87 protein-coding genes and 11 pseudogenes are annotated in these 107,688 nt (G+C 65.5%); 59 read left to right on the top strand and 39 right to left on the bottom strand.

All coding sequences use genetic code 11. The features are described from left to right. Positions 1-796: 796 nt before the first annotated feature. The 4 genes and pseudogenes from IM25_RS27235 to IM25_RS27250 all read left to right on the top strand — a co-directional run bounded on the left by IM25_RS27235 (position 797) and on the right by IM25_RS27250 (position 4,512). A complete protein-coding gene (locus tag IM25_RS27235; protein ID WP_232333528.1) occupies positions 797-1,453 on the top strand; it encodes a hypothetical protein in 657 nt (218 codons plus the stop codon). A gap of 910 nt (positions 1,454-2,363) precedes the next feature. Then, positions 2,364-2,543 carry a hypothetical protein gene (locus IM25_RS27240; RefSeq protein ID WP_232333529.1) on the top strand — a complete coding sequence of 60 codons (180 nt, stop codon included), beginning with the start codon at positions 2,364-2,366 and terminating at the stop codon, positions 2,541-2,543. A 686-nt stretch (positions 2,544-3,229) separates the two neighbouring features. Further along, positions 3,230-3,601 carry a hypothetical protein gene (locus IM25_RS27245; protein ID WP_232333530.1) on the top strand — a complete coding sequence of 124 codons (372 nt, stop codon included), beginning with the start codon at positions 3,230-3,232 and terminating at the stop codon, positions 3,599-3,601. 144 nt (positions 3,602-3,745) lie between these two features. Further along, positions 3,746-4,512 (top strand): annotated as a pseudogene (locus IM25_RS27250) (hypothetical protein). Between the two features lie 148 nt (positions 4,513-4,660). Here the strand turns inward: IM25_RS27250 and IM25_RS27700 are convergent. Beyond that, a complete protein-coding gene (locus IM25_RS27700) occupies positions 4,661-5,035 on the bottom strand; it encodes a hypothetical protein (RefSeq protein ID WP_198162606.1) in 375 nt (124 codons plus the stop codon). Positions 5,036-5,093: 58 nt separating this feature from the next. On the opposite strand from IM25_RS27700, the pseudogene IM25_RS24715 reads away from it, so the two are divergent. The 3 genes and pseudogenes from IM25_RS24715 to IM25_RS27705 all read left to right on the top strand — a co-directional run bounded on the left by IM25_RS24715 (position 5,094) and on the right by IM25_RS27705 (position 6,374). Next, a pseudogene (locus tag IM25_RS24715) lies at positions 5,094-5,384 on the top strand (hypothetical protein). Positions 5,385-5,400: 16 nt separating this feature from the next. After that, the gene (locus IM25_RS24720; protein ID WP_065996626.1) at positions 5,401-5,772 is read left to right on the top strand and encodes a hypothetical protein; all 372 of its coding nucleotides are present in this window, start codon (positions 5,401-5,403) and stop codon (positions 5,770-5,772) included. Then, a pseudogene (locus tag IM25_RS27705) lies at positions 5,769-6,374 on the top strand (hypothetical protein). Before IM25_RS24720 ends, IM25_RS27705 begins: the two are co-directional and overlap by 4 nt. A gap of 135 nt (positions 6,375-6,509) precedes the next feature. Here IM25_RS27705 and IM25_RS26580 read toward each other — a convergent pair. Next, positions 6,510-6,992, bottom strand: coding sequence for a hypothetical protein (locus IM25_RS26580; protein ID WP_198162607.1), 483 nt, complete (start codon positions 6,990-6,992; stop codon positions 6,510-6,512). Between the two features lie 395 nt (positions 6,993-7,387). On the opposite strand from IM25_RS26580, the gene IM25_RS27260 reads away from it, so the two are divergent. The 10 genes and pseudogenes from IM25_RS27260 (at position 7,388) to IM25_RS24775 (ending at position 18,114) form a co-directional block, all read left to right on the top strand. Next, entirely contained in the window at positions 7,388-7,792 is a 405-nt protein-coding gene (locus IM25_RS27260) for a hypothetical protein (RefSeq protein ID WP_232333531.1), read from the top strand. A gap of 915 nt (positions 7,793-8,707) precedes the next feature. After that, positions 8,708-10,214: pseudogene (locus IM25_RS24735) on the top strand (SCO6880 family protein). Between the two features lie 15 nt (positions 10,215-10,229). Then, complete coding sequence (locus IM25_RS24740) at positions 10,230-11,981, top strand: ATP-binding protein (RefSeq protein WP_065996605.1); 1,752 nt, start codon at positions 10,230-10,232, stop codon at positions 11,979-11,981. Continuing rightward, positions 11,978-12,292 carry a hypothetical protein gene (locus IM25_RS24745; RefSeq protein WP_065996606.1) on the top strand — a complete coding sequence of 105 codons (315 nt, stop codon included), beginning with the start codon at positions 11,978-11,980 and terminating at the stop codon, positions 12,290-12,292. Before IM25_RS24740 ends, IM25_RS24745 begins: the two co-directional genes overlap by 4 nt. Continuing rightward, positions 12,289-13,920, top strand: coding sequence for a M23 family metallopeptidase (locus tag IM25_RS24750; RefSeq protein ID WP_065996628.1), 1,632 nt, complete (start codon positions 12,289-12,291; stop codon positions 13,918-13,920). Before IM25_RS24745 ends, IM25_RS24750 begins: the two co-directional genes overlap by 4 nt. An 11-nt stretch (positions 13,921-13,931) precedes the next feature. Next, positions 13,932-14,482: pseudogene (locus IM25_RS24755) on the top strand (hypothetical protein). A gap of 545 nt (positions 14,483-15,027) precedes the next feature. Beyond that, a pseudogene (locus tag IM25_RS27275) lies at positions 15,028-15,303 on the top strand (conjugal transfer protein TraD); the annotation flags it as partial. A 95-nt stretch (positions 15,304-15,398) separates the two neighbouring features. Continuing rightward, a complete protein-coding gene (locus tag IM25_RS27280) occupies positions 15,399-16,463 on the top strand; it encodes a type IV secretory system conjugative DNA transfer family protein (protein ID WP_232333534.1) in 1,065 nt (354 codons plus the stop codon). A 2-nt stretch (positions 16,464-16,465) separates the two neighbouring features. Further along, positions 16,466-16,963, top strand: coding sequence for a DUF4913 domain-containing protein (locus IM25_RS24765; protein ID WP_033098639.1), 498 nt, complete (start codon positions 16,466-16,468; stop codon positions 16,961-16,963). 557 nt (positions 16,964-17,520) lie between these two features. Continuing rightward, on the top strand, positions 17,521-18,114 hold the full coding sequence (locus IM25_RS24775; RefSeq protein WP_033098637.1) for a hypothetical protein: 594 nt from the start codon (positions 17,521-17,523) through the stop codon (positions 18,112-18,114). Between the two features lie 55 nt (positions 18,115-18,169). Here IM25_RS24775 and IM25_RS24780 read toward each other — a convergent pair whose 3' ends face one another. Both IM25_RS24780 and mobF (IM25_RS24785) read right to left on the bottom strand, forming a co-directional pair. Next, positions 18,170-19,312, bottom strand: a complete 1,143-nt coding sequence (locus IM25_RS24780) for a hypothetical protein (protein ID WP_033098636.1) — start codon at positions 19,310-19,312, stop codon at positions 18,170-18,172. Between the two features lie 47 nt (positions 19,313-19,359). Beyond that, positions 19,360-23,637: a MobF family relaxase gene (gene mobF / locus IM25_RS24785; RefSeq protein WP_033098635.1), complete on the bottom strand. Its 4,278-nt coding sequence runs from the start codon at positions 23,635-23,637 to the stop codon at positions 19,360-19,362. 249 nt (positions 23,638-23,886) lie between these two features. On the opposite strand from mobF (IM25_RS24785), the gene IM25_RS24790 reads away from it, so the two are divergent. The 4 genes from IM25_RS24790 to IM25_RS26285 are packed head-to-tail and all read left to right on the top strand — an operon-like array spanning position 23,887 to position 25,851. Next, positions 23,887-24,438: a hypothetical protein gene (locus IM25_RS24790; protein WP_033098634.1), complete on the top strand. Its 552-nt coding sequence runs from the start codon at positions 23,887-23,889 to the stop codon at positions 24,436-24,438. Between the two features lie 10 nt (positions 24,439-24,448). Continuing rightward, positions 24,449-25,018: an HNH endonuclease gene (locus IM25_RS24795; RefSeq protein WP_033098633.1), complete on the top strand. Its 570-nt coding sequence runs from the start codon at positions 24,449-24,451 to the stop codon at positions 25,016-25,018. Between the two features lie 18 nt (positions 25,019-25,036). Then, a complete protein-coding gene (locus IM25_RS26280) occupies positions 25,037-25,702 on the top strand; it encodes a hypothetical protein (protein ID WP_157127033.1) in 666 nt (221 codons plus the stop codon). Next, positions 25,681-25,851 carry a hypothetical protein gene (locus tag IM25_RS26285; protein WP_019288673.1) on the top strand — a complete coding sequence of 57 codons (171 nt, stop codon included), beginning with the start codon at positions 25,681-25,683 and terminating at the stop codon, positions 25,849-25,851. Before IM25_RS26280 ends, IM25_RS26285 begins: the two co-directional genes overlap by 22 nt. 137 nt (positions 25,852-25,988) lie before the next feature. Here the strand turns inward: IM25_RS26285 and IM25_RS24800 are convergent, their stop codons facing one another. The 8 genes and pseudogenes from IM25_RS24800 to IM25_RS26590 all read right to left on the bottom strand — a co-directional run bounded on the left by IM25_RS24800 (position 25,989) and on the right by IM25_RS26590 (position 33,401). Then, a complete protein-coding gene (locus IM25_RS24800; RefSeq protein ID WP_033098632.1) occupies positions 25,989-26,993 on the bottom strand; it encodes a DUF4192 domain-containing protein in 1,005 nt (334 codons plus the stop codon). A gap of 911 nt (positions 26,994-27,904) precedes the next feature. After that, positions 27,905-28,021, bottom strand: a pseudogene (locus IM25_RS25845) (recombinase family protein); the annotation flags it as partial. A 261-nt stretch (positions 28,022-28,282) separates the two neighbouring features. Further along, a complete protein-coding gene (locus IM25_RS24805; RefSeq protein ID WP_019288855.1) occupies positions 28,283-28,561 on the bottom strand; it encodes a hypothetical protein in 279 nt (92 codons plus the stop codon). Between the two features lie 119 nt (positions 28,562-28,680). Further along, positions 28,681-29,748 carry a potassium channel family protein gene (locus tag IM25_RS24810; protein ID WP_033098631.1) on the bottom strand — a complete coding sequence of 356 codons (1,068 nt, stop codon included), beginning with the start codon at positions 29,746-29,748 and terminating at the stop codon, positions 28,681-28,683. Positions 29,749-29,976: 228 nt separating this feature from the next. Next, on the bottom strand, positions 29,977-30,642 hold the full coding sequence (locus IM25_RS24815; protein ID WP_084295194.1) for a potassium channel family protein: 666 nt from the start codon (positions 30,640-30,642) through the stop codon (positions 29,977-29,979). Beyond that, positions 30,635-31,951 (bottom strand): TrkH family potassium uptake protein, encoded by a 1,317-nt coding sequence (locus tag IM25_RS24820; RefSeq protein ID WP_050993449.1) that lies wholly within the window; start codon positions 31,949-31,951, stop codon positions 30,635-30,637. The genes IM25_RS24815 and IM25_RS24820 overlap by 8 nt, the downstream gene beginning before the upstream one ends. Positions 31,952-32,019: 68 nt before the next feature. Beyond that, entirely contained in the window at positions 32,020-32,760 is a 741-nt protein-coding gene (locus IM25_RS26585; RefSeq protein WP_019288851.1) for a hypothetical protein, read from the bottom strand. Continuing rightward, a complete protein-coding gene (locus IM25_RS26590) occupies positions 32,757-33,401 on the bottom strand; it encodes a TnsA-like heteromeric transposase endonuclease subunit (protein ID WP_084295198.1) in 645 nt (214 codons plus the stop codon). Before IM25_RS26590 ends, IM25_RS26585 begins: the two co-directional genes overlap by 4 nt. 578 nt (positions 33,402-33,979) lie before the next feature. On the opposite strand from IM25_RS26590, the gene IM25_RS24830 reads away from it, so the two are divergent. The 9 genes from IM25_RS24830 (at position 33,980) to IM25_RS24865 (ending at position 45,689) form a co-directional block, all read left to right on the top strand. Next, positions 33,980-35,149: a site-specific integrase gene (locus IM25_RS24830; protein WP_065996639.1), complete on the top strand. Its 1,170-nt coding sequence runs from the start codon at positions 33,980-33,982 to the stop codon at positions 35,147-35,149. Between the two features lie 5 nt (positions 35,150-35,154). Then, positions 35,155-36,165 (top strand): hypothetical protein, encoded by a 1,011-nt coding sequence (locus tag IM25_RS24835; protein WP_033098644.1) that lies wholly within the window; start codon positions 35,155-35,157, stop codon positions 36,163-36,165. A gap of 208 nt (positions 36,166-36,373) precedes the next feature. Then, complete coding sequence (locus IM25_RS24840; protein ID WP_084295200.1) at positions 36,374-38,806, top strand: type I restriction-modification system subunit M; 2,433 nt, start codon at positions 36,374-36,376, stop codon at positions 38,804-38,806. Continuing rightward, positions 38,806-40,041 (top strand): restriction endonuclease subunit S, encoded by a 1,236-nt coding sequence (locus IM25_RS25855; protein WP_084295202.1) that lies wholly within the window; start codon positions 38,806-38,808, stop codon positions 40,039-40,041. Before IM25_RS24840 ends, IM25_RS25855 begins: the two co-directional genes overlap by 1 nt. Further along, a complete protein-coding gene (locus tag IM25_RS24845; RefSeq protein ID WP_033098629.1) occupies positions 40,038-40,769 on the top strand; it encodes a TIGR02391 family protein in 732 nt (243 codons plus the stop codon). Before IM25_RS25855 ends, IM25_RS24845 begins: the two co-directional genes overlap by 4 nt. Beyond that, positions 40,766-43,861, top strand: a complete 3,096-nt coding sequence (locus tag IM25_RS24850) for a type I restriction endonuclease subunit R (RefSeq protein ID WP_065996630.1) — start codon at positions 40,766-40,768, stop codon at positions 43,859-43,861. The genes IM25_RS24845 and IM25_RS24850 overlap by 4 nt, the downstream gene beginning before the upstream one ends. After that, positions 43,848-44,570, top strand: coding sequence for a M48 family metallopeptidase (locus IM25_RS24855; RefSeq protein ID WP_033098627.1), 723 nt, complete (start codon positions 43,848-43,850; stop codon positions 44,568-44,570). The genes IM25_RS24850 and IM25_RS24855 overlap by 14 nt, the downstream gene beginning before the upstream one ends. A 169-nt stretch (positions 44,571-44,739) precedes the next feature. Further along, positions 44,740-45,246: a TIR domain-containing protein gene (locus IM25_RS24860; protein ID WP_019287553.1), complete on the top strand. Its 507-nt coding sequence runs from the start codon at positions 44,740-44,742 to the stop codon at positions 45,244-45,246. Then, positions 45,243-45,689 carry an HIT family protein gene (locus tag IM25_RS24865; RefSeq protein WP_033098626.1) on the top strand — a complete coding sequence of 149 codons (447 nt, stop codon included), beginning with the start codon at positions 45,243-45,245 and terminating at the stop codon, positions 45,687-45,689. Before IM25_RS24860 ends, IM25_RS24865 begins: the two co-directional genes overlap by 4 nt. Before the next feature lie 44 nt (positions 45,690-45,733). On the opposite strand, the gene IM25_RS26295 is transcribed toward IM25_RS24865, so the two are convergent. The 3 genes from IM25_RS26295 to IM25_RS24875 all read right to left on the bottom strand — a co-directional run bounded on the left by IM25_RS26295 (position 45,734) and on the right by IM25_RS24875 (position 47,722). Continuing rightward, positions 45,734-46,324 carry a hypothetical protein gene (locus IM25_RS26295; RefSeq protein WP_157127034.1) on the bottom strand — a complete coding sequence of 197 codons (591 nt, stop codon included), beginning with the start codon at positions 46,322-46,324 and terminating at the stop codon, positions 45,734-45,736. Further along, a complete protein-coding gene (locus IM25_RS27710) occupies positions 46,321-46,911 on the bottom strand; it encodes a TIR domain-containing protein (protein ID WP_084295204.1) in 591 nt (196 codons plus the stop codon). Before IM25_RS27710 ends, IM25_RS26295 begins: the two co-directional genes overlap by 4 nt. Positions 46,912-47,200: 289 nt before the next feature. Beyond that, positions 47,201-47,722, bottom strand: a complete 522-nt coding sequence (locus IM25_RS24875; protein WP_033098625.1) for a hypothetical protein — start codon at positions 47,720-47,722, stop codon at positions 47,201-47,203. 806 nt (positions 47,723-48,528) lie between these two features. On the opposite strand from IM25_RS24875, the gene IM25_RS24880 reads away from it, so the two are divergent. Then, positions 48,529-49,482: a DUF732 domain-containing protein gene (locus tag IM25_RS24880; RefSeq protein WP_019287557.1), complete on the top strand. Its 954-nt coding sequence runs from the start codon at positions 48,529-48,531 to the stop codon at positions 49,480-49,482. Between the two features lie 102 nt (positions 49,483-49,584). On the opposite strand, the gene IM25_RS24885 is transcribed toward IM25_RS24880, so the two are convergent. The 3 genes from IM25_RS24885 to IM25_RS24895 all read right to left on the bottom strand — a co-directional run bounded on the left by IM25_RS24885 (position 49,585) and on the right by IM25_RS24895 (position 52,377). Then, positions 49,585-49,929, bottom strand: coding sequence for a hypothetical protein (locus tag IM25_RS24885; protein ID WP_019287558.1), 345 nt, complete (start codon positions 49,927-49,929; stop codon positions 49,585-49,587). 178 nt (positions 49,930-50,107) lie between these two features. After that, positions 50,108-51,109: a DUF6308 family protein gene (locus tag IM25_RS24890; RefSeq protein ID WP_019287559.1), complete on the bottom strand. Its 1,002-nt coding sequence runs from the start codon at positions 51,107-51,109 to the stop codon at positions 50,108-50,110. Between the two features lie 446 nt (positions 51,110-51,555). Then, positions 51,556-52,377 (bottom strand): hypothetical protein, encoded by an 822-nt coding sequence (locus IM25_RS24895; RefSeq protein WP_065996631.1) that lies wholly within the window; start codon positions 52,375-52,377, stop codon positions 51,556-51,558. 891 nt (positions 52,378-53,268) lie between these two features. On the opposite strand from IM25_RS24895, the gene IM25_RS24900 reads away from it, so the two are divergent. Next, complete coding sequence (locus IM25_RS24900; RefSeq protein ID WP_033098679.1) at positions 53,269-53,574, top strand: hypothetical protein; 306 nt, start codon at positions 53,269-53,271, stop codon at positions 53,572-53,574. Positions 53,575-53,682: 108 nt separating this feature from the next. After that, positions 53,683-53,910 carry a hypothetical protein gene (locus IM25_RS24905; RefSeq protein WP_232333536.1) on the top strand — a complete coding sequence of 76 codons (228 nt, stop codon included), beginning with the start codon at positions 53,683-53,685 and terminating at the stop codon, positions 53,908-53,910. A 132-nt stretch (positions 53,911-54,042) separates the two neighbouring features. Here the strand turns inward: IM25_RS24905 and IM25_RS27285 are convergent, their stop codons facing one another. The 7 genes from IM25_RS27285 to IM25_RS26595 all read right to left on the bottom strand — a co-directional run bounded on the left by IM25_RS27285 (position 54,043) and on the right by IM25_RS26595 (position 66,469). Next, the gene (locus IM25_RS27285) at positions 54,043-54,675 is read right to left on the bottom strand and encodes a hypothetical protein (protein ID WP_232333537.1); all 633 of its coding nucleotides are present in this window, start codon (positions 54,673-54,675) and stop codon (positions 54,043-54,045) included. Positions 54,676-54,757: 82 nt separating this feature from the next. Next, entirely contained in the window at positions 54,758-55,738 is a 981-nt protein-coding gene (locus tag IM25_RS24920; RefSeq protein WP_232333538.1) for a Fic/DOC family protein, read from the bottom strand. A 1-nt stretch (position 55,739) separates the two neighbouring features. Beyond that, positions 55,740-55,928 (bottom strand): hypothetical protein, encoded by a 189-nt coding sequence (locus IM25_RS24925; RefSeq protein WP_033098681.1) that lies wholly within the window; start codon positions 55,926-55,928, stop codon positions 55,740-55,742. Between the two features lie 86 nt (positions 55,929-56,014). Further along, positions 56,015-65,125, bottom strand: a complete 9,111-nt coding sequence (locus IM25_RS24930) for a helicase-related protein (RefSeq protein WP_065996632.1) — start codon at positions 65,123-65,125, stop codon at positions 56,015-56,017. Between the two features lie 95 nt (positions 65,126-65,220). Beyond that, complete coding sequence (locus IM25_RS24935) at positions 65,221-65,850, bottom strand: hypothetical protein (RefSeq protein WP_065996633.1); 630 nt, start codon at positions 65,848-65,850, stop codon at positions 65,221-65,223. 200 nt (positions 65,851-66,050) lie between these two features. After that, positions 66,051-66,248: a hypothetical protein gene (locus IM25_RS24940; RefSeq protein WP_033098684.1), complete on the bottom strand. Its 198-nt coding sequence runs from the start codon at positions 66,246-66,248 to the stop codon at positions 66,051-66,053. Positions 66,249-66,292: 44 nt separating this feature from the next. Further along, positions 66,293-66,469: a hypothetical protein gene (locus IM25_RS26595; RefSeq protein WP_198162608.1), complete on the bottom strand. Its 177-nt coding sequence runs from the start codon at positions 66,467-66,469 to the stop codon at positions 66,293-66,295. A 327-nt stretch (positions 66,470-66,796) separates the two neighbouring features. Between IM25_RS26595 and IM25_RS26300 the strand changes: the two genes are divergently transcribed. Next, the gene (locus tag IM25_RS26300) at positions 66,797-67,054 is read left to right on the top strand and encodes a hypothetical protein (RefSeq protein WP_157127035.1); all 258 of its coding nucleotides are present in this window, start codon (positions 66,797-66,799) and stop codon (positions 67,052-67,054) included. A gap of 38 nt (positions 67,055-67,092) precedes the next feature. Beyond that, a complete protein-coding gene (locus IM25_RS24945) occupies positions 67,093-69,765 on the top strand; it encodes a DNA methyltransferase (protein WP_033098685.1) in 2,673 nt (890 codons plus the stop codon). 119 nt (positions 69,766-69,884) lie between these two features. Here IM25_RS24945 and IM25_RS24950 read toward each other — a convergent pair. Beyond that, positions 69,885-71,253: pseudogene (locus tag IM25_RS24950) on the bottom strand (ISL3 family transposase). Positions 71,254-71,348: 95 nt separating this feature from the next. Here IM25_RS24950 and IM25_RS25870 point away from each other — a divergent pair. Further along, positions 71,349-72,317: pseudogene (locus IM25_RS25870) on the top strand (DUF3644 domain-containing protein); the annotation flags it as partial. 76 nt (positions 72,318-72,393) lie between these two features. Here the strand turns inward: IM25_RS25870 and IM25_RS25875 are convergent. Beyond that, positions 72,394-73,203, bottom strand: coding sequence for a recombinase family protein (locus IM25_RS25875; protein WP_232333539.1), 810 nt, complete (start codon positions 73,201-73,203; stop codon positions 72,394-72,396). Between the two features lie 300 nt (positions 73,204-73,503). Here IM25_RS25875 and IM25_RS24960 point away from each other — a divergent pair, with 300 nt between their 5' ends. Then, on the top strand, positions 73,504-74,103 hold the full coding sequence (locus IM25_RS24960; RefSeq protein WP_052040187.1) for a hypothetical protein: 600 nt from the start codon (positions 73,504-73,506) through the stop codon (positions 74,101-74,103). On the opposite strand, the gene IM25_RS24965 is transcribed toward IM25_RS24960, so the two are convergent. The 6 genes from IM25_RS24965 to IM25_RS24985 all read right to left on the bottom strand — a co-directional run bounded on the left by IM25_RS24965 (position 74,100) and on the right by IM25_RS24985 (position 79,057). Beyond that, positions 74,100-74,675, bottom strand: coding sequence for a recombinase family protein (locus IM25_RS24965; RefSeq protein WP_232333540.1), 576 nt, complete (start codon positions 74,673-74,675; stop codon positions 74,100-74,102). The two genes, IM25_RS24960 and IM25_RS24965, sit on opposite strands and share 4 nt — an antisense overlap. A gap of 122 nt (positions 74,676-74,797) precedes the next feature. Further along, positions 74,798-75,169, bottom strand: coding sequence for a hypothetical protein (locus tag IM25_RS24970; protein ID WP_019288866.1), 372 nt, complete (start codon positions 75,167-75,169; stop codon positions 74,798-74,800). A 333-nt stretch (positions 75,170-75,502) separates the two neighbouring features. Then, positions 75,503-76,291 (bottom strand): hypothetical protein, encoded by a 789-nt coding sequence (locus tag IM25_RS24975; RefSeq protein WP_157127036.1) that lies wholly within the window; start codon positions 76,289-76,291, stop codon positions 75,503-75,505. Between the two features lie 33 nt (positions 76,292-76,324). Then, positions 76,325-77,347, bottom strand: coding sequence for a helix-turn-helix domain-containing protein (locus IM25_RS24980; RefSeq protein WP_157127037.1), 1,023 nt, complete (start codon positions 77,345-77,347; stop codon positions 76,325-76,327). A gap of 212 nt (positions 77,348-77,559) precedes the next feature. Then, positions 77,560-77,784: a ribbon-helix-helix domain-containing protein gene (locus tag IM25_RS27405; protein ID WP_084295208.1), complete on the bottom strand. Its 225-nt coding sequence runs from the start codon at positions 77,782-77,784 to the stop codon at positions 77,560-77,562. A gap of 220 nt (positions 77,785-78,004) precedes the next feature. Next, entirely contained in the window at positions 78,005-79,057 is a 1,053-nt protein-coding gene (locus IM25_RS24985) for a DUF2637 domain-containing protein (RefSeq protein WP_019288870.1), read from the bottom strand. A gap of 727 nt (positions 79,058-79,784) precedes the next feature. On the opposite strand from IM25_RS24985, the gene IM25_RS24990 reads away from it, so the two are divergent. After that, on the top strand, positions 79,785-80,021 hold the full coding sequence (locus IM25_RS24990; protein ID WP_019288871.1) for a hypothetical protein: 237 nt from the start codon (positions 79,785-79,787) through the stop codon (positions 80,019-80,021). A gap of 334 nt (positions 80,022-80,355) precedes the next feature. Here IM25_RS24990 and IM25_RS24995 read toward each other — a convergent pair whose 3' ends face one another. Further along, positions 80,356-81,072, bottom strand: a complete 717-nt coding sequence (locus IM25_RS24995) for a ParA family protein (protein WP_019288872.1) — start codon at positions 81,070-81,072, stop codon at positions 80,356-80,358. A 288-nt stretch (positions 81,073-81,360) separates the two neighbouring features. Next, entirely contained in the window at positions 81,361-81,846 is a 486-nt protein-coding gene (locus IM25_RS25885) for a helix-turn-helix domain-containing protein (protein ID WP_033098690.1), read from the bottom strand. 466 nt (positions 81,847-82,312) lie between these two features. On the opposite strand from IM25_RS25885, the gene IM25_RS25005 reads away from it, so the two are divergent. The 19 genes and pseudogenes from IM25_RS25005 to IM25_RS25095 all read left to right on the top strand — a co-directional run bounded on the left by IM25_RS25005 (position 82,313) and on the right by IM25_RS25095 (position 100,643). Then, a complete protein-coding gene (locus IM25_RS25005; protein ID WP_065996635.1) occupies positions 82,313-83,935 on the top strand; it encodes a cutinase family protein in 1,623 nt (540 codons plus the stop codon). A gap of 43 nt (positions 83,936-83,978) precedes the next feature. Then, on the top strand, positions 83,979-85,088 hold the full coding sequence (locus IM25_RS25010) for an insoluble domain protein (RefSeq protein WP_198162609.1): 1,110 nt from the start codon (positions 83,979-83,981) through the stop codon (positions 85,086-85,088). 67 nt (positions 85,089-85,155) lie between these two features. Further along, complete coding sequence (locus IM25_RS25015; protein WP_037216263.1) at positions 85,156-86,190, top strand: hypothetical protein; 1,035 nt, start codon at positions 85,156-85,158, stop codon at positions 86,188-86,190. Further along, a complete protein-coding gene (locus IM25_RS25020; RefSeq protein ID WP_065996636.1) occupies positions 86,187-86,966 on the top strand; it encodes a hypothetical protein in 780 nt (259 codons plus the stop codon). Before IM25_RS25015 ends, IM25_RS25020 begins: the two co-directional genes overlap by 4 nt. Continuing rightward, entirely contained in the window at positions 86,963-87,535 is a 573-nt protein-coding gene (locus IM25_RS25025) for a hypothetical protein (RefSeq protein WP_065996637.1), read from the top strand. The genes IM25_RS25020 and IM25_RS25025 overlap by 4 nt, the downstream gene beginning before the upstream one ends. 15 nt (positions 87,536-87,550) lie before the next feature. Further along, entirely contained in the window at positions 87,551-87,844 is a 294-nt protein-coding gene (locus tag IM25_RS25030; RefSeq protein WP_033098898.1) for a hypothetical protein, read from the top strand. Positions 87,845-87,860: 16 nt separating this feature from the next. Then, positions 87,861-88,235, top strand: coding sequence for a membrane protein (locus tag IM25_RS25035; protein ID WP_033098897.1), 375 nt, complete (start codon positions 87,861-87,863; stop codon positions 88,233-88,235). Next, positions 88,232-88,837, top strand: coding sequence for a hypothetical protein (locus IM25_RS25040; RefSeq protein WP_084295210.1), 606 nt, complete (start codon positions 88,232-88,234; stop codon positions 88,835-88,837). Before IM25_RS25035 ends, IM25_RS25040 begins: the two co-directional genes overlap by 4 nt. Next, positions 88,834-89,673 carry a hypothetical protein gene (locus IM25_RS25045; protein WP_033098880.1) on the top strand — a complete coding sequence of 280 codons (840 nt, stop codon included), beginning with the start codon at positions 88,834-88,836 and terminating at the stop codon, positions 89,671-89,673. Before IM25_RS25040 ends, IM25_RS25045 begins: the two co-directional genes overlap by 4 nt. Beyond that, a complete protein-coding gene (locus tag IM25_RS25050; protein ID WP_065996638.1) occupies positions 89,664-91,241 on the top strand; it encodes a hypothetical protein in 1,578 nt (525 codons plus the stop codon). Before IM25_RS25045 ends, IM25_RS25050 begins: the two co-directional genes overlap by 10 nt. Further along, positions 91,238-92,743: an SCO6880 family protein gene (locus IM25_RS25055; protein WP_065996604.1), complete on the top strand. Its 1,506-nt coding sequence runs from the start codon at positions 91,238-91,240 to the stop codon at positions 92,741-92,743. Before IM25_RS25050 ends, IM25_RS25055 begins: the two co-directional genes overlap by 4 nt. A 15-nt stretch (positions 92,744-92,758) precedes the next feature. Then, entirely contained in the window at positions 92,759-94,510 is a 1,752-nt protein-coding gene (locus IM25_RS25060) for an ATP-binding protein (RefSeq protein ID WP_065996605.1), read from the top strand. Beyond that, a complete protein-coding gene (locus tag IM25_RS25065) occupies positions 94,507-94,821 on the top strand; it encodes a hypothetical protein (protein WP_065996606.1) in 315 nt (104 codons plus the stop codon). The genes IM25_RS25060 and IM25_RS25065 overlap by 4 nt, the downstream gene beginning before the upstream one ends. Further along, positions 94,818-96,448: pseudogene (locus IM25_RS25070) on the top strand (peptidoglycan DD-metalloendopeptidase family protein). Before IM25_RS25065 ends, IM25_RS25070 begins: the two are co-directional and overlap by 4 nt. Before the next feature lie 11 nt (positions 96,449-96,459). Then, the gene (locus tag IM25_RS25075; protein ID WP_033098732.1) at positions 96,460-97,011 is read left to right on the top strand and encodes a hypothetical protein; all 552 of its coding nucleotides are present in this window, start codon (positions 96,460-96,462) and stop codon (positions 97,009-97,011) included. A 545-nt stretch (positions 97,012-97,556) separates the two neighbouring features. Next, positions 97,557-97,832 (top strand): annotated as a pseudogene (locus IM25_RS27290) (conjugal transfer protein TraD); the annotation flags it as partial. A 95-nt stretch (positions 97,833-97,927) separates the two neighbouring features. Further along, a complete protein-coding gene (locus IM25_RS27295) occupies positions 97,928-98,992 on the top strand; it encodes a type IV secretory system conjugative DNA transfer family protein (RefSeq protein ID WP_232333534.1) in 1,065 nt (354 codons plus the stop codon). Between the two features lie 2 nt (positions 98,993-98,994). After that, positions 98,995-99,492 carry a DUF4913 domain-containing protein gene (locus IM25_RS25085; protein ID WP_033098639.1) on the top strand — a complete coding sequence of 166 codons (498 nt, stop codon included), beginning with the start codon at positions 98,995-98,997 and terminating at the stop codon, positions 99,490-99,492. 557 nt (positions 99,493-100,049) lie between these two features. After that, positions 100,050-100,643 (top strand): hypothetical protein, encoded by a 594-nt coding sequence (locus IM25_RS25095; RefSeq protein ID WP_033098637.1) that lies wholly within the window; start codon positions 100,050-100,052, stop codon positions 100,641-100,643. Between the two features lie 55 nt (positions 100,644-100,698). Here IM25_RS25095 and IM25_RS27300 read toward each other — a convergent pair whose 3' ends face one another. The 4 genes from IM25_RS27300 to IM25_RS27310 are packed head-to-tail and all read right to left on the bottom strand — an operon-like array spanning position 100,699 to position 106,159. Beyond that, entirely contained in the window at positions 100,699-103,686 is a 2,988-nt protein-coding gene (locus IM25_RS27300) for a hypothetical protein (RefSeq protein WP_232333541.1), read from the bottom strand. Continuing rightward, positions 103,614-104,153, bottom strand: coding sequence for an AAA family ATPase (locus IM25_RS27340; RefSeq protein WP_250637326.1), 540 nt, complete (start codon positions 104,151-104,153; stop codon positions 103,614-103,616). The genes IM25_RS27300 and IM25_RS27340 overlap by 73 nt, the downstream gene beginning before the upstream one ends. Before the next feature lie 10 nt (positions 104,154-104,163). After that, complete coding sequence (gene mobF, locus IM25_RS27305) at positions 104,164-105,588, bottom strand: MobF family relaxase (protein ID WP_250637327.1); 1,425 nt, start codon at positions 105,586-105,588, stop codon at positions 104,164-104,166. A gap of 16 nt (positions 105,589-105,604) precedes the next feature. Further along, positions 105,605-106,159 (bottom strand): relaxase domain-containing protein, encoded by a 555-nt coding sequence (locus IM25_RS27310; protein ID WP_232333542.1) that lies wholly within the window; start codon positions 106,157-106,159, stop codon positions 105,605-105,607. 249 nt (positions 106,160-106,408) lie between these two features. Between IM25_RS27310 and IM25_RS25110 the strand changes: the two genes are divergently transcribed. Next, entirely contained in the window at positions 106,409-106,960 is a 552-nt protein-coding gene (locus tag IM25_RS25110) for a hypothetical protein (RefSeq protein WP_033098634.1), read from the top strand. A 20-nt stretch (positions 106,961-106,980) separates the two neighbouring features. Then, complete coding sequence (locus IM25_RS25115; protein WP_198162610.1) at positions 106,981-107,538, top strand: HNH endonuclease; 558 nt, start codon at positions 106,981-106,983, stop codon at positions 107,536-107,538. Positions 107,539-107,688: the final 150 nt, after the last annotated feature.

Consider the following 107,688-nt stretch of genomic DNA (forward strand, 5'->3'; position numbering starts at 1 on the left):
GGCCTATGCCAGTCGAGCACGGGCGATGAACCCGGCTGGCTCGGTGAGCTGGTCTCGGACTGCCCGGATCTGTACGTGCTCGGATGCAGGGCACCACGAGACCTCGCCCGATGCGCCGGTGAAGGTCGATACCGGAATGCTCTCGAACATCATGGGTCTGCTCGATCAGGCCCGTGAGCTGGGCGCGAGCGTGGACCGGGCGTATGTGCCGTATCCCGGTTCGTTCGGTGGCCTAACGCCAGGGGCACGAGTCGTATGTCGAGTCGGTGACCGCGGGGGAGGAGAACCTGTCCCTGGCGGCACAGAAGGTGCTCTCGCAGTGCCCCTCGGCCAAACTCGCCGTGGTCGGCTTCTCCAGGGCGCCCATGCCGCGTCGAACTTCCTGCGGTCGGTCGGTAGGGCACCGGGGCCGTTCCGGCCGCTCGATCGCGCCGGCGCTTTCGGCGCGCCGACCCGCAGCCCCGGATCGGGATTGTTCCCCGGCACCTCGCAGACGCCCCGTCGGTTCCCGGTACCAGGGGAGAGGCGATCAAGGCGCTGTCATCGGTGTCGTTCACCGCCCCAAGGGGGGTATCGGGCCGGTGGCCGATCTGACCAGCAGCTACGGCAGCCTGTCGGGACGGGTGTCGTCCTGGTGCCAGGGCGGGGATCTGGCCTGTGATGCGCCGGCGAACGCCCCGGTCGTGCGGGCGGTGGTCAACGTCGCCGGTCAGGTCGAGGTCGGCGGGGATCCGTTCGTCGCGATCTCCACGGTCGGGCGGGCACTGGCATCGACGCGTTCAAGACCGCAGTCGATGTGGTCAACGAGGACATTCAGGCGCCGAAGAATGCGCTGTCGGCGATCTCGGTCCAGCCGAAGAAGACCATCTCGCAGCGTCTGGCCGAGGCGTCCGATCCTCGGGCGACGCCGCCGACGGGGCAGGAAGTCACGGCAGCGTTGATGAAGGTCGGGTTGATCGGCATCAATGCGGCGGTCACGGTCGTCAAGAAGGTGCTGACCCCGGAGACGATCGCGCGGTCGCGGCGGCCGGTTGGCCAATCCGGCCGCGGCCTTCGCTGTGCTCGCGGCCAAGACGGTCAGTGTGCTGCCCGAGCTGGTCCGCCGGCGACCTCGCAGCGGCTGGTGCGGCAGACCTTCCAGATCGTGCAGAACGAGGTCAAGGCCAACCGGGATGCGTTCGACCTGGTGGCGATGACGACGGTGCGCAATGTCGCCGCCGAACCCGGCTCCTACGGGTCGGTCCCGGCCACGGCCAGCGGGCAGGCTCCGACCCGGTTCGCTGCGTCCTGGCTCGCGGCCGCCGCAGCCGATATCCGGGCTGCGGCAGACCCCGCCGTCTCCACGTCCACCTCGGTGACCTCGACGTCCATCTCCACGCCACGTCGGTCACCCGTGACCTGCGACGTCACCATCGTCGTCGACGCGACGCCACCACCTCGGAACCGGCGGTGAGCACCACGACTGTGGTCGACGCGGGACCGACGGTGCTCGATCAGGGCGGCATCTCGGCCGCCGAACTCAATTGATTCACGCCTCGACACAGAAGAAAGAGAAGCGAGTATGAGCAAGCATCGCAGGGCATCGCGCATCGCCAAGGCGAGTGTCGTGCCCGCCACCGCCGCCGCGATCGTGGCAGCGGGCACCGGCCTGGCCGGCCGATCCGGTGGAACTTCCCTCGCAGGGTGGGGTCACCACCCCGGCACCGTCCACTCAGGGCGGTACTACCAGCGCCCGAGCCTCCGGCCAAGCAGATCTACTGGACCCGCCGCCGACGCAGCAACGCGAGTATGCGCCGCTGCCGGACTACAACTACGACACGAACCGCTACGAGCGGCAGTCCACTCCGCGCCGATCACCCGCTGGAGCTGCGTGCCCGCAGCGGTCGAGCCGGAACCGATCTACATCGCTCCGCCCGAGAAGATCATGGTCGGGGACATCCACTTCAACCAGCCGAACTGGGTCACCGACGATGACCGGGAGCGCACCAACAACACCGCCGGTCTGATCCGGTCGGATGTGGCGACGTTCTACAAGTCGGTCGGTATCGAAGCCAGCCGCGCCGATCGGGTAGCAACCGCTCAGATCACGGCAACCGCCGTCGGCGCGACTGCGGTCGGCACGGCGTGCGCGTCGGTGGTGGCGCACTCGGCGGAACGATTGGTGGCCTTGCCGGTGCCGGGATGGCCGGCATGGTTCCGTTGCCGCCTCCGCTGCCCAGATCACCACCGGTGTCGCCGGTACCGCCCTCGGTACCGCTGTCGGCGCGACGCTGGCCGGTGTGCCCTGCGCCGTCGGGTGGGCTGGTGGGTTTGGCTGCCGGGACCGCTTTCGGTGCCGGTGACGACGAAGGTCAGCCATCGAGGTGGAACTGCCGGACGTAGGGGAGGACGTGCTCACCGAGCAGGCCGACTCCACAGTCGAGCAGTGGCAGTCCTCCGGCCCGGTCGGACAGGCCGCCGCCGACGCCGTCCGCAATGTCGTGCAGACCGCCCCGCAGGTCGATTCCCAGGTCCGTGAGTGGTCAAGGTCCAGCCGGTGGTGAAGGCGTGATCGCCGGTGTGGACAACGCACTGGATACCTTCTTCGGCGGTTCGGCCGGCACTGCCGCCGAGATGATCTCCACCGCGATCGGCGACGGCATCGTGCCGGCCTGACCTGCTCGACCAGCTTTCGGTGGGGGCGGGCACGCCCCGCCCCACCACCCGACGACGGAGGACACTTTGTCGACCGACAATCGAGGAACACTCTTCCCGGATGTAACCGAGCACTACGGGCCGCAACCGACTCCCGAAGACACCGACACCGGATCAGTGCACTTCCCGATCCCGGACGAGACGATCGCCGACGCGGCGCTCGCCTCCTCGGACCTCGAACCGGTCGCTGCCGAGACCACCTGGGAATCCGACGACGATGCGGTCATCCAGACCGACTTGGAGCCGATCGGCACTGCTGAGACCCCCGTCGCCGACACTGCACCGGCCCCGCACCCTGACCACGACACCGGCGACGACCCGTATGCCACCGCCCCGGACTGGGTGCGCGCCCACATTCCGCGAGGACCGCTGGTGATCTCGCAGCGCAGCCGTGGGGGACTCAAGTCCGCGATCGGCCGAGCCCGTCCTCCCCGGCCGACTCCGGCCCCGAGTCGGCCGAGGCCCCCGCCGTGCCGGTCACCGACACCGCTGCCGCTGCTCCGCGAAGCGGGACGGCGATCGGTCCCGCACCTGGATGCTCGTCGGCGGCGGTGTCGCTGTGCTGGCAGTGGTCTCCGCTGCGGTGGTGACCACGATGACCGGCAGCACCGACGAACCACAGGCGCCGCCGCTGCCGTCCTCTTCGGTGGTGGCCTCGCCCTCGACCACCCCCACCACGACCGAGGCGGTGGCAGCCCCGGCGTGGTGCGCCCCGGTCACCGAGCCGGATCGGATCGTCGGCAACGGCCCCGGCGGACGCGAATCCGGTCCGGCGGTGATCCAGGCGTTCGAGCACGCCTACTACGTCCAGCGCGACGGCAAGGCAGTCGCAGAACTGATGGTCCTGCCGGCAACGATATTCAGAGCTTCATCGACGCTGTTCCGGCCGGGACTGAGCACTGCGTGACCGTGCTGCCGACCGAGGACCCCAACCGCTGGTCGGTCGATGTGCTGCTGAAGTTCCGCCCGTGGGAGACGAAGGCATCCACAAGCAGTGGATCACCACCATGCCCGCCGACGGCGGCGTGAAGATCGCGAACGTGGAGAACCGATGAACAACGTTGTTGCATTTCGTCGTAGCCGAAAATCGATCAGCCCGAACACCTCTCGGCCATCGTGGTGGCCGGATCCGGGGGAGCGGCCGCGACCACGACCTGCTTCGGCCTGGCCACTGCCCTGCGCGGTGCCGATGTGCAGGTCGCGGCGATCGACGGCACCACCGACGGCGGGAACCTGCTCGCCCGTGTCGGGGTCGAACCGATCGATTCTGCGCGGGCGGTCCGCCAGCTCGGCTCGCGGATGGCTGTCAGTAGTGCCGGGGCGGTGGTAGTCGGTCACGGCGAAGCCACCGACTCGGCCCTGGTGGACAGCCTGCTCGCCGACCAGCCTCGCCCGCATCCACGATGTCGGAACGGCGTTGCGCGCACGCCGTGTGGCTCCGTTGATCGAGGCCGGGGCTGCGATCGTCGTCGCGGTGCCGCCCCGTGCCGAACCGCTGGCCCGGATGCGCGGCGCCCTCGACTGGCTGGTGCGCACCTACGGACGCGACGTGCTCTCCCACACGGTGGTGGCGATCTCACACCAGCTCCCGCAGAGCGTGGTCGATCTGACCCCGATCCGCGATGCACTGTCCCCGCTGGTCGCCGGGTTCGTCGAAGTGCCCTTCGATGCGAGCCTGGCGCCCCGGCACCGTCGACCATCGCCGCCTGTCGGTCGAGTCGATGCTGGACCGATGTGCTCGACGCTTTCGGCCGCATCGAGGCCGGCCACCAGGACAACGACACCGCTGATCGGGTCGGGACGGGGGAGCTGGCATGACCGCCAGAGAACGCACCAGTGTCGACGCTCGTATCGAGCCGTACACGGTGCCGACTCCCGGACCGGCGCTCTGGCTGCTCGGCGCACACGGCGGATCCGGGGTCTCCACCCTGGCCCAGTACTGGGACTTCGCCGACGACGCGCAGCGTCAATGGCCGTGCGGAATGCCCGAGAGATCGAATCGCCCTATGCCGTGGTCGTCTGCCGCGAAACCATCCAGGGCCTGTCCAGCGCCCACGATCTGATCCTCGAACACCGCAACCGCGATCTGGCCTGCGAACTGCTCGGCCTGGTCACCGTGGCCAACGCGGCCGGTCCGCTGCCGAAGGACGTGCGCCAACTGCGTTCGATCGTCACCGGCGCGGTCCAGGCGCACTGGTCGATCGGCTGGCACCGCTTCCTGGCCTCGGCCGCCCGATCGAGCCTTCCCACCTGGCGCGCCCTCGACGGCGTGCCCATCCAGACCAAGGGAGCGGTCATCGACGTTCCCGAGGACGTGATCGCTGCCGGTCGGCATCGTCACAGCAATCCAATCGAGTCTCCCGACCTTGTGGTCGGGCCAGTAGCACGGAGGACAATTCATGATCCAGACGGTTGTAGATACCGCGTATCTCGCGCAGGGTGCCGTCAATTTCGACATCAACCCGGAAGTGCCTCCGGGCGCGAACGGCCTGCTCAAGCTGCTGAACTGGCTGCTGTGGGGCGTCACGCTCGCCTGCGTTGCGGCCCTGATCTTCTCGGGCGGCAAGTTCGCCTGGGAGAAGTGGCAGCACGGCTCGGGGACTCGCCGAAGATGCTCGTCGGCTCGCTCGTCGGCGCGATCGTGGCGATCTCGGCGAACCATCCTCGGCGCCGTCACTTCTGCGGCATAAGGGCGGGGGTCAAGCGATGCAGTATCCGCCCAAGGGGTCGTGCCTTCCCGGCGAGGTCGTCGATGGTTTCCAAACGCTGCTCGGTTACGCGGCCGGGATCGTCTTCATCCTGTGCGTGGCCAAAGTGATCTTCGTCGGCGGACGCCTGGCCTGGGACCACAAGCACGGTGCCGGCATCGAATCCCCCACCGCCGCAGAGTTCGTCGCAGCGAACATCGGGGCGATCCTCGCCGGGGGCGTGGCTGCGACCATCGCCACGATCCTGCTGGCCACGGCCCAGGGGCCCCAAGCCCCAGCAGATCGGAAGCGTCATTCCCCGACGGTCATCGACCAGCTCGAACAGAGACAACAGCAACAGCAATCCGGCAACGAGGAGAACGAACGATGATGCGTCGGTGGGCGCGAGCAACGGTGGTCGCGGTGGCGCTGGTTGCCACCAGCTGCGCAGGAACGCACACCCCCGGGTCCGAGCTGTCGATCACCGATCCGCCGCAGATCAGCCGGTGGATCACGCTCGGCGGGATCGAGGTGCCGATCGGCACCACCGACGGCCCCAGCAATGGTGAATGGGAACCCTTCGCCGGATTCAGCCACACCCCACAGGGAGCGGCGCTGGCGGCGATCACCCAGTCGGTGCAGCTGTCCACCGCCTCCGATCGCACCTGGCCTCAGGTCCTGGCCGGTGTCGCCGCACCCGGCGACGGCCGCGACCTGTACGCCGCCCACCGGGGCTGGTGGAGATTTCGGGAACCGACCCCGAGATGGTGCCGACCATCGTCGGCTACACCATCGACGTCTACAGCGACAAGCTGCCCACCGTCGGTGTCGTGCAGCGCTTCTCCGATGACTCGCTCGCATCCTCGATCACCCAGGTGGTGTGGATCGACGACGACTGGCGACTGAACCTGCCAGCGAGACCGCCGCTGCCCCATCACCGCTCTCGACGAAGTGCCGTCGGAGCTGGTCAACCTCGAGGAGACCCGCAAGTGACCGAACCCGACACAACCAGCCCTACGGAGAGACGACCACTTCCTCCCGCGCCGATACCGAGAACGCACGAGCATCCGGCCACGAAACTGACCATCGGCTGGCCGGTGGCCGTCATCATCGTCGTGGGTCTCGTGATCAGCATGTCATGGCCTTCCGAAGCGACGACGAACCGTTGGTCTCCCTCGATCCGAGCACTGATACCGGCGCCACCGCCAGCTCGACGACCTCAAGTTCATGCCGGAACCCGTCTTCGACGCATTCAACCGCGTCATCTATCTGCCGCTTGACCCCAGGGGTGATCCTGTCCGACACTGTCGCCAGCGGCAACCGTCCGGCAGAGCAGGCCCCGAGTGGGGTGATGCTCCAGCGCATCCACGGGAACATGGACCTGCCGTTCTCGACGTCCGACGGCCCACCGGATTCACCGACAACGGTGTGGCCCGGCTTCGCCCGCACCAGGGAGCAGCGCTGGCTGCCGCCCACTACATCGGATACGTCGCTGCCGGTGACAACCGGGTCGAGATGGTGACGCAGGCGGGACGCGTGTCGGACCCGACCGGACAGTTGTCGGGAGTCCGGCTTGCGACAACACACGACTGCGGCGATGTCGATGGTCAACGTCAACTTCCATCCCGATCTGACTCTGGTCAAGTTCGGTGCCACTGTCGAACGGCCGACGGGGCCACTGAGATCAGGGTCTCGAAGATCCCGGTGGTGTGGCGGAGGGCACCGGATGGGTGCTCCAGCTGGACTCGACCGCTTTTGGCACCGAGTTCGAGCCTGTCGTCCGAGGGGTGGCAGCAGTGGTGGTAACCCGCAGCGTGCGCTCAGGCGTTGCCTGCTCGCCGTGCTCTGCACCGTCGCGGTTGTCGGCATCGGCGCGGCAGGTGTGGCTCCAGGACACGACGGCAGCACCGAGGTCGAGGAACAGACCGAGGACGCGGGATTCGACTGGCTCGAAACCGGCGTTGGGGCTTGAGCTGCGCCAACACGCAGGGAACGTCGTCGGCGCTTTGGGCGAGATGATCCTCGACGTAGATATCCCCGACTGCCTGGGTGCAGCGGGCAACGTCGTCGACGCCGGCACAGGGGCGCTCACGGACAGCATCAATGATGCGGCGGCGGGTGCGGTCGAGAAGACGGCGCTGTGGATCGGCAACGCGGGTGTCGCGGTGCTGAAGTTCGCGCTCGGATGGTGGATCACCGGTACCGAGATGGACGGGGACACCTTCCAGGCCACGGTAGCGACGGTCAACGACTACACCTTCTACATCCAGGTCGCGGCCCTGTCGTTGTCGCTGATCCTGCTCGGGGCCGACTGGCACTGGCCCGATCCGGCGCGATCCGCGACACCTCGGAAGAGGGCCTCAAGCAGATGGCCCGTGCGGCGGTGCTCGCCGGGGGCGCCTCGACGCTGATCGTGCTCGGCACCGAACTGTCGGACCGGATTTCGGCCTGGTTCATGGACAGTGCGGTCGGCTCCGATCCGTCGCGCCTGGCCGAAGCGATGGTGACGATCCAGTTGTATGCGGGTCCGGCCGGTGTGGGCCTGCTGTTCCTGATCGGCATCATCGGCATGCTCGGCGGGTTGATGATGGCGTTCTTGATGCTGCTGCGCACCGGCATCCTCGTACTCATGGCAGCGGCGCTGCCGATCGCCGGCGCAGCCGGAGGCACCAAGGTCGGCAGCCAGGCATACGAGAAAATGCTGGCCTGGACGATCGCATTCCTGCTGGTCAAACCGGTCGGGGCGTTCGTGATCGGGGTCTCGGCGATCCTGTTCCTCGAAGCCACCCCGACCATTACCGACCCCGAGAACGGCGACGGGTTCATGGCCCTGTCCGGGGTCATCACCTTGTGTGCCGCGGCGCTGGTGCTGCCCGCCCTGATGCGCCTGATCGTCCCGAACATCGGCGCACTCGGAGGCGGCGGCAGCGGCCTCGCTGCTGCCGCAGGTTTGGTCGGTCTGCTCGGTGGGGCGCGAAAGCCGCCGGGATGGTCGCCACCGGAGGTGCCAGCGGCGCGGCATCCGGAGCGGGATTCGCTGCGTCGAAGACGAAGGGTGACGACGAGCCACCCGGCGGCGGTGCGGGCGCACAGCCCACCGGCGCACCCGCTGGGTGGGGTACGGCAGGTGGCAACCCCGAAGGCAATCAGCAAGGAACTCCGCAGGGCAGCGGCATGGCTCCCCAAGGCAACGGCGCGGGCACTCCCGGCAGCACTGCTTCGAGTGGTTCCGGCGGTTCCGGCGCGGGCGGGTCCGCTAACACCGGCTCCGATGCGCCTGTGGCGACGGGGGCCGGCCACCAGTTCAACCGAGGGGGCTTCGAACAGTGAGCAACGAGCCGACATTCAACACCTACGGCAACTGGCGCCGACCCCGCAGCACCGGCCTGCTCGGAGCCACCTTCGGCACCTCGATCGCAGGGATCGCCGCCGCCGCCGTCGTCATCATCGCGGGCCTGTTCCTCGGCATGACGGTCGCATTGCTGCTGGCCATCCCGGTGATCGTCTGCTTCATTCCCCTTGGTCATCTCCCGTGACGGCCGCTCCGGCTACGAAAGGGCACTGATGCGATTCCAGTTCTGGCGCGGCCGCCGCCGCGGTGAGCACGCCTACGCCTCGGGCACGTTCTCCCGCGTTCCCGGGCGGGCCTACCGGCTACCCGGCGTGCTCGGCGAGACCGAGCTCTACGAAGGCATCGACTCCGACGGGCGCACCTTCGGTATGATCCACATGCCCAGCAAGAGCGCCTACACCGTCGTTTTCGACGCCTATCCCCAAGGCGCCGAGGCCGTCGACCAGGACGTGATCGACCACTATGTCGGCAACTGGGCACAGTTCCTGTCCGGGGCGGGGGAGACCTCGGACATCCTCGCGGTGGTCACCACCGTCGAGACGCTGCCCGAGACCGGCATCGAGCTGTACGAGACGGTGCACCAGAACACCCGCGCCGACGCCCCGCAGCTGGCCCGCGATGCGGCCTACCAGCTCGCCACCGGCTTGACCTCCGGCGGTATCCGCCTCGCAGCAAGGATCGCGATCACCTTCGAAGCCAAGACCACCGAACGCAAACAGGATCCCTCCGAGCAGGCTGTCGAACTCGGCCGGCGTCTGCCCGCCCTCACGGCGGCCGCGGCCCGCTCCGGTGTGCCCTGCTCACCGATGGATGCCGACGACATCATGGCGTTCGTGCGCCGCTCCTACGACCCGGCCTCGCTCGTCGATGTCGAAGCCGGCGTGTACTCCGGCGAGGGCACCGGGTTGACCTGGGAGGACTGCGGTCCCCGCAGCGCCCTGGAAAGCGCCGATGGCGGCAAATACGTCCACGACGGTGCGGTGTCGGTGACCTGGGAGATGCGTGAAGCCCCCAAAGGCGCGGTGACCGAACGGGTGCTGCAGCGCCTGTTGGCCCCGAACGAGGCGGTGCCGCTCAAGCGGGTCTCGGTGATCTACCGCCCGCATTCGGCCGGGGAAGCCACCGACATCGCTGATAGCGACTACCGCAACGCGATGGCCGAAGCGCACGGTGGGTCGCTCAAGAACGGATCGATCGGTTCGGCGAAGTCGCAGATCGAGCTGGCGGCCACGGCCCAGGCCCGCATGGAACAGGCCCGTGGCGCCGGGATGGTGCGCTTCGGCGTGCTGGTGACCGTGACCGAACCGGCCGGCAGCTCCGATGTGCCGAAGATCGACGCCCTGGTCGAGGACCTCTCGCGCCAGAGCCGGCTGACGATCCGCCGCTCGTGGTGCTGGCAGGCCGCAGCGTTCGCGGCCTCCCTCGGCGTGGGAGTCATCGCGCCCGACCACACCACTATCCCGTCGTTCCTGAGCAACTAGGAGGAGGACGCTGTCATGGGTAAAGCCACGACCTCGACCCGGATCGCGCAAGCCGAGAAGATCGCCAAGACCCTGCTGTCGGACGACGAGTTGTCCGCTCTCGAGGAGCAAGCGGCCTCGGCGACCGGCATCACGAAGGCATGGAAGAAAAGCCTGGTCACCCGCCAGTACAGCCGCCGGGCGACGGTCGAGCGGTTGACCCGGATCAATTCCGACGGCTTCGACCGCCCGCTCGCCGATCTCGACGATCGCGGATTCGACGGGGTCGGTGGGGGCCGGATGTCCACGGTGATGCCGCCGGTCGAATACCGGGGCACCTCGGTCCAGGTCGCCGGGATCTACCCGTGGATCGTCGGCGCGAAGGCCCCGCTGCTGGGCACCCCGCTGGGGCGGCATCTGACCACCGGCGCGGCCGTCGGCTTCGATCCGCTCTACGCCTGGAAGATGAAGGCGATCACCGCCCCGTCCTGCTTCATCTGCGCCCTCAACGGATTCGGCAAGTCGACGCTGCTGCGCCGGATCGCCCTCGGCGACATCGCCCGCGGCACATTGGTGCTCGTGCCCGGTGACGTCAAGCCGGACCTGCGGGTGCTCACCGAGCAGGTCGGCGGGCAGGTCAGCGAGGTCGGCTACGGCACCGGCGCGATCAACCCCCTCGATCGCGGCCCGATCGGCGATGCGATCGAGCAGTTGCCCGCAGGTTCGCTCGAACGGGAAAAGGCCGAGTTCGCGCTGCACGCTCGCCAGCTCAACATGATCTGTGCCCTGCTCGAGATCGTCCGCCGTGGCCCGCTGAAGGACTTCGAGGAAACCCTGCTCGCCTCGGCGATCCGGTTGCTCTACGCCCCGGGCTCACGGTTCGACAACGACCATGCAGCCCGCCTCGAGGACCTGCTGACGCTGATCTCGACCGGTCCCGAGGAACTGATGGACGACGCGGTGGCCGACACCGACGACGAATACCGCGGTCAGATCAAGCCGCTGCTGCGCTCGCTGCGCGCGCTGGTCAAAGGCCGGTTCGGGGAGACCTTCAACCGGCACAGCACCGTTCGGATCGACATCACCAAACCGATGGTGGACCTGGACATGTCCTCGGTGCCGCCCGGCGATGAGTTGATGCGCGCTGCGGTGCTGCTGGCCGGGTGGAACGAAGCGTTCGCGGCGGTGGAGGCGGCGCACATCCTGGCCGACAACAAGGTGCCCGGTGCCAAGGCTCTGGCGGCGCACATCATCTTGGACGAGGTCTGGCAGGTGATCCAGACCGGCAGCTCGGCGGTGGCCCGGTTGGATGCGGTGCAGCGGTTGCAGCGGTCGATGGGCGTGGCGATGACGATGGTCACGCACTCGCTCGCCGACTTCGAGAAGGTCGGGGCGCTGGGCATGATCGAACGCTCCCGCGCCCGGATCGTCGGCCCGGTCCCCGAGGCCGAACTCGACCGGCTCGGCCGGTTCATGAAGTTCTCCCGCGCTGAGCGGGCGATGGTGACCGGCTGGGCCAACGACAGCACCTCCTCGGTGGAGGAGAAGAAGGCACTGCGCCAAGCACGCCGCAAGGTCACCGGAGACGGCGATGGCACCGTCTCGGCGGGCAGTAAGCGCACCGCCGCCGGTGTCGGACATTTCCTGCTCAAGCTCGGTGAAGGCGCAACACCGGGCACCCCGTTCAAGGTGTGGGTGCCCCAGGCAGAAAAGGATTCCGGGATTCACGACACCGATGCCCGTCTGCGGGCCGCCGACGAGGACCGAGCCACGGGGCGTGCAGCGTGAGCCGGCGGGAGCGTCGCGGCCGCCGCCGGTACACCCTGGTCGATGACCTCACTCGTGAGGCCGCGATCGAGACGGTCCTGGGGCGCATGAAGGCCGGGGTCAGCTTCACCGCCGCTACGCGAGCCGCCGCTACGCAGCTGGATGTGGCCGAGACGACGGTGCGGGGCTGGGTCAACCGCTCCGGCCGGCGCCCTCGCCGCACCCCGCAGGAAGTCGCCGCGTTGGAAGCGGAACTGGCACTGGCACAGGAGCTGAACCGGGCGCTGGCACGCAAGCACGGCATCGCAGCCGAGGATCTGAGCCTGCGGTGAACGGCAAGGGGGGTACCGGCCTGATCGCGCTGATCCTGGCGCTCACACTGATTCCGTTCTTCCTGCTCCTCGTCCTGGTGATGGGAATTGCGGACGAGGAAGATCGCGAGAACGGCACGAGCTGCCTCGGACCCGGCACCGGTCTCGGATCGGGGGATCGGCTCGCACCGACGGGTTCGTTCATCAAGCCGGTCGATCCCTCCACCGTCACCTTCACCTCCGGATTCGGCCCGCGTTGGGGCACCGAGCATCAGGGCATCGACCTGGCCGGGGCCATCGGCACCCCGATCTACGCCTCGGCCGACGGGGTGGTGCGGGGTGCCGGCCCCGCCAGCGGGTTCGGGCAGTGGGTGGTGCTCGACCATGTGATCGACGGTCAGCTCGTGTCCACCGTGTACGGGCACATCGACACCTACACCGTCGCCGTCGGCGAGCAGGTCCGCGCCGGTCAGCAGATCGCCACCGTGGGCAATCGCGGGGAATCGACAGGCCCGCATCTGCACTGGGAAGTCTGGCCCGGCGGCTGGGGCACCGCAGCGGTGGACCCGTTGCCCTACTACGACTCCGCTCCCGCACCGGGACAGACCCCGGCCGGGCCACCCACCGCGGTGCCGTCCGCCCCGCCGGAGGGGAACTTGGCGCAACCGTTGCCGCCGTCGGCCGGTTCCGAGCAGGGCCTGCAGGTCGATGCGAAGAAACTCGCTCGCGCTGCCCACCTGAAGTTCGGGGACCGGATCGCGAGCATCGGGGGGTGGCGCGCCGACGGCGGCTACGCCAGCGATCACACCGAAGGTCGGGCTGTGGATCTGATGATCGCGAACTATCGCTCCGGTGACGGGGTGGCTCTCGGGGACGAGATCACCGATTACGTGCTGGCCAATGCGGAGTTCTTCAATGTCGAGTACGTGATCTGGCGGCAGACCTACTACCCCGTCGGCGGTGCCCCGAGTCTGATGGAAGACCGCGGCAGCGAGACCGAGAACCACTACGACCACGTGCACGTGTCCGTCCGGGGACAGGGCACCGACGAGACGTTGGTGTCGTGGGGAACGCTGCCCGGTGGCAGCGGCAACGCCACCGCCGCGGCCGCCGACTGCCTCATCTCCGGTGAGGGTATCGGCGACCGGCTCGCCGACGGCACCGTGCCACCGGAGTTCGTTCCGTGGATCGAGCGGGCCGGGTCGATCTGCCCGCAGATCACACCCTCGCTGCTCGCCGCTCAGCTCGCCGCCGAGAACGGCTTCCGCCACGGGGACACCGCTCCGGTGTCGGTGACCGGGGCGATGGGACCGGCCCAGTTCATGCCCGGCACCTGGGCCAGCTACGGCCGCGACTATGACGGGGACGGGCGGGTCGATGTGAACAGCATCGGCGATGCCGTCATGGCCCAAGGTCACTACATGTGCACTATCGCCGACACCATCGACGGCTGGATCGACGATGGCACGGTCTCCGCACCGAATGGGCGTACCGAGCTGTATCTGGCCGGCTACAACGCCGGCGAAGGCGCCGTCCTGAACTCCGGCGGGTTCCCCACCGGGCACACCGACTACGTGGTCCAGACCCGCCCCTATGCCGACAAGATCATCGCCGCCGAACCGCAGTACCGGGCGATGAGCAACTCATGAAAGGACCTGCGGTGAGGATTGCGCGAGGAACTATTGCGGCGGTGTGCACCGCGGCCGCCGTCGCCGTGGCGGGCTGCGGCAGCAGCGACCCCGCAGGTGAGCAGCACGTCCATGAGGGCAGCGACGACCATCAGGTGATCGAGCCGCTCTCCCCCAGCAGATCGACGCCGACGACACTGCGATCACCGCGATGCAGATGATCCTGTCCTGGCAGCCCGCGATCGACGAGAGCAAGACCGACGCCCTGATCCGGGCCACGCCGTATCTCGGCGGGGACCTGCTCGCCGTCGCCGAATCCGGCAGCCGTGCCGACGTCCGTCCGGATGCCGATTGGCAGCAGTGGGCGGCGGCGAAAGACGCCGTGACGGCGGTCTGCGCCCATTCGGATACCACCCCGGAGGCCCCGGCCGGGATGCGCACCGTGGTCATCGACGTGATCTGCACCCAGTCGGTGCTGCACGCCAGCGGGCGCAGCACCCGCCTGACCCCGCAGCTGTGGCGCACCACCATCGTCCGCACCGACGGCGGCTGGCGACTGACCGACTACCGATTCCAGCAGTAGAAGGGGACACACAAACGATGGCACAAACGAGACGCGAGCGACCGCGCAGCTCCTCGGCCGCCGACGAAGTGTTCCTCAAGGCGTTCCCGGCCCTGCTGGTGGCGGCGTATCTGCCGACGATCGCCTACAACACCGGTGGGGGAGCAGACCCCACCTGGAATCCGATCGGCTTGTTCTTCGCTCTGGGGTTCGGCTCGACGAGCTGGCCGGCGGGCGCGACGCTCGTCCTCGGCGTCGAGCTGGTCCTGCTCGCTGCTCTCGCCGGGGCCGGGTGGTGGGCGCTGCGCCGGTTCGGGGTGCTCGAGACCGTCAAGGGCAAGCAGTTCGAACAGCGCATCGACCGCCTCGCCCGCACGATGGTCGATCCGCGAGAAGTCGACGAGGCCGACCCGAAGTACCTCGCCGCCTCCACCGACCGGCTCGCCCCCGCCATCTCGCAGACTCATCCCGGCTACCTCGGCATCCCCCTCGGACACACCGTGGTCGGGGATCGTACCCTGCGCATGACCTGGGAATTCGTGGCGATCGCCTTCGCCGGCGCCCGCATGGGTAAATCCGCCTCGTTCGCTATCCCGGCGATCTGTCACGCTCCCGGGGCGGCGCTGGTGGCCTCGAACCGCGGCGATGTGTACTCGCACACCGTCGGCATCCGCCGCGAAACAGGACGGGTATGGGTATTCGACCTGCAAGGCGTGTCTACCGGCAACCGACAAGAACGTGCGAGCTTCTGGTTCAACCCGCTGCGCACCGTCACCGACCTGCCTTCTGCTGCGGCGGTATGCGGCTACTTCATCTCCGCTGCTACCGATGCCGGTGCCCGGGTCGATGCCTACTTCGACGGCAACGCCCGCGATCTGTTCGCCTCCTACCTGCTCGCCGCTGCCCTGGCCGGCGGGGACATCCGGCATGTGGTCGAGTGGCTGACCAACACCCAGTCACAGATCCCCCGGCCGTGCTCGAGCAGTACGGCTACCCGGAGCTGGCCCGCACGATGCGCGGTAAGCAGTCTGTCAACGCCAAGCAGCGTGACGGCTTCTACGACATGGCCCGGCGCTTCTTGTCCCCGTTGGACGAGCCTCGCTACGCCGAAGCAGTCCTGCCGAACCGCCGGGTCGTCATCGGCACCGACCAGTCCGGCCGGGTCACCATCACAGACGGAGAGCACGTCCACGACCTACCGGAGTTCATCTCCGCCGAGTTCGCCCGCCGCACCGACACGATGTATGCGCTGTCCAAGGACGGCCCCGGCTCGTCCTCGGCGATCTCGAGTGCCCTGGTCGGGCAAATCCTCACCTGCGCCGAGGAATACTCCGAGCAGCAGGAATCGGAACGGATGCCGATCCCGCTCACTGCGGTGCTCGACGAAGTTGCCAATATCTGCAAGATCGAGGACCTGCCGCGCTGGTACTCGCACTTCGGTGGCCGCGGCATCATCCTCATCACCTTCTTCCAGTCCCCCTCTCAGGGTGAGAAGGTCTGGGGCCGCGAAGCCTTCAAGTCCATGGTCGATGCGTGCAGTGTCGTCTGGTACGGCGGCAACGTCGAAGACGACGCCTTCCTGTCCGGTCTGGTCGATGCCGTGGGCACCCACTACGTCGACACCGAATCTCGCAGCCGCCCCACCGGCTTCTTCTCCAGCGGTCAGGCGAGTGTGTCGAACAACTGGCAGAAGGAAACCATCTTTGAAAAGCGGGACTTGCGGGCGCTGCCGAAAACCCGGGCGCTGGTGACGATCGGTGGCTCCACCCCGATCCTGGTCCGCAAGGCGTTCTGGGGGAACTCGCTGTTCGCCGAGGCGATCCGTCAGTCGACGAAGGACAGCAAGCAGCTCGGCCCTGCCCAACAGAAAGCGCTGCCGGTGGGGGAGTCCGATCGCCTAGGCAGTGAGGGTCCGCAGCAACCACGCGTCGTGGACGCGCCTGTCGTGGAGTCCTCCCGCACCACTGCCCTGTTTACGTCCGAGTTCATGTCGAAGGAATGAGCATGGTGAATCTGCCCCGCACGACCGACGATCGCTGGGACACCGGCAACGAGTCCGGAGACGGCACCGCCGACGAGTGGACCCCGGAACAGGCCGCAGCAGTCGGCTCCACTCCGGAACCGCAGGAGAAGAAAGAGCCGAAGTACGCGAATGTCATCGCCTGGGTGAACGGTTTCTTCCTGCCGGTGATCCGCCGGCGGATCAGCGACAACGACGGCGGCCTGTCCTGGGATGCGAGGTGGTGGGCGTACCCGGAGGTCGTGGCCCGACTGACCGCGCTACACCAGGCATGGGAGGAAGCCCGCGCCTCGGATTCGATGTCCGCGATGTCCGCCTGGTGGATTCAGCACCTCGAACCGCATCTGAAGGTCATCCTCGACGGCGACACCGGACCGATGGCCAACGCCAAAGCCGACCGCAGCTTCATGGGCTGGCCTGCCCTGCCTGCCGACCTGGTTCCGTCCAACGTTCTTGACAAAATCCTCGACCAATACAACTAGGAGACAGCGATTGATCCTCCAAAGCGTCGCGCCCGCCCTCGTGTCCATCGACCCTGTCCTCCCGCCGCCCGGACCATCGGCGCACCCCGTCATCGGTTTCATGCTCGGGGCAGTCCTGCTGCTCGCACCGACCGTCCTGCTGGTGAAGCTCGGGGTCGTCGCCCTGCACGTAGTCCGGTGTCAGGAAACCGTCGGCGAACACTACATACGTGATCGACACCTCGCCCCGACGACTCTTTCGATCGTGTGCGGGCTGATCGGACTGGGAGGCGTGTCCATGATTCCGGACCTAAGTCAGACCCTGATATTCCGCACCGTCCCCCGACGGTGTTCGTCAGCGTAATCGTTGCTCCGCTGGTGGCGACCCTGGTGCTCGACGCGATCGCGTCGATGGTTCGTAGACGAACAGGCCGGTTCGTGGATGGTTCGAGCTCCCGAGCCGAACAACGGGAGACGCAGATCGTCAGCGAGCACAGCTAAGAGACAGCAGTGATCCGAGCGACGACACGACGACCCTGGGCCGGGACGGTCCGGGACGAGACATGGGAAGAAATGGCATGAAACTGACTTTGCCCAAGCCGGATCTGACACCGGCCGGTGACCAGTGGCGTCAGATGATCCGTGACGAACAGCAGCGATGGCTCGACGAGTGGGAAGTGTCGTTGAGCGACGATCAACGGGAGCTGGCGTTCTATCAGGCTGCGGCCGCGGTCGAGGAACTACGCGAGCGTGATCCTCGAGTGTCCGCCCTTCACGTGCAGGGCAGAGCATTCGATGCACTGTCCCGCTACGCACCTCGCAGCCGGTGGTGGTGGGTCCGGTACGCGGCCCCGACCCTGGTGTTCATCGTGGTGGCCGGCTGGTTCTATCTCGACCGGGACCTGGTGGTCCTGTGGGATTACGTCCCGGCCGGCGACACCACCGACCTGGTGGCGCAAGCCGTGGGATACGGGCGGTGGGCCACCGTGGTAGCGGTGGGCGCGGTACTGGTGTCCGTCTTCGGCCTTGCTGGGGTGATGTGGTTCAGCGGCTTCAAGGAAAAAGCCGCCCAATACTGGCTGACGGCCCTCGCAATGGCGCTGTGTGCTCTGGGCACCGGCGTGTTCGTCCTCGCTGCCACGATCTGCGTGCTGTACACCTACTCCAGCTGATCGAAAGACACCTGTGGGGGCCACCGTCCGGTGGTCCCCACAGTGCTGTCTTCGGTCAGTACCCGAGCGTTGCTTCGTGACTGTGTTCGACGCCGGTATCAGGGACGAACGCGGCCTCGTTGGTGTGGTCGGGCGTGCGTTCGATGTTGAGCATCTCGGTCACCGACCGGGGATGACTGCTCATCGCAGCACCGACCGCATCGAGTAGTTCCTGACTGAGCTGGTTCAGGTTGACGGGTGACAGGGGAGGAGCGACCTCGTCGTCACCGTTGACCGGGCCGACTGCGGCGGCCAGACCCCGGCCGGCGGACTCGAGGGCAGCTCCGATCTTGCCCAGGTCACCACTGCTCGTCGGTGCCGTCTCTGCGATCCGTTCGAGCTGGTCGGACACATCCGCTTCGTTATCTTCTTCGACTGCGTCGGCCGGGTCGGGCTGCGGGGCACGGTCGCTGGACGCGTCCGGGTTGGTCTCGGACTTGTCGACGTTCATCTCTACGGTGTCGGAGTCGGCGGTGTGTTCGTCGGTGGTGGGGGCGAGGGGTTCGGTCACCGCTGCCGGGACTTTCTCGGTGGGTTCGGCCACTGCAAGGTGCTGTTCGGACAGTTCGGCGAGCTTGTCGAACGACGGCACACTTCGGGCGGCGACGTAGGTCAATGCGACGGCGGCGGCGGCGTCGAAGACGCGGTTGTCGGCGTCCCGGTCGGTGGCCTGCCGCTCGGCGAGGCGGCGGGCGATCTCGTCCGGGGGCATCTGCACCTGCACATATCGCTGCTGCTCTTGCCGGTACTGCTGTGCTCGCAGTGCGTTCAGTCGTGCCGCATTCTCCTGCGCGAGCTGCTCCCATTTGCGGGTGATCTGCGCCTGCGCGCCCACATGCCGGGCTGTTGCTGCTGCTGCCAGAATCTGGACCGTGGTCTGCTCGGCGGGCTGTCCCCGGAATGCGCCGAGAACCTCGGTTCGGTTCTTCGGTGCCGGGGCCGGATGCCCCTGAGCGCGGCGGCCGTCGACTTGGCGAAGAAAGCCGACGAGGTCGGTCACGTCCTGGCTGGCTTGCGCCCTGGCCGGTCGGGGTTGCGGTCTCGCCTGGGCACCGGCCGAGGGCCCGTCGGGCGAGTTCGGTGCACTCGCCGCCTCGGTGGGGTGAGCTGCTCGTCCCCGATTGCGCAGGAACCGCCGCTTCTGGTCGTTGTCCGCCATAGTCCTTCTCCTTGTGCCATCGGGGGCGGGGGTCGCCGCGTCCGGGCCTACAGGTCCCGTTCCGGTCCGGTGTCGTGGTCGAGGGGGTCGAGACCGAACTGGACGTTCGCCCCCGAATCGGTGCGTGTCCGTCGCGTCGACATGCCGGTGGTGAAGTCGGGTCCGCCGGCCTTGCGTCGGGCGAGTTCGGCGTCGATCTGGCCGAGGATGGTGCGTTCGGCGGTGATCGATTCTTCGAGTCGGGTGATGCGGTCGGTGATCCGCCCGATGGTCTGATCGTCGGTGGCGCGGGCGCGGGCCTTGGCGGCTTCGGCGGCGCGGTAGTGCTGTGCACCGCGTTCGATCACCGCCCAGCGTCGCTCGGGCGGCGCTGCCTGTTCGGCGGCGGTCACAGCGGCGCGGGCAGCGGCGATCTGGTGTTCGGTCACGTGCGGGGACCGGGTCAGGGCATCGAGTCGGGTGCGGGCAGCACGCACCACCGCGATGTTGCGTTCGTCGATTTCGACCTGTGCGAGGGACCGCTCCACGCCCGAGAGGGCGGACATCTCCCCTCGTGCCCGCTCGAGTTCGTCGCGGGCCAGCGACAGCAGCATCGCATCTTCGGTGAGCCGTCCCCGGCTGACACCTTGCGCGGACGCCAGCTCGGCGTCGCTGTAGCGGGCGTAGGGTCCGGCCACCTCGCCGCGGGTGTTCTCGGGTCGGCGCAACCGCTCGATGTTCGTCTCGACCGCACCCTGGCGTGCCTGCCGGATGTGCGCCATCGGATCGGTCTCGTCGGCGGGGGCGTCGGCGAGCACCCGCGAGACCGCGATTTCCCGCACCGTGGCCTCCCACAGCCGCACTCGCCGGGGGTCGGTTCCCCGCTGGCCGATGGTGGTGATCCACGGCGCGTTCTGTTCGAGGGCGGTGGTGGTGTAGGAGTCGATGAACGCGTGCATCTGCTGCTCGCACGAGCGGGCGTAGGCGGCGAGGATGGGATCGGTTGCGGCCGCGGCGTCGGTCAGTGCTGGCACGCGGTAGGCGGCTACCGCGTCGGTGCGGCGGCGTGGCAGTTGCGCTCCGTCGGAGTTGTCGATGCGGTTCTTCAGGGCGCGGGCGATGACCTGGCCGGGGGAGTTGGTCTCGGTGTCGATCCGGCCGGCTCTGCCTTCGGAGCTCATCACGGCGGCGGCCTCGCGCAGCAGAGTCTCGGTGTCCCAGCCGAAGGTTTCCGATTGGGCGACGTAGGTGACGATCTGATCCCACCCGCCGAGGCTGTGCACCCAGCCGAACTGCTCGTCGGTGAGAATCCGGCCCAGGAGCTGTTCGGTGTAGTCCTCGTACAGCTCCCCGACGGCCAGCATGTAGATATCGACGATCGTCGACCAGGATGCGGCCTTGCGTTGTTCGTCCTCGATCATCTGGTGCACGGTGCGCTGGGAACCGTCGCGGGCGATGATCTTCGCGAGCAGACCGATCGCGCCGGGATGCTCGTCGGGGCGATGTTCGAAGTCCCAGTCGGGCAGCTCGTCGTTGGCAGCGTAGACGATATTGTCGTGCTTGCCGCGGGTGAGCGCGACGTACAGCGACTGGCGATCCATGTTTGCCCCGGCGAGCACATGGCAGCTTCCCACCGTCATGCCCTGCGAGCGGTGCACGGTGGTCGCATATCCGAGTTGCACGTTGTCGGTGATGTAGTCGGCGGCGACGGTGACCTGGCCGCCGCTGATGTTGTTGCGCAGCCGCAGCGATCCGTCGTCGCCGATGGCAGCCACGGTCCACAGATCGCCGTTCTTCACCCGGCCCGAGGTGTTGCCGTCGGAGTCCTCGACGACGTACTTCGAATTGTTCTTCCGGGTGACCACCACGTCCCCCACGGCTGCTTCGAGACCGTCGGCCAGGACGATGCCGGGTCCGGTGACGGTGCCGCCTGTGCGGTAGTAGGCGGCGGCCTTCTCGTTGAGCTCGCGCACCAGATCGTTGGTCGGAGCGACCATCAACGCGACCTGACCGGCCTCGACGTCGGCGACATAGGCGTCGAACACTGCATCGGCCAGCTCGTGCGCCATGCCCTGCCGGATGCGATCGTTCTGCTCGTACCACTCGAGCACCGTCACATCGCCCGTGCGCAAGCGCAGGCTCGCCTCGGCCTCACCGACGGTGGCGAAACGGTGGACCTTGCGCAGGAACGGGGCGTTGGTGCGATCGGCCAGATCACGCAAAACGCCACCGGCTTCGACGGAAGCGAGCTGCTGCGGATCACCCAACAACCGCACCACCGCACCGGACTCGGTGGCGATGCGGGTCAGGTCGGCCAGATCGCGGGCCGATGCCATGCCCGCCTCGTCCACCAGCAACAGATCACCCTTGCCGATGCCGGTTGCGATGCCGACGCGGTGGCGGGTGAGCACGTCGGCAATGGTGCGTCCCTGCACCGAAATTTCCTCACCGAGCACTTCGGCGGCACGGGCCGACGGCCCCAGAGCGATGACGTTTCCGTTGACCGCTTCCCAGGCGCGGGCGATCACCGTCGCGGCGGTGGTCTTGCCGGCACCGGCCGCACCTACCGCCACCGCGACCCGTTTTCCGACGGTGAGGAAGTGGGTGATCATCGCGAGCTGATCGGCACCGAGCTCGTGGCCGTTCGCCTCCTCGACGGCGCGGATCTTGCGGCGAATGATCCGGTCGTCCACGATGTGCTCGTCGTCCATCTCGGCCTGTTGACGCATGAAGTCCTCGGCGTCGAGAACCGCTTGCGCGGTGTAGCGCATCTGCGCGCGATCGACCAGCAGACTACGTCGACGTCCCCGTTCGACGCGGTCGCTGATCCGCTCGGGCAGGTGGTATTCCTCGATGTCGATGGGCAGGCAGTAGTCGCGCAGTGCGAGTTCGAGTGCATCATCGTGGAGCGCGCGTAGCTGCTCGTCGTCGGCGAAACTGAACTCTCGCAGGCGCCTTTCGATCTCGGCGGTCACCGAGAACACCGTCCACGAACCGACCTTGTGCGAGAGCGTGTCGACGACCTCGTCGACGAGCGCCGGCACCTGCCCGGGAGTCAACTCCGGTCGGCGGTCCCGTTCCCCGCGGACGGATTCGACCAGCTCGGCGGGATTGTTCCCGGCGAGAATCGCCTCGGCGCGCTCGCGCCATTCGGCCCGCAATTCGGCCAGGGAGCGTGGGGGATTCTTCGCGTTGCGGGTGTCCAAGGTGGCCTGTTGCGCCTGGGCGTACTGCACCTTCTTCGGCGGGTTCTTGCCGTAGCGGGTCTTGTAGTCGCGGGCCAGCTCTTCCTGGCGTGCCTCGATCGCGGCGCGGCGGGAGAACTCCTCGATGAGCGACAACGGGATGCCTTCGACCTCGTAGACCGGTTGCTTGCCGACCGGCGTATCCGGCCTCGGAGCGAAGGTGACACCGAGCTTGCGGGCCACGAGATCGGCCACCCGAGTGTTGTACTTCTCCGACGCCGACACGTTCGCCTTGTAGAGAATGGACCCGTCGATGGTGGTCCATCGGCCTTCGGCATAGACACGATTGAGCACGGCGCTGTGGGTGTGCAGGTTCGGGTCCGCAGCGCGATTGTCGAAGTGATCGAACCGGGCGATCAACAGCCCTTCGGCCTTGACCTTGCGCTCCCCGCCTTTGCCGCGGCGGGTGTAGATCACGTGATCTTCGATCCACTCCAATGCTTCGTCCACGGCCTGCTTGTGTGCTTCTTCGACCGCGGTCTTGACCTGATCGTCGCCCAGGCCCCACAGCAACGAGATGGACTTCATCGGGGTGAACACCAGGTCATAGCCGGCCACCGGCTGACGTGCCTTGTTGTACTGCTCGGTGATGAACTTCCACACACTCTCGTCGCTGAGCAGCCCGGCCTGCTCACCGCTTTCGCGGCTCAGGTGCTTGCGGGCGGTGGCGAACTGAATTTCCTTCTTCGCCTCGGTGGTCGGGTAATCGCCGTGCTTGGCCTTGTAGGCAGTGCACAGTTCCTCGACGTCGTGGACGTATTCCTGACTGTTCTGAAACCACGAAAACGCCCGTCCGAGGGCGGTGCTCTGTGACCAGTTCAGATGGTCCTTGGCTGAGGCTCCGGGTCCGGGCTTGGTATCCAAAGCAGTCGGAGTACGAGCCGCACCGAACACCGACCGCATCGCCGATTCGGTGACTTCGGTGCCGACCTCGACACCGACCTTCTCCACCAGTTTCCCGCACCACACCCCCGGCGGGGTTCCCTTGGCGACGTAGTAGTCGACCGCACCGGACTTGCGGGACTCGGTGGCGTCGCCCTTGGCAACATGCTTGGTGAGATAGACATAGCCGTCCCCAGCATTGAGCTTATGGACGGTCATCACGGCGCCGATTATGCCACGTCGCACCTTTAGTGCATGAGGTGTGTGAAGATTGTTCGAGCGAACGGAGTTCGGTCGAAGGCCGGACAGGACCTCGATGGTCCTGTCCGAGCAGCGGAGCTGCGTGTGTTGGGAGCGTGAGCGTCACGGTTTGTCGGTGTGGTGACCGGATCAGGACGACAGCGGAGTGCCTTCGGTTCTGGTCGTCGGCCTCCCCGCGACCGGCGCGAGCCGCTACACTTCCGGCCTATGGCTTCGACTTCCCAACCGGCATCTCGCCGCTCACTTCGTCCGCACACGACGCCGAACGTTCGGGAAAACGCCCGCCGTCAACGGGAGCGACTGCTCGCTCGTCAGGCGGAACTCGAAGCGTTGGCCGGCCCCATCCATGAAGCGACGGACAAGCTGTCCAAGCTCGAAGTAACGGTCGCCTCGCGGGCACAGGCTCCGCTGAAGAAGATCGAACGGCTCGAGCAGACCCGGGATCGTCGCATCAAGAAGATCCAAGAGGAGTACGCGGCGAAGATCGCCGAGATCCAGCGGGAGATGGAAGCCGGCACGGAGACGTTGACTCCGCAGGAGCGCGAGCAGGAATCGTCGCTGCTGCGCGAGTACGCGGAAGCGATCGTGACGTTCAGTCGCAGCGCCTCGGCGTCGGAGCTGGCACCGTTGCTCGGCGTGAGCACCCGCGAAGCGAAGAAGCTCATCATGCAAGCCAAGGCAGATCTCGGTGCCGCCGATGTCGCCGAGTCGGATGCACCGTCGTCCGACGATCAGCAGACGGTGCCTGCGGCGTCGTGATGCTGCGGTCATGACTGACGATGTGGAACCCGCGCTCGACATCGGGTTCCCGGATCTCGACGTCGAGTTCGTTGCTGAGGAGTCGGAGGAACGGCCGCGGCGGGTCCGGGTGGTGGACAATTCGCTGCGACCGTCGAAGGCGAACATCGCGGCGTTCTGGTCGAAGGTCGTCAAGTCCCCGACGTGTTGGTACTGGGTCGGTGCGATCAGTGCGCCCGACGGGTACGGGCGGTTCAACTTCCAGCGTGAGAACCGGCAACGCACGATGCTTGCGCATCGTTTCTCGGTGGAGCTGGTGCACGGGCCTCTGACACCGGATGTGGTGTGCGAGCACAAGTGCAACGAGCCGTTGTGCGTGCGTGTCGGGTTGGGGCATTTGGTGGAGTCCACGCACAGTGAGAACGTGCGTTACGCGATCGCCCAGGGAAGACTTTCTGGTCATGCGTTGCTCGACGGTCAAGGGCGCTCACGCTACGAGCGATCTGTCGCTATCCGTGAAGCACTGCGCAACGGCTACGACGAAGCTGCGTTGTTCCATGCCAAGACCAATCCGGGTGATTGTCAAGGCACCTTGTTCTGAGGCGATCAGCAGTGCTGCATGGGTGCGACCTCGTCTTTTCCGCAGCACTACTACGATTTCGTGGTGGACATACCCGCTATCGCTTCTGTCATCAGTGCACTGGGCATTGGCTCGTTTATCGGCCAGTACCTCATCGGCGCACAGCAACGTCGCCAGCTGAGAAGCGAGGTGCTGAAGCACTTGGCGCAGACCGAGACCGTGCGGTGGGCGAGTACGACCACAATCGGTCCAGGGTTCCGCGAGAGCATCCGTGAACTGGAAGCTGCCGCCTTGGTCTCCCAAATTCCGCAGCGGGTTGTCGAGCAATACACGATTTTCGCCTACACCGCTTGGTGGGAGAGCAACGAAAACTGGGAGGCAGGCGGCGGGGACGAGGAGGATGCAGGGATCGATCGTCGGTTGGCCGATCTTGTCCAGGAGGCGGCAATCGAACTGAGCGCAGCAGCCTGGTCGCCTTGGACCTCCAAGTTTCGTCGAGGTAGCCGACTAAAGAAGAGAATCAGTCGCGCGGAGAACATCGACGATCCGCGCGTGACAGGAAGCTTGGCTCGTGCGCAGAACGCGCGAGCAGCCTGTAGAACACAGATACGGGTCGGAACCAGTGACCCGACCTCCGCATCCCGACGCGCAGGAGCAGACTCCAGGCCGGCAGGAGGGTCAATATGGTGGAACGGTCACACGTAGAAAAGCAGTTGTACGACGCGATCAAGCACGACATCCGTCCGAGTGAGAGCGAGCTCAAAGCGATCGTGAGCGGTGAGAGTGTGTCCCGGTCGCAACCGTCGGCGGTCGATTTCGTGTTCCCCGACGATGCGGAGCGCGACGGTCTCTGACGGCGTGCGCGTGGTTATGCTGTGCGCTGTAGGACGTGCGCTAGCGTCGGTCAGGCTCGATGCCTGACCGACGCTCCAGCGCAACGGGCGAGGCCCCCGGAACTAGGGATTCCGGGGGCCTCGCCCGTGTTGTGCTGTCAGATCCAGTCGCCGCTGGGCGCGGGGAGCTCGACGCGGAACTTCTCGCGGGCGATACGGACTCCGGTGCCTGCGAGCTTGCGAATCATTGTCGGGTGCAGCCCTGCGGTGAGGGCTTGCTCGAGCAGTCCGAGCATCCGGGTGTCGCACAGCGGGTGCTGGGTCGCTTCCTCTCGGGCGGCGGTGAACGCGCTTCCGGCGGCCGGTCCCTGGAAGTTCACGTAGGCGAAGAACCCGGCGACGGTCAACGCTGCCACACGCTCGCGGGTGCGCAGCTTGCTGGCGATCGCTTCCATCGTTTCGGAGGCGACGTTCGGGTCGATCACCGCCAGTCCCAAGATGGCGTCACGGGCGTGGATGTCGGTGGTGAGCAGCAGTCCGACTCGTGCGGCGAGAGCGGAGTCGGGGGTGGTGCGGGTGCTTACCAGCTCGGCCAGCTCGCGGATGATGCTGCTCGCGAACTCCTCTCCCATCGTCTCTTTCGCGGCGCGGGCGCGTCGGCGATCGGTGACGGTCACTGAGTCCTTGCGGCGGTAGCGGGCGGTGAGCTCGGAGCGGTCGCGGGCGATGGTGCGGCCGTTGAGTACGGTCGCGGCGCCCACCTCGGTGGTGGCGGGGTCGGGGACCGTGCCGGTCTCGAACAGCCCACGCATGTCGGTCCAGGTCTCGCTGCCGCGGATGCTCGGGGTGTAGAAGCTGCCCCACACATCGGCTCCGGCACCGAGCAGCATGGCGATCACCCGCTCGGACTCGTCGAGCACCTCGTGGAAGGTGCGGCTTTCGGCGACCACGATGACGTACACGCCCTCGGTGTCATTGGAGCGGTTGATCGCAGCGGTGACGAGCGGATGGTCCATCTCGCCGAAGTCCATCCGAGCGATGTGGGATAGCCGGTTTCCCGCGAGGAAGACCAGCACGACCGACTGCGACGGCACGAAGCCCAGCATGGCCGGGATGGCAGCGATCATCTCGCCGGTGTTGTCAATCTTGATGGGCTCGGTCATGAGCCGCCTCCTCAGTGTCGGGGCGGAGCTACTCGGCCCGCCTGTTCTTGGTGCCCTTCTGGCAAGGAGATGACGACCTGCACAGGGCCGCGGGAGTGCAACCCCCGGACGGAAAAATCTTTCGAGGAGCGAAGCGGGGGAAAGAATTTTCCGGGCCACCAGGCCGCGCAGCGCCGGGGGTTGTGCGAAGCGGACCGCAGGTCAAAATCGGATGGCCAGAAGGGCGCCTTCTCGGAGTTGTTGTGCAGGGCGGCGCGGCAGCGACGCTCGTTTCGGTGGACACCGAAGGTGGCCCGTGTCCGGCATCGAGGTGCTGGACACGGCCACAGGATGGGGGAGTGATGGGGGTGTACAGAAGATGCTGCTCGGTCGTGCGGGATTCGGTACCTGTCTGCTCTTGGCGGTGCTCGACGCATTGTTGGCGGCGGGGTTTCTTGCGGCCGGCTCACCCGGTCCAGGTCTCGGTTTGCGGCGATCGCATCACTGTTCGTCCTGGCCGCGGTTCTGCGGCGTCCGCGAGCGGCACGCACGTCCTCGTTCGCGGACTCGGATCGGCCGGCCTCTGAATCTGGTGCTGCCGCGCCACCGCTGCGCGCCGGCTTGCCTTCGAATGACCGGGTCGGGGATGGGATCGGAGCCCGCTCGGTGGCCCGTAGAGGCAGCGCGGCGGAGGTGGCCCAACAACACCGAAGTCCACCCTTCGTGATCATGGTCGGTGGTGTCTGGTGGATGCGCTACAGTCCCGTCCAGCGAGTCCGGGGGGCCGCTACTGCCCAACTCTCGGTCCGAAGATCCCTTGCGGGGCCTCGGCCCGAACTCGGTGACCTGGGGGATCACCGGGTTCGAGCAGTCGCGGCCCCTTCGACGCCGTGACTCTAGCTGCGGACGGCGTAGGTGTGGGCGTCGGCGACGGTGTAGCCCTTGTCGGTGTAGATCCGGTCGTCGCGGGCTCCGAGGCGTTTGAGGGCCGTGCGTTGGGCTCGCAGATCTTGGCCCGCGGTGCTGCATCGGGCATATCCGATCAGGATTCCAACCCTGAGGCGACCACCGCACTGTTTGGGTCAGCGATACGAGATCCAGATGCAGGACGGTTAAACAGGACGGTCCGGCGACTCGATTCGGCAGGATGCGATCGAGTGCCAGGCCGTTTCGGAGTGTGCTGTTTGGGGATCGTCAAACATCACAGGTGTCGAGGGTCAGCCGAAGAGCCATCGTGACTTTTAGTGTCACCTAATGTTTGTCGACCGTACCGCACATCGACATGCGTGGACCGCAGCGCACGGCGGGCATCAGCCGGCGGACGTCGCGGCGAAGACGAGGAAGACGACAAACAAGGCGGCCACGCCGAGCCCGCCGCCGAGCAGGGCCTCGCGTGGGTTCGACGCGAGGCCCTTGTCGACGCGGTTCAGGCCGATCCATCCGCATACCACGGCGATCACCCCGGCGGGGACGGTGACGAGGTCCCCGACGAACGGCACGAAAGCGAACACCGCCGCCGCGATACCGGCGATCAAGGCGGTGCTGCCAACGCCGTTGCGGTAAGGAGCTCCGGTCATATCGTCGGTCATTGTGCCTCCGGTGCAGATCGTAAGTCCCTCAGGGACCAGTCCATCGTGCCCCCTTGTTGTAGGAGCAGGACACCTGCACCGAAGTGCGTGCCGCTACCGGAGTTCTCGCGCAACCGGTATCAGTTCGACTCCACGCGCAGATACAGCAGCCTGTCGTCGGCGGCGACGACGACGAGCTCGGGAGAATCCACCCGGATCAACTGTCCGTCACGGACGACACCGAGCACGATCTCGGGCAACTGGCGTGGCGGGAGGCCGACTTCGTCGGGTGCGACCTCGCGTTCGGAGACCGCGAAACCGTCCTCCGGGGTCAGCAGGTCTTCGATCATCTCCACCACCGTGGGCGTCGTGGGAGCAAGCCCCAGCAACCGGCCCGCCGTCTCGGCCGAGACCACCACGGTGTCGGCACCGGACTGGCGCAACACATGGGTGTTCTCCGACTCGCGGACCGCGGCGGCAATGCGTGCCTGGGGGGCGAGCTGGCGGGCGGTCAGGGTCACCAGCACCGCAGTGTCGTCACGATTGACGGCCACGACGATCGAGGCGGCATGCCGCGCCCCGGCCAGTTGCAGCACATCCGACTTGGTGGCCGAACCCTGCACGGTGACCAGGCCCTGGCGCGACGCGATGTCCAGACTGATCGGATCGGTGTCGACCACCACGATCTCCGACGGAGGGAGTCCATCGGCGAGCAGGGCATCGACAGCGCTGCGGCCCTTGGTGCCGTACCCGACGACCACGCTGTGACTGCGGGTGCGCCGACGCCACCGCTGAATCTTGAACGCCTGCCGTGAACTTTCGGTCAACGCCGACAAGGTGGTACCGACCAGCACGATCAGGAAGAACACCCGCAGCGGTGTGATGACCAGGACGTTGGTCAGCCGGGCCTGCGGTGTCAGGGGTGCGATGTCGCCGTAGCCGGTGGTCGACAGTGACACGGTGGCGTAGTAGATGCAGTCGAGCAGCGACAACGGATTGTCCTGTACATCGCGGTAGCCGTCCCGACCCAGATACACCACGACCACTGCCACCATCAGCGCGGCCAGGGCGTACCCGATTCGGCGGACGATCGCCCGGCCCGGACTGGTGAGCTCCTGCGGTACGCGCAGCACACCCACGAGCGCGAAGTCGGGACGGTCGGTGAGGGTGTCCGAACGCCGCAGCGGCACCCGCAACTTACCGGGCATGATCGAACGCACCCATCCGTCGGCCGCTCACAGGACTGTCCCAGTCATGCCCGTCAGCTTAGAGACCTCGGAGACCGGACTGGCCGCTCCTCGGTGAACCGGTCGGTGCACGACCCGACTGTGTCTTCGTTCGGGTTCGGCATTCTGGTACCGCCGAACGATCCGGCCGCTGCTGATCCTGATCGGTTCGCTGTGACTCATCCCCCCAATCCGAGGAGGAGTCGGGGCTCAGGTCAGCTCGGCGAAACGTTCGGTGTCACGGACCTGACCGGAGACGATGATGGTGTCGCCCGGAGCGACGATGGTGTCGGCGGTGGCATAGGTGAACCCTTCGCCGGGTCGTTTGATCGCCACTACCGTGACCTTGTACCGGCTACGGATGGTGGTCTGCGCCAAGGGTTGGCCGACCATGAACGCCGGCGGGCTGGTCTTGACCATGGCGAAACCGTCATCGAACTCGATGTAGTCCATCATCCGGCCCCGCACCAGATGCGCGACGCGTTTGCCCATGTCGTGCTCGGGCCGCACGACATGATGCACTCCGATCTGGGTGAGGATCTTTGCGTGCGCATTGCTGATCGCCTTGGCCCACACGTTCGGCACCGCCATGTTGATCAGCGCCGACGCCGTCAGCAGGCTCGCTTCGAGATCGGAGCCGATCCCCACGACCGCCCGGCCGTATTCCTGTACCGCCAGCTGGCGCAGGGACTCCTCGTCGGTGGTGTCGGCGACCGCGGCATGGGTGAGCCGATTCGAGACCTTGTCGATCACCGCTTCGCTGGAGTCGATGCCGAGCACCTCGGTGCCTTGCGCCATCAACTCGAGCGCCAGCGACTTGCCGAACCGGCCCAGACCGAGGACCACGACGACGTCAGCGGCGGGGTTTCTAGCCAATGAAGGGCCTTTCTACGGGACGTTCGAAACGGCGATTGTTCTCCCGGGCGGCCAGCGCGCTGACCAGCGTGATCGGACCGATCCGGCCCAGATACATCAATACGACAAGGATCAGCTGTCCCCAGGCCGGTAGTTGCGCGGTGATGCCGGTGGACAGTCCCACCGTGGCGAACGCGGAGATCACCTCGAACAGCAGCGCGTTGAGATCGAATCCGGTGCCGGCGAGCAGGGCCAGGGTCGGGATCACCACCAGCGCGACCCCGATCAAGGCCACCGACAGGGCTTGGCGTTGCACCCGGGGGTCGATGCGCCGGTCGAAGATCGTCACCGATTTCTCCCCGCGCACCTCGGCGGCGATGACGAACAGCAGCACCGCGAAGGTGGTGACCTTGATGCCGCCGGCGGTGCCGCCGCTGCCGCCACCGATGAACATCAGCACATCGGTCACCAGCAGCGTCGCCTCGTCCATCTGGGCGTAGTCGACACTGTTGAACCCGGCCGTGCGCGGCATGACCCCTTGGAAGGTGGCGATCAGCAGTTTCGCCCCGAGCGGGTGGCCGCTGAGGGTGTGGCGCCACTCGAGAAGCAGGACCAGCAGCGGGCCGAGCACCAGCAACACCGCGGTCACCGTCACCGTCAACCGGGTGTGCAGCGACCACCGGCGGCTGCGGCCGCGTAGATGCCGGCCGATCTCGAACAACACCGGAAAACCGATCCCGCCGAGGACCACCGCGACCAGCAGCGGCACGCAGATCCACGGGTCGTCGGCGAAGCCGATGATGTTGTCGCTGTAGAGCGCGAACCCGGCATTGTTGAACGCCGAGACCGCGTGGAAGACCCCGAGCCACACCGCCCGCGGCACGGATTCGTCGTAGCCGATCACGAACCGGGCCGCCAACGCCGTCGCCACGACCGCTTCGATGAGCACACTGGTACGCACCACCCCGACGATCACGGACCGGACATCCCCCAGTCCGGAGGTGCGGACCTCTGCGGCGGCGTTGAGCCGGGCCCGCAGCCCGATGCGGTTGGCCAGCACCAAGCCGATCAGCGAGGCCATCGTCATGATGCCGAATCCCCCGACCTGGATCAGCGCCACGATCACCGCGTGCCCGTATCCGGACCAGTAGGTCGCGGTGTCGACGACGATCAGCCCGGTCAGACACACCGCGGACGTCGCGGTGAACAATGCCGGCAACACTCCCGCACCGACCCCGGACTGCGTCGCGGCCGGCACCAACAACAAGGCGGTCCCCACCAGCAGGGCGAGAGCGAAACTCGATGCCACCACCCGGGCCGGGCTGCGCATCACCTGCGCGCCGACCCGCCGCAGCGGAGCAGGCCACGCGCTCGTGCGTGTATTCACGTCGTCGCACACTAGACCCGGCGCCGTGCCGGGTCTTCCTGAACCCACCGCTGACCAGGGAAAATCGTACCTTTCGGGCACGGACTCGGCGTGCTGCGGCCGCAATTCCGAGACAATCGGTTCCGCAACCTGCTCTCTCCGAACCTCGGCCAGCACCAAAGCGGCCCGCCCTCGATGGCGGCGGCCGCCAGTGTGGCTTTCGCGCCTTCCCGCAGAGTCGGCCGGCCTCTGTGGTAGGCATCGTCCCGTAGGGACTGGTCGGTGGAGCGGAGGGAATCCTCCTCCGTGTCCAGCGTCAGTTGATAGGCGCCCTTTTGAACCTCGGAGTACCTCAGGTGGGAGGGCTCGAGCGACCCGATGCCGACAGATCCCTCGCCGAAAAAGACCTGGACCCGCTCCCAATCCGTGAGCGACGGACCGTCGCCGCCTCGCGTCAGGAGCGTGCCGGCTCCCTCGCGTGGCATGGCGTGCAGCTTCTGGATCACCTCGAAGCGGTCGCGGGGGATCTGGTATTTCCCGCCGCTGGCGACGAAGTCGGGATACCTGTGGAGGTGCTCGGTGATCGCGCCGAGGCCGAAGCGGCCACCGGCCGCGACGAATTTCTGCTGGATCTTCACGCCGCTACGCATCAGGTCCACAGGGCCGTTGTCATTTATCCACTGGTAGACAGCGTCCCCACCACGGATGTAGCGGCAAGCATTGCCGACGCCGACCTCTGCGACTTCGGCGATGAAGCCGTCCATGCCGTTCATTCCGCCACGGTTGGCGGCGACCACCTCGAGGTCGAGTCGATCTTCCGGATCGCCGCGTCGACGCTGGCGAGCGCGTCCTCGAGATCACTGGCCTGAAACAGGGTCGGCAGCACCTCGATCGGATCGCCTACGTCCTCGGCGCCGAGCAAGAGCGGCCGCGGCACAGCGAAGCTCTCGACCAGCTTCGGTGCCAGCCCCACCCGTCGGCAGCGCGGGTGCCGATAGCCCGACAACCACCGCAGGTTTGCTGCCCGCACCCGATCCATCTCACCGAAACGGCGGTATTGCCAACCGAGCAACTCACACACCGCCGCGGTCGTGTCGAACACCGCCTGATCCTCGGCGTCGATCCGAGTATCGGCCCGCACGTCCACCACCACTGCTCCGCCGTCACGCAGCCGCAGGAAGTAATCGGGGGTGTGCCGTTTGGTCTTTTTTGCTCGCCACGACAACCGAAACGGCTGAGAACCGATCCCCGTCACCTCAGGACTTGAGTCGAAGGCGATCAGCCAGTCCCGCTCCAGCCAGGACTCGTACCCGACATGCGAACCCGTCGTAGCCGACCACCACAGGCCTGGAAAGCTCCGTTGCCCCCGATACGACGGGAATCCGCGCACCGGCGAGGCGTCTTCGAACCGCACGGTCGCACACGACGACAACGGGACCTCACACCGTTGTCCATCCGGGCCTATGAACTCGACCTGGTAATCCTCCCCAGCCCCTACGGCAGCGACACCAGCCAAGGCACCAGCCTCCTGAACGCGCAGGTGGGGAACGGTCTGCCTCAACTTAGTGGCAAAAACCTTGTACTTGCCTCAGACACACCGACGATGCCTCAGATCAAATGGCAAAGGACAGTGGAACCTACAAACTGTCGAGATGCAGTGAAGATTGACAGGACACGCCGCTACAGATTGACAGAGGCTCGGTGAGACGAGCGCGCCAGTCAAGGTTTCATTCCGGGAAACCGCAGCTCAGAAGCCTTATAAAGCTGCGGACGGCCCAGTTAATCTGCCCCGTCCATCTCGCTAATCTTCGCCGCATCTCGACACAAACAACTGGATAAACCGGGCGGATTTTCGCCCTGGTGCTATGTCAGTCATGGTTTGTGCGGGGTCAGTGCCGATAATTGCCATTAGCGCACCATCAAGTTCGAAACCGCAGATGAGCGCGTTTTCCTGCTCGAGAGCGTCGGTGCCGGGGGGTAGGCTCCGTGTTCGTGCCCGACCACCTGCTCACGAGCCACTCCGACGACGTGTCCGTGCCTGTCCCGACCTTCGGAGACCCCGCCATGCCGGTGTTGCCGGATGAAACCCTCACCAAAATGGCGGGGACCGTCTCGCGGTCGCGGTCCGAGTCGACCCGGCGAAACTACGCCGCCGACTGGCAACGCTTCACCGCCTGGTGCCAGCGCGAAGGTCACGCGGCGTTGCCGGCGCATCCGCTCACCGTTGCCGCCTACCTGCTGGGCGCCGCCTCGACGGTGACGGAGGCGGGGGAGCGGGCCTACTCGCCGGCCACCCTCGCGCGGTGGGTCGCCGGGATCGGCTACCACCACCGCCGCGCCGGCCATCCCGCCCCCGGGGCGGACGAGCTGGTCGCCGCGACCTTGTCCGGGATCCGCCGCGACTACGCGACGGCGGGGGAGCGGCCCCGCACTCCCCGGGCGCCGCTGCTCACCGCCGACATCATCACCATCGTCGACAAGATGCGCGCCGACAGCAGCAGCTGGGCCGCGGAGGTCCTCGAACGCCGCGACGGTGCGATTCTGCTGCTCGGCTTCGCCGGCGCATTCCGGCGCAGCGAACTTGTTGCCCTCGCCTGCAGTGACGTGTCCTTGCACCGGCTCGACGGCCTGCACATCCGCCTGCGCAAGACCAAGACGGATCAGGAAGGGCGGGGGAGTGTCCGGGCGCTGCCGTTCACCCACAACCACACCAGTTGCCCGCCCTGTGCGTGGATGCGGTGGGCACAGGTCGTCGCCGCCTTCGACACCGGGGGCCGCCCCGCCGTCATCCGGCTGCTCCGGGGCGCGGAACCCTTCGAAGCGCATGTGTGCCGCGGTGTGCGGCCGCGCATGGTGCCGTCCTCGCCGTTCTTGCGATCGATCCGCAAGAACGGCAACCTCTCCGAGACCGCGTTGTCGGGGGCGGCGGTGCACCAGGTGATCCGGCGCCGCGCCGCTCAGGCCGGCTACGACGCCGACATCGTGCAACAGTTGGGTGGGCATTCGCTGCGGGCCGGGTTCGTCACCCAGGCCTTCCGCAACGGTGCCAGTGCGCACGCGATTATGCGCCAGACCGGGCACAGTCCCCCCGCCATGCTCGAAACCTACGCCCGCGAACATGCCCCGCTCATCGGCAACGCCGTGACCAATCTCGGATTGTGACCGCGATGGCCAGAATCGACCGAGAAGCGTTCCACCACAACGATGTTCGCGATGCCAACCTCGGCCTGCGGATCCCCGCCCGCTACCGGCACGATTGGATGCTGTTCGCCGACTGGTGTGCCGCTGCGGACCACCAACCCACCCCTGTTGCGCCTCAGACCCTGGCGTTGTTCCTACACGAACACCCCGCTACGGCCGCAACGCAGCGGCGCCGGATGTCGGCGATCAACGCCGTCCACACCGGGCACGGCTACCCGCCGCCGGGGCGCACCGAGACGGTGCGCCGGCACCTCGATGCCGCCCGCGCCCAGCGCCTCGACCGGATCGAGCGCCTGCTGAGGCAGCGGGCGGTCGAGCTACCCACCGAGGGTTGGTCGAGTGGACTGTTCGGCCGTCGCGACGCGCTGCTGCTGGTCCTTGCCGCCACCGGCATGAACTTCACCGACCTCACCCGGCTACGCCGCCGCGACCTCCGCCTCGACGGCGACACACTTATGGTCACGACCCGGTCCGGCGAACAATTCCGGCTCGTACCCGATCCCGAGACCGGATGCGATCCAGCTGCGATCTATCGACGGTGGGCAAACATCCAGACGTTCCTCGACCAGTACCCGGGCACCCATCTGCTGCGCCATCACCTCACCGCCCCCACCGAAATCATCGCCGACCCGCTCGATGCCGAACAGGCGCGCCAGCCGTTGCTGTGCCCGATCGACCGCTGGGGACACCTCCCACACGCGCAACCGATGACCCCGCACTCGGTATCGACCCTGGTGCGAGCGCATCTGTCCGGCCATGCTCCGGTCCGGAAGGTGCTGCCGGTGTGTCCTCCGGACGACGCCGAGGTCTGGGTCGAACCCCAGATCGACCTCGACCCCGACTACTACGAACACGGCACTGCATCCCGACGCCGCGACCACGAGAACCTTGAGGATCTCGCCGAGGTCTTCGATGAGATCGAAGACCGCACCGACGCCCTGCTCAAGGACCTGATGGCAGTGCTGGAGGGATGTTGAACCGGTACTCACCTCGGCCGAGGTGGTGCACGCCGGCCCGCAGGCTGGGAGGGCCGAGATGGGACGGGCGCCGGTGGAGAGGCGTTCTGGAGGCAACTCCCGTCCCCGAGGGGTTTGTCGGGGTGGCACGATTCAATGCAGGTTCGAACGGTATCGATTCGGCGGCACCCGTCGACGAACGATCCGCAGGCACGACAGGAAGGCGACCGTGGCGCTCAAGAAGTCCGATCTGTACTCGTCGTTGTGGGCAAGCTGCGACCAGCTCCGCGGCGGGATGGACGCCAGCCAGTACAAGGACTACATCCTGACGCTGCTGTTCGTGAAGTACGTGTCCGACAAGGCCAAGACCGATCCGAACAGCCTGATCGACGTGCCGGAGGGCGGATCGTTCGACGACATGCTCGCCGCCAAAGGCGACAAGGAGATCGGCGACCGCTTCAACAAGATCATCGCCGCGCTGGCCGAGGCCAACGGTCTGCGCAACGTCATCGACCAGGCCGACTTCAACGACGAGGAAAAACTCGGCAAGGGCAAGGAGATGCAGGACCGGCTCTCCAAGCTGGTCACCATCTTCAACGACCTGGACTTCCGGGGTTCGCGTGCCGAGGGCGACGACCTGCTCGGCGACGCCTACGAGTACCTGATGCGCCACTTCGCCACCGACTCCGGCAAGTCCAAGGGCCAGTTCTATACCCCCGCCGAGGTCTCTCGCATCCTCGCCAAGGTTGTCGGTATCGGACCGCACCCCCGCCAGGACCACACCGTCTACGACCCGGCCTGCGGGTCCGGCTCGCTGCTGCTCAAAGCCGCCGCCGAGGCCCCGCGTGGCATGACGATCTACGGCCAGGAAAAAGACAACGCCACCTGGGCGCTGTCGAAGATGAACATGATCCTGCACGGCAACGAGATCGCCGAGATCGAAAAGGGCGACACCCTCACCAACCCGCAGTTTACCCGCAACGACCAACTGCGGACCTTCGACTTCGTCGTCATGAACCCGCCGTTCTCGGTCAAATCCTGGAGCAACGGCCTCGAGCACGACTACGGCCGCTTCGAATACGGCCGCCCCCCGGAGAAGAACGGCGACTACGCCTTCCTGCTGCACGCGCTTAAGTCCCTCAACAGCACCGGCAAGGCCGCGATCATCCTGCCCCACGGGGTGCTGTTCCGCGGCCACGCCGAGGCGACGATCCGCCGCAACCTGCTCCAACACGGCTTCGTCAAAGGTGTCATCGGGCTGCCGGCGAACCTGTTCTACGGCACCGGCATCCCGGCCTGCATCGTCGTCCTCGACAAGGAGAACGCCCCGGCCCGCACCGGGGTGTTCATGATCGACGCCTCCAAAGGTTTTATGAAGGACGGCAACAAGAACCGTCTGCGCAGCCAGGACCTTCACAAGATCGTCGACACCTTCACCAAGCAGATCGAGATCGACCGCTACTCCCGCATGGTGCCGCTTCGCGAGATCGCCGATCCGAAAAACGACTACAACCTCAACATCCCCCGCTACATTGACTCCTCCGAACCCGAAGACCTCCAAGATCTGCACGCCCACCTCCACGGCGGCATCCCCGACCGCGACCTCGACGCCCTCAGCAACTACTGGGACGCCTTCCCCCAGCTACGCGGTCATCTCTTCACCCCAAACCGCCTCGGCTACAGCGACCTGGCCATCGACGTGAGCCAGGTCCAGCAGGCCATCCTCGACTCCACCGAGTTCCAGCAGTTCACCGACGAAGCCCGGACACTGACCACCGACTGGTTCGCCGCGCACCGCGACACACTCGCCGCTATCGACGAAGACACCACACCGAACGACCTGATCGCCGCCCTCGGCGACGACCTGCTGGCCCGCTTCAAACCCATCCCACTACTCGACGAATACGACATCTACGAACAGCTCATGACCTACTGGCACGAGGTCATGCACGACGACGTCTACCTGCTCCTGGCCGACGGCTGGCACGCTGCCGCCCGACCCCGCCAGACCATCGAGGACAAGGACCGCAAACTCTCCGAAACCCCCGACCTGGTCGTCGGCTCCGGGCGCGGCGCCACCAAATACAAGACGGACCTCATCCCGCCGGCGCTGATCGTCGCCCGTTACTTCGCCGACGCACAGGCCAGAATCGACGAGCTCACCGCCGCCGCCGACGAGGCCACCCGCGCCGTCGAGGAATACCTCGAAGAACACGCCGTCGAGGACGGACTGCTCGCCGACGCCATGGGCGACGACAAGATCTCCAAAGCCCTCGTCGCCGGACGATTGAAGGCGATCAAGAAGGGTGGTGATCCCGAGGAGATCGAGGCACTGCAGCAGGCGATCGAGCTGTACAACGCCGAAGCCACCGCCAAGAAAGCCGTCAAGGAAGCCCAGAACGAACTCGACCTCGCCACGCTCAAAAAATACGGCGACCTCACCGAAAACGACATCAAAACACTCGTGCTCGACGACAAATGGCAGGCAACCATCGTGCACCGCGTGGTAGGTGAAGTCGAAGCGCTCACCCTCGACCTGGTCGCGCGCATCCAACAACTCGGCGAACGCTATGCGGCAACCGTCCCAGATCTCGATGCCGAGCTCGATCAACTTGAAGCCAAGGTTGCCGAACACCTAGCTGCAATGGGGGTTTCGACTTAATGACGGTTGTGGCTGAATGGAAAGAGACGACGATCGGTTCGGTGGCGTCCGTGTCCCGTGGCGCTTCTCCTCGTCCGATTGCATCGGCGAGGTGGTTCGACAGCGGAAGCGATGTTCGTTGGGTCCGAATTGCTGACGTAAACCGATCTGATGGACGGACACTCCTCCAAACTACGCAGGCATTATCGTCTGATGGGATAGCTCGAAGTCGGTACCTTGCGCGTGGCACACTGATCATGAGTATCGCCGCTACAGTTGGCGTCCCGGTGATAACCGGAATTCCAACATGCATCCATGACGGTTTTGTAGCCTTGGAGAACCTGAAGGTAGATCAAAAATTCTTGCTCTATCTACTAAAAGCATCCGAAGGTAAACTGCGCGAGGCAGGCCAGTCTGGCTCTCAGATGAACGTGAATACGGACATTGTAAAGGGTCTGAATATCAGGATCCCCATCAATCAAGGGGAGCAGAAACGCATCGCTGCCGCACTGTGGGACATTGACGACCTGATCGCCACCCTTGAGCGGCTCATCGTCAAGAAGCAGGCGATCAAGCAGGGCATGATGCAGCAGCTCCTCACCGGACGTACACGCCTGCCTGGGTTCGTCGGGGCATGGAAGCTGCGACAAGTTTCAGATCTAGTAGACGGCTTGGCTGCCGGTGTCAGCGTTCGCTCGACTACTGCGACTACCGGTAGAGGCTCGATTTTGAAGACATCGTGTGTAGAGAACGGTAAATTCATACCGAGCGAATCGAAACCAATTTTGCCCGCCGATATTCCTCGTGCTCGCTGTAACCCCCTTGGGGGAAGCCTCGTCATCAGCCGAATGAATACCCCTGCGCTTGTTGGTCAAGTTGGGTACGTTCGGGAGACGCGTCTCGAACTTTTTCTGCCGGACCGCCTTTGGATGGCTAGAGCAAAACGCGGAACCGTTACTGACATGCGTTGGCTCACATACCACTTTGCCTCAGACTCTGGTGCAAGTTGTCTTCGAGGGATGGCGACTGGCACCAGCGGGAGCATGAAGAATATCCCTAAAGATCGCTTTCTATCTTTAGAGATCGAGGTCCCTAGTGAGCGCGAGCAAGTAGCAATTGCAAATGCCCTCCAGGATGCCGACGACGAAATTGACTTGCTGGAGGCACGGCTTGCAAAGGCTCGTGCTGTAAAGACAGGCATGATGCAACAGCTACTTACTGGACGCACTCGATTGCTGGCGGAGCCTGCGGCATGAACATTGAGTGGGCAATTGAAGAACTCGACAAGTTCATCGAACAGACGGTCATGCGCAACGGAAGCGGTTCACATGGCGGTATAGCCGTCTTCACCTCCCAAAACTACACAGCTGCATCCGATGCTGACGTCGCGAGACAGGCCCAGGTCATCGAGAAGATTCTCGACCGTGTCATTCCCGATTGGCTTACCGCCATCGAGAATTCGAAGAGCAACCGCTGGACACGGCATCGTGAGGCTGCAATCCGGGCCCGTGAAGAGCTGGTCCGTGATGAGGAGATAAGGCAGAACCTCGGTGATAATGCCCCGGAACTTTCTGCTGCCCGGCTGCATACCTGGGTGTGGGATGGGGCCAGATCCCTTTGGCAATCGGGTCACTATCGCGAGGCTGTCGGTGGTGCGATTCGAAAGCTCAATGCCGAGACACAGAATAAGGTAGGTCGCCGCGATATCAGCGAGACCGACCTGTTCAAACAGACGTTCTCTCTTGAGGATCCGAAGCCGGCCAAGGCGCGCCTACGTCGAATGGAGAACGATGGAAGCGACACCTACAAGTCAGTACAGCGAGGCGCGATGAGTCTGGCTGAAGGCATATTCGCTGGCATCCGCAATCCACTCAGCCATGAAGTTGACCAGGAACTGAGCGAGCAGGAAGCGCTCGAATACCTCGCAGCCCTGAGTGTGCTGGCCCGATGGGTCGACGAGGCGGAGGTAGAGGCGGGTTCATGAGTGATGTCGGGCAAGTCGAGCGGAAGACACAGGACCGGGTGGTGGTGCTGTTCCGTGATCAGCTCGACTACGAGTATCTCGGGAACTGGGCCACGCGTGCCGGTAACGCGAACATCGAAACCGCGTTGCTGACCGCCAGCTTGAAGGCCCGCGGGTACGACGCCCCGCTCATCAACCGGGCCCTCGATCAGCTCGGCAAGGCCGCAGCGGTCGGTGCCGGGCACGGCCTGTACGAGGCGAACCGGGAGGTGTACGGGCTGCTGCGCTACGGGGTGAAGGTGCGCCCCGGGTTCGGCGAGCAGACCGAGACGGTGTGGCTGATCGACTGGAAGAACCCGCACGCAAACCATTTCGCGATCGCCGAGGAAGTCACCGTCGCCGGCCAGCACACCAAACGCCCCGACCTCGTGCTGTACGTCAACGGGCTGGCACTGGCCACCCTGGAACTCAAACGCTCGAAGGTAGCGGTGTCGGAGGGAATTCGGCAGAGCATCGGCAATCAGCGCCCGGAGTTCATCGGCTCGTTCTTCTCCACAGTGCAGTTCGTGTTCGCCGGCAACGACGTCGAAGGTCTGCGCTACGGGGTGCTCGACACCCCGGAAAAGTACTGGCTGGAGTGGAAAGAACCCTCCGAGATCCCCGATCCTCTCGACCGCGGGCTGGTGCAGCTGTGCGGCAAGGAGCGGCTGCTCGAGCTGATCCACGACTTCATCGTCTTCGACACCGGGGTGAAGAAGGCACCCCGGCACAATCAGTTCTTCGGGGTCAAGGCCGCTCAGGCACGGATCGCCCAGCGTGAGGGCGGCGTCATCTGGCACACCCAGGGCTCGGGCAAGTCCTTGACGATGGTGTGGCTGGCGAAGTGGATCCGGGAGAACCAGCTGGACCCGCGGGTGCTGCTGATCACCGACCGCACCGAACTCGACGAACAGATCGAACGAGTCTTCCAGGGCGTCAACGAGCAGGTCTATCGCACCACCAGTGGCGCGGATCTGATCGGCACCCTCAATACCAGCGAGCACTGGCTGATCTGCTCGCTGATCCACAAGTTCCGCGGCACCGACACCGGCAAGGACGCCGACGAGGAGGCCACGGCGAAGTTCATCCAAGAACTGCGCGCCACCGTCCCGAACGATTTCAAGGCCAAGGGCAACATCTTCGTGTTCGTCGACGAGGCACACCGCACCCAATCGGGGGCGATGCACGAGGCGATGAAACAGCTGTTGCCGGGTGCGATGTTCATCGGGTTCACCGGCACCCCGCTGCTCAAGGCGGACAAGGCCACCAGCATCGAAACGTTCGGTACGTTCATCCACACCTACAAGTTCGACGAGGCCGTCACCGACGGGGTGGTGCTGGATCTGCGATACGAGGCCCGCCACATCGACCAACAGCTCACCGCCCCAGCCCAGGTCGACGCGTGGTTCGACGCGAAAACCAAGGGCATGACCGACCTGTCGAAGGCGGAGCTGAAGAAACGGTGGGGCACCCTGCAGAAGGTCCTCACCAGCAAGTCGAGGGCCGAGAAGATCGTCTCCGACATCCTGCTCGACATGGAAACCAAACCCCGCCTGATGGACGGTCGCGGCAACGCCATGCTGGTGGGCTCGAGCATCTACCAGGCCTGCAAGTTCTACGCCATGTTCGTCGCCGCGGGCTTCAAAGGCAAATGCGCCATCGTCACCAGCTACACCCCCAACGCGAGCGATGTGGCGAAGGAAGACGCCGGGGTAGGGGACACTGAAAAACGCTTCCAGTACGACACCTACCGGCGGATGCTCGCCGACTTCTTCGGCGAACCCGTCGACACGGTGGCCACCCCGGCCAAGGTCGAGGCGTTCGAGCAGGCCGTCAAGCGCCAGTTCCGCGAAAATCCCGGGCAGATGCGGCTGCTGATCGTCGTCGACAAACTCTTGACCGGCTTCGATGCCCCGTCGGCGACCTATCTGTACATCGACAAGAAGATGCGCGACCACGGCCTGTTCCAGGCGATCTGCCGCGTCAACCGGCTCGACGGGGACGACAAGGACTACGGCTACGTCGTCGACTACCAGGACCTGTTCAACTCCCTCGAATCTGCAATCACCGACTACACCTCCGGCGCCCTGGACGGCTACGAGAAAACCGACATCGACGGGCTGCTGTCGGACCGCATCGACAAAGCCCGCGAGAAACTCGACGACGCCCTCGAACGCGTCCGGGCACTCGTCGAACCCGTCGCCCCACCAAAGAACACGCTGCAGTATCAGCAGTACTTCTGTGCGCTCGAGCCCGGAAACACCGACCAGCTCAAGGCGAATGAACCCAAACGCGTCGAGCTGTACAAGTCGATCGCCGCCGCGGTGCGGGCGTACGGCAACCTCGCCAACGAGATGACCGAGGCCGGCTACACCCCAGCCGAAGCCGACACGATCCGCCAAGAGGTCGCCCACTACGTCGATGTGCGGGCCGAGGTGAAACTCGGTGCCGGCGAGAACATCGACTTCAAGCAGTACGAGGCCGGGATGCGGTACCTGCTCGACACCTACATCCAAGCCGGCGCCTCCCAGATCGTGGCGAACTTCGCCGACACCGGGCTGATCGAGCTCATCGTCCAGCACGGCACCGGGGCCATCGACACCCTCCCACCGGGGATCAAGAAAGACCCCGAGGCGGTGGCGGAGACGATCGTCAACAACATCCGGCAGGTGATCGTCGACGAACACGCCCTGAACCCGAAGTACTACGACTCCATGAGCACCCTGCTCGACGCGATCCTCGACGAACGCCGCCGCCAAGCCCTCGACTACCAGCAGTACCTGACCCAGCTGATCGACACCGCCAAGAAGATCGGCACCCAGGACTCCGGCACCACCTACCCCGAGTGGGCCGACAACGGCCCCCGCCGCGCCCTGATCGACTTCGGATTCGACGATCCGGCCACACCGATCCAGATCGACACCGCGATCCTGACCAGCAAACCCCACGACTGGGTCGGCCACCCCATGAAAGAAAAAGTCGTCAAACGCGCCCTCCATAAGGTTCTGCCCCCGGACTTCGACCGGATGGACGAGCTATTCGACCTGATCAAGGCCCGCGATGAGTACCACTAACGCCTACCTGAGCGTGCGCGGCATCGACATCGATGTGATCTACAAGGACATCAAACACCTCCACATCGGCGTCTACCCACCGTTAGGTCGGGTGCGGGTCGCCGCCCCCATGAGGCTCGACGACGACCAGGTCCGCCTGGCGGTGATCCAACGCCTGACGTGGATCAAACGCCAACGCGACAAACTCCGCTCCGCGCAGCGGCAATCCGAACGCGAGATGGTCACTGGCGAATCCCACTACATCTGGGGGATACGGCGCCGCCTCACCGTCATCGAACGCCCCGGACGAGCGCACGTCGAGATCGACGGCGCCCGCCTGCTGCTCTACACACCCCCCGGCACCTCGGCCGACAAGCGGCGCGAGTATCTGGACCACTGGTACCGCGAACAGCTACGCCAGGTGATCCCCGACCTGATCTCCAAGTGGGAGCGTGAGCTCGGGGTGAGTGTGCCGCAGTGGACGATTCGGCGGATGAAAACGAAATGGGGCTCGTGCAATCGCGAGACCCGGCACCTGTGGTTCAACGTCGAACTCGCCAAAAAACACCCCGATTGTCTCGAATACATCGTCGTGCACGAAATGATGCACTACTTCGAACGCAATCATGGTGAACACTTCACCACGTTGATGAACCAGCACCTACCCGACTGGCGGCAACGCCGTGACCAACTCAACGGGGCACCACTTGGGCACGAACAGTGGCCATAACGTGCCCCATCCAATGAGGTGGGGCACGGTGAGTTGACGAAGGCTACTGGCTGGACGAGGAGCCCTCCATGCACCTATCGGACCAATGATATCGGCCCGGATTCGTAGGATATGAGCTGAGTTGCTCGGCCTAACAGGGTTCGACCAAAAGATTCGAACAGGAGTGCATGTGTCTCGATCCTCTTTTGTTAGCTTCCACTACCAGCGAGACCATTGGCGAGTCCAGCAAGTCTTGAGGATGGGAGCACTGGATGAACAGGTCGAGCTGCCAGCGCAAGATTGGGAACAGGTCAAGCGCAGAGGAGACAAGGCCGTCGAGGAGTGGATCGACAAGCAGATGAACTACAAGCAGGCGGTCATCGTGATGATCGGAGCGGAGACCGCCTCGCGGAAGTTCGTTCGCTACGAGATCCAACGCGCCTGGGCGATCAAAAAGCCGCTACTCGGTGTGTGCATCCATGGCCTCAAGAATTCCGCAGGAATCACGGATCAGCCTGGAGCGAATCCGTTTGCGCAGTTCGGTTTTTCCGACAGCAGTAGGACATATGCCGACTATGTTCCCGTCTACGACCCAGCCGATTACACTGGTCGCTTCGCTCCTACGAGCAATGACATTTACGCCGCGATTCAAAAAAACATCGCAACGTGGGCCACTCAGGGCTATCGACGACCATGAACAAGAGTGAGAATCCCGAACACCTATGTCCGTTCTGTGCTATCGCTGCACGCCGAGGACCTGCACGAGAAATTATGCGCACCGCGGACGTCATTGCCTTCCTTCCGGACGTGCCTGCGGTCCCAGGGCACACCCTCGTCGTGCCACAGGCTCACGTGCGCAACATCTGGGAGATTGATGAGCACACCGGACATGTGCTGGCCGATGCTACGCGTCGCGTTGCAACAGCGGTTGCCCGCGCAACTCAAGCCGAGGGCATGAACATCATCCAGTCGAATGGAGTGGCTGCTGGCCAGTCAGTCTTTCATCTCCACATTCATGTGGTGCCGCGCCACATGGGCGACCGCATTCCTGAGCTTTGGCCGCCCGATGCAGACTGGTCGGATGCGGAGCTCGATTCCATCGCCTCGACCATACGAGCATCGATTGATGAGCTCGGTTGACATTCCGAAAGACACGGTCGCGTTGAGACCCTACCCCTCCCCCCCTACGACGGTGGCGGGGAAAAGGTCTCGCTGGGTTGGGGGGCGGGCATGGGTACCTGTGGGAGCGGCGTTGCACTGTCATTGAGGGTGGGTTCCGGGTTATCAGGTACGCCGGTCTGCAAACCTCCCTCGGTTGTCACGCGGATTTCGTAGGGGGACGGATTAGTTTCGGCTGGAGATAGAAGTGCGAGAGTGAGAGTCACAAGGAAGATCAGAACAATCATTGCACCATAAAAAAGACTCAAACTTACCGAAAATGCCACGGCCCACCATGAGTGTCTAGGCACGTAGCGTCGCGGATTAATTTTGAAGTCTTTGACGGTGCCCGCTGCGACTGCATCATATATGTTTCGGAATGCGCGCTCCTGCCTCAGGTAGTAGGTGTCCAGTATCCAAAAAACGAGTGCGGGAAGAACAGCAGCGGCGGCGAGTAAAATATGGTCATGCGCTACCGCAAATCCCATGAGAGCCGAAACCAGAGTAAGCGACCATCCTTTCAGCAAGAAAGAATTGTTCGCCAACCTGGTTATTATCGACTGGACGAACTCCATATGCTTATGATGGTCGTTCTGATTTACTTGCGAGGAACTCATCGACGCTCCAGGTCCTCGTATCGTCCCTCAGTACGAGCAAAAGACTTGATCGGCTCCCCGCGCAGACCCGAAGGGAGCACAGCGTATGGCTCTGTCGTCCCGTAGGGCAATACTTCAACCTTCTCGATGACCTTATACAGCCCCAAGTACTCCTGCCCCACGAAGTCGTCGTACTTGACTGAGCTCTCGATGGGGAGAATCGAAATACGCTCAGCATTCCGTAGACCGTCGAAGTATCCGAGCTCCCACGGCATCCACCGCGATTCGCAGGCCGCCCTTGAAGTTGCATAGATCATCGTTCTCGACACGCGCATCTGGTCCCGAAGGCGGGCTGCCGTGGCAGATGATACTTGAGTGCGATCCAGCTGAGGATCCTCTATCCAGTCGACGTATACGCTCAACCCTTGCTTCCGCAGCAAATTTCGCAATCCTAAAATAAGGCGAGCGTCCCGAACGCTATGACTGAGGAATACATCGAATCCTCCTAGCGCAGACTTTTCTAACCTACTTAAAGCATCAGCTGCCGAGCTTGCTGTACGCCCCTCGGCGTACGTCAACAAGTCTTGTTCGGTGTAGTACAGAGCCATCTGTTCTCCCTTCGAAATCCCATTTAACCAGTGACGACTGACACCTTTAGGGATTGCTGCGTGATCCGGTAACAGACTGACCTGGTCCTACGAGGTGCCGAATCATCCGGGCCTGCAGCATTCTCCTCTCCGGAGCACCAGGCGCGTGCTGCGAGCGATTCTCCCAGCGAAAATTGGGTGTTTGCACAGTCTGAAAATTTCTGGCATCGTGAACGGTGCCCAGGGCACTAGCTCTGGTGAAGTGAGCCCGGCAGCCTTCCGGACGGTTGGTGAGCCGGGTTTCGCGTTTCTACCGCACCGTCATGGTCTTGGTGATCAATGGGCGGACCCGATCGGGCCACTCACCGCCTTTGGCCAGGCACCACGCGACCGCATCAGGGATCCACAGCATCGGTTCCTGCTTGGCCCGAAGGTGGTGATAGGTCAGCTGCTCGCGGATCCCGTGCTTGCCGGCCGCTTCGAACAGGACCCGTCGGTCGGACTTGACGGTCGAATCGTCCTGCTCGAGGACCAGCCGAGAGATCGGCAGCTCGGCGAGGTCTTCCACCAAGGTTTCCAGGCAGCGCGGACGTCCGAGCTTGGGTGTGAGCCCGGCAGCGTGATAGACGCGTACCTGCACATCCAAGGTCACCAACGCCGAGCAGATCGCACGTCGCCGCGAATCCCGTTCGGACTTGAAGTGAATCCGCTCCTGACCTTTCATCCGCAACCCCGCCAAGGTGCGGCGGGCGTGCTCGAGCGCCGACGGGTCCGCGACCGCAGCGACGACCATGATGCCGCGGACGGTGTTCTCGTCGATGAAGGCCTGCACGGGTATCGAGCCTAGAGAGGACGCAACCGTGCCCGGACAGAAGGTCGGCCCCGCCGTCGACTCGGGTTCATTGGTCCAGGAATGCCCGAGCGCTGCCTGCTCTCTACCCGCACCCCACCGAATGAGGCATGACGAGATTCGGAGCACCGAGGAAACCCGTGCACGCGTCGGGATGTGCCCACGGGCCTAATCTGCCAACGTCGACCGAGCCCAAATGCGCCTGCAGGCACCGTTGCCCACCGGGGTCGTTGCTGTGGGCAGGAGCCAGCGAGCGTTGTGCGGTGGTCAGCGAGCCTCACAGTCACGACAGCGGACTACTGCCGGGCGCTCCAGGACTGCCCCGGCGTTGGTGCCGAGCTGTTCACCATTGCCGAGCCGTTCCCACGCCCGGGGCACGTCCCGGATCTCACCCCACTCGGACAGATCACTCTCGTCGTTGTGCGGACAGCCGGGTAGATGCGCGGTTCGGCTGGGACTGACCAGAATCCGCGAAGGATCGACTGCGGTCTTTATGCCTGCGAGCACGCGGGTGTGTTCGCACTGGCCGACCATCAGGTCACATCGGGGGCATCGTTGATCACTCACATCCGGGACATCGAACCGAGCGATGGAGACGTTTCGGTGTCGGCCGTGTCCGGTGGCACCTGTTCGCGATCGCATGCGCGCAGATGGTGAACACCCAGCTTCTTGAGCTTCTCATGTGGGCGTGTGGCGCCGACCTCACCGGAACCACCCCGGTCCTGTAACGGGCCGGTGCGACGGGACCGACAGAGCAGACAGAAAACTCCCCAGAGAACGGATCACCGATGACCCAGCTCTCCTATGCTCGCCGGCTCGCTGTGGTGGTGATCCTGGCTCTGCTCGGTCTTGTGCTGACCGGCTGCGATCCGCAGGACGAGACGGACACGGCCACCGGCGACGTGATCGTCGACGTGCAAGGCATGACCCTCGGCGACGCCAAGGATGCTCTGGAACCGATCGGACTCGAGGTCGAGACGAGTGACATCACCGGCGAGGACCGGTCGGTGTTCATCGAACAGAACTGGATCGTGGCCTCCCAGGACCCTGCCGCCGGCGAACCCGTCGGTGACCACACCACCATCACCTTGACCATCGGCAAGGAAGACGAAACGTCGCCGGCCCCCACGCCCGGTGCGGAACCGTCGACGGTGGTGGTCCCCGAGGTGCTCGGCATGGCACTTCCCGACGCGAAGAACCGGATCGAAGACGCGGGGCTGGACGTCGAGGTGCACGACGACACCGGAGAGGATCGTTCGGTGCTGTGGGAGAGCAACTGGTCGGTTAACAGCCAGAGCCTGGCTGCCGGTGAGCACGCCCCGCCCGGGCAGGTCATCACGTTGGGGGTGCTCAAGGATGGGGAACTACCGGCCGGCACCGGCGAGGACGTCTCTGCTGCTCCGCCGCCCCCGGCTTCTCCGTCGGAGGTCGAGGAACAGATCGCTCGGATGGACCCCGAAACCCAGACCATGATCAACGACGCCACCTATCTCGGCACTCTCGAACTGGGCGGGATCGACTACGGAGACGAGGGCACCGCGATAGCGGCAGCGCACACTCTCTGCAGTGATCTGCAGGCCGGCACGGATCCCTTCGCGATCCGGTACGCGATGATCAAAAGCAGCATGGACCGCGGTGCTGCGGTCAGTGGCGACGAAGCACAGTGGATCCTCGAAGCTGCGGCGGTGGCGTACTGCCCCGACTACGTCGATGCGGTCGTCAACAGCGGGACTCCCCGATGACAGACTCTGTGGTCGCATTCTTCGAGCAGTGGCCTTCGCCGCTGTCACCGCGGCCGTCCTGCTCTCGGAACGCCCTTCCTGGCAACCGTTACGGCCGGCTCCTCAGGGGTTATTCCAGTGCCATGTCCGGACATTAGGTGTCGATGATCGCCCAAGCGTCGTGCCGGGAAAGGCGAGGTTGCCGTGCACGATCATTGCCTCGATCGTCTCGGCAGGGGTCGCACGCTCGCGGAGGGCACTGCAGGTCGTCGACGCGATCTCGTGAAGTAGGGTCGAATCGACGTTCTGGTATTCGGCGCCGATGCCCGCCTCGTCGAGTTTGCGTAGCAGGGCGCTCACCTCGGCCGTGCCCGTCCCCTCATCCGTCTCGTCCGGTTCCGAGGCTGAGCACGCCGTCAGTGTGAGGACCAGGCATCCGGCGCCGATGATCCTTCGTACCGTCGCCATAGTCGAGATCCTCCCCTGGATAGGACACCATCAGCCGTCGACGCTCCTCGGTGTCCGGACCGATAGCACGCGCCGGAACCGGTGATTGCGTCCAGCCTGCCGCGTGAGCAGCCCACTCGAACGCAATGTGTCGATTTGACGCTGTCCGTTCGAAAGATCGGTTGATGCGGTGCCGGGTTCAGGTGGTAGCCCAGGTCAGCAGGTCGAGTAGACGCACGTCGGTCAGGGTGGCGATCCGGCGTACCTGCTCGCTCTCGGACTGCTCCAAGCGTCGACGGAACATCGGGAGGGCACCGCTGTCGAGGTTGGTGCACACGTCGTCGCGGATGGCCGCCCAGAACATCTTTTGCCTGCCGCGGTGGGGGTATCGGGCCGCGGCGGCACGCGCAGGATGCCGGTAGAACGCCATGACCTTCGAGTCGAGGATGGGGAACAAGCCGGGGCGTTTGAGGTGGAGCACCTTGCTGATCTTGGCTACCCCCACCTGCCGGGGCGCGGCAGTGCGGAAATGCTCGTAGAGAGCTTCGGCACGGTCGTAGAGTCCGCCGCTGACGTTCGGGTCGGCGTCGACCAGCTGTGCCTCGATCGGCACCGCCGCCCACGGGGCGTCGACGGCGCTGCGGATGAACCAGTCGCGGTGGGCGTGGCTGATGCGGGAGCGCACCTGGTGGGTGCGGGCGATCTCGTCGGCGGTGATCACCGCGGCGGGTCCGGGGCCGGGCAGGTCGTAGCGGGCCACGGTCACTGCCGGATAGCCGTGGGCCGTGGCGACCGCGGTGTCGATGTCGATGCTGCGGCCGGCGATCACCAACACGGTGGCCGCGGCCTCACCGCCAGCGCGGTTCATCGCTTCTGCTGCCCCGGCCGGGCCCGGGTCGGTGTCGTCGTTGCTTCCCGGGTCGGTGTGTGGATGCGTGGCGGACGTGCCTGCATTCGGCGCGGTGGGGATTTCCGTCGGGTCAGGCCGGCTCGAGGTGCGGATTGTGCGAGCAAGTGCCCGCAGCTGCTGCAGCGATCGGATTCCGTCCGGGACGCTGTCGTCGCCGGGTGGTCGTCCATCTCGGGAGCAGGCGCGGAAGTCCTCGGTGCCGGTTTCGTTCATCGCATCGTGGAGGTCGTGTGCTGCGGCGATGTACTCGGCGCGGTCCTGTTCGGTGAGCGAGCCGAGGTAGCTGCCCAATGTCTCGATCTGCGCCTGGGCGTGGGTGCGTGCTGCCGCGTCGGACTTCGTCTGCGCGGGTGTGCCAGCCCGGTGTGATTCGGTGGTCGGCGCGTGGGCTGTGGCCGATCGTGTGCGGAATCAGCCCGCGTAGTGCGGTGAACATCGTTCCCCTCGGTGCGTGTCGGTGGCCTCTCATCATGCACGCCCGCTTGACGACTCGACACGCATCGACTTTGGACGGAGGCGATCACGCAGGGCCCCGGGATCAGGTGGGCAGACGACACCGAGGGCTGTCTACGACGTCGCGGCCCTGGTCGGCGATGAGTGCGTGCCTGACCGCAGAACCCATCCCCGCCGCAAGGGGTACGGCGGGGATGGCCGAATCCAGTATGACAGGTCGACCCCTTCGAACCTCGAGGTCCGCAGCTGCGACAGTCGGCAGTGCAGGGACCCCGGCTGGGGGTTCACGAGCCGGCCGGGGGCGTGCGCAGGTCCTGGAGTTCGGCGCGCAGTTCGGCAACACGTTCGCGGGCGGCTTCGGCTTGCGCGTGTGCGGCGGCGGCGTCGGCGCGGGCGGTGGAGGCGCGGTCGCGTTCGGCGGCCGCCGCGGTGCGGGCGGCGGTGAGTTCGGCTTCGAGCCGCCGGATGTGGTCGGCTGCGGTAGCCGCCGCGGCGTCTTTCTCGGCGATCGCTCGGGTCAGCCGCTCACGGTGCTCGTCGAGCTGCCCGGTGAGCAGCTCGATCCGGTGCTCGAAGCCGACGATCTGCTCGCGGTGGGCCGATGCGGCCTGATCGAGCTGCTGCTGCCAGCGGTCCTGTGCCGCGGCATGATCGGCCCGGGCTGCGGTGAGCTGGGCGAGGACCTCGGTGGCCTCGGCGTCGGCGGCCGTGGCGGCCGCATCGGCGTCGGCGCGTTCGGTACGAGCGGTGTCGAGTTCGTCCCGCAGTGCCGCGATCTCGGCTGCGGCGTCGGCCCGGACCTTGTCGGCCTCGGCCTGCACGCGCCGCAGCTGCGCATCGATCGCCGCCGGATCGGCGAGCAGATCGGTCGCGGTGGTGATCGACGACGCGATCGTCGTCAGCGTCTCGAGCATCGCCTGGGCTTCGCGGCGCAGCAGCGGTACCGCGTCGGCGAGGGTGCCGATCGCCTCGACCGGATCGGTCGGCAGCGCATCCTGTTGTTGCTGGGCGCGGGCCTTGTCTTTCTGGCGCTGCCGCCAGGCCCGTACCCGATCGGCGTCGGTGGCGTATTCGCGGCGCCGTCCCCCTCTGGCTTCCTCGGCCATGACCCCGCCCTCCCGACCCGATGACGTTCCGTATCCAGCATCGTAACACCATTCGTAACGTACGTATCATGATACGTACGTTACGAATGGTAGGGATCGATGCTCCGACCAGGCGATCGGCCCCTGCCGTCGGCGTACCTCCCGAGGCTTCCGCGCCCCCGGGGCACCTCGTCGGCCGCGCCCTCGCCATGGACCGGGGGGCCGCGGTGGTCATCGGTGATGTCATCGCCCGCGAGGGCGCCGTGGCAGCCTGGTCGATCCCCGGGTCGGTCGTTCGAGGGGCAGGACGGTGCCGGCGGACCCCCACTTCCCCCGCTTCGTGGACGGCAGTGACCGCGACCGAGGCGGGGGTGCAGGCCGGTGCGGGGGGGGGCCCGGCATCGGAGGTTCTTCCGCTCTCGGCGCCCCGGTTTCCTGCGGAAACGAGGCGGCAGGTCGATGCTTCCCGAGTTTGCTCTCGCGTCCCTCCATCGACCTGCCGCCCACCGACTATAGTGTCCGGATCGAACACATGTGCGAAAATCGGTGGTGTGGTGTCCTACGAACGCGCACCGAAACGGTGCCCGAACGGGCACCGATTGGGCCCGCACCGGGTGGTCGTGGGCTGGACACCGTGCACCTGCGCGACAGCCCTGCGCCCCTCGGGAGCCACCGGACACCGCACCTACCGCCAGTCGTCTGCGAAGCGGAAATCCTCATTCCGCCCCACACGGGGCCACCGTTCTCCGGGGTGCAATGGCCGCCGAGACAGACACAGGAGCAACCGCGGCCCGACTCGTCAGGCGAGTGAGCCGGCCGGATCGCAGACGCGGCGACCCACCGGATCCAGAACATTTAGCTTCGCTGAAATTGTGGTGTGAACTGCGAAAATGACACGTCCCCTGTTCTGTCGTGTCGATCGGAGACAGCACCACCATCAAGCCCGGCGATCAGGGGAAGGTCAGCGCACGCGGCACGTTCGTGTTCACCGTCAACGACATCGACGAGGACACCGGCATGGCCATGATCGAGGTCGACGCCGACAGTCCGCTCACGTATCCGTGGCCGGCGCGTCTGACCGATTTCGTGCCTGTCGAGGACTGGACTCCGAGAGTTCCTTCCTCCTGCCGGTCGCTCTCGCTTCACCTGTTTGGTGCCGCCACATCCTTCCGCTACGGTGACCGCTGCAATCACCCGAGTTCCCCGACAGGTGAGTGATTCCCTGACGGGTCGAAGGATGGTCCCCGGCGCCCCCGCCGGGGACCATCGCCTTTTCCGCTGCTGGGCTGTGCGTGCAGCCGGCGAGACAGTGGCTACTCTCGGCGCGTGGAGGACAGGACGCGAGCTATCGGTGATGCCGCCGATGCGATGACCGACGATGAGCTCGAGACCGCGATTGCGGCGCTGCACGCCCGTGAGCGGGAACTTCTCGTCGCGGGGGACAGCGATGCGGCGTTCGCTCTGATGGGTACGAAGTTCGTGTTGCTGTCCACACTGGAAGACCGGCGACGCGGGTCCGGTGATGTTCCTGGCGGTCAGGGAGTCGGCTGGTGAACACAGGGGATGCTGCGCAGGCGTCGAAGACAGCACCTGCGGTCGATGAGAGCAGCATCCCTTCCCGCGAACTCGATCGAGGCCACGGACCGAACCTCGATAGCTGAACCGGACAAAAGCAGTCAGTCACCCTCAGGACATCGGCGCGGGACATTGACCGGTTTCTGCGCCGATGGAGTTGATTTCCGCATTGGATCGCGGATCACCTGCGTAGTTGATCTGATTGGTGCACCGGTCGTCGGGCGCTGCGTTCGGATCCGGCATCGTGGTCCCGGATGGGTATCGGCACACGGTGCCGTCACACTCGGGTGTATTCGCCTCGATTTCGCCTTGAAGAACCCGGTCGTGAACGGATTGACAGTAGTCGGAGTACCCAGTGACGGTGCCGTCCGACCAGTACGTCACGATCGGCCCGAGGCCCATCTGACAGTCGACTATGTAGGGCTCCTCGACCACAGGTGCTTCGACTGCGGCCGTTTCGGACATCGGGGGAGAGGGGGCCGGTGCCAACGCAGGAGGAATGGGTTCCACCGACTCCGCGTCGGTCTGCGGCGTGGGTTCGGTCTCGCGCGGGGAGGATTGCACAGTCGTTGCGCTGGTGGGGATTTGGGAAGTGGCGGTGGGGGGCGAGGTGGACCCGTTGTCGGAACCGCAGCTTGCGAATACCGCACAGAGGCACGCGATTCCGGCCAGACGCAGGATGTGGGCCATGTCGAGTATTTCGACGATCCGCTTTGAACCGTTACGCCGGGCCGGATTTGGCATGCAAGTTCTTCGGCGCACGTATAACTACAGGCATATGGGGAGTTGAGGTGGCGAGGGTATGTACGAGATTCTGAATATCTCGTCATTCCGTCCCGCTCGGTATTCGATTTATAGATCGAGATCGTGACTCATGTGTCGGTTGCGGGGCAAGTCCACGGGGGGTAGCGACAGGATCCGGCGTGGATGTGTCGAGGGCGAAGTTGCGGGTGGAGCGGGGGTGCCCGGAGACAGCGGCGGCGATGGCGCGGAGATCGACCCCGTGGTCGATGAGCGGGCCGATCGGCAGCGGATCGGTGTCGATGATCGCCTGATCGAGCACGTCGCGCATCAGACGGGTGTCGCCGGTCTGCATGTATTCGAAACGGCCCCAGACGAACTGTTCGCGCAGGTCCCCGACCAGAGGATTCGACCGCAGTTCGGCCTTGTCCACGGCTTGGAACCGGTCGGTGTCGAGGGTGTAGCCGGCCTCGGCGGACAGCTGCCGGAAGAAGGCGAACTGGGTTCGGGTGTTGCCTTCGCGGAAGGGGTGCACGTAGTTGATGCGCAGCCACACCGTGGTCAGCTCGTCGAGGAAACTCTCGCGGCCACGTCCGCGCAGGTTGTCCTTGGCGGCGATGCGGTCGAGGACGGCGGTCGCGGCCTCCGGTACTTCGCGGGCGGTGAAGTAGGCGTGCCGGGTTTCGGTGACGTGGTTCTGGCCGGCGCGGATGGCGGCGACGTCCGGTCCCATCTTGACCATCGGCCAGTCCCACGGTGCGGTGCGCAACTGTCCGGCCCAGGGGTAGATGTCCTGGAACAGGTGGTGGTGGATGCGCTGGAAGTGCGGTAGGTCGAACCGGCCGGGGATGGGATGGTCGGCCAGTTCCTGCATTCGCGAGTAGCTGGCGACGCCTTCGACGCGGTGTACGACCTCGGCGTCGGGGATGCCGTGGGGCCACCGCGGTGATTGCAGGAGCAGGTTCTTCATGACGGCGCGGCTGGTGTCGGGCACCTCGTCGCGGTGCCAGGTGATCGTCTCGGGGATGAAGTAGTCCAGCCACTCTCGGGAGTATCGCGGGGCCATGTCAGTCGATCTCGTAGCCGGCCTCACGAGCGATGATCCTGGTGACGTCGTCGACGGTCTTGGTGCTGCGGATCAGTTCGACCAGCAGTTCTTTGTCGCCGTCGCTCATCTCGCGGCCTTCGATCGCCATGATCGGTTCCATCGCGGCGAGGGCGGCGCGGGCTTCGGCTTCGGTCTTGCGTGGTGTCATGGATTCCCCCTGGTCGGTGGTGGCGGTGGGGCAGAGCCTTGGGATCGGTTCTGGCCCCACCGGTGGTGTCGAGCCTAAAGGCGTGGTCAGACGGCGCGACCGTCTTCGTATCCGCCGTCGTATCCGGCTTCGTACTGCGGTAGCGGGTCGGTGTGCCGCTGTGGCCCGGTGGTGCTGTGCGGGTCGAAAGTGCGCAGCGGACGTACATCCCCTGCGGCCTGTAACCCTTGGACGAGGGTCTCGTCGAGTTCGAAGGCGTCCGGGGCATCGATGTCGACCGTCTCGGTCGGCTCCACGATCACGTCACCGTCGAGTTCGGTCACAGCTTCGGTAGGTTCGACCACCGCGTCGACCGGCCCTGTCGCCCTGGCGGCGGTGCTGTCGAGGCGTTCGCGGCGTTCGATGCTGGCCTGGTGGATCGCTTCGCGGGGGATCTGCCGGTCGGCGGCGAACGTGTCGACCAGTCGGCTGCCGAGGCTGAAGGCTTCGCCTCGGGTGTTGACCGCGTCGCGGTCGATACCGCCCTCGCCGTCCCAGGCTTCGAGGTGCCATTGCCGCTCGTCCCAGGACACCCGTGCCCCGGGACGGCCGCTGCCCGAGTCGAAGCCGTACTGCCAGATCGCTTCGGTGTCGTCGAGGGCCATCCACGGATCGGCCTTGCGGTTCTGTTCGCGGATCTCGGCGCCGTCGAGCCATGCTTGCCGGGCTGCGGCCATGCGCTCGGGTACTGAGGCGATGAGCTCGGCCTTGCTCATGTTCCGGTGTTCGGCCCATGCATCGGTCGGGTTCAGATCGAGAGTCCACTGCGGGTACTGCCCGTCCGCAGCCCGTCGCTGCTGGTCTTCACGCACTCGACGCAGCGCCTCGGGAGAGTTCTCGCGGGCGTTGACTTCGAGCCGCAGTTCCTCGGCTCGCAGCTTCGCGGCCTCGAGTTCGGCCGTGTCGGTGAAGTCGAGTTCCGGTTCGGCCTCGGCCTGCGCGAGTCGGCGTCGGTTGTGTTCGATCCGCGATTCGATGGTGGTGGGGTGCCGGTCGGCGCGGTCGGCGATCTTGCGGATCGTGGACAGCATTCCCTGCGCTCCGGTGGAGCGTTCGAGGACGTTGAAGAACCGGTCCCGCTCGTACCAGGCGGTTTCCTCGCCGACGGTGACGGAGAACTGGCCGAGGGTCTGGCTGTAGCCCAGGCTCAGCGGCCCCCCGCCGATGACACCGAAGACCTGCTCGTCACTGCTGCGGGTCACCTCGTCTTTGAGCCGGATCAACGACCCTCGCAGGGCATCGGCCAGCTCCGCCGTCTGCGAGTCGGGGATCGTCCCGTCGGGGAACGCCCATGTGCGCTGGGCACGGTCCTCGACGGCGCTCCAGGCTGCGAGCTTGCCGGCGACCTCACGGACCTCGGGTAGCCGTTTCTCGTCGGCGGTGATCGATCGGCTCAGTGCCCGGATCGCAGCGTTGCGGGCCGCGTTGGCGTTGAGTACTGCATCGCGGCGGGCTTCGAGTTCGGCGACCTTCTGGTCGGCTTCGACCTGCTCGACGAACACCGGATCCCCGGTGGCCGCGGCCTTGCTCTGCGCCCACGAGACGGTCAGGTCCCCGCCGATGTCGTCCATGGTGGGTGGCACATCGGCCTTGCGGATCATCGCCACGAAGTTCGATTTGCGGGCGACGTACTGGTACATCATCGCGTCGTAGGAGCGGCGGGCGACCATGTTGACGACGCTGACGGTCTCGTGGACGTTGCCTTGGCGGATGATGCGGCCGAGGCGTTGTTCCATGTCCGCGGCCGTCCACGCGGGGTCGAGGTTGATCATCTGCTTGAGTGCCCGTTGGACGTTCAGGCCGGTGCCGCCCTTCTTGGTGGAGGTGAGCAGCACCCGCACTCGCCCGTCGGCGCAGGCTTGCACCAGGCGGGCCTTGGCCTTGGGGTTGTCGTAGTCGTGCATGAACGCGATCTCTTCCCGTTTCATGCCTCGGGCCACCAGGGCGTCGCGTAGTTCGGTGTAGAGATTGCGGGCCTTGGGGCCGGCTCCGGCCTTGGGGGTGCCGCGGTCGCAGAACACCAGCTGGAACACCCCGGTCATCTCGGGGCCGTACTTGTCGGCCGGGATGTGCAGGTCGGCGTGGTCGCGGTGGACCTGCCAGATCAGGTCGGCGGCGTGCTCGACCCGGCTGTGCTGCGGGTCCGGTGCACCCAGGTTCGCCAGTGACGGATACATCGTCAGGTTCCGCCCGTCGGTGGCGATTTTGAGGCTGTTGTCCAGGTCCATCCGATCGCCCTGGATCTGGGACATGCGCACATCGAGGTCGGCCATTGCGTCGATGGCGTCTTGTCCCATGTCGAACTCCACGATCTTCGGGGCTCCGCCGTCGAGGACGGGCAGGCGCACCGGGATCCGATCGGAGGTCACCACGTCGCGGAACTGGTCGAGCATCGCCACCAGCTGCGGGACGTTGGCGTATTCGGCCATGCGGGTTTTCATCTGGATGCGGGTGGCGGTGGTGTTCATCTCCGGCACCGATACCGGTTTGGCGAAGGTGCCCGCCCAGTTGTCGATCCGTCCCAGGCCGGCCTCGTGCAGCAGGTCCGGGCGCAGGTACTTGGTCATCACCCAGATTTCCGACAGTGAATTGCTGATCGGGGTGCCGGTGGCAAACGCGATCGCCTTGGCCGGCGCGTGTGCCATCCCCTGCTCGGCGCCCAGGGCGCGGGCCTTCTCCCGCAGGTGCTTGGCCTTCATCTCCAGGTCGGTGGCTCGCTGGGAGCCGTTGGTGACCGCCAGATCGGCGCTGTTGGATGGGCGGGTGAGGTTCTTGTAGTCGTGCGCCTCGTCGATGAACAAAAAGTCACACCCCGACTGTTCGAAGGTCAAGCCTTCGTCGGTGGCCTTGGCCGCGATGATCTTCTCGACCCTGGCCTCGGCGTTTTTGATCGCCTGCTCGATCTGCTTGACCGTGAACTCCGCGCCTTGGCTGTTGGCGGCGTCGAGGGCCTCGCGCAGCTCGGCGAGTTCGCCTTCGAGGTACTCGATCTGCGCTTCGCGGCGCATGGCGATGCGACTGAACACCGACTGCGGCACGATCACCAGGTCCCAGTCTCCGACGGCGGTCTGCCCGACGAAGCGTTGCCGGTCGTCGCGCCCGTCCAGGTCGGCGGCGACGAGGATGTTCGCGTTCGGGTAGGCGTCGCGGGCCTCGGTCGACCACTGTCCGAGCAGGTGATTGGGCACCACGATCCACGGCTGGCGGATCTGCCCGAGTCGTTTGGCTTCCATGCACGAGGCGGTGATCGTCAGGGTCTTGCCGGCCCCGACCACGTGGTCGAGCAGGATCGTCTCGTCGTGCAGGAACCGTGTCACGGCGGCGGCCTGGTAGTCGTACGGCGTGTACTTGCCGTTCATGCCGGGGAACGACTTGGTGCTGGCGTCGTGGACCGGCTTGACGTAGGAGTTGTAGCGCTCGTTGAAGATGCGGGCCAGGCGCACATAGCGGTCGCCGTCCTCCCACAGCCATTGTTCGAACCGCTCCTGCAAGGCTGCGGCCGAGGCTTGCGCCTGCTCGGTGAGCTTGACGTGGAACCGCGGCTTCGGGGAGCGTTCGAGTTCGTCGCCGGTCTTGTTGACCTGGACCGGTTTGTTGTTGGCGAGCAGCTCGACCATCTTCACGCCCGGCAGCCGGGCACTGCCGTACTTGTCCGGGTAGCCCCCGGAGAATTCGTGGCGGCTGCGCTGATCGGTGGTGATCTGCCAGTGTCCGCTGATCTGATCGTGTTCGACGGTCAGCCGGTCGGGGCGCAGCCCGAACTCCTCGACCAAGAACGCGCGGTAGTCCTCGATCGGCACCCAGGTCGCGCCGATGCGCACCCCGATCTCGGCGGGATCCACATCCGGCGGCACCACCTCTGTCAGTGCCTCCACCAGCGGCGCGTAGCGAGGATCGTCGCCGGCTTTGATCGTCGCCCGCGCCAGCTTGTCTCGCACCTGCCCGGACAGGGCCACGGTGGCCAATTCCCACCGGTCGGCGTCGTGCAGGGACGGATAGATCTTCCCCTGAGCCTGCTCGAGCGTGTCCTCGACGGACATGTTCAGCAGCTCGGCGACTCGCTGCGGCGAGATGTGTCCGAGCTCGTCGAAGCTGATCGCCAGCGCTTCGTCGACGTCGGCGGCGCTGGCGGCCTTGTCCTTGAACGGGGTGGTGTCCTCGGTGAAGATCGCCGTCTTGGTCGCCACTGCGTCGCTGCCGTCGAACGTCGACTGGAAGTTCTCGATGGCGAGAACCATGCCCAGGCGTGGATCTCGGGCGATCGCGCCTTGCAGATGCGCGGAATAGCGGCGCGGTTGCGGCTGCTCGGACGCCTTGTCGTACAGCTCCTCGTACACCTCGTCGGGGATCGACCCGGTGTAGGGGCCGGCCTCCTTCGGATCCAGCCCGTCGGCGAGGGCCTCCTCGCGGCCGGTCTTGATCCGCCACTCGGTGATCGCCTTGTCGAGGCGGGCGGCGATCTTGTCTTCCGACAGCGGGGTTGGTTCGGTGAGCTTGAAGCGGTTCAGCGGCCCCCACATGCCCACGTAGCGGTCGTAGAGCCCACCCAGGCGGGCGCGGATGACGTCGCGGTCGGCGACGGTGGCGGTGCGCGAGCGGCTGGCCTCGGCCAGCTCCATCACCGTCTCACCCAGAGCGACGATGACCTTCCACTGCTCGGCCAGATCCTTGCCGCGGCAGCCGGCCTCGGCCCAGCCGCGACCGAGGGTGAACTGCTCGAAGCGGTCCTCGGCCTCGTTGAAACGCATCGCACCGGGCAGCACCTCGTTGGAGTCGAGGTCGGCGCCGGTGCGCAGCCCCGGCGTGGTGAACGCTTCGACCTGCGTCGGATCGGGGGCCGGGGCGGTGAATCCGAGTCCGCGCTCGAGGGCCTGGTCGATGATCGGGTCGAGCTGCTCGCGCAGCTGCGTCGCCAGCGACTTTGTGGTGGTGGGGGCAACGCGCAGCGACGATCCGGCGTACATGCCGCCCCCGACCGTCAGGGTGCCCAGCACCCGCTGCGGGTACTTCTTGAAGTACGGGTTGATCCACGTGTGAGCGGCTTCGCCGGTCTTGGCGTCGATCGCTTCGACCTGGACGGCGGGCTGTGCCCATTCGAGAGTGTCCTCGGTGGGAGTGGCGCCGTCGTCGCGGCGGCGGAACACCAGCACGTCGGTGACCACGTCGGTGCCGGCCTGCCGGTCGAATGCCCCGGTGGGCAGGCGTACCGCCCCGATCAGATCCCCCTTGGCGACGATCGCGGCACGTTCCTCGGCGCGGCGGGCATCGGAGGTGAACATCGAGGTGACCACCGCGACGTAGCCACCGGGAGCGGTCAACGCCAGCGATTTGGCGATGAAATGGTTGTGGATGGACAGACCGTCCGCATTGTGGATCGGGTCAACGGGCGCGAACCTGCCGAACGGTACGTTGCCGATCGCCCCGGTGAAGGTGTTCTCGGGGGCGAAGTTGCGCTCGAAGCCGTGGTTGCGGATCTGCTGCGAGGGATACAGGTAGTGCGCGATCTTCGCGCTGATCGGCTCGATCTCGACGCCGACCATGCGCACCGACTCCGGTGCGGTGCCGACGAAGTGGCCGGCCCCGCAGCCCGGCTCGAGCACCACGGCGCCCTCGGGCAATCCGGCCCGCTGCCCCGCCCGCCACAGTTCCGCCACCACCGCGGGGTCGGTGTAGTGCGCGTTCAGGGTGGTCTGACGGGCCTGGGCGAAGCCCTTGTCTCCGAGCAGGTCCAGTAGTTCGGCGTGCTCGTCGCCCCACTGCGTGAGGATCCTCGCTCGGTTGTCGAAGACCTCCGGGATCGCTCCCCAGCCGGACCACTGCGCCAGCACCGCCTGCTCGTCGGCGGTGGCCGGTCGCTGCTGCTGGTCGAGGTGCTGCACCAGACGCAGAGCGGCGATGTTCGCCCGTGCCCGGGCCTTCGCCCCGGACGGGACGAGCACCTCGGTTCCGAGGGCGAAGTCCTGCACCGCCACGGCCGGGGCAGCAGGACGGGCCACCGTGGTCTCGGCGGGCTCGGGGACCGCTGCGTCCTGATCGGCCTCGGCGTCGGTGTCAGTGTGTGTCGACGCTGTACCGGTCTCGGGCGGCACCGTCTCGGCCGTGGCCGTGGGGCCGATCTCGGGAGTGATGGCCGCGGCCGCGGCGGCGCTTTCGCGTTGTGGCTGGTCAGTGGCGGGCTGCGGTTCGATGTCGGCAGCGGCGGCGTACTGGGCGGCGGTGTCGCGGGAGACCCACACGTACGCGCCGGATTCCTTGCGGACCTTGACCAGAGACCGACTGCGGTCGCGCCAGAGGGGACTCGACAGCGGCTCGCCGTACTCGGTGTCGGGAACGACCAGCTCGGCGGTGTCCACCGCCGGAGCGGATTGTGCCGCTTCGTCTGTCGAGGTGGCAGCGACCGGCTCGGTGGTCGTCTCCACGTCCGGTGTCGCGCCGGTGGTCGGGCCGATGTGGCCGACCATCAGGCGGTCGGTGAGCACCCATGAGGTCGCGGGCGTTTCGGTGGCAGGGGCGGTGCCGGTCGGGGCCGACGGCTCGGTGGGAGCCGGGTCGACCTCTTCGAAGATCACCGCGCCTGCGTCGTCGATCGCAGGCGCTACGACTCGGGGGGACGGTGGTTCGGCCTCCTCACTGACCTGTGGTTCGACCCCGGCCTCGGCGGCGTCCACGCCGGCTTGGGTCTGGGCCGCTGGCGCGGTGTCGGCGTCGAGCTGGCCACCGGCGTGCTCGGTGGCGAGCACGGCGCGGGCCTCGGCGATCGCATCACGCAGGGTCAGCTCGGGCCGGGGCTGATCATCGACGTAGGTGATGCGTTCGGTGCTGTTGCGCGCCCCCGAGAAGCGAAGGGTGATGTGCCGGCCGTCCGGGTCCCCGATGACCACATCTCCGGCCCCGGCGAAGGTCAGATCGGCCGGAGTGAGGCTGTAGAGATCGTCCCCGGCTGCCCGAAGGTCGCGCAGAACCTTCGGGTCCACATCGTGTTGGAGGGTCCAGGCCAGGTCGATGCCGTAGCGGTCGAGCAGGGCGGTCTCGACCGGGAAGTCGCTGCGCAACTGGTCGATGATGCCGCGCCGCACATCCTTGATCAGTGCGTGGTCGGCAACCGCGGAACCGGATTGGCTGTAGCGCCACAGCAGGTCCGCACCGGCGGCAGCGTGGTAGAACTCGTTGTTGCGGGCGTAGGCGATCGCCCTGGTCAGCACGGTGGCGCGAGCCTGGGCGTAAGGCCGGTAGGCCCGCTCGATCCACTCCGGGAGCGCGATGTTGCGGGCCTCGAGCAGCGCACCGATTGCCGCCCGGGCGTTGCGGCCGCAGGTCACGGAGCTGCTATCGCCGCCGAGGGTGTAGTCCCAGCCCCGGATCGGGAAGTAGGTGACCTTGCTGTTCGGGCGGTCCTTCAACGTCAGGGCGCAGTACGCCGCCCCGTCCCGGAACTGGGCGGACAGCTCCGACGGGTCGGGTGCGGGCAGATTCGGGATGATGTTCCCGCGCATCTCCGCAGCGAGACGCTCGGTGGGAATGTCAGCGGTGGCGGCGATCAGATCGGGGCGCTCTTCGGCCATGACCTCGAAGGCGGTCTCGATACCGATCTCGATGATCGGGGTACGCGGGTACATCGGCAGCCCGACCCACGATCCGAGCAGCGGGTCCCGCTTCGCGTGCATGGTCATCCACGCCGTCCACTCCACGGCGGTGTCCTGATCCCAAGTCAGCTCGGGACCGTGCACACGCTCCCATTCGGCGTAGGCCCGCTCATACAGCTCCTCCGGCAACCGGTGCTCGAGCAGCACCTTCGCTGCGGCCTGGCGCAGCGGGGGCGCCTCGCGGGCGGCCTCGGCGATCAGGCTCTTGACCTCGGAACGGGCCACGGCCGGCAGGTAGTCCGGGCGCCGGCCCTCGACCTGAGCGATCAGCCGAGGATCGACGGCGACCTCGGCGATCAAAGCCTGCCGTTCGCCAGCAGTGGCCTCGCGACGTGCCTGCTCGACACCGGCGAACCACTGGCTGCGGATCTCATCGCGGCCCGTGCGGCTGCGCACCTTGCCGATCGCGGCGGCGACCTGCGGATCGGTGTCCGGCTGCGGCAGCGTCAGCGGATCGGCCGGGGCGTAGGCGGCGCGGCCCCTGTCCCACCACTGATCGACCTCGACCGTGGCGGCCTGGTCGATCCCGTCCTGGATCGCCTCGACCTGCTCATTGCGCTGCTCGGCGGTGGCGGGTTCGACCGACTCCTGGCTGTCGAGCACGGCCTGGGTGGTGTCGAGAAAGTCCTCGGCGACAGCACGGTCCTCGCTGGCGCGGGCGTCGACGATCGCGTCGACGGTTTCAGCGGTGGCCAGGTGCTGCACCGGCTCGCCGGTGCGGGCCTGCCAGTACGCCTCGGCAGCCCGGTGCCCGAGCTCGCCCCAGCGTTTCGGGTCGGACAGCATCGCCCGGCACACCAGGAACATCTCGTCGGTGAGCGAGTCGCGATCGGCCATCAGATCCGCGAGGGCGACCTGGGCCTTGACCGTGAAATGCCCGTCGGCCCACGACAGGAACTGCGCTGCGGTGTTGACCTGGGGATCGGCGGCAGTGTCGGCTTCGGCGTCCGGTTCGGCGAGGCGCTCGAGCACCCGGCGCTCGACGTCGGCCAGGGGGTCGATCCGCGGCCGCGGCCGCTGAGGCTGCTCAACCTGCGGTTCTTCGTCCTGGGATGCCTCGGCAGCGGCTGGGGCAGGTGGTGTGGCCGGCTCGGCCGGGGTCGCGGCCGGGGTGAACATCGGCCCGGCGGGACGGTCGGTGAACTGGGCGTTGGGCAGGTTGCCGGCCAGCATCGCCGCGATCAGATCATGGGCTTGACCTTTGGTGATGCCCTCGTCGAGCACGAACGGCACATTCGTCTTCGCCGCCAGGCGCTCGAGGGTCCGCAACTGCCGGGTCGTCGCGGGATGCTCGCGCCAGGCCGGTTGTGCGGCGGCGACCTCGCGCACCGTCTGCTTGGGGACGGCCTCCGGGTCGATGCCCCAGGTGTGCAGCTCGGTGCGCAGCTGGTTTTCCTGCGCCCGCAGCTCACGCCAGCGTCCCCGCAGACGGTCGAGCCGTTCGGTCAGCGTGGTGACATGCTCGCTATTGGCCTCGATGCCACGCTCGAGACCACGTTCCTGCGCAGTCGCCAAGGCTCGATGCGCCGACTTGAGTGCACGTGCGACTGCCTTACCTTGTTTGCGCAGGTCAACCAGATCATCGCGGGTCTGCGCCCATTGTGCCTGGATCAGAACGGCAGATCCGGGTCCTCCGGCGGGTTGCGCCGCATCTCGTCCTCGATCAGCTCCGTCAGCTCCTCGGTCAGCCGGTCGCGGGAGGTCGCCGGCACCGGCTGGTTGTCCTCGATCCGCTGTGCGATCAGAGCTTCCGCCAGCGACAGGAACCATCCCGGCTTCGACACCCACACCCGCTCCACGACCCGCACCGCGGTCGGGTTCGGCCTGACGTTCTGCGTCCGCCACCGGTCGGGGTCCTGCGCCGTCCGAGCCGCTTCCCAGTCCTTCTCGGCTTCCTGTTCGGCCCACTGCTCGAACTGCTCCCAGTCCTGTCGGATCTCGGGGGTCACCTGCGGATACAGTTCGTTCTCGAGCACCATCTCCCGTGCTGCCCGCCACGCCGTTTCCTTCGCGCGGACCGCGTCCTGGTACGTCGCGCCCAGTGCCGGCGGGGTCGCCTGCTCGAACTGTTCGGCCGCGTCCTCGGTCAGCTGCTGCAGGCGCAGGGCCTGCCGATCGATCCGTTCCTGCTCGGTCGCCGGATCGACGCCCAGCCACTCGACCAGAATCCGCCTGGTCTCGGCCGCGATCGTCAGGTCGATCCCCTCGACCTGTGTCGCGAATTCCTCGCTCTGCGCCACCGCCCTGTCCTCCCTGATCCTCGGAACCGAATGCCCCCTGGCGGGCGTCCTCGTCTGCCACGCGACCTCCTCGACTGCGCCCTTCTTCGGGCGTAGCGTCCCCATCCATCGGGACGACTCGTGAGGTCTATTCTACTAGCATTTACGACACAAAACCATTTTCAACCTGCGGTTTTAGTGATTTTTGTTAACGCTGAATCCTACGGCAGCCGGGCTGCGCGAGGAGTGGCCATTGCGGTCGCCAGAACGAACAGCAGCGGCAGAATCATCAGTCCACCGAGGCCGGCGAACACCGCCCGGCCGGCGCTGCCGTAACGCCGATACGAGCGCGAGGCGCACACGATCGCGCTCGTAGTGGCGAGCGCGTTAAAGATCAGCAGGATCACGAAAAAGCTCATGGTGAAGCCCCCTTCGTCGGCGGGTGTTAGGCCGCAGGTCGGTGTTACAGGTCGAACAGAGAGAACTGATTCTTCGCGGCCGCGGCGTCGGTGTCGCGTTCGTAGCGTTGCGCCATCAATCGTGCAGCGTCCGGTGTGCAGCCGAGTTCCTGCCCGATCTCGTGCCAATCGGCGCCGTCGGTGCTCATCTCCCATGCAGTGCGATGCAGCTCGTCGTCCATGCCGCGCCCCCTTCATATCGGCTCTCAGTTTGTCCATTCTGCATTATTGTTGCTTAGACAACAAGAGCGCCATTTTCCGAGTACCTCCGCTGCACGTACCGTGCCTAACAACGGACACACATGCTTGAGCACAGGGACACCTGCTTCAGCTTTTAAGACCACGGGTTAGGGAGACCTCCGGGCTGGCTGGGAGGCGAGATCCGGAAGACCTGCGTCCTTTGGAGTGAAGATCAAGAAGATGTCGACTCACGCGGGTTTTGGCTTCTGACGGGGGCAGGCCATTACGCTGTGGATTAGCAAACCGTCAACTGGGCAAGGTGGAGGTACATGGGAGCCCCGGCACACGACCCACGCTCCGCAGCCCAGGCTGCGCATGAGCTTGCGATGTCCGAAGTCTCAGACGTACTGGTGAACATCGAGCACGCCATTACACGCGCAAAGAAGGCGAAAAAGCGCCTCGGCAACAGCCCGGAAGAACACAACGCGCAGCTCGCCTTGGCCGACGCACTCAAGGAACTTGAGCGCACACGCACCCGCCTACAGAAGGATGCCTACTTCAGCGGAGACGAACTGAGGCTGGTGTGACTGTGACCCTCTCACAGTGGTGACATAGGGTCACCGCTGTGCGTAGCGGTGAAGAGATTCAGAAAGCCCTGGTCAAGTTCCACAAGAAGTGGCGCAACTACCAGGGCAGCGAAAAGAGCGAAGCTCAGACCTTCCTCAATATGCTCTTCGACGCCTACGGCTCCGACCGACTGGAGGTAGGAGCCAAGTTCGAAGCCTTCAAATCCTCGGCTGGATTCATGGACCTGCATTGGCCAGGGATTTGCATCGTCGAGATGAAGGCACCTCATGTGCACGTCACCGAAGCCCGCGAGCAGGTCAAGCGGTACTGGGAAGAGTCAGCGGATGATGATGCCGATGTCCCTGCCGCCCGGTGGGTGGTGCTCTGCAACTTCCATCAGTTCGAGATTTGGGAGCCGGGCCGCTTCCCGAAGTCGCCCCGCGCTTCCTTCACCCTTGAAGAGCTGCCATCCCGTTACGAAGCACTGATGTTCCTTGCTGGCGCCGACCAGCGACCCAACTTCGCCCAGCTCCACAAAGAACTAACTACCCAGGCTGCCGACAAGGTCGGGGAAGTCTATCGATCGTTGATCGACAGGAATGCTGCTCCGCCGGATGAAGTCCAGCGGTTCATTATGCAGTCGATTTGGACGATGTTCGCCGAAGAGCTCGGGCTTCTCACCGGCGCACCGTTTCAGAACACCGTAGCCAAACTCCGTGGTCGCGCCGAGGAATCAGCGCAGACACTTGGGTTCTTGTTCAAAGTGCTCAATCAAAAGGGAGATCAGCACCGCAAAGGCATCCTGGCCGGCACTCGATACGTCAACGGCCAACTGTTCGCCGATCCGGCATACGTAGAGCTGAACGAAGAGGAGCTTGATGCTCTCTACGAGGCCACTACGTACGACTGGAGCAAGGTTGAACCCACGATCTTCGGATCGCTGATGGAACGCATTATCGGCGGTAAACTGGGCGCTCACTACACTCACGAAGTCGACATCATGAAGATTGTCGACCCCACCATCGTTCGCCCCTGGCAGGACCGCATCGACGCCGCGTCGACACCCGCTGAGGCCCTTCGAGTGTTGGAAGAACTATGTTCCTTCCGAGTCCTTGACCCGGCCTGTGGCTGCGGCAACTTTCTCTACGTGGCCTACCGCGAACTGCGCCGCCTTGAGTCCACTTGCAAACAACGCATCGCAGACCTAGCTGCTGAGACCGGGTTACCGATGCCCCCCGGACCGTATCCGTATGTGCGCCTCAACAACTTCTATGGCATCGAGATTCAGCCAGCTGCTGTGCTGATTGCTCGCGTCACGCTGTGGATGGGGCACCGCCAGATGATGGACCAGTACGGCGACGCCGAACCTCCACTGCCCTTGGTCAATCTTGCTGGTATCACCATCGGCGATGCGGTGTTCGGGTCCTGGCCTGAGGTTGATTGCATTGTCGGTAACCCACCGTTTGTCGGCGACCGAAAAATTCGCGGTGAGCTGGGTGAGCCTTACCTTCAGAAGCTGAAGAACGGGTTTCCTTCCGTTGGGGTTGTTGATTTCTGCGCGTACTGGTTTCGCAGGGCCCACGATCATCTCAACGACGGTCAGCGAGCAGGATTTGTATCAACGAACACTCTTCGCGAGAACAAGCATCGACTGGCCTCGCTGCGCTACATCGTAGATAACGGTGGTGTCATCACTGATGCCGTATCTACCCAGAGGTGGCCTGGGGAGGCCAAAGTCTTCGTCTCCCTTACTAACTGGGTTAAGAATCCAACTACGCCCGTGGCAGAGTTCTATCTCGACGGAGTGCAGGTCGAGGCGATCAACTCTAAGCTTAAGCCCGGTCCCACCCTCCCGGAACCATACAAGCTGCCTGCGAACAAAGGTAAATCCTTCATTGGTTGCCAGCCAACCGGAGAGGGATTCATCATTGATGACAAGACCGCCGCCAGCCTCCACGCTTCCGGAGAGGAAAAGGTTGTGCGTCGCTACATCACGAGTGACGACATAGCCGACGTAGTCGAAGCGCGGCCAAGCCGATGGATCATTGATTTCGGCACTATGCCTCTGGAAGAGGCTATGAAGTATCCAAATTCCCTGGCAGTGCTTCGGAAGACGGTCAAGCCGGAGCGTGACAACGACCCGGAGCTACGAAAGATCTGGTGGAAGTTCTGGCGACCCAGACCCGAGATGCGTAAGGCCATTGCATCGAAGTCCCGCTATCTTGTGTCAACACTGACTGGTAAGCGTCTGCTGTTTACCTGGGCAGACAACGACTGGTGCCCGAGCAATGCAGTGGGAGTATTTGCTTTCGATGACGACTATTCGATTGGCATTTTGACTTCTACCGCATTCGATGCGTGGGTGTGGAATGAGTCATCGACGATGAAGGACGACCTGCGGTTCACGCCGTCTACCGCGTTCGAGACATACCCCTGGCCTTCCCCCACCCCAGACGAGAGGCAGGCCGTTGCAGAGGCAGCACGCGACCTCATCAACCGCCGTCGGGAGATTTCACGGAACGACCAGATCGGCCTGACGGTTCTGTACAACCGCGTCGACGAAGGCGCATATTCAGACCTGTTCAAGCTACACAAGCGTCTGGATGCAGCTGTCGCAGATTGCTACCACTGGCCCCGCAAGATCGCGCAGGACCGATTCGAACTTCTCCAACGGATAGGGAAGTTGAACCAACAAATCGGTCAAGGGGTCGGACAGTACAATCCGTTCTGACATGACAAAAGACGGGACTCCCCCCAACGAGCCAGTCACTACTGCCATAGTCTCACCCTATGGCTCCTCGTCCGCACTGGTGGCATGTCCTTCAAGCATCCAAAAATGGCTCTTCGCAGTTAGCAGTGGCATTGGCGCCGGCTGGGTGCGACCCGACGTGACCGTCGAGTGCAGGCCCACCGTACCCGGCGGCGTTGGTTCTCCGGGGTACGGAACCCGAACGCGATACGGCCGACGTGCTTGACGATGCGGTTGTAGCCTTCACTGCGCGCATTCGACAGGCCGGTGGTGATCGCCAGGATCATCGGTTCCTGCCACGCCGAGACGGTCGTCGCCAGCTTGCCGATCTCCGGGACACGGCATGCCGCGCAGAACGTGTAGAACCGATACAGCCTGTCCCGGATCTCATGGCGAAGGCCACCACGATCGGTGCAGCGCAACACATCGCGCAGTAGTTCTTTGGCGATCCATGCCGCAGCGATGTCCCCGTGCGGGTCGGCGGCGGTCAGCTTCTCGAACAGGGCCGATCGTTGTTCGTCGGTCAGGCGTTCGGAGGCCCGCAACAACCGTCGTCGATTGATCCATTCGACATCGCTCTTGCGGCCGCGCCGACCCCGCTCGGCCTGGGTGACCCTGCGCCGGACGGTATCGACCATCTCGTTGGCCTTCTTGACCAGGTGGAACCGGTCCACCACCAGTTGTGCGTGCGGCAGTGCCTCGCGCACCGCCTTCGCATACACCGACGACATGTCGATCGCGACATGGGTGATCTGTGCCTTCCACGTCTCGTCGCGGGCGTCGAACCAGTCGATCACCACCGCCGAGGTGCGTCCGTTGACCTGCGCCAGCAACCCTTGATCGCCGGTCAGGTCGACCAGTCCGGTGTCCCACCGGTCCACCCATCTCCGTTCCCCGGTCTCGGGGCAAGTTTCCCATTTCGCCTTCCCGCGTCGGGTCTCATCGATCCCGAGCACCATCACCGGCTCAGGCTCGCCGGCCAGGGCGGCGTCGGCGACCACGACGAGGTGGCCGTGGACGGTGTGCCAGGCGCACCCGTAGTCGCCGGCGACCGCGGACACCGACCGGTCCCCGTCGAGGACCGCCTCGACCAGCAGCGCCTTCGCTCGTGGCGTGACCCGTGCCCGGGACGGCACCCCCGGCGTCGACTCGGTGAACACCTTACGGTCACAGGAGGTATTGGTGCACAACCATTTCCGTTTCCGCCACACCAACAGCGGACGGTCGGGTCCGACCTGCACATCCCGCGGTCTGGTGGTGACCCAACCCTTCGAGCGCGATGATTTCTGCCCGCACTGCGGGCACATCCCGACCCATTCGGGTGCCGTTGCGATCTGCACGATCCGGCTGTCGTCGACCGTGCGCTGCACCGATTCGACGATGACGCCGTCGAGATCGAGCAGCAATGAACTACCGTGGTGCATGCCCGCGTTCCTTGCTGTCCTGGATGCCTGAGAACACCCAGCTCACAAGGGCGCGGGCCCTTTTTCAATCACCGACACGGCAACGGGGTCGATCGGCACCAGCCCCTACCAAGTGCGAAGAGCCCCAAAAATGAGGTACGGCTTGCAGTCGACCTGTACAACCGTTCGGGCGATGCACGACAGCTCGAAGCTTTCATTGTCCACATGTCGATGGGTTGGTTGAAACTCTTACAGGCCCATTTCGAGAAGGCTGGCCGAGATGTCTATATTCGAGACTCTCGCGGGCGGCGTATTCGTCATGAAGATGGCGATTGGAAGTACAAGTCTCTTAGCACCCTCATGATGGAGTTTTTTACTCCCAACGACCCCCGGAAGGCGAACCTGGACTTCTTTGTGGGATTGAGGAACAGGATCGAGCACCGACATGAAAAGAATATTGCCGCCCTGGTAGCCGGCCGCACTCAGGCATATCTACTGAACTACGAAACCACTCTTGTCGAGTTATTTGGCGATGATGAAGCTGTCGCTACAGAACTGCGTTTTCCTTTGTTTCTATCCTCGATCACAGATGATGCTGCCAAGGCAGTAAAAAAGGTTCGCTCACAAGTTCCCCGTGGCGTGCTGGAATGGGTGCAAGATTTCGATGCAGGATTGTCCCCTGATCTGGCAGCTGACCAGCAGTTCGATTTCCGGATTTACCTAATTCCTTATAAGGGTCCAAAGACTGAAGCAGACGCCGTGATGACCTTTGTACGACCGGAAGAACTCACAGAAGAGCAAAACGCAGTCATGGATCAGGTGCGGACCATCATTCGAGAGAAACAGATTCCTGTAGCTGACCTTGGAACGCTCCGGCCGGGGCAGGTAGTCGAGCGTGTAGCGGCAGAACTCTCTCAGCCCTTTACAACTCATCATCACACACAAGCGTGGCGTTACTTTGGGGTTCGCCCTCCAGTGGGCGCAGACGATCCCACAAAAACAAAAGCTGACTTCTGTCGATATAATCAGACTTTCGAGCGTTATGTGTATACCGAATCCTGGGTTAGCTACCTCATTCGAAAGTTGTCGGATCCGGAAACTTATGAAGCGGTCATGACCTGGAAGCCATAAATACTCAGTTGGCCCCACTATCTATAGGACGATTCGGTTTCCTTTAAGATCTTAGAAAAAGAACTTTCGTCCTCGATCATGTTACGCGGCCAAGAACGCGACCGGCTCGAGCCAGCCTCTCTCGTTCCCGATCGGCTGCACGGGCAGCCGAAGATCGCCGGCGCGAGTCAACGCGAGCCCGTGGATCCACTAGACGTGAAACGGTGGACGGGTGCCATTGTCCGCCGCGTTTTGAGGGGACGCCGGCATCATTTAGTCGGCGGGCGATGGCTCGTACGCCGATTCCTTCGACGGCCCATGCCCGCACTTGCCGCAGTACGGCAACTTCTTCCGGGTGCTCCACGAGTTTCCCATCGACCACCCGCTGCCCGTAGGGGGGCGATCCTGTTGCATATCCGCCGCGTTCGGCTTTCTGTCTCCTGCCTGATTTCAGGCGCTTAACGATCAACCCGCGTTCGAGCTGCGCGGCGGCTCCCATGACCTGCCGGACGAAAGTGCGCATTGGATCGTCGTCGTCGTCCGGGAGGTGCTCGCCTCGGTCGGCGGTGAAGACGCGCTTTCCGTGTGCCCATACCACCGACAGGATCGCTTCCTGCTGGGTGAGGTGGCGGGCGAGGCGATCGAGGTTGGGTGCGAGCAGAGCGTCGGCCTTCCCTCCGGCGAGTATCTGCAACACTTCGGACAGTCCGGGGCGTTCGTCGTCGCCGGCCCTGCCACTGATCGCTTCGTCGCGGCATATCTTCACGATGCGCATGTTGTGGGCGCGGGCGTAGCTGCGGCAGTCCCTCTCTTGGACGTCGAGACCGTAGCCCTCGAGTTGCCCTCCGGTGCTTACTCGTACCAGGACGACAACCCGGAGCGGACGCGATTCGAGCGTGGAGGTCACCCCCTGAGCGTACCTATCTATAGGTATAGATAGAACACCCCAGGTAGATCCGATTTTCGGTCTCACCGACCGGGTCGACGTTCCCCTGGTCCACCCTTTCGTTCACACAGATTGCCGATTCGGTCCGCTGAGGCGTCATTCGACAATTGAAAAGGTGTTTTGACAACTTGCGTTGACAATCAACAACTTTGGCTGCCGTGGATTCAGTCCGACGCGACGTTCGCGATCGCGATCAATGTTTGTCAACCAAAGTTGTCTAAAGGTTCCGACCTCTCTGGTTAGTCATGGTACGTTGACCATATGACAGAAGGTGCTGACCGCAAGGTTGGGCGCATTGACGGGCCGGCGGGCGCGGTGGACGACGCGGCTACCGAGTGGACCGTCGTGGACCACTTCACGGGCACGACGTTCCGGGGTCGTGCCGAAGCGATCGGGCGCAGCGGTCAGCCCGTCCCTCCCGGCAGCGACGTGGACGTTCTGTTCTGGCGCGCCTCGTGCCGCTCCGGATGGAGCGGGCAACTGTGGCCGAACCTCGCCGACTCCTCGGACCTTTCACCGGAGATGAGAGAACGGCTCCACCTGGAGTGGGCGAAACACGTGCTCACCGCCGCGCCCCTGCTCGGGATCGAGACGAAGCAGGCGGAGATTTCCCGGCTTGAGAAAGAGTTGAAGGAGAGGAAGTACGAGCTGACCGATTATGTCTGTGCAGCGCGGGAGCAGAACCTGTCCTGGGCGAAAATCGGTGATGCTGCGGGTATCTCGAAGCAGGCTGCTCAGAAGCGGTGGGAGCGCGAAGATCCGAGACGGATTGCGAAGTTGCACAAGAAGGTCGCGTCGACAAGTGATGAGTTGCAGGCGCAGGTGGACCCTTCGACCCCGGACACCAGCGACCCGGCCTAGCGGCCGTGCTCGTTGCGGTGGCGTTGGATCTGCATGTAGACCCCGGATCTACTGAGGCCGAATCGTTTTTGCAACTGGGCGATGGACTCGCTGCCGGAGATGTACAGCTCATAGAGCTGGCGTCGTTGTTCGGTAGTGAGTTTCGGCTGTCCACCCGGATATCGTCCTGCAGCCTTGGCATGTTCACGGGGACCGGTCAGGCGTAGTTCGTAGATACCGGCCTCGAACGCGGGGAAGACGCTGGTGAACAACTCGAATGCGGTTCGGCCGGCCTCGGTCGCAGGATCGTAGACGGTGCCACTGACATTCAGCCGGGCGCGGTGTTCGCGGATCGCGGCGCTGACCTCGCCCAGGTCTGCGGCGGAGCGGGCGAGGCGCTCGAGGCCGGTGACCGCCACGGCGTCTCCGGGGCGTAGGGCGTCAAGCATCGCATCGCGGTTCGGCAGGCGATGGCGGGGGCCCCGCAATCCGGCGTCGAGGTGGATGTGCTCCGCTCGGACCCCGAGGGCGGCGAGCTGGGTGCGCTGACCCGCTTCGTCTGCTGCGTCACCGACTCTGGCGTATCCGATCACATCCCCACTGTAGTTCATTCAGGAATATTGCTGACAGGACACACGGGGAGCGAAGCACCAGGTAGATGCCGGTTGATGTGGCGTGGGCCGGGAGGACCCGCAGAGGGGGTCGTGGCTCGGTCCTAGTGGGCGTCGGTCGGTGCCGACGCATCCTTCTCGTTGCCCAGAACCCGGCGCAGAAGCCGGGATTCGGCGCGCATGTCCTCCGCCGATCGCAGTGGGCCGGAACTCTCGGGACTTGCTGTGCGCGAGCACATGAATGAATCTGTGATGCGGTACTCGTCGTGGACCTGTTTCAGCTCTTCCGCGGCGGCGAGCATGTCGTTACGGGTGTCGGTGTCGAGTGCATTCCAGGCGTCGGCGATCTCCTGCGCCTGGCGTGCGATTCGCTGTTTCTCGTCGTCGGTGCGGGCGACGGATCGTGGCCTGCCCGATCGGGGGGATTCGGAGTGCCGGCGAAAGTGCCGCAGTCGGGTCCGTAAGCGTTCGAGCATGATTGTCCTGTCCTTGTCCGGATGAGTAACCGCGGTTGTCGCGCCACTGCGGGTCGAGCGTCGTACGGCCGGGAATGACCGTACCGGTCAGGTGGTATCGCTGAGGGGACCAGTAGTGATCTCGGTGGCAAGCCGGTGCGGAGTCGGCGGCGCGGCAGCACAGTTTTTCGGTGGCGCGAGGTTGCTCACATAGCGACGGTGTTGTCTGTAACCCTTTGTATTTTGTTAACGGTCTGACTCAATCCCCCGAGTCACGCCTCCTTCGAATACCTCATATGATATTCACCTGCGAGATGCCTCGGCGACCCCCCGGCCGAGGCTTCTCGCAGGTGGTCAGCCGTGCACGCTGGACAGATAGGCCAGCTGCGCTCGCAGGTTCTCAGCCGCGTCGTCGAGTTCGTCTACGGCGATGTGCGCAGTCGCGGCAGCTACGTTTGCCCCGGCCAGCTGACGGTAGAGGTCGTCGACCGCAGCGGATTGCGTTGCCAGCTGTTCGGTGGTGCGCAGATCCTCGGCAAGCCGGTGTACCCGGTCGAGGGCCTGCTCGATGAGGCGAAGGCAGACGCCTCGTTCGATGAGCGCAGCGCGACTGTGCGCGAATGCAACCTGCCGTCGTTCCCATTCCTGCTGCACATAGGACTCCGGTGCGGAGTGGGCGGGCACCTCCGGTGTCGTGCATCGAAGTTGCAGCAACTCGTAGGCTGTAGCGGCGAGAGCGTGCAACTCCATATGCAGGGCGACAACCGATCGATCTCCGTTGGCAACCGGGTGTTTCCAGGCCGGATGCACTGCAATCCGCTCGACGATCCCCTCCACCACGGTCAGCAACCGAGTTTCGTCGTTGTCGAGACTCGCCGGCCACTGCAACGCGGTTGCGGCCGACTCGACAACTCGCACCTCGTTGCCACTGAGGCCCAGCCCACGGCCTTGCCACCACCGCCGTCGCGGGAGCTGGGTGTAGTCGATTGACCCGGTGACACGGGCAATCTCATCAAGCCGTCGTTGGACCGACTGAGGGACCGAACTCCAGTCCACCGCAACAACGGTGCGGGGCAGTCGCTGCGGGTAACGCAGCTGCTTTTCGATCCACTCACGTGCTGCGGCGTACGCCGAATCTGCCACGCAAGACCTCCCATGCCAGCGTCGGTGCGGGTGTTAGGCGACGGAAAGCTCGGGTACGGAAGTGCTTTGCCGACGGATCGTGCGCACGATTTCGAGGTATCCCAGGCCGACATCGGCGAGTTTCCTCACCTGATCCCTAACACTCGCGCCGCTCAACCCCTCATCACCAAGGGTAGTGACAGCGAGAGTGAAAGCTCGGTCTTCTCGTGTCTGAGTCCGCAGGACCAGATCGGACGTTGGACGGAAGTCCTGCTGAGCGGTCTGATCGTTGATGTCGGTGTCATCCTCGACACGGACGAGAGCTTCGCGTCGGCGCTGTTCGTCGAGCTCACGCTGCCTTTCCATCTCAAGCCTGCGCTGGTTCTCCAGCTGTTGCGCCTGGAGTTGAGCGCGGTACTTATCCCAGCCGCCCTTGTTGACCCACCATCCGAACGTGCTGTCCCAGTCGGAGCGAGTCGTCTGCTTGTGCGGATCTGCGTACTTGTCGAAGAAGTCGGCCAGAACCTGCTCCTGGTCCATGCCCTTGGAGATCATGGCCTGGAGGTTCTGGGAGTTCGGCTGCCAGTTCCGCGGCAGCGGGACTGGCGTCGAACTCGTCTTCTCCTGGTCATCGACTTCTTTCGAGAGAAGAGAAGAGAGAGAGGTAAGAGAACACTCGTGGTCCGAATCCGCCACCGGGGTCGGGGTGGATTCGCCACCTACCTCGGTGGCGAAATCGGTGGGGTCGCACTCACCAGGTCCGAAAAATGGACCGGGTTCGGTGACTCGGACGAGTGAGTGGTCCACAACGAGGAAGTAGGCGTTCCTCTGCTCATGGGCGCCCACACGACGGATGAGGCCGGCGGTCTCCAGATCCTGCAACGCATAGATCAGTGTCTTCCGGTTGCAACCGGCGAGCTGAGCGACTTCTTTGTAGGAGACGGGTGCGGTGCACGCGGTCTCCTCGTCGGAGAGCTGAAGCAATGCAAGTGCAACCGATCGGGCACTGTGCTTGAACGTGGCCTCGCTCGCGCTGAGAGCGTGAAGCCATGCTGCGATTGGGGTCGCGAAACTCATCGAGGTTCCTCTCGTGTCGAGGAAGACCAGCGACACGCCTGTCCTCGAAGAACCCCCCAACCGTGGCCCGGTGCCAATCGAGCCTGTAGCATTAGCCATGCGAGTTACGGCTATATGCCTGTTTGGTTGGGTTGTTCCTCCCAGATGGGTATGTAACTGATCTTCTGTTGAACCCCTCGGCTGCCAACCGGGGGGTTCAGCGCTTTCTGGGTCTAACTCGCTTTCTTGTTGCGGGCCTCCGTGACGTAGTTGCTCACGGCCTGCCTGATGAGCTTGGAGACAGTCAGCCCGGTTTCGTTGGACAGTGCCTCCAACTCGGCATCGAGCACGTCGGGGAACCGTACGGTCCGCCGCGGTGCAACCGGAGTGTCCGGCGTTAGCCGCCGGTTGGGTCTGATGTGTGAGACAGACTGTTGCTGCTTCTCTGCGGTCGCCATTTCACCCCTCCCCTTTCGCCCCCCGACTGATCCCTATCGTGCGCGGCCGAGACTAGCACTGTTGATCTTGCGTGTCCGACAATAACGGGGCGTGTCGGCGTGTCGAATCGGATGCGGCAACGACCTGACCATCGGTCGGCACCAGGACCTGGGAAAACGTGAGGGCGACGGCGGTATTGTACCGCCGTCGCCCCGTCGTAGGCTCGCTCTGGAACAGGGGTCAGGCGCGGGATGCTGCCCGCACCGGCTCGCTGGCCTCGGCGATCGGCAGCGGCGGAACCGCAAATCCTTCGGCCTCGGCTTCCTGCCGGAACTGCCTCCACCTCCTGCTGACGGTCGACTTGTCGATATCCAACCGCTCAGCAACGTCGATCTGCCGCAGTGTGGGGTCGGTGACCATCATCGAGGCGACGATCTTGACGGTTTCGTGGAAGTCCGTGTCGTTGATGAACTGGAGCAGCCCATCCTGGGTCTGCGTGTAGCCATGTTGCGTCGTCGCCGTGTCGATGTGTTCGTCGGTTGCAGGAGTTGCCCCTGGGGTGCTGAGGGTTGCAGCAGCACTGGTCAGGGGGACGTCTGACTCTTCGACAGGCAGCTGGGTCACGGCGAGGCCGTCGTTGCGACTGTCGATGGAGGCGTGTTCGGCCTGCTCGGCGACAACGTGAGGGGAAGAGGGCTCGTCGTGTGGTGCAACGACGGACGTAGCAGTTGCCCGTGGCGTTGTAGCGAGAGTCGGGACTGCTGCCGGCTGCGGGACGCCTCGGGGCAGGTCGCTGCGTCGGAGCATCAGGACGAAGATGTGGAACAACGCCAACCACAGCACAGGGAAGATCGACTCGAACATTGCTGCGAGCCACGGGGCCTGCGGAATGTATCCGATGTCCTCCCCCGCTGCGATCCGTGCGAGGTTACGGTCGGCGGTCTGCCAAGCGTGCAACGCGTTGCCGCCGACGCTCAACAGAACCGTCACCACGGCCACAGTCGCGCACAGGCTGAGGGTGTGCCACCTTCGCCCCTGGAGGCGGAAGACTACGAAACAGGTGGTTGCAGCGGCTTGTCCGACGTCGATCGCAACCGGAGGCATCCAGGACCGTTCCGGCGCTGTGCCCATCTCGACGGCCAACGCTTGCAATGCATCGAACGAGAGGATGAACGACAGCGCTGCAACGAACAGCGTCATGGCGGCAACCACTGCAATCGTGAGTTTCATCTGGATCGTCATTGGCGCCTCGGGCTGCAACTGGGTTGCGGCCTGGGCTGTATCGTCGGACATGACCGGGATCTCCTATCTGTGGGTTCTGGTCAGGGCGTCCTGCGGAGCTGCAATTCCGTGCAGGGCGCCCGCTGCGTTTCGGGCGGCGGTGCTCCGGTCGGTGAACCCCGGACGCAATCTCGCTGCGTTCGTGCTCGACAGCGAAAAAGCGCAGGTAGAACCCGATTCCGGGACGCAGCCCTTGCGCGGTCGTTGCGTCCGTTGCCTTCCCTGTTGTGCAGGTAAGAGGCGACAGTTGCCGGACGTTCTCGGCTGATCCTAACCGAGTTGCCGCCATGCCGTCGTCTCTGCAACGTTGCAACGTTGCAGACGCTAGCACTCGAAACATTTCAACGCTAGAACGCTGAAACGTTGTAATGGTAAAAATTCAAACCGTTGCAACGGCAAGCGATTCATCGGTCCCCGGGCAAGGCGAGGCGCAGGTCGATGCCGATGCGTTTTACAGTTGCAACGTTCTGCCATTGGAATGGCACGACGACAGTTGCAACCGTCAGTTGCATGTTCTGTGGTTGTAATGGTTCGCGATTGCAATAGCTTCCCGTTGCAACAACTCGTGGCTACAACTGCCGGGGGTTGCAACCGCGAGCGTCTGTAAACGCCGGCGCTTACAACTGCTGGCAGGGCTTCCACGGGCTGGTGCGGTCGCCGCTATGTCGGGGTGTTGGTCGAGACGGCGTGGGGTTGCAACGCTCTGTCGATAAGCGATTCAAATGTTGTAAAGCTACAAATGCAGAACACGGAAAACCCCTGGCAGCAGTGCTACCAGGGGTTGGGGGTGTTCGAATCAGAGGCGGGTGCGGCCGATTTTTCCGGGGCGTCGGCCGGCTCGTGCGGCAAGTTCCTGAGCGACCTGCTCGGGCGTCATTTGGTCGGCGAGGCGAGCAAGCGCGAGGCGGACTACAGCGGCCCGGTTCGCGTCGATCTTGGGCTGACTTCGCCGTCCTGCTCGTTTGACGTCCTCTAGGAAGTCGTCGTTCTCCGCAGTCAGATAGACCGTGGCGGGCATGAGCGGATTCTCGTCAGGCGTGGCCTCGGAGGGAGTGGAGGTGGCACGCGACGTCTTGGCTGGAGTTTTCGGAGCCGACGATGGTGCTGGAGACGGAGGGGTCGTTGTGGGTGTGGCAGCCGGCTCGGGCGCAGCCGTAGGGGCGGGCTCTGCCGGTGCAGCTTCCGGGGTTGCGACCTGCGCCTCGCTCTTGGGAAACGTGACCGGCGTGGTGCGAGCCCGGTGCATGGGCGGAGGCACGTTCGGCCCCTTGTTGCCCTTGGTCTTTCGCTGGAGCGCGCCCAACCCGATGTCACTCATTGACGTACTCCTTCACGTAGTCGGCCACAGAATCTAGGGCGTCAGCGAAGGCTTGCAGCTTCTTCGCGGGCTTGTCCTCGGCGGTGATGGCGATGCGCTTAGTGCGGATGCCCACCAACGGCGCTTCCGGAACGAGAGGGCCGACCTGGACGGGAGTGCCGTCGATGATGCGGCCGAGACGGTTGACCAGGCCAGCGTGGGCGGTGCGAGGCACCATGTTGGGCACGAGCACGATCGGATAGTCCGCCATCTCGTTGACGAGCTGCTCGGTGGCGTCAAGTTCGGACACCTTCACCGGGCAGGGTGAGACCACGACATTGGCCACCGACAATGCTCCGAGGGTATGGGGCTTCGCATCGTTGTGTGTGTCGACGACGATCCAGTCGGTGTCCCATTCCTTGCCCCACTTGACCAGCGCCTCTGCCATCTGGTCCGCGGTGAAAGGATCCTCGAGGATCAGCGGGTCACCCGGCACCAGCCGAGGCTTCTTGTAGCCCTGCAACGGCTTCGGTGTCCGGCCTTTCAGCACTGAATCCACCAGGATCGACCGCACTCGGGTCTCCGGCCGGTAGCCCCACTTCACTGTGGCACTGCCGTAGTTGTACTCGAGGTCCACGAGGACTCCACCCAGCAGCCAGGCGAGTTCGTACGCGAGTGTCGTTTTGCCGACCCCACCCTTCCGGGCATGGGTGACCAGAATGTTCGTCACGCCTGCATCCTACTTTTTCAACGGTAGAACGATGTGAGGTCGGGCCGTTGCAGGTTTGCAACTTTGAAAATCGACGAGCTTAACACTGCTACTGCAACTGTCCAATAGTTAAATGTTGCAACATTTGGTGTTTGTAATGGCAAAACGTGGAAGAGCGTCGTCATGCGTGGAGGCGCACGCGGAGTAGCAGGGGCTGTGTGCAGCCCCTGTGAGTGAACTGTCCCTCCTGTACTGTCTTCTGTTTGTCAGGGGGGATGGGGGATCTTCATGCTGATGCACCGTCGTGCATTAGGGCCGCGTATGCGGCGGCCTGGTGCGCACCCGCTCGTGCGCGGCGATTACTTGTTCGCGGGTGACGTGCTTTCCTCGACCGGCCGGGGAGCGGCGGTGGCAATCCGTCAGCGCTTCGGCTATGCGGGAGGCCACCTCCGGCTTCAATCGCGCTTGTCCGCGTTCGAGTTGGGCCAGCGTGCTAGTGGAGATGCCGGCGAGTTGGGCCAGTTGCGGCTGAGTCAGTCCTGCCATAACGCGGAGGTCTCCGAGGTATTGCTCGTCCTCGGGGATGGGCACCAGTTCGGCGACGGGAACTCCGAGGGCTTGGGCGACGCGGGCGAGGGTGTCGACGCTGGGGGAGGCGGTGCCGCGTTCCCAGTTGTAGACCGCAGCGGTGCTGACGTCGGCCAGTCGGGCAAGTTCTCCGGGGTTGAGGTTCCGGCGGGTGCGGACGGCTATCAGCGCCGATCGATCGAATCCTCGCAGGACGCGGCGGGTCATACCCGCCCTTCGGCGCTGGTGCTCATAGCCGACCACTGTGCAATACCTCTCGAATGCTGTCACAAGATAGAGTGATGAAATTGTGCTATAAGGTGCTACCATAGAATAGAAAACGGAGGAGTTGGAGGTCTTGCTTTGAGAGATGACTTCACGCGCTGGAGTGCAACTGCGCTACGCGGAAGAGGTGGCCGGCACACGAGAGGGATCGGGGGGTGTTCTCGCCGCTGAGTGCGGCAGTCGCTTCTGGTCGTGGCTGCCCCCGGACACATGTCAGTGATTGGCGTCGCGTCATGTGCCCGGGAGTCTCAACCCACCCACATAACGGACCCACGTTCGGGCGCGCTGTGTGAGCGCTCGGGCACCCGCTTGCGTATTCAAGGAGGACCCGATGTCTGTGTCGGGCAGGGAAGATTCGCCGTTACACCAGGCTACCGGGGGTTCTGGGCGTGGTCGCGGTTTTCGGCGATTGCACCGGACTGCCGCGGCGTCCCTTTCGGCGGCGGTCATCGCCGCGGCTGGCCTGGGTACCGCCCCGGCCTATGCCCAGTCGAGCACGGGCGATGAACCCGGCTGGCTCGGTGAGCTGGTCTCGGACTGCCCGGATCTGTACGTGCTCGGGATGCAGGGCACCACCGAGACCTCGCCCGATGCGCCGGTGAAGGTCGATACCGGAATGCTCTCGAACATCATGGGTCCGCTGCTCGATCAGGCCCGTGAGCTGGGCGCGAGCGTGGACCGGGCGTATGTGCCGTATCCCGGTTCGTTCGGTGGCCTAACGCCAGGGGGCACCGAGTCGTATGTCGAGTCGGTGACCGCGGGGGAGGAGAACCTGTCCCTGGCGGCACAGAAAGTGCTCTCGCAGTGCCCCTCGGCCAAACTCGCCGTGGTCGGCTTCTCCCAGGGCGCCCATGCCGCGTCGAACTTCCTGCGGTCGGTCGGTAACGGCAGCGGGGTCGTTCCGGCCGGCTCGATCGCGGCCGGAGCGCTGTTCGGCGCGCCGACCCGCAGCCCCGGATCGGGACTGTTCCCCGGCACCTCGCAGACGGCCCCGTCGCCGGTTCCCGGCACCAGGGGAGAGGCGATCAAGGCGCTGTCATCGGTGTCGTTCACCGCTCCTGATGGGGGCGGTATCGGGCCGGTCGCCGATCTGACCAGCAGCTACGGCAGCCTGTCGGGACGGGTGTCGTCCTGGTGCCAGGGCGGGGATCTGGCCTGTGATGCCCCGGCGAACGCCCCGGTCGTGCGGGCGGTGGTCAACGTCGCCGGTCAGGTCGAGGTCGGCGGGGATCCGTTCGTCGCGATCTCCACGGTCGGGCGGGCACTGGCATCGACGGCGTTCAAGACCGCAGTCGATGTGGTCAACGAGGACATTCAGGCTCCGAAGAATGCGCTGTCGGCGATCTCGGTCCAGCCGAAGAAGACCATCTCGCAGCGTCTGGCCGAGGCGTCCGATCCTCGGGCGACGCCGCCGACGGGGCAGGAAGTCACGGCAGCGTTGATGAAGGTCGGGTTGATCGGCATCAATGCGGCGGTCACGGTCGTCAAGAAGGTGCTGACCCCGGAGACGATCGCGGCGGTCGCGGCGGCCGGGGTGGCCAATCCGGCCGCGGCCTTCGCTGTGCTCGCGGCCAAGACGGTCAGTGTGCTGCCCGAGCTGGTCCCGCCGGCGACCTCGCAGCGGCTGGTGCGGCAGACCTTCCAGATCGTGCAGAACGAGGTCAAGGCCAACCGGGATGCGTTCGACCTGGTGGCGATGACGACGGTGCGCAATGTCGCCGCCGAACATGGCTCCTACGGGTCGGTCCCGGCCACGGCCAGCGGGCAGGCTCCGACCCGGTTCGCTGCGTCCTGGCTCGCGGCCGCCGCAGCCGATATCCGGGCTGCGGCAGACCCCGCCGTCTCCACGTCCACCTCGGTGACCTCGACGTCCACGTCCACGTCCACCTCGGTGACCTCGACGTCCACGTCCACGTCCCCGTCGACGACGCCGCCCACCACCTCGGCACCGGCGGTGAGCACCACGACTGTGGTCGACGCGGGACCGACGGTGCTCGATCAAGGCGGCATCTCGGCCGCCGAACTCAATTGATTCACGTGATTCACGCCTCGACACAGAAGAAAGAGAAGCGAGTATGAGCAAGCATCGCAGGGCATCGCGCATCGCCAAGGCGAGTGTCGTGCCCGCCACCGCCGCCGCGATCGTGGCAGCGGGCACCGGCCTGGCCTCGGCCGATCCGGTGGAACTTCCCTCGCAGGGTGGGGTCACCACCCCGGCACCGTCCACTCAGGGCGGTACTACCAGCGCGCCCGAGCCTCCGGCCAAGCAGATCTACTGGACCCCGCCGCCGACGCAGCAACGCGAGTATGCGCCGCTGCCGGACTACAACTACGACACCAACCGCTACGAGCGGCAGTCCACTCCGGCGCCGATCAACCCGCTGGAGCTGCGTGCCCCGCAGCCGGTCGAGCCGGAACCGATCTACATCGCTCCGCCCGAGAAGATCATGGTCGGGGACATCCACTTCAACCAGCCGAACTGGGTCACCGACGATGACCGGGAGCGCACCAACAACACCGCCGGTCTGATCCGGTCGGATGTGGCGACGTTCTACAAGTCGGTCGGTATCGAAGCCAGCCGCGCCGATCGGGTAGCAACCGCTCAGATCACGGCAACCGCCGTCGGCGCGACTGCGGTCGGCACGGCGTGCGCCGTCGGTGGTGGCGCACTCGGCGGAACGATTGGTGGCCTTGCCGGTGCCGGGATGGCCGGCATGGTTCCGTTGCCGCCTCCGCTGCCCCAGATCACCACCGGTGTCGCCGGTACCGCCCTCGGTACCGCTGTCGGCGCGACGCTGGCCGGTGTGCCCTGCGCCGTCGGTGGTGGGCTGGTGGGTTTGGCTGCCGGGACCGCTTTCGGTGCCGGTGACGACGAAGGTCAGCCCATCGAGGTGGAACTGCCGGACGTAGGGGAGGACGTGCTCACCGAGCAGGCCGACTCCACAGTCGAGCAGTGGCAGTCCTCCGGCCCGGTCGGACAGGCCGCCGCCGACGCCGTCCGCAATGTCGTGCAGACCGCCCCGCAGGTCGATTCCCAGGTCCGTGAGTGGGTCAAGGTCCAGCCCGGTGGTGAAGGCGTGATCGCCGGTGTGGACAACGCACTGGATACCTTCTTCGGCGGTTCGGCCGGCACTGCCGCCGAGATGATCTCCACCGCGATCGGCGACGGCATCGTGCCGGCCTGACCTGCTCGACCAGCTTTCGGTGGGGGCGGGCACGCCCCGCCCCCACCACCCGACGACGGAGGACACTTTGTCGACCGACAATCGAGGAACACTCTTCCCGGATGTAACCGAGCACTACGGGCCGCAACCGACTCCCACCGAAGACACCGACACCGGATCAGTGCACTTCCCGATCCCGGACGAGACGATCGCCGACGCGGCGCTCGCCTCCTCGGACCTCGAACCGGTCGCTGCCGAGACCACCTGGGAATCCGACGACGATGCGGTCATCCAGACCGACTTGGAGCCGATCGGCACTGCTGAGACCCCCGTCGCCGACACTGCACCGGCCCCGCACCCTGACCACGACACCGGCGACGACCCGTATGCCACCGCCCCGGACTGGGTGCGCGCCCACATTCCGCGAGGACCGCTGGTGATCTCGCAGCGCAGCCGTGGGGGACTCAAGTCCGCGATCGGCCGAGCCCGTCCTCCCCGGCCGACTCCGGCCCCCGAGTCGGCCGAGGCCCCCGCCGTGCCGGTCACCGACACCGCTGCCGCTGCTCCCGCGAAGCGGGACGGCGATCGGTCCCGCACCTGGATGCTCGTCGGCGGCGGTGTCGCTGTGCTGGCAGTGGTCTCCGCTGCGGTGGTGACCACGATGACCGGCAGCACCGACGAACCACAGGCGCCGCCGCTGCCGTCCTCTTCGGTGGTGGCCTCGCCCTCGACCACCCCCACCACGACCGAGGCGGTGGCAGCCCCGGCGTGGTGCGCCCCGGTCACCGAGCCGGATCGGATCGTCGGCAACGGCCCCGGCGGACGCGAATCCGGTCCGGCGGTGATCCAGGCGTTCGAGCACGCCTACTACGTCCAGCGCGACGGCAAGGCAGTCGCAGAGCTGATGGTCCTGCCCGGCAACGATATTCAGAGCTTCATCGACGCTGTTCCGGCCGGGACCGAGCACTGCGTGACCGTGCTGCCGACCGAGGACCCCAACCGCTGGTCGGTCGATGTGCTGCTGAAGTTCCCGCCCGTGGGAGACGAAGGCATCCACAAGCAGTGGATCACCACCATGCCCGCCGACGGCGGCGTGAAGATCGCGAACGTGGAGAACCGATGAACAACGTTGTTGCATTGCGTCGCAGCCCGAAAATCGATCAGCCCGAACACCTCTCGGCCATCGTGGTGGCCGGATCCGGGGGAGCGGCCGTGACCACGACCTGCTTCGGCCTGGCCACTGCCCTGCGCCTCGGTGCCGATGTGCAGGTCGCGGCGATCGACGGCACCACCGACGGCGGGAACCTGCTCGCCCGTGTCGGGGTCGAACCGATCGATTCTGCGCGGGCGGTCCGCCAGCTCGGCTCGCGGATGGCTGTCAGTAGTGCCGGGGCGGTGGTAGTCGGTCACGGCGAAGCCACCGACTCGGCCCTGGTGGACAGCCTGCTCGCCGACCGCAGCCTCGCCCGCATCCACGATGTCGGAACGGCGTTGCGCGCACGCCGTGTGGCTCCGTTGATCGAGGCCGGGGCTGCGATCGTCGTCGCGGTGCCGCCCCGTGCCGAACCGCTGGCCCGGATGCGCGGCGCCCTCGACTGGCTGGTGGGCACCTACGGACGCGACGTGCTCTCCCACACGGTGGTGGCGATCTCACACCAGCTCCCGCAGAGCGTGGTCGATCTGACCCCGATCCGCGATGCACTGTCCCCGCTGGTCGCCGGGTTCGTCGAAGTGCCCTTCGATGCGAGCCTGGCGCGTCCCGGCGCCGTCGACCATCGCCGCCTGTCGGTCGAGTCGATCGATGCCTGGACCGATGTGCTCGACGCTTTCGGCCGCATCGAGGCCGGCCACCAGGACAACGACACCGCTGATCGGGTCGGGACGGGGGAGCTGGCATGACCGCCAGAGAACGCACCAGTGTCGACGCTCGTATCGAGCCGTACACGGTGCCGACTCCCGGACCGGCGCTCTGGCTGCTCGGCGCACACGGCGGGTCCGGGGTCTCCACCCTGGCCCAGTACTGGGACTTCGCCGACGACGCGCAGCGTCAATGGCCGTGCGGGAATGCCCGAGAGATCGAATCGCCCTATGTCGTGGTCGTCTGCCGCGAAACCATCCAGGGCCTGTCCAGTGCCCACGATCTGATCCTCGAACACCGCAACCGCGATCTGGCCTGCGAGCTGCTCGGCCTGGTCACCGTGGCCAACGCGGCCGGTCCGCTGCCGAAGGACGTGCGCCAACTGCGTTCGATCGTCACCGGCGCGGTCCAGGCGCACTGGTCGATCGGCTGGCACCGCTTTCTGGCCTCGGCCGCCCGATCGAGCCTTCCGACCTGGCGCGCCCTCGACGGCGTGCCCATCCAGACCAAGGGAGCGGTCATCGACGTTCCCGAGGACGTGATCGCTGCCGGGGTCGGCATCGTCACGGCAATCCAATCGAGTCTCCCGACCTTGTGGTCGGGCCAGTAGCACGGAGGACAGTTCATGATCCAGACGGTTGTAGATACCGCGTATCTCGCGCAGGGTGCCGTCAATTTCGACATCAACCCGGAAGTGCCTCCGGGCGCGAACGGCCTGCTCAAGCTGCTGAACTGGCTGCTGTGGGGCGTCACGCTCGCCTGCGTTGCGGCCCTGATCTTCTCGGGCGGCAAGTTCGCCTGGGAGAAGTGGCAGCACGGCTCGGGGGACTCGCCGAAGATGCTCGTCGGCTCGCTCGTCGGCGCGATCGTGGCGATCTCGGCGAACCAGATCCTCGGCGCCGTCACTTCTGCGGCATAAGGGCGGGGGTCAAGCGATGCAGGTATCCGCCCAAGGGGTCGTTCCGCTTCCCGGCGAGGTCGTCGATGGTTTCCAAACGCTGCTCGGTTACGCGGCCGGGATCGTCTTCATCCTGTGCGTGGCCAAAGTGATCTTCGTCGGCGGACGCCTGGCCTGGGACCACAAGCACGGTGCCGGCATCGAATCCCCCACCGCCGCAGAGTTCGTCGCAGCGAACATCGGGGCGATCCTCGCCGGGGGCGTGGCTGCGACCATCGCCACGATCCTGCTGGCCACGGCCCAGGGGCCCCAAGCCCAGCAGATCGGAAGCGGTCATTCCCCGACGGTCATCGACCAGCTCGAACAGAGACAACAGCAACAGCAATCCGGCAACGAGGAGAACGAACGATGATGCGTCGGTGGGCGCGAGCAACGGTGGTCGCGGTGGCGCTGGTTGCCACCAGCTGCGCAGGAACGCACACCCCCGGGTCCGAGCTGTCGATCACCGATCCGCCGCAGATCAGCCGGTGGATCACGCTCGGCGGGATCGAGGTGCCGATCGGCACCACCGACGGCCCCAGCAATGGTGAATGGGAACCCTTCGCCGGATTCAGCCACACCCCACAGGGAGCGGCGCTGGCGGCGATCACCCAGTCGGTGCAGCTGTCCACCGCCTCCGATCGCACCTGGCCTCAGGTCCTGGCCGGTGTCGCCGCACCCGGCGACGGCCGCGACCTGTACGCCGCCCACCGCGGGCTGGTGGAGATTTCGGGAACCGATCCCGAGATGGTGCCGACCATCGTCGGCTACACCATCACCGATTACAGCGACGAAGCTGCCACCGTCGGTGTCGTGCAGCGCTTCTCCGATGACTCGCTCGCATCCTCGATCACCCAGGTGGTGTGGGTCGACGACGACTGGCGATTGAACCTGTCCAGCGAGACCGCCGCCACCATCACCGCTCTCGACGAAGTGCCGTCGGAGCTGGTCGATCTCGAGGAGACCCGCAAGTGACCGAGCAGAACACCACCGACTCGACCAACGAGAAGAACACTCCCTCACTCGAAGCCGAGAACGAACGCGCATCGTCGGCCACCAAACTCACCATCGGCTTGGCGGCGGTGGCCATCATCGTCGTCGTCGGTGTCGTGGTCAGCCTGGTGATGGTCTTCCGAGGCGAGGACGCAGAGCCGTTGGTCTCTCTCGATCCGACCACCGGCAGTAGCGCCACCGCCCAGGACAAGGACGGTCTGTTCGAGCCGGACCCGGTCTTCGACAAGGGCAACCGTGTTATCTACGTGCCGCTCGAGCCCCACGGCGTGATCCTGTCCGACACCCTGGCCAGCTCGAACCGTCCGGCGGACCAGGCCCCTAGCGGGGTGATGCTCCAGCGCATCCACGGGAACATGGACCTTCCGTTCTCGACCTCCGATGGCCCCACCGCGTTCACCGACAACGGTGTCGCCACCGGGTTCTCTCGCACCGCGCAAGGAGCGGCACTCGCAGCAGCCCACTACTTCGGCTATGCCTACGCGGGCGGGAACCGGCTGAAGATGGCGACCGAGGCGGGACTGGTGTCGGACCCGAAGGGCGAGTTCTCCGCTCTGGGGATTGCTGACGACACGCCGGCGTCGGTGATGCCGATGGTCAACGTGCTGTTCAACCCTGATCTGACTCTGGTGAAGTTCGGCTACACCGTCGAACGCCCCAATGGCTCGACCCAGATCGCGGTCTCGAAGATCCCGATGGTCTGGCGTGAGGGCACCGGCTGGGTGCTCCAGGCCGATTCCACCGCTCTCGGTGTCGAGTACGAATCCCTCTCGGCGGACGGGTGGCAACAATGGTGGTGACCCGCAGCTTGTGGACAGCACTGATCAAGGTTGTCGCCGTGACGTGTGTTGTCGGTGTCCTCGCCCTCGTGGGAGCACACACCGCAGCAGCGCAGGAGGCGGATTCCTCCCTCACTCCGGCTACTGACGACTCGTCCCAGGTCGTCGACGAGGAAGGCACAGGCTTCGAGCAGCTGGAGACCACCCTCGGCACGTTGACCTGCACCCCGGGTGGAATGCTGGCCGGCACCGTGGGTGGCTGGATCGCCAATCAGATCGGCGACGTGGACCTGCCCAGCTGCGGGGACGCGGTCGGCACCGCGGTCGATGCAGGTATCGGCACGATCGAAGATGTCGCCGGGGGCGTCGCTGAGGGTGCGGTCGAGAAGACGGCGCTGTGGATCGGCAACGCGGGTGTCGCGGTGCTGAAATTCGCGCTCGGATGGTGGATCACCGGTACCGATATGGACGGGGACACCTTCCAGACGACGGTGGCGACGGTCAACGACTACACCTTCTACATCCAGGTCGCCGCCCTGTCGTTGTCGCTGATCCTGCTCGGGGGCCGGCTGGCACTGGCCCGATCCGGCGCGATCCGCGACACCTCGGAAGAGGGCCTCAAGCAGATGGCCCGTGCGGCGGTGCTCGCCGGGGGAGCATCGACGCTGATCGTGCTCGGCACCGAACTGTCGGACCAGATTTCGGCCTGGTTCATGGACAGTGCGGTCGGCTCCGACCCGTCCCGCCTGGCCGAAGCGATGGTCTCGATCACCCTGTACTCCGGTCCGGCCGGTGTGGGCCTGCTGTTCCTGATCGGCATCATCGGCATGCTCGGCGGGTTGATGATGGCGTTCTTGATGCTGCTGCGCACCGGCATCCTCGTACTCATGGCAGCGGCGCTGCCGATCGCAGGCGCAGCCGGAGGCACCAAGGTCGGCAGCCAGGCATACGAGAAAATGCTGGCCTGGACGATCGCATTCCTGCTGGTCAAACCGGTCGGGGCGTTCGTGATCGGGGTCTCGGCGATCCTGTTCCTCGAAGCCACCCCGACCATTACCGACCCCGAGAACGGCGACGGGTTCATGGCCCTGTCCGGGGTCATCACCTTGTGTGCCGCGGCGCTGGTGCTGCCCGCCCTGATGCGCCTGATCGTCCCGAACATCGGCGCACTCGGAGGCGGCGGCAGCGGCCTCGCTGCTGCCGCAGGTTTGGTCGGTCTGCTCGGTGGGGGCGCGAAAGCCGCCGGGATGGTCGCCACCGGAGGTGCCAGCGGCGCGGCATCCGGAGCGGGATTCGCTGCGTCGAAGACGAAGGGTGACGACGAGCCACCCGGCGGCGGTGCGGGCGCACAGCCCACCGGCGCACCCGCTGGGTGGGGTACGGCAGGTGGCAACCCCGAAGGCAATCAGCAAGGAACTCCGCAGGGCAGCGGCATGGCTCCCCAAGGCAACGGCGCGGGCACTCCCGGCAGCACTGCTTCGAGTGGTTCCGGCGGTTCCGGCGCGGGCGGGTCCGCTAACACCGGCTCCGATGCGCCTGTGGCGACGGGGGCCGGCCACCAGTTCAACCGAGGGGGCTTCGAACAGTGAGCAACGAGCCGACATTCAACACCTACGGCAACTGGCGCCGACCCCGCAGCACCGGCCTGCTCGGAGCCACCTTCGGCACCTCGATCGCAGGGATCGCCGCCGCCGCCGTCGTCATCATCGCGGGCCTGTTCCTCGGCATGACGGTCGCATTGCTGCTGGCCATCCCGGTGATCGTCTGCTTCATTCCCCTGGTCATCTCCCGTGACGGCCGCTCCGGCTACGAAAGGGCACTGATGCGATTCCAGTTCTGGCGCGGCCGCCGCCGCGGTGAGCACGCCTACGCCTCGGGCACGTTCTCCCGCGTTCCCGGGCGGGCCTACCGGCTACCCGGCGTGCTCGGCGAGACCGAGCTCTACGAAGGCATCGACTCCGACGGGCGCACCTTCGGTATGATCCACATGCCCAGCAAGAGCGCCTACACCGTCGTTTTCGACGCCTATCCCCAAGGCGCCGAGGCCGTCGACCAGGACGTGATCGACCACTATGTCGGCAACTGGGCACAGTTCCTGTCCGGGGCGGGGGAGACCTCGGACATCCTCGCGGTGGTCACCACCGTCGAGACGCTGCCCGAGACCGGCATCGAGCTGTACGAGACGGTGCACCAGAACACCCGCGCCGACGCCCCGCAGCTGGCCCGCGATGCGGCCTACCAGCTCGCCACCGGCTTGACCTCCGGCGGTATCCGCCTCGCAGCAAGGATCGCGATCACCTTCGAAGCCAAGACCACCGAACGCAAACAGGATCCCTCCGAGCAGGCTGTCGAACTCGGCCGGCGTCTGCCCGCCCTCACGGCGGCCGCGGCCCGCTCCGGTGTGCCCTGCTCACCGATGGATGCCGACGACATCATGGCGTTCGTGCGCCGCTCCTACGACCCGGCCTCGCTCGTCGATGTCGAAGCCGGCGTGTACTCCGGCGAGGGCACCGGGTTGACCTGGGAGGACTGCGGTCCCCGCAGCGCCCTGGAAAGCGCCGATGGCGGCAAATACGTCCACGACGGTGCGGTGTCGGTGACCTGGGAGATGCGTGAAGCCCCCAAAGGCGCGGTGACCGAACGGGTGCTGCAGCGCCTGTTGGCCCCGAACGAGGCGGTGCCGCTCAAGCGGGTCTCGGTGATCTACCGCCCGCATTCGGCCGGGGAAGCCACCGACATCGCTGATAGCGACTACCGCAACGCGATGGCCGAAGCGCACGGTGGGTCGCTCAAGAACGGATCGATCGGTTCGGCGAAGTCGCAGATCGAGCTGGCGGCCACGGCCCAGGCCCGCATGGAACAGGCCCGTGGCGCCGGGATGGTGCGCTTCGGCGTGCTGGTGACCGTGACCGAACCGGCCGGCAGCTCCGATGTGCCGAAGATCGACGCCCTGGTCGAGGACCTCTCGCGCCAGAGCCGGCTGACGATCCGCCGCTCGTGGTGCTGGCAGGCCGCAGCGTTCGCGGCCTCCCTCGGCGTGGGAGTCATCGCGCCCGACCACACCACTATCCCGTCGTTCCTGAGCAACTAGGAGGAGGACGCTGTCATGGGTAAAGCCACGACCTCGACCCGGATCGCGCAAGCCGAGAAGATCGCCAAGACCCTGCTGTCGGACGACGAGTTGTCCGCTCTCGAGGAGCAAGCGGCCTCGGCGACCGGCATCACGAAGGCATGGAAGAAAAGCCTGGTCACCCGCCAGTACAGCCGCCGGGCGACGGTCGAGCGGTTGACCCGGATCAATTCCGACGGCTTCGACCGCCCGCTCGCCGATCTCGACGATCGCGGATTCGACGGGGTCGGTGGGGGCCGGATGTCCACGGTGATGCCGCCGGTCGAATACCGGGGCACCTCGGTCCAGGTCGCCGGGATCTACCCGTGGATCGTCGGCGCGAAGGCCCCGCTGCTGGGCACCCCGCTGGGGCGGCATCTGACCACCGGCGCGGCCGTCGGCTTCGATCCGCTCTACGCCTGGAAGATGAAGGCGATCACCGCCCCGTCCTGCTTCATCTGCGCCCTCAACGGATTCGGCAAGTCGACGCTGCTGCGCCGGATCGCCCTCGGCGACATCGCCCGCGGCACATTGGTGCTCGTGCCCGGTGACGTCAAGCCGGACCTGCGGGTGCTCACCGAGCAGGTCGGCGGGCAGGTCAGCGAGGTCGGCTACGGCACCGGCGCGATCAACCCCCTCGATCGCGGCCCGATCGGCGATGCGATCGAGCAGTTGCCCGCAGGTTCGCTCGAACGGGAAAAGGCCGAGTTCGCGCTGCACGCTCGCCAGCTCAACATGATCTGTGCCCTGCTCGAGATCGTCCGCCGTGGCCCGCTGAAGGACTTCGAGGAAACCCTGCTCGCCTCGGCGATCCGGTTGCTCTACGCCCCGGGCTCACGGTTCGACAACGACCATGCAGCCCGCCTCGAGGACCTGCTGACGCTGATCTCGACCGGTCCCGAGGAACTGATGGACGACGCGGTGGCCGACACCGACGACGAATACCGCGGTCAGATCAAGCCGCTGCTGCGCTCGCTGCGCGCGCTGGTCAAAGGCCGGTTCGGGGAGACCTTCAACCGGCACAGCACCGTTCGGATCGACATCACCAAACCGATGGTGGACCTGGACATGTCCTCGGTGCCGCCCGGCGATGAGTTGATGCGCGCTGCGGTGCTGCTGGCCGGGTGGAACGAAGCGTTCGCGGCGGTGGAGGCGGCGCACATCCTGGCCGACAACAAGGTGCCCGGTGCCAAGGCTCTGGCGGCGCACATCATCTTGGACGAGGTCTGGCAGGTGATCCAGACCGGCAGCTCGGCGGTGGCCCGGTTGGATGCGGTGCAGCGGTTGCAGCGGTCGATGGGCGTGGCGATGACGATGGTCACGCACTCGCTCGCCGACTTCGAGAAGGTCGGGGCGCTGGGCATGATCGAACGCTCCCGCGCCCGGATCGTCGGCCCGGTCCCCGAGGCCGAACTCGACCGGCTCGGCCGGTTCATGAAGTTCTCCCGCGCTGAGCGGGCGATGGTGACCGGCTGGGCCAACGACAGCACCTCCTCGGTGGAGGAGAAGAAGGCACTGCGCCAAGCACGCCGCAAGGTCACCGGAGACGGCGATGGCACCGTCTCGGCGGGCAGTAAGCGCACCGCCGCCGGTGTCGGACATTTCCTGCTCAAGCTCGGTGAAGGCGCAACACCGGGCACCCCGTTCAAGGTGTGGGTGCCCCAGGCAGAAAAGGATTCCGGGATTCACGACACCGATGCCCGTCTGCGGGCCGCCGACGAGGACCGAGCCACGGGGCGTGCAGCGTGAGCCGGCGGGAGCGTCGCGGCCGCCGCCGGTACACCCTGGTCGATGACCTCACTCGTGAGGCCGCGATCGAGACGGTCCTGGGGCGCATGAAGGCCGGGGTCAGCTTCACCGCCGCTACGCGAGCCGCCGCTACGCAGCTGGATGTGGCCGAGACGACGGTGCGGGGCTGGGTCAACCGCTCCGGCCGGCGCCCTCGCCGCACCCCGCAGGAAGTCGCCGCGTTGGAAGCGGAACTGGCACTGGCACAGGAGCTGAACCGGGCGCTGGCACGCAAGCACGGCATCGCAGCCGAGGATCTGAGCCTGCGGTGAACGGCAAGGGGGGTACCGGCCTGATCGCGCTGATCCTGGCGCTCACACTGATTCCGTTCTTCCTGCTCCTCGTCCTGGTGATGGGAATTGCGGACGAGGAAGATCGCGAGAACGGCACGAGCTGCCTCGGACCCGGCACCGGTCTCGGATCGGGGGATCGGCTCGCACCGACGGGTTCGTTCATCAAGCCGGTCGATCCCTCCACCGTCACCTTCACCTCCGGATTCGGCCCGCGTTGGGGCACCGAGCATCAGGGCATCGACCTGGCCGGGGCCATCGGCACCCCGATCTACGCCTCGGCCGACGGGGTGGTGCGGGGTGCCGGCCCCGCCAGCGGGTTCGGGCAGTGGGTGGTGCTCGACCATGTGATCGACGGTCAGCTCGTGTCCACCGTGTACGGGCACATCGACACCTACACCGTCGCCGTCGGCGAGCAGGTCCGCGCCGGTCAGCAGATCGCCACCGTGGGCAATCGCGGGGAATCGACAGGCCCGCATCTGCACTGGGAAGTCTGGCCCGGCGGCTGGGGCACCGCAGCGGTGGACCCGTTGCCCTACTACGACTCCGCTCCCGCACCGGGACAGACCCCGGCCGGGCCACCCACCGCGGTGCCGTCCGCCCCGCCGGAGGGGAACTTGGCGCAACCGTTGCCGCCGTCGGCCGGTTCCGAGCAGGGCCTGCAGGTCGATGCGAAGAAACTCGCTCGCGCTGCCCACCTGAAGTTCGGGGACCGGATCGCGAGCATCGGGGGTGGCGCGCCGACGGCGGCTACGCCAGCGATCACACCGAAGGTCGGGCTGTGGATCTGATGATCGCGAACTATCGCTCCGGTGACGGGGTGGCTCTCGGGGACGAGATCACCGATTACGTGCTGGCCAATGCGGAGTTCTTCAATGTCGAGTACGTGATCTGGCGGCAGACCTACTACCCCGTCGGCGGTGCCCCGAGTCTGATGGAAGACCGCGGCAGCGAGACCGAGAACCACTACGACCACGTGCACGTGTCCGTCCGGGGACAGGGCACCGACGAGACGTTGGTGTCGTGGGGAACGCTGCCCGGTGGCAGCGGCAACGCCACCGCCGCGGCCGCCGACTGCCTCATCTCCGGTGAGGGTATCGGCGACCGGCTCGCCGACGGCACCGTGCCACCGGAGTTCGTTCCGTGGATCGAGCGGGCCGGGTCGATCTGCCCGCAGATCACACCCTCGCTGCTCGCCGCTCAGCTCGCCGCCGAGAACGGCTTCCGCCACGGGGACACCGCTCCGGTGTCGGTGACCGGGGCGATGGGACCGGCCCAGTTCATGCCCGGCACCTGGGCCAGCTACGGCCGCGACTATGACGGGGACGGGCGGGTCGATGTGAACAGCATCGGCGATGCCGTCATGGCCCAAGGTCACTACATGTGCACTATCGCCGACACCATCGACGGCTGGATCGACGATGGCACGGTCTCCGCACCGAATGGGCGTACCGAGCTGTATCTGGCCGGCTACAACGCCGGCGAAGGCGCCGTCCTGAACTCCGGCGGGTTCCCCACCGGGCACACCGACTACGTGGTCCAGACCCGCCCCTATGCCGACAAGATCATCGCCGCCGAACCGCAGTACCGGGCGATGAGCAACTCATGAAAGGACCTGCGGTGAGGATTGCGCGAGGAACTATTGCGGCGGTGTGCACCGCGGCCGCCGTCGCCGTGGCGGGCTGCGGCAGCAGCGACCCCGCAGGTGAGCAGCACGTCCATGAGGGCAGCGACGACCATCAGGTGATCGAGCCGCTCTCACCCCAGCAGATCGACGCCGACGACACTGCGATCACCGCGATGCAGATGATCCTGTCCTGGCAGCCCGCGATCGACGAGAGCAAGACCGACGCCCTGATCCGGGCCACGCCGTATCTCGGCGGGGACCTGCTCGCCGTCGCCGAATCCGGCAGCCGTGCCGACGTCCGTCCGGATGCCGATTGGCAGCAGTGGGCGGCGGCGAAAGACGCCGTGACGGCGGTCTGCGCCCATTCGGATACCACCCCGGAGGCCCCGGCCGGGATGCGCACCGTGGTCATCGACGTGATCTGCACCCAGTCGGTGCTGCACGCCAGCGGGCGCAGCACCCGCCTGACCCCGCAGCTGTGGCGCACCACCATCGTCCGCACCGACGGCGGCTGGCGACTGACCGACTACCGATTCCAGCAGTAGAAGGGGACACACAAACGATGGCACAAACGAGACGCGAGCGACCGCGCAGCTCCTCGGCCGCCGACGAAGTGTTCCTCAAGGCGTTCCCGGCCCTGCTGGTGGCGGCGTATCTGCCGACGATCGCCTACAACACCGGTGGGGGAGCAGACCCCACCTGGAATCCGATCGGCTTGTTCTTCGCTCTGGGGTTCGGCTCGACGAGCTGGCCGGCGGGCGCGACGCTCGTCCTCGGCGTCGAGCTGGTCCTGCTCGCTGCTCTCGCCGGGGCCGGGTGGTGGGCGCTGCGCCGGTTCGGGGTGCTCGAGACCGTCAAGGGCAAGCAGTTCGAACAGCGCATCGACCGCCTCGCCCGCACGATGGTCGATCCGCGAGAAGTCGACGAGGCCGACCCGAAGTACCTCGCCGCCTCCACCGACCGGCTCGCCCCCGCCATCTCGCAGACTCATCCCGGCTACCTCGGCATCCCCCTCGGACACACCGTGGTCGGGGATCGTACCCTGCGCATGACCTGGGAATTCGTGGCGATCGCCTTCGCCGGCGCCCGCATGGGTAAATCCGCCTCGTTCGCTATCCCGGCGATCTGTCACGCTCCCGGGGCGGCGCTGGTGGCCTCGAACCGCGGCGATGTGTACTCGCACACCGTCGGCATCCGCCGCGAAACAGGACGGGTATGGGTATTCGACCTGCAAGGCGTGTCTACCGGCAACCGACAAGAACGTGCGAGCTTCTGGTTCAACCCGCTGCGCACCGTCACCGACCTGCCTTCTGCTGCGGCGGTATGCGGCTACTTCATCTCCGCTGCTACCGATGCCGGTGCCCGGGTCGATGCCTACTTCGACGGCAACGCCCGCGATCTGTTCGCCTCCTACCTGCTCGCCGCTGCCCTGGCCGGCGGGGACATCCGGCATGTGGTCGAGTGGCTGACCAACACCCAGTCACAGATCCCCCGGCCGTGCTCGAGCAGTACGGCTACCCGGAGCTGGCCCGCACGATGCGCGGTAAGCAGTCTGTCAACGCCAAGCAGCGTGACGGCTTCTACGACATGGCCCGGCGCTTCTTGTCCCCGTTGGACGAGCCTCGCTACGCCGAAGCAGTCCTGCCGAACCGCCGGGTCGTCATCGGCACCGACCAGTCCGGCCGGGTCACCATCACAGACGGAGAGCACGTCCACGACCTACCGGAGTTCATCTCCGCCGAGTTCGCCCGCCGCACCGACACGATGTATGCGCTGTCCAAGGACGGCCCCGGCTCGTCCTCGGCGATCTCGAGTGCCCTGGTCGGGCAAATCCTCACCTGCGCCGAGGAATACTCCGAGCAGCAGGAATCGGAACGGATGCCGATCCCGCTCACTGCGGTGCTCGACGAAGTTGCCAATATCTGCAAGATCGAGGACCTGCCGCGCTGGTACTCGCACTTCGGTGGCCGCGGCATCATCCTCATCACCTTCTTCCAGTCCCCCTCTCAGGGTGAGAAGGTCTGGGGCCGCGAAGCCTTCAAGTCCATGGTCGATGCGTGCAGTGTCGTCTGGTACGGCGGCAACGTCGAAGACGACGCCTTCCTGTCCGGTCTGGTCGATGCCGTGGGCACCCACTACGTCGACACCGAATCTCGCAGCCGCCCCACCGGCTTCTTCTCCAGCGGTCAGGCGAGTGTGTCGAACAACTGGCAGAAGGAAACCATCTTTGAAAAGCGGGACTTGCGGGCGCTGCCGAAAACCCGGGCGCTGGTGACGATCGGTGGCTCCACCCCGATCCTGGTCCGCAAGGCGTTCTGGGGGAACTCGCTGTTCGCCGAGGCGATCCGTCAGTCGACGAAGGACAGCAAGCAGCTCGGCCCTGCCCAACAGAAAGCGCTGCCGGTGGGGGAGTCCGATCGCCTAGGCAGTGAGGGTCCGCAGCAACCACGCGTCGTGGACGCGCCTGTCGTGGAGTCCTCCCGCACCACTGCCCTGTTTACGTCCGAGTTCATGTCGAAGGAATGAGCATGGTGAATCTGCCCCGCACGACCGACGATCGCTGGGACACCGGCAACGAGTCCGGAGACGGCACCGCCGACGAGTGGACCCCGGAACAGGCCGCAGCAGTCGGCTCCACTCCGGAACCGCAGGAGAAGAAAGAGCCGAAGTACGCGAATGTCATCGCCTGGGTGAACGGTTTCTTCCTGCCGGTGATCCGCCGGCGGATCAGCGACAACGACGGCGGCCTGTCCTGGGATGCGAGGTGGTGGGCGTACCCGGAGGTCGTGGCCCGACTGACCGCGCTACACCAGGCATGGGAGGAAGCCCGCGCCTCGGATTCGATGTCCGCGATGTCCGCCTGGTGGATTCAGCACCTCGAACCGCATCTGAAGGTCATCCTCGACGGCGACACCGGACCGATGGCCAACGCCAAAGCCGACCGCAGCTTCATGGGCTGGCCTGCCCTGCCTGCCGACCTGGTTCCGTCCAACGTTCTTGACAAAATCCTCGACCAATACAACTAGGAGACAGCGATTGATCCTCCAAAGCGTCGCGCCCGCCCTCGTGTCCATCGACCCTGTCCTCCCGCCGCCCGGACCATCGGCGCACCCCGTCATCGGTTTCATGCTCGGGGCAGTCCTGCTGCTCGCACCGACCGTCCTGCTGGTGAAGCTCGGGGTCGTCGCCCTGCACGTAGTCCGGTGTCAGGAAACCGTCGGCGAACACTACATACGTGATCGACACCTCGCCCCGACGACTCTTTCGATCGTGTGCGGGCTGATCGGACTGGGAGGCGTGTCCATGATTCCGGACCTAAGTCAGACCCTGATATTCCGCACCGTCCCCCGACGGTGTTCGTCAGCGTAATCGTTGCTCCGCTGGTGGCGACCCTGGTGCTCGACGCGATCGCGTCGATGGTTCGTAGACGAACAGGCCGGTTCGTGGATGGTTCGAGCTCCCGAGCCGAACAACGGGAGACGCAGATCGTCAGCGAGCACAGCTAAGAGACAGCAGTGATCCGAGCGACGACACGACGACCCTGGGCCGGGACGGTCCGGGACGAGACATGGGAAGAAATGGCATGAAACTGACTTTGCCCAAGCCGGATCTGACACCGGCCGGTGACCAGTGGCGTCAGATGATCCGTGACGAACAGCAGCGATGGCTCGACGAGTGGGAAGTGTCGTTGAGCGACGATCAACGGGAGCTGGCGTTCTATCAGGCTGCGGCCGCGGTCGAGGAACTACGCGAGCGTGATCCTCGAGTGTCCGCCCTTCACGTGCAGGGCAGAGCATTCGATGCACTGTCCCGCTACGCACCTCGCAGCCGGTGGTGGTGGGTCCGGTACGCGGCCCCGACCCTGGTGTTCATCGTGGTGGCCGGCTGGTTCTATCTCGACCGGGACCTGGTGGTCCTGTGGGATTACGTCCCGGCCGGCGACACCACCGACCTGGTGGCGCAAGCCGTGGGATACGGGCGGTGGGCCACCGTGGTAGCGGTGGGCGCGGTACTGGTGTCCGTCTTCGGCCTTGCTGGGGTGATGTGGTTCAGCGGCTTCAAGGAAAAAGCCGCCCAATACTGGCTGACGGCCCTCGCAATGGCGCTGTGTGCTCTGGGCACCGGCGTGTTCGTCCTCGCTGCCACGATCTGCGTGCTGTACACCTACTCCAGCTGATCGAAAGACACCTGTGGGGGCCACCGTCCGGTGGTCCCCACAGTGCTGTCTTCGGTCAGTACCCGAGCGTTGCTTCGTGACTGTGTTCGACGCCGGTATCAGGGACGAACGCGGCCTCGTTGGTGTGGTCGGGCGTGCGTTCGATGTTGAGCATCTCGGTCACCGACCGGGGATGACTGCTCATCGCAGCACCGACCGCATCGAGTAGTTCCTGACTGAGCTGGTTCAGGTTGACGGGTGACAGGGGAGGAGCGACCTCGTCGTCACCGTTGACCGGGCCGACTGCGGCGGCCAGACCCCGGCCGGCGGACTCGAGGGCAGCTCCGATCTTGCCCAGGTCACCACTGCTCGTCGGTGCCGTCTCTGCGATCCGTTCGAGCTGGTCGGACACATCCGCTTCGTTATCTTCTTCGACTGCGTCGGCCGGGTCGGGCTGCGGGGCACGGTCGCTGGACGCGTCCGGGTTGGTCTCGGACTTGTCGACGTTCATCTCTACGGTGTCGGAGTCGGCGGTGTGTTCGTCGGTGGTGGGGGCGAGGGGTTCGGTCACCGCTGCCGGGACTTTCTCGGTGGGTTCGGCCACTGCAAGGTGCTGTTCGGACAGTTCGGCGAGCTTGTCGAACGACGGCACACTTCGGGCGGCGACGTAGGTCAATGCGACGGCGGCGGCGGCGTCGAAGACGCGGTTGTCGGCGTCCCGGTCGGTGGCCTGCCGCTCGGCGAGGCGGCGGGCGATCTCGTCCGGGGGCATCTGCACCTGCACATATCGCTGCTGCTCTTGCCGGTACTGCTGTGCTCGCAGTGCGTTCAGTCGTGCCGCATTCTCCTGCGCGAGCTGCTCCCATTTGCGGGTGATCTGCGCCTGCGCGCCCACATGCCGGGCTGTTGCTGCTGCTGCCAGAATCTGGACCGTGGTCTGCTCGGCGGGCTGTCCCCGGAATGCGCCGAGAACCTCGGTTCGGTTCTTCGGTGCCGGGGCCGGATGCCCCTGAGCGCGGCGGCCGTCGACTTGGCGAAGAAAGCCGACGAGGTCGGTCACGTCCTGGCTGGCTTGCGCCCTGGCCGGTCGGGGTTGCGGTCTCGCCTGGGCACCGGCCGAGGGCCCGTCGGGCGAGTTCGGTGCACTCGCCGCCTCGGTGGGGTGAGCTGCTCGTCCCCGATTGCGCAGGAACCGCCGCTTCTGGTCGTTGTCCGCCATAGTCCTTCTCCTTGTGCCATCGGGGCGGGGGTCGCCGCGTCCGGGCCTACAGGTCCCGTTCCGGTCCGGTGTCGTGGTCGAGGGGTCGAGACCGAACTGGACGTTCGCCCCCGAATCGGTGCGTGTCCGTCGCGTCGACATGCCGGTGGTGAAGTCGGGTCCGCCGGCCTTGCGTCGGGCGAGTTCGGCGTCGATCTGGCCGAGGATGGTGCGTTCGGCGGTGATCGATTCTTCGAGTCGGGTGATGCGGTCGGTGATCCGCCCGATGGTCTGATCGTCGGTGGCGCGGGCGCGGGCCTTGGCGGCTTCGGCGGCGCGGTAGTGCTGTGCACCGCGTTCGATCACCGCCCAGCGTCGCTCGGGCGGCGCTGCCTGTTCGGCGGCGGTCACAGCGGCGCGGGCAGCGGCGATCTGGTGTTCGGTCACGTGCGGGGACCGGGTCAGGGCATCGAGTCGGGTGCGGGCAGCACGCACCACCGCGATGTTGCGTTCGTCGATTTCGACCTGTGCGAGGGACCGCTCCACGCCCGAGAGGGCGGACATCTCCCCTCGTGCCCGCTCGAGTTCGTCGCGGGCCAGCGACAGCAGCATCGCATCTTCGGTGAGCCGTCCCCGGCTGACACCTTGCGCGGACGCCAGCTCGGCGTCGCTGTAGCGGGCGTAGGGTCCGGCCACCTCGCCGCGGGTGTTCTCGGGTCGGCGCAACCGCTCGATGTTCGTCTCGACCGCACCCTGGCGTGCCTGCCGGATGTGCGCCATCGGATCGGTCTCGTCGGCGGGGGCGTCGGCGAGCACCCGCGAGACCGCGATTTCCCGCACCGTGGCCTCCCACAGCCGCACTCGCCGGGGGTCGGTTCCCCGCTGGCCGATGGTGGTGATCCACGGCGCGTTCTGTTCGAGGGCGGTGGTGGTGTAGGAGTCGATGAACGCGTGCATCTGCTGCTCGCACGAGCGGGCGTAGGCGGCGAGGATGGGATCGGTTGCGGCCGCGGCGTCGGTCAGTGCTGGCACGCGGTAGGCGGCTACCGCGTCGGTGCGGCGGCGTGGCAGTTGCGCTCCGTCGGAGTTGTCGATGCGGTTCTTCAGGGCGCGGGCGATGACCTGGCCGGGGGAGTTGGTCTCGGTGTCGATCCGGCCGGCTCTGCCTTCGGAGCTCATCACGGCGGCGGCCTCGCGCAGCAGAGTCTCGGTGTCCCAGCCGAAGGTTTCCGATTGGGCGACGTAGGTGACGATCTGATCCCACCCGCCGAGGCTGTGCACCCAGCCGAACTGCTCGTCGGTGAGAATCCGGCCCAGGAGCTGTTCGGTGTAGTCCTCGTACAGCTCCCCGACGGCCAGCATGTAGATATCGACGATCGTCGACCAGGATGCGGCCTTGCGTTGTTCGTCCTCGATCATCTGGTGCACGGTGCGCTGGGAACCGTCGCGGGCGATGATCTTCGCGAGCAGACCGATCGCGCCGGGATGCTCGTCGGGGCGATGTTCGAAGTCCCAGTCGGGCAGCTCGTCGTTGGCAGCGTAGACGATATTGTCGTGCTTGCCGCGGGTGAGCGCGACGTACAGCGACTGGCGATCCATGTTTGCCCCGGCGAGCACATGGCAGCTTCCCACCGTCATGCCCTGCGAGCGGTGCACGGTGGTCGCATATCCGAGTTGCACGTTGTCGGTGATGTAGTCGGCGGCGACGGTGACCTGGCCGCCGCTGATGTTGTTGCGCAGCCGCAGCGATCCGTCGTCGCCGATGGCAGCCACGGTCCACAGATCGCCGTTCTTCACCCGGCCCGAGGTGTTGCCGTCGGAGTCCTCGACGACGTACTTCGAATTGTTCTTCCGGGTGACCACCACGTCCCCACGGCTGCTTCGAGACCGTCGGCCAGGACGATGCCGGGTCCGGTGACGGTGCCGCCTGTGCGGTAGTAGGCGGCGGCCTTCTCGTTGAGCTCGCGCACCAGATCGTTGGTCGGAGCGACCATCAACGCGACCTGACCGGCCTCGACGTCGGCGACATAGGCGTCGAACACTGCATCGGCCAGCTCGTGCGCCATGCCCTGCCGGATGCGATCGTTCTGCTCGTACCACTCGAGCACCGTCACATCGCCCGTGCGCAAGCGCAGGCTCGCCTCGGCCTCACCGACGGTGGCGAAACGGTGGACCTTGCGCAGGAACGGGGCGTTGGTGCGATCGGCCAGATCACGCAAAACGCCACCGGCTTCGACGGAAGCGAGCTGCTGCGGATCACCCAACAACCGCACCACCGCACCGGACTCGGTGGCGATGCGGGTCAGGTCGGCCAGATCGCGGGCCGATGCCATGCCCGCCTCGTCACCAGCAACAGATCACCCTTGCCGATGCCGGTTGCGATGCCGACGCGGTGGCGGGTGAGCACGTCGGCAATGGTGCGTCCCTGCACCGAAATTTCCTCACCGAGCACTTCGGCGGCACGGGCCGACGGCCCAGAGCGATGACGTTTCCGTTGACCGCTTCCCAGGCGCGGGCGATCACCGTCGCGGCGGTGGTCTTGCCGGCACCGGCCGCACCTACCGCCACCGCGACCCGTTTTCCGACGGTGAGGAAGTGGGTGATCATCGCGAGCTGATCGGCACCGAGCTCGTGGCCGTTCGCCTCCTCGACGGCGCGGATCTTGCGGCGAATGATCCGGTCGTCCACGATGTGCTCGTCGTCCATCTCGGCCTGTTGACGCATGAAGTCCTCGGCGTCGAGAACCGCTTGCGCGGTGTAGCGCATCTGCGCGCGATCGACCAGCAGACTACGTCGACGTCCCCGTTCGACGCGGTCGCTGATCCGCTCGGGCAGGTGGTATTCCTCGATGTCGATGGGCAGGCAGTAGTCGCGCAGTGCGAGTTCGAGTGCATCATCGTGGAGCGCGCGTAGCTGCTCGTCGTCGGCGAAACTGAACTCTCGCAGGCGCCTTTCGATCTCGGCGGTCACCGAGAACACCGTCCACGAACCGACCTTGTGCGAGAGCGTGTCGACGACCTCGTCGACGAGCGCCGGCACCTGCCCGGGAGTCAACTCCGGTCGGCGGTCCCGTTCCCCGCGGACGGATTCGACCAGCTCGGCGGGATTGTTCCCGGCGAGAATCGCCTCGGCGCGCTCGCGCCATTCGGCCCGCAATTCGGCCAGGGAGCGTGGGGGATTCTTCGCGTTGCGGGTGTCCAAGGTGGCCTGTTGCGCCTGGGCGTACTGCACCTTCTTCGGCGGGTTCTTGCCGTAGCGGGTCTTGTAGTCGCGGGCCAGCTCTTCCTGGCGTGCCTCGATCGCGGCGCGGCGGGAGAACTCCTCGATGAGCGACAACGGGATGCCTTCGACCTCGTAGACCGGTTGCTTGCCGACCGGCGTATCCGGCCTCGGAGCGAAGGTGACACCGAGCTTGCGGGCCACGAGATCGGCCACCCGAGTGTTGTACTTCTCCGACGCCGACACGTTCGCCTTGTAGAGAATGGACCCGTCGATGGTGGTCCATCGGCCTTCGGCATAGACACGATTGAGCACGGCGCTGTGGGTGTGCAGGTTCGGGTCCGCAGCGCGATTGTCGAAGTGATCGAACCGGGCGATCAACAGCCCTTCGGCCTTGACCTTGCGCTCCCCGCCTTTGCCGCGGCGGGTGTAGATCACGTGATCTTCGATCCACTCCAATGCTTCGTCCACGGCCTGCTTGTGTGCTTCTTCGACCGCGGTCTTGACCTGATCGTCGCCCAGGCCCCACAGCAACGAGATGGACTTCATCGGGGTGAACACCAGGTCATAGCGGCCACGGCTGACGTGCCTTGTTGTACTGCTCGGTGATGAACTTCCACACACTCTCGTCGCTGAGCAGCCCGGCCTGCTCACCGCTTTCGCGGCTCAGGTGCTTGCGGGCGGTGGCGAACTGAATTTCCTTCTTCGCCTCGGTGGTCGGGTAATCGCCGTGCTTGGCCTTGTAGGCAGTGCACAGTTCCTCGACGTCGTGGACGTATTCCTGACTGTTCTGAAACCACGAAAACGCCCGTCCGAGGGCGGTGCTCTGTGACCAGTTCAGATGGTCCTTGGCTGAGGCTCCGGGTCCGGGCTTGGTATCCAAAGCAGTCGGAGTACGAGCCGCACCGAACACCGACCGCATCGCCGATTCGGTGACTTCGGTGCCGACCTCGACACCGACCTTCTCCACCAGTTTCCCGCACCACACCCCCGGCGGGGTTCCCTTGGCGACGTAGTAGTCGACCGCACCGGACTTGCGGGACTCGGTGGCGTCGCCCTTGGCAACATGCTTGGTGAGATAGACATAGCCGTCCCCAGCATTGAGCTTATGGACGGTCATCACGGCGCCGATTATGCCACGTCGCACCTTTAGTGCATGAGGTGTGTGAAGATTGTTCGAGCGAACGGAGTTCGGTCGAAGGCCGGACAGGACCTCGATGGTCCTGTCCGAGCAGCGGAGCTGCGTGTGTTGGGAGCGTGAGCGTCACGGTTTGTCGGTGTGGTGACCGGATCAGGACGACAGCGGAGTGCCTTCGGTTCTGGTCGTCGGCCTCCCCGCGACCGGCGCGAGCCGCTACACTTCCGGCCTATGGCTTCGACTTCCCAACCGGCATCTCGCCGCTCACTTCGTCCGCACACGACGCCGAACGTTCGGGAAAACGCCCGCCGTCAACGGGAGCGACTGCTCGCTCGTCAGGCGGAACTCGAAGCGTTGGCCGGCCCCATCCATGAAGCGACGGACAAGCTGTCCAAGCTCGAAGTAACGGTCGCCTCGCGGGCACAGGCTCCGCTGAAGAAGATCGAACGGCTCGAGCAGACCCGGGATCGTCGCATCAAGAAGATCCAAGAGGAGTACGCGGCGAAGATCGCCGAGATCCAGCGGGAGATGGAAGCCGGCACGGAGACGTTGACTCCGCAGGAGCGCGAGCAGGAATCGTCGCTGCTGCGCGAGTACGCGGAAGCGATCGTGACGTTCAGTCGCAGCGCCTCGGCGTCGGAGCTGGCACCGTTGCTCGGCGTGAGCACCCGCGAAGCGAAGAAGCTCATCATGCAAGCCAAGGCAGATCTCGGTGCCGCCGATGTCGCCGAGTCGGATGCACCGTCGTCCGACGATCAGCAGACGGTGCCTGCGGCGTCGTGATGCTGCGGTCATGACTGACGATGTGGAACCCGCTCGACATCGGGTTCCCGGATCTCGACGTCGAGTTCGTTGCTGAGGAGTCGGAGGAACGGCCGCGGCGGGTCCGGGTGGTGGACAATTCGCTGCGACCGTCGAAGGCGAACATCGCGGCGTTCTGGTCGAAGGTCGTCAAGTCCCCGACGTGTTGGTACTGGGTCGGTGCGATCAGTGCGCCCGACGGGTACGGGCGGTTCAACTTCCAGCGTGAGAACCGGCAACGCACGATGCTTGCGCATCGTTTCTCGGTGGAGCTGGTGCACGGGCCTCTGACACCGGATGTGGTGTGCGAGCACAAGTGCAACGAGCCGTTGTGCGTGCGTGTCGGGTTGGGGCATTTGGTGGAGTCCACGCACAGTGAGAACGTGCGTTACGCGATCGCCCAGGGAAGACTTTCTGGTCATGCGTTGCTCGACGGTCAAGGGCGCTCACGCTACGAGCGATCTGTCGCTATCCGTGAAGCACTGCGCAACGGCTACGACGAAGCTGCGTTGTTCCATGCCAAGACCAATCCGGGTGATTGTCAAGGCACCTTGTTCTGAGGCGATCAGCAGTGCTGCATGGGTGCGACCTCGTCTTTTCCGCAGCACTACTACGATTTCGTGGTGGACATACCCGCTATCGCTTCTGTCATCAGTGCACTGGGCATTGGCTCGTTTATCGGCCAGTACCTCATCGGCGCACAGCAACGT

This window comes from Rhodococcus sp. p52 (assembly GCF_000763325.2).
In the GTDB taxonomy this organism is placed as follows: Bacteria; Actinomycetota; Actinomycetes; order Mycobacteriales; family Mycobacteriaceae; genus Rhodococcus; species Rhodococcus pyridinivorans.

Coding starts and splice junctions, on each gene's coding strand:
- IM25_RS27245 (WP_232333530.1), top strand. CDS start 3,230: ATGCTCGTCGGCGGCGGTGTCGCTGTGCTGGCAGTGGTCTCCGCTGCG.
- IM25_RS24720 (WP_065996626.1), top strand. CDS start 5,401: ATGCAGTATCCGCCCAAGGGGTCGTGCCTTCCCGGCGAGGTCGTCGAT.
- IM25_RS24740 (WP_065996605.1), top strand. CDS start 10,230: ATGGGTAAAGCCACGACCTCGACCCGGATCGCGCAAGCCGAGAAGATC.
- IM25_RS24765 (WP_033098639.1), top strand. CDS start 16,466: ATGGTGAATCTGCCCCGCACGACCGACGATCGCTGGGACACCGGCAAC.
- IM25_RS24775 (WP_033098637.1), top strand. CDS start 17,521: ATGAAACTGACTTTGCCCAAGCCGGATCTGACACCGGCCGGTGACCAG.
- IM25_RS24780 (WP_033098636.1), bottom strand. CDS start 19,312: ATGGCGGACAACGACCAGAAGCGGCGGTTCCTGCGCAATCGGGGACGA.
- mobF (WP_033098635.1), bottom strand. CDS start 23,637: ATGACCGTCCATAAGCTCAATGCTGGGGACGGCTATGTCTATCTCACC.
- IM25_RS24790 (WP_033098634.1), top strand. CDS start 23,887: ATGGCTTCGACTTCCCAACCGGCATCTCGCCGCTCACTTCGTCCGCAC.
- IM25_RS24795 (WP_033098633.1), top strand. CDS start 24,449: ATGACTGACGATGTGGAACCCGCGCTCGACATCGGGTTCCCGGATCTC.
- IM25_RS26280 (WP_157127033.1), top strand. CDS start 25,037: ATGGGTGCGACCTCGTCTTTTCCGCAGCACTACTACGATTTCGTGGTG.
- IM25_RS26285 (WP_019288673.1), top strand. CDS start 25,681: ATGGTGGAACGGTCACACGTAGAAAAGCAGTTGTACGACGCGATCAAG.
- IM25_RS24800 (WP_033098632.1), bottom strand. CDS start 26,993: ATGACCGAGCCCATCAAGATTGACAACACCGGCGAGATGATCGCTGCC.
- IM25_RS24805 (WP_019288855.1), bottom strand. CDS start 28,561: ATGACCGACGATATGACCGGAGCTCCTTACCGCAACGGCGTTGGCAGC.
- IM25_RS24810 (WP_033098631.1), bottom strand. CDS start 29,748: ATGCCCGGTAAGTTGCGGGTGCCGCTGCGGCGTTCGGACACCCTCACC.
- IM25_RS24820 (WP_050993449.1), bottom strand. CDS start 31,951: ATGCGCAGCCCGGCCCGGGTGGTGGCATCGAGTTTCGCTCTCGCCCTG.
- IM25_RS26585 (WP_019288851.1), bottom strand. CDS start 32,760: ATGAACGGCATGGACGGCTTCATCGCCGAAGTCGCAGAGGTCGGCGTC.
- IM25_RS24835 (WP_033098644.1), top strand. CDS start 35,155: ATGGCCAGAATCGACCGAGAAGCGTTCCACCACAACGATGTTCGCGAT.
- IM25_RS25855 (WP_084295202.1), top strand. CDS start 38,806: ATGACGGTTGTGGCTGAATGGAAAGAGACGACGATCGGTTCGGTGGCG.
- IM25_RS24845 (WP_033098629.1), top strand. CDS start 40,038: ATGAACATTGAGTGGGCAATTGAAGAACTCGACAAGTTCATCGAACAG.
- IM25_RS24850 (WP_065996630.1), top strand. CDS start 40,766: ATGAGTGATGTCGGGCAAGTCGAGCGGAAGACACAGGACCGGGTGGTG.
- IM25_RS24855 (WP_033098627.1), top strand. CDS start 43,848: ATGAGTACCACTAACGCCTACCTGAGCGTGCGCGGCATCGACATCGAT.
- IM25_RS24865 (WP_033098626.1), top strand. CDS start 45,243: ATGAACAAGAGTGAGAATCCCGAACACCTATGTCCGTTCTGTGCTATC.
- IM25_RS26295 (WP_157127034.1), bottom strand. CDS start 46,324: ATGAGTTCCTCGCAAGTAAATCAGAACGACCATCATAAGCATATGGAG.
- IM25_RS27710 (WP_084295204.1), bottom strand. CDS start 46,911: ATGGCTCTGTACTACACCGAACAAGACTTGTTGACGTACGCCGAGGGG.
- IM25_RS24880 (WP_019287557.1), top strand. CDS start 48,529: ATGACCCAGCTCTCCTATGCTCGCCGGCTCGCTGTGGTGGTGATCCTG.
- IM25_RS24885 (WP_019287558.1), bottom strand. CDS start 49,929: ATGGCGACGGTACGAAGGATCATCGGCGCCGGATGCCTGGTCCTCACA.
- IM25_RS24895 (WP_065996631.1), bottom strand. CDS start 52,377: ATGGCCGAGGAAGCCAGAGGGGGACGGCGCCGCGAATACGCCACCGAC.
- IM25_RS27285 (WP_232333537.1), bottom strand. CDS start 54,675: ATGCCAAATCCGGCCCGGCGTAACGGTTCAAAGCGGATCGTCGAAATA.
- IM25_RS24920 (WP_232333538.1), bottom strand. CDS start 55,738: ATGGCCCCGCGATACTCCCGAGAGTGGCTGGACTACTTCATCCCCGAG.
- IM25_RS24925 (WP_033098681.1), bottom strand. CDS start 55,928: ATGACACCACGCAAGACCGAAGCCGAAGCCCGCGCCGCCCTCGCCGCG.
- IM25_RS24940 (WP_033098684.1), bottom strand. CDS start 66,248: ATGAGCTTTTTCGTGATCCTGCTGATCTTTAACGCGCTCGCCACTACG.
- IM25_RS26595 (WP_198162608.1), bottom strand. CDS start 66,469: ATGGACGACGAGCTGCATCGCACTGCATGGGAGATGAGCACCGACGGC.
- IM25_RS26300 (WP_157127035.1), top strand. CDS start 66,797: ATGGGAGCCCCGGCACACGACCCACGCTCCGCAGCCCAGGCTGCGCAT.
- IM25_RS24960 (WP_052040187.1), top strand. CDS start 73,504: ATGACAGAAGGTGCTGACCGCAAGGTTGGGCGCATTGACGGGCCGGCG.
- IM25_RS24970 (WP_019288866.1), bottom strand. CDS start 75,169: ATGCTCGAACGCTTACGGACCCGACTGCGGCACTTTCGCCGGCACTCC.
- IM25_RS24980 (WP_157127037.1), bottom strand. CDS start 77,347: ATGAGTTTCGCGACCCCAATCGCAGCATGGCTTCACGCTCTCAGCGCG.
- IM25_RS27405 (WP_084295208.1), bottom strand. CDS start 77,784: ATGGCGACCGCAGAGAAGCAGCAACAGTCTGTCTCACACATCAGACCC.
- IM25_RS24985 (WP_019288870.1), bottom strand. CDS start 79,057: ATGTCCGACGATACAGCCCAGGCCGCAACCCAGTTGCAGCCCGAGGCG.
- IM25_RS24990 (WP_019288871.1), top strand. CDS start 79,785: ATGCAGAACACGGAAAACCCCTGGCAGCAGTGCTACCAGGGGTTGGGG.
- IM25_RS25885 (WP_033098690.1), bottom strand. CDS start 81,846: ATGACCCGCCGCGTCCTGCGAGGATTCGATCGATCGGCGCTGATAGCC.
- IM25_RS25010 (WP_198162609.1), top strand. CDS start 83,979: ATGAGCAAGCATCGCAGGGCATCGCGCATCGCCAAGGCGAGTGTCGTG.
- IM25_RS25020 (WP_065996636.1), top strand. CDS start 86,187: ATGAACAACGTTGTTGCATTGCGTCGCAGCCCGAAAATCGATCAGCCC.
- IM25_RS25025 (WP_065996637.1), top strand. CDS start 86,963: ATGACCGCCAGAGAACGCACCAGTGTCGACGCTCGTATCGAGCCGTAC.
- IM25_RS25030 (WP_033098898.1), top strand. CDS start 87,551: ATGATCCAGACGGTTGTAGATACCGCGTATCTCGCGCAGGGTGCCGTC.
- IM25_RS25035 (WP_033098897.1), top strand. CDS start 87,861: ATGCAGGTATCCGCCCAAGGGGTCGTTCCGCTTCCCGGCGAGGTCGTC.
- IM25_RS25040 (WP_084295210.1), top strand. CDS start 88,232: ATGATGCGTCGGTGGGCGCGAGCAACGGTGGTCGCGGTGGCGCTGGTT.
- IM25_RS25050 (WP_065996638.1), top strand. CDS start 89,664: ATGGTGGTGACCCGCAGCTTGTGGACAGCACTGATCAAGGTTGTCGCC.
- IM25_RS25060 (WP_065996605.1), top strand. CDS start 92,759: ATGGGTAAAGCCACGACCTCGACCCGGATCGCGCAAGCCGAGAAGATC.
- IM25_RS25085 (WP_033098639.1), top strand. CDS start 98,995: ATGGTGAATCTGCCCCGCACGACCGACGATCGCTGGGACACCGGCAAC.
- IM25_RS25095 (WP_033098637.1), top strand. CDS start 100,050: ATGAAACTGACTTTGCCCAAGCCGGATCTGACACCGGCCGGTGACCAG.
- IM25_RS27340 (WP_250637326.1), bottom strand. CDS start 104,153: ATGGCATCGGCCCGCGATCTGGCCGACCTGACCCGCATCGCCACCGAG.
- mobF (WP_250637327.1), bottom strand. CDS start 105,588: ATGAAGTCCATCTCGTTGCTGTGGGGCCTGGGCGACGATCAGGTCAAG.
- IM25_RS27310 (WP_232333542.1), bottom strand. CDS start 106,159: ATGACCGTCCATAAGCTCAATGCTGGGGACGGCTATGTCTATCTCACC.
- IM25_RS25110 (WP_033098634.1), top strand. CDS start 106,409: ATGGCTTCGACTTCCCAACCGGCATCTCGCCGCTCACTTCGTCCGCAC.
- IM25_RS25115 (WP_198162610.1), top strand. CDS start 106,981: ATGTGGAACCCGCTCGACATCGGGTTCCCGGATCTCGACGTCGAGTTC.